The sequence below is a fragment of the Rosenbergiella australiborealis genome (assembly GCF_018494035.1).
Lineage (GTDB): Bacteria > Pseudomonadota > Gammaproteobacteria > Enterobacterales > Enterobacteriaceae > Rosenbergiella > Rosenbergiella australiborealis.
Genome location: NZ_JABBFO010000002.1, coordinates 1 through 115343, shown reverse-complemented (window position 1 = coordinate 115343; position 115343 = coordinate 1). Strand labels below are relative to the sequence as shown.

Sequence of the window (115343 nt, the reverse complement as noted above, 5' to 3'; positions counted from 1 at the left end):
GAATAAAGTCACGCCCTTGTAAGGTTATTGGTACTGATTTTTTTTCTTGGGAAAGAGAGAGCTCTACACTGGGAAGTAATGCCGTCAATGGGTAGGACGTTGGCTTGTCGTTAAGGGAAAAAAGTTGCTGTGCCGCAGGGTTTACCAGTTCAATACGTCCTTTGAGATCCGTACATAAAATCGGTTCAGCTAAAGTATTTACCAGTGCGTGTAAAGCACGCTGGGCCTGTTCTGAAGGCATATAGTTGACACGACGGACATCGCTCACTCCAGATGTTCGCCTAATCTCGGCCATTAGCCCACTGAAATCATCAAAATTGACTGAACTAAAACGCAGATAAACTGTATAGTTTTCACCAATCTCAATCCCATAGAGATCGATGTTACGTTTGACCAACAAGTCCAATAATTCGCGTACTAATCCTTGCCGATCTTGGCATTGTACTTCTAAGCGCATGACAACTCTCCCCCAGCTACCTAATCGTAATAGTATACGCTAGCTGGAAATAAAGCAGAATATTTCTGTCAGGAAAAGTTGACACTTTATAAAATAATGAGACTTTGTCCTATTAATAGAGTTATTTAGTACGAATTTTATTGGTTAAATCAGCAATGAGCCCACGCCGAAACTCGCCAATGGTAGGTGCCTCACCGTCGGACCAAGGGATAGGACGACACAAGGTCATAGTTTTGATACCTAATCGGGCGGTTAATAATCCGACTCCGACCCCTTGTGCCACTCGCGCAGACAGCCTTGCTGCGAGATCTTGAGATAGCCAGTCGATACTGCTTTCCTGTACCCATTCACTCGCGCCAGCAATCGCCATATTAATCAGCACTGAGCGCAGCAACCTTACCCGTCCCAAATAGCCTGGCTCCACTTGGTAAAGTTTAGCTATTTGATTAATCATCCGTAAACTTCGCCAGGCCACTAAAGCCATATCGACGACCGTATAAGGACTGGCGGCAACCATCAGGGCGGAGTGCGTTGCGGTATGGCGGATTAAGCGACGCGCTTGATTATCAAAAGTAGGCTGAATAAGTGTTGAATAGAGGATAACCACTTCCCTATCAGTCAGAGAAGGGTCCAATGCGGCATACCAGTTGATTACAGCCGGGTGTTCAGCAGAAAGCCCCGCATTTTTAATTAATGCTTCACAAAAAGCACGTCCTGTACGATGTTCATGGCTGGAGAGTAATGAGTGCGCCTGTTGATGAATATCCATCTGTTTTTTTAATCGGCGTAACCGTAAGCATTCTGAAAGTACCGCGCCAAGCGCGGCAGACACAATCATTACCCCGGAAAAGGCTAACCCCATCGAAAACCACTGGTGATCTTGCCACGCAGTGATCATCGTTTGCACTAATTGAGCCACCCCACTCACTAATAAGATAAGGATACCCAGTAATAAGAGGCGTCCCCACATGGGCAATCTAGGACGACAAAAACTACGTTCAAGCGTGATCGTTTGTTCGGTATCAAGTGACTCATCATCCTTTGACTCAGGAATAAAATTTTCCTCCGCCTGTTGTTCATCAAAATAATAGGCGGCTTTAACCTTATCGGGTTGATGCTCAGTGGGTGTGACACTAAAGTCAATGCGCGGCTTTATGTTATCGTCCTTCATGTTAATTTATCTCCCAGTAGAAATTCTAAAGCATTATCCATACGTAAATGAGGTAATGGTTTATCCGCCTCCATCGCCAATGGCGTAAAGTTTTCAAATTGAAAACCTTGCTGTTGCCAAAAAGACGCCGTAGGGAGCTGTGCGGGGACTTCTCCGGGATAAAGTAATACGGGTTGATAATCAGGTAACCGTCGACCTTGTAAAGCCGGAGTGATTTGCTGGTGGTGTTCAATCTTTCCTGGGCGAGTCGCTTGAATCGCACTCAAGGCTAGACATTCGATATTCACACCTTCAAAAGCAGCATGTTGCCATGCGGCCTGTGTTATTTGACGTAACAAAGCCACCATATTTGTATGCTGATCGCTGGTAACATGATCAGCCTTGGTGGCAGCGAATAGAAGTTTATCGATTACCGGTGAAAATAATCGTCTTAATAGCGAGCGCTGTCCATAATGAAAACTTTGCATCAACTGTGTTAAGGCTAGACGCATGTCGTTAAACGCATCAGGGCCACTATTAAGGGGTTGTAAACAGTCGACGAGAACGATTTGACGGTCAAACTTTACAAAATAGTCTTTATAAAATTTCTTTATGATATGTTGGCAGTAAAAGTCGTAGCGCTGTTTAAGTACGGAGTAGGTCGAGGTTTTCTCAAGACGTTGATCTTGTTGTGCTGGAATTTCTTCAAACGGCCAAGGAAAAAACTGTAATGCCGGTGCACCTGCCATTTCGCCTGGTAACACAAAGCGCCCCGGTTGAATGAAATGATAACCCTCTGCTTTGCATCGGTGTAAAAAATCGGTCCATCGCTGTGCCAACTCTGTCAATAATAACTCATTAGCCGTTCCGTTAGGATCGAGGTCAGCACAGGCTGATTGCCACGAAGCCGCCCACTCTGCTCGCCGCCCCACCAATAACCCGCGCATTTGCTCAGACCATTCAACATAGTCTTGCGCTAACATCGGCAGGTCGAGCAACCACTCACCCGGGTAGTCAATAATTTCAATATGTAACGATGAGGTCTGTTTAATATAGCGTAACAACGAATGCTGCGTGCGGTAACGGATAACCAGCTCTATTTTACTCACCCCTTGGGTCGGCGTTGGCCAATTTGCAGGATCACCATAGAGCTGAGCGATCCCACGATCATAAGTAAAACTGGGGGTGGCAAGGTCACGTTGCAAAATGCGTTTGACCCCTAATACGCGCCCTTCACGTACCGGCGTAAAGAGCGGGAGTCGTGCACCGTGATTAACCGAGAGTAATTGATTAACCAATGACGTAATAAACGCCGTTTTACCACTTCGGCTTAGCCCTGTTACCGCGAGGCAAAGATGCTGATCCGTACCGCGCTGTACCCAAGACATTACTTCATTTTGGATGTTTTTCATTTTGTACTTTTAGTAATTTTGCTGAAATCTTTTTCATCACTTTGCTAAGAAGAGGCTCCAGCACCATTCCTAAAAAGAGTTTAACCGGCTTTTTCGTAACCGATTTAACAGCCCATCCTGCAACACCTGCTGGCCCAAAAGTGACAGCATTGAGTAAAACGAATTTACCCACTGATTTTAACGCAGGTTTTACCTGTTTTTTTGCTGAGTTTTGCCAATTCTTATTCATTTTACCCTCACTTTTGTAACTCTGTGCGACACAATCCCTTCGTTACAACTTGCGAAAACGGCTGCGTACTGAAAAGGTTTCAGAGGTTACATATCCTTCCATTTTCTGTAAACGCTGCTCGCTCTCTTTCAAGGTCTGGTCGGCCTGTTGCAATATTTCATCAATAGAAAGTGTAGCCTGATCTTGTCGGCTGCTCTGAGGTTTTTTATCCAAAATAAATCCTAAGGCGATGTAGACCAAAATCGTGACGAAAAAGAAACCAAAGGTGGATAAAATCGCAACCAACCGTACCAAATTGGCGGGCACACCGGCATAGTCAGCAATACCGGCACAAACCCCTAAAATTTTCCCATTTTCGCTATTCCGATATAGCGGTTTTTCACTTATAAAAGGGAGGTTCATAATGATTGTCTCCACGCGGGGTTTTCGGCATCAAGAATCGCTTCTAAAGCAATAATGCGGTCCTTCATTCGATCAGCATCTTGTTTAAGTTGCTCAATCTGCGCGATCTCTTTGCCCGACAGTTTATGAGAGAGTTTTCCTTTATTACTGTAGTGTAGCCATAGCCAGAAAGGCGCAATAAACACCACAAATAATGTTAACGGGATAAATAATATTCCACTCATCAGTACTCCTTGTGCGATCTCATTGAGGAAAGGCGTTTATTCTGACTTAGCCACTTGCTGACGAATCTTAGCGAGCTGCTGGCTAATTTCGTCATCGGCACTTAGGGCTGAAAATTGCTGCTCAAGACTCGCTGCGCTGCCCTGTTTTAATACTTCAGCTTCAGCTTCCATTTGATCAATTCGACGCTCAAAAGATTCAAAACGCGCCAAGTTTTTTTCCACTTTACCACTGTCAACATGCTGACGGATTTGACGACTGGTGGATGCTGTTTGATAACGCAGCGTTAAGGCTTGTTGGCGTGCACGAGTTTCTGTTAGCTTAGTTTCAAGCTCCGCAGTTTCACTCTTCATCTTATGAATATTTTCATCGAGAATAGCCGCATCACCCTGTAATTTTTCTGCTAATTTCTGTAATTTTTGCTTTTCCAACAGTGCCGCACGAGCAAGGTCTTCTTTATCTTTACGTACCGCGAGTTCGGCTTTTTGCTGCCATTCCTCTGCTTGAGAGGTAGCTGACTCAATACGACGTTGCAGCATTTTTTTCTCTGCCAGTGCTTGGGCCGAATGCGTGCGAACTTCAACCAGTGTGTCTTCCATTTCTTGGATCATCAACCTCACCATTTTTTGCGGATCTTCCGCTTTTTCTAATAGCGTATTGATATTAGCGTTAATGATATCTGTAAAACGTGAAAAAATACCCATTGTCAAACTCCGAGTTGTTTTTGTAGAGAGGGTATTTGTATAGCAACTCGCGTGCCATTTTTTATCTCATTGATTATTAATCATTTTAAATAAAGCGGCACAATAAAGTTTTCTGTAGAATGGTCAAATACACTAACTTTTAGCGAAAAAAACCAACTATGCAACGTGATAATGTCCTGGGTGAGGCGGAAAATTTCCTAAATATGCTTGAGCATGTCTCTTCGTTAGCGCCCCTTAATAAACCCATTATTATTCAAGGCGAACGCGGCAGTGGAAAGGAGCTAGTGGCGCAACGCCTACACTATTTATCGGACCGTTGGCAGGAAAACTATGTGACCGTCAATTGTGCTGCACTCAATGAGAATCTTTTAGATTCAGAATTATTCGGCCATGAAACTGGGGCATTTACGGGGGCTCAAAAGCGTCACCTTGGGCGCTTTGAGCGAGCCAATCATGGCACACTTTTCTTGGACGAAATTGGCACTGCGCCCCTTGCCGTGCAAGAGAAATTGTTACGTGCGATTGAATATGGTGAGATAGAACGCGTGGGGGGAAATAGCACCCTTCATCTCGATGTAAGAGTTATCTGTGCGACCCATGAGGATCTCCCTACCCTTGTCCAAGCAGGAAAATTTCGGGCTGATTTATTAGATCGTCTTGCTTTTGATGTGGTCTATGTGCCGCCACTAAGAGAGCGTCAAGCCGACATATTGCCATTAGCAAGCCATTTTGCGATGCAGATGTGCCGGGAACTTAATCGTCCTTATTTTCCGGGTTTTAGTGCTATTGCCGAGCAGCAATTACTTAACGCACCGTGGCCGGGTAATATCCGAGAGTTGAAAAATGTCATCGAACGCTCCGTTTACCGCAGCACTGACCTTGAACACCCGTTAAAAACCGTAAGTTTAACGCCGTTCCACCATCACGTTTCGCAAATGATGCCTTCATCGTCCTCCAGCTTGCTGCCGCCCCTTCCTATGGACTTACGCACTTGGCAACATCAACAAGAAGCCGCTTTGCTAAAAGAAAGTTTAGAAAAATTTCCGCAACAAACACAAGCGGCTAAAGCACTTGGCTTGACCTATCACCAATTTCGAGCATTACTTAAAAAACACAACTTATAGATATTACAGATAAAAAAAGCCCGCGGTCAGCGGGCAACAAATACGAGAAGCAATGTGAGCAATGTCGTTTCTGATAACCTGTCATCACCAGAGTTTTTATAATAATCATTATCATTACTTTTTACAAATAATTCTCATTACTATTGCTGAATTGAATTATCCCTGCCCTTTGTCGCCCTATCATTGGTTTTACTCAGCGCTTAGGGTAAAATTACTTAATGGTTCATTAATTTAGCTCCCTATGACGAAAACTTTACGAGCTCTGCTTGTCAGTATTGGTGTGTTAAGCGCAACCTCAACACTGTGTGCCGCCTCTCTGACGCATAATAACGGTATCGTTTACTGTGTTAATGGTGAGATAAACACCTTCAACCCGCAGCTTGCAAGTGGCGGCGTGATTATCGATACGCTTTCCGCGCAGCTCTATGACCGTTTACTCGACGTCGATCCTTATACTTTCCGCCTCGTACCCGCTTTAGCCGAAAGTTGGGAAGTTAAAGATGACGGTGCCACCTTTATTTTCCATCTTCGCCCTCAGGTTGCTTTTCAACATACCCCTTGGTTTACCCCAACGCGTACCATGAATGCGGACGATGTAGTGTTTAGTTTTACGAGAATGTTTGATAAAACTAATGTGTGGCATCAGGTAAATGGCGGCCACTATCCTTATTTTGATAGTTTACAGTTTGCAGACAGTGTGCAATCGGTCACTAAGCTGGATAGTCGTACTGTTGAGTTCAAGCTAGTACATCCGGATGCCAGTTTTCTCTGGCACCTTGCAACCCATTATGCACCGATTTTATCTGCCGAATATGCTCAGCAACTGAGCCTTGACCATCATCAAGAGCGCCTAGATCGTCAACCGGTTGGAACGGGTCCTTATCAGCTGAGTGAATACCGTAGCGGCCAATTTATCCGCTTACAGCGTAACCCTTATTATTGGAAAGGCGTGCCACGCCTTCGACAAATTGTGATCGATTTAGGCGCAGGCGGCACAGGTAGATTGTCTAAATTATTGACCGGCGAATGTGACGTATTAGCCTATCCTGCGGCAAGCCAGTTAACGATATTACGCGATGATCCGCGTCTACGGATGATGCTTCGTCCTGGGATGAACATGGCATTTTTAGCGTTTAATACGCGTAAGCCTCCTCTGGATAATATTGATGTCCGTCGCGCGTTAGCCTTAGCCATCAATAACGAGCGGTTGATGGCTTCTATTTATTATGGCACCGCAGAAACGGCAGCTTCAGTCCTACCACGTGCATCTTGGGCGTATGATAATGAAGCAAAAGTTACTGAATATAATCCCGATAAAGCTGAGAAAATCCTCGAAAGTTTACACATCAATGATCTGCATTTGAAAATGTTGGTACCGGTTGCTTCTGAACCCTGGAATCCTAGCCCACTTAAAACGGCAGAACTTATCCAAGCTGACCTTGGTCGCATTGGTGTACATGTCGACATTCAACCTATTGAAGGCCGTTTTCAAGAAAATCAGCTGATGGCAATGAACAACGATTTGACGTTAGCGGGATGGAGTACCGACAGCAATGATCCCGATAGCTTCTTCCGCCCTCTGTTGAGCTGTGCAGCGATGAATTCGGGAACAAACTATGCGCATTGGTGTGATGAGCACTTTGATGACACCTTACATCTCGCATTACTCTCACAACAGTTATCTGGTCGAATTGATTATTATCGCCAAGCACAGCAAATTCTGGCAGATCAACTTCCGCTTCTCCCCTTAGCTTCACCGTTACGCTTACAAGCCTATCGATACGACATTAAAGGCCTAGTGTTCAGTCCTTTTGGCGACAGCTCTTTCGCCGGTGTTTATCGTGATGATGCCAATGAGGAAGCACCATGAGTCTCTATATTGCTCGACGTCTCTTTCTGCTCATCGCAACCCTGATTCTGCTTTCTTGGGTCAGCTTTAGTCTCTGCTACTATACCCCTCACGCCCCGTTAGAAGGCGCGACATTGAGCGATGCCTATCTGTTTTGGCTAAAAGGCATGCTGCATTTCGACTTTGGCATTTCGAGTATTAATGGTCAGCCCGTTAGTGAACAGCTATTAGAAGTTTTCCCCGCCACGCTTGAATTGTGCTTATTCGCCGGCATATTAGCGACTCTGGTAGGCTTACCATTAGGGATTATTGCGGCAATAAATCGCCACAAGTGGCAAGATAAAGTGATCAGTGGCTTCGCCTTAGTCGGGTTTTCCTTACCCGTTTTCTGGTTAGCACTGCTGCTTACGATGCTCTTCTCGTTAACGTTGGGCTGGCTTCCTGTCTCGGGCAGGATCGACTTACTCTATCCTGCCCCAGCAATAACCGGTTCAGCTCTGGTAGATGCGTGGTTATCGCATTCGCCGCACCGCCATGCAATGCTTATCAGTGTGCTACGTCACTTGGTATTGCCGGTGGTCACTTTATCGATAGTTCCGATGACTGAGCTCATTCGTCTTATGCGTGACAGCACTTTAGAAACCATTAATCAAAGTTATATTAAAGCAGCATTTATTCGTGGGCTTTCCCGGTTTACCGTGGTTCGTCGGCATGTGATCCACAACGCACTGCCGCCGATTGTTCCACAACTGGGGTTACAATTCTCTACGTTACTCACCCTGGCGATGATTACTGAAGCAGTTTTTAACTGGCCGGGAATAGGACGTTGGTTAATTATGGCAGTAAGACAAGCTGACTATAATGCGATCTCTGCGGGTGTGATGACATTGGGGAGTTTAGTCATATTAATTAATATGCTGGCTGATATTTTTGGTGCAATTATTGACCCTCTAAAACATAAGGAATGGTATGCCAATCGATAAGATTTATCAGGAGGAACAGCTTCCTGGCGCATTTCGTCGAGCGTGGCATTTTTTCTATCGCGATACGTCAGCAATGGTCGGCTTTTACGGTACCTGTGTCCTGCTGCTACTTTGTCTTGTAGGGCATTTCCTTGCACCTTACGGTATTGATCAACAGTTTATTAGCTACCAGTTATTACCACCGTCTTGGTCTCATTACGGTGATGTCTCTTTCTTCTTAGGAACCGATGATCTCGGCCGAGATTTACTGAGTCGATTACTGGCCGGTGCCATGCCAACCATCGGCAGTGCCTTGATAGCGACCCTTTTCTCAGCAATATGTGCTTTTTTGCTTGGCTCACTGGCGGGCATGACACGAGGACTGCGTTCAGCCACGATTAACCATTTTTTGGATATTGCCTTGGCATTACCCTCGCTTTTATTGGCCATTATTGTGATTGCTTTTCTTGGCCCAAGTCTATGGCATGCTATGTTAGCCGTATGGATTGCTTTGACACCAAGAATGGTTCGTACACTTTATTTAGCGATTCGCGAAGAGATGAATGAAGGTTATGTAGTGGCCGCAAGACTTGACGGTGTGAGCCCCATATCGTTATTGAAAGGGACGATTTTACCGAATATTTTACCGGTTTTAGTCAGCGACTTCACACGCTGTCTCTCTATTGCTATCTTTGATATCTCAGCATTGGGTTTCCTCGGGTTAGGGGCACGCTTACCTTCTCCTGAATGGGGAACGATCTTAGGGGATTCGTTGGAATTAGTGTATGTCGCTCCTTGGACGGTGATGCTTCCCGGTGCGGCAATTATGTGTACGATTTTATTAATTAATCTACTCGGTGAAGGTATTCGCCGCGCTATTGATGCGGGAGTGAAATAAATGCCACTGCTCGACATCCGTAATTTGACCATTGAATTTATTAATGACAATAAACCGATTAGAGCCGTCGATCGTGTCAATCTCCTACTTAATGAAGGAGAAATACTGGGGTTAGTCGGCGAATCCGGTTCGGGTAAAAGTCTAGTAGCCAAAGCTATCTGTGGCGTAACATCGGATAATTGGCGAATAACGGCCGATCGTATGCGATTCGGCGATATAGATCTTTTGCGTTTAACCCCGCGTGAACGTCGTAAAATCATTGGGCGTCATATCTCAATGATTTTTCAAGAACCACAGGCCTGTCTAGATCCTTCAGCCTCCATCGGGCGTCAACTAAAGCAAGCGATTCCTAGTGATACATTTAAGGGGCCTTGGTATCAGCGTTTATTACCTTGGCGTAAACATCGTGTGATCGATATTTTGCACCGTGTCGGGATTCGTGACCATCGCGATATCATGCGAAGTTATCCTTACGCATTGACGGAAGGCGAATGCCAAAAAGTCATGATCGCTATTGCACTGGCCAGTCAACCGCGTCTGTTAATTGCTGATGAACCCACTAATGCGATGGAATCCACCACACAGGATCAGATTTTCCGGTTACTTGGGCGTTTAAATCAAAATAATAACACGACTATCTTACTGATTAGTCACGATTTACGTACAGTCAGCCAATGGTCAAATCGTATTCAAGTCCTCTACTGCGGGCAAACGGTCGAGAGCGCATCGAGTAAAGAGCTGATTGCATCACCTCATCACCCTTATACACAAGCCTTAATGCGAGCAATGCCTGATTTTGGTCAGCCGCTACCTCATAAAAGTCGTTTAAATACACTTAATGGCTCCATACCATCATTAGAGCATCTCCCGTTAGGTTGTCGATTGGGGCCGCGCTGCCCTTATGGACAACGAGAATGTATTGTTCGCCCTCCTCTTATTGGCACAAAACATCATCAATATGCCTGCCACTTCCCACTGAATATCGAGAGTTAGACATGTTAGAGACTCTGTTAGAAGTCAGGAATCTCAGTAAAACCTATCGTTATAAGACAGGATTATTTCGTTCACAACCGATTGAAGCCGTGAAAAATGTGAGCTTCACGCTGAAAGAGCGCCAAACTTTAGCGATTATCGGGGAAAATGGTTCTGGGAAATCAACTTTAGCGAAGATGCTTGCGGGCATGGTCGAACCCAGTGCAGGTGAAATATTGATCAATAATCAACCCTTGGTTTACGGTGATTACCGCTTTCGTAGCCCGCTGATACGAATAATATTACAAGATCCGACTGCATCGCTAAATCCGCGGCAGCGTGTTAGCCAAATTCTCGATCTGCCGTTGCGACTCAACAGCCAGCTCACCGATGAACAACGCTATACACATATTATTACCACGCTGAAAAAAGTCGGGTTGCTCAAAGAACACGCCGGGCTTTATCCCCATATGCTCGCACCTGGACAGCGACAACGTCTCGCATTAGCGAGAGCACTGATTTTACAACCCAAAATCGTTATTGCCGATGAAGCCATGACCTCTTTAGATATGACGATGCGCTCTCAATTGGTTAATTTGATGTTGGAACTCCAAGAGCGTGACGGTTTATCCTACATCTATGTGACTCAACAAATTGGTATGATGAAACATGTTAGCGACGGGTTAATCGTCATGCGTGCAGGAGAAATTGTTGAACGGGGAGGAACCGCAGATGTCCTTGCCTGTCCACTGCATGACTTAACGCGGAAATTGATCAATAGTCACTTTGGTAGCGAACTGACCTCAGATGCATGGCGTAATGATTAGTTTTTAAGCGTTAGATGCGCTCGATTAGCATATGGCCGAAAAGTCGTGTTAGAATCGCGCCAACTTTATCGCAGAAACGTTATCTGCTAACAATAATGATATTAAAGGGATCAATATTATGGGTTTTCTTTCCGGTAAACGCATTCTTATTACTGGCGTAGCAAGTAAATTATCCATTGCTTGGGGTATCGCTCAAGCGATGCACAAACAAGGCGCTGAACTTGCTTTTACCTACCAAAATGACAAACTTAAAGGCCGCGTAGAAGAATTCGCGAAAGAAGTTGGTTCTGATATTGTTTTGCCATGTGATGTTGCAGAAGATGAGAGCATCAAAAGCCTATTTGCTGAATTAGCGAAAACCTGGCCAACATTTGATGGTTTCGTTCACTCTATCGGTTTTGCTCCTGCAGACCAACTTGATGGCGATTATGTTAATGCCGTTACCCGTGAAGGCTTTAAAATTGCCCACGACATTAGTGCATACAGCTTCGTTGCAATGGCTAAAGAATGCCGCGCGATGTTAAACCCTAATGCTGCACTGCTTACCCTTTCATATTTAGGCGCAGAACGTGCTATCCCTAACTACAACGTTATGGGCTTAGCTAAAGCATCGTTAGAAGCCAATGTCCGTTACATGGCAAACGCGATGGGCCCAGACAGCGTGCGTGTTAACGCCGTTTCTGCAGGTCCAATTCGTACGCTCGCGGCATCAGGAATCAAAGATTTCCGTAAAATGCTCGCACACTGCGAAGCCGTTACACCTATTCGTCGTACTGTAACGATCGAGGACGTGGGTAATTCAGCCGCTTTCTTATGCTCTGACTTGGCAGGTGGTATCACCGGTGAAGTTGTCCATGTTGATGGCGGTTTTAGCATTGCTGCGATGAATGAGTTAGAACTCAAATAAGTCTCTTAGGCAGGTATTGATAATACCTGCCTATTCCTCCCACCCTTCCACTCCCACTTGCTAATTGCGCGATTAATGTCTTGCCGCAGAGCTTCGATTCGCGTAAAACTGGTTGCCGCCAATTAGCCACTGATGACTAAAAATATGCTTCAAGATAATCCGCTGCTGGCGCAGCTTAAACAGACACTGCATGATCAGACCCCACGTGTTGAAGGTGTGGTCAAAGGAACCGATAAAGGGTTTGGCTTCCTCGAAGTCGAAGGTCAAAAAAGCTACTTTATTCCGCCGCCACAAATGAAGAAAGTAATGCATGGCGATAGAATCAGCGCGGTAATCCAAACGAACAAAGATAAAGAAAGTGCGGAACCAGAAAAATTAATTGAGCCTTTCTTGAGCCGATTTGTAGGCAGAATACAGAGAAAAGAGGATCGGTTATCGATTGTTCCTGACCATCCACTGCTCAAAGAAGCAATTCAGTGTCGTGCAGCGCGTGGCGTTGAGCACGATTTCGTTACCGGCGATTGGGCTGTGGCTGAGATGAAGCGCCATCCACTGAAAGGTGATCGTGGGTTTTACGCCGAACTTACCGAATTTATTACATTTGGTGAAGACCATCTCGCCCCGTGGTGGGTGACACTGTCACGTCATAATTTGGGGCGTAGCGCACCAGAAGCTGAATTGCCTGAGTTTCAAGCTGAAACACTCAACCGACGTGACCTGACAGAACTGGATTTTGTCACCATCGATAGTGCTTCAACCGAAGATATGGACGATGCTTTATTTACGCGTCAGGGCGATAACGGTCAACTCTGTCTGACTGTTGCGATTGCAGATCCCACCGCGTGGGTGATGCCTAACACCCCTCTCGATGATATTGCCGCAGAACGTGCCTTCACGAACTACTTACCCGGTTTTAATATTCCAATGTTACCGCGGGAGCTGTCCGATGATCTCTGCTCTCTACGCCCTAATGTTAAACGCCCTGTGCTGGCTTGCGACATCACCATTGATAGTGACGGTGCAGTCGTTGGCAAACCTGAATTCTACGCGGCATGGATCGAATCAAAAGCGAAGTTAGTCTACGACAATGTTTCTGACTGGCTTGAGAAAAATGGCGATTGGCAACCAGAAAGTGAAGCTATCGCACAGCAGATCACGTTATTGCACGCATTTTGTACTATTCGTCACCAATGGCGTAAAACGCATGCGCTCGTTTTCCGCGACCGTCCCGATTACCGTTTCGTTCTAGGTGATAAAGGTGAAGTCTTAGAGATAATTACTGAGCAGCGTAGAGTCGCAAACAAAATGGTTGAAGAAGCGATGATCACCGCAAATATCGTTGCGGGTGAAGCCCTTCGTGAACATCTCGGATTCGGCATTTATAATCTGCATAGTGGATTTGATGAGCAAAATGCAGAGCAAGCAAGTGCTATTTTAGCTAACCATGGCATTACGGTGGATGCAAAAGCCATCGCAACCCTAGAAGGGTTTAAAGTCTTACGCCGCCGTCTGGATGAAGAACCCACGCAGTACTTAGATAGCCGTATTCGTCGCTTCCAATCCTTTGCTGAAATTGGTACTGAAGCAGGCCCGCACTTTGGCTTGGGACTCGATGCCTATGCAACGTGGACATCACCTATCCGTAAGTATGGCGACATGGTTAACCATCGCCTACTCAAGTCAATTATCTTGCAACAGCAAGATAATAAGCCTGATGAAGCCCTTACGTTGAGAATGTCAGAACGTCGTCGTCAACACCGAATGGCAGAGCGTGACGTAGGTGACTGGTTATATGCGCGTTACTTAGCACCTTTCGCTGGCACAGAACAGAAGTTCAATGCTGAGATCATTGACATTAGTCGTGGTGGAATGCGTGTCAGGTTATTAGATAATGGCGCAGTTGCCTTTATTCCTGCCCCTTTCATTCACTCTGTGCGTGACGAATTGGTGTGTAGCCAAGAGTTAGGGACAGCAATGATCAAAGGTGAAGAACGTTATCGTGTTACCGATATTATTGAGGTGACTATCGCTGAGGTTAGAATGGAAACTCGCTCAGTGGTTGCTCGTCCTATCGCATAGTTTATTTAATAAAGCCCTTCCTCAATAAATGGAAGGGCTTTTATATCTTCCTATTGTTCCCTCTCTGTCCCCTCATCTACGTTCTCAATAGCAACTTGGCATCGTGATACTTTATGGTGAAATTTAAGAGTATTTACCTATATTTAAATTTCGATGCAAATTAAAGTGCATCACAGTAGACTTTACACGTTGTTTATATCGGTTGAACGTATTGCAGTGTTCGCCAAGGAGAATGTATGACATTAAATAATAAAAAAATCATTAATGCTGTTATCGCATTAACGCTGGTGACACTCTTAGCCGGATGTTCAAACTGGTCTAAAAGAAACCGAAATACAGCCATTGGCGCTGGCTTAGGGGCAATTGGCGGTTCAGTGCTAACACATGGCGATGGCTTAGGAACACTCGGTGGCGCGGCATTAGGCGGAGTAATTGGTAACCAATCGAGTCGTTAAAGATTAAAACCCCGTTTAATAATAACGGGGTTTTTTACCACAACGATATACTGTATTTTTTTGGGTAACGAAATCGACTTCTTTATATTTCGCGGCCTAAGCTATTAACCACCCGCTAATTTTACGGTAAAGCCTTTACCTTCAAGATACGTTTTTAAAAAATCACGCTTATCGCCTTGAATCTCAATAGTGGCATCAATAACAGTGCCACCACATCCACATTTCTTTTTTAATTCAGCGGCAAGTTTAGCTAATGCTTCATCATCCAAATCCAATCCAGTGATCAATGAGACGCCCTTCCCCTTACGACCACTAGTTTGACGATGAATCCGAACAATGCCATCGCCTTTTGCACGTACTGGTATGACTTTTTCAGGGATAATTCTGCCACCATCAGTTGAATAAACCAGTGTACTGCCAGTCTTCGTCATACCTGCTCCAATGAAGCGAGAATAGTTTTAAGGGATGCCTCAGGATCTGGCGATTGCGTAATAGGACGGCCAATTACCATATAGTCAACACCTGCGCTCACCGCTTGTGCTGGAGTCATTATACGGCGCTGATCGCCCTTATCACTCCCCTCAGGACGAATTCCCGGTGTCACCAGTAGGAAATCCTGACCGAAGTGCTGTTTAAATTGTACAGCTTCATGCGCTGAACACACGACACCTTCTACGCCACAGCTTTTAGCCAAACGAGCAAGTTTTGTCGCGTGTTCTGAAGGTGTATCGGTAATACCGAGTCCCGTTAAATCGGCTTGATCCATGCTCGTTAAGACAGTAACAGCAATAAGATGCGGTGCAGCACTACCAAATTTATCCAGTGCCTGTTGAGCCGCTTCCATCATTCGGGCACCCCCTCCTGCATGAACATTCACCATCCATACACCCAAATCAGCCGCTGCTGATACCGCTTTAGCAACCGTGTTAGGAATATCATGGAATTTTAAATCTAGGAAAAGTTCAAAATGACGGCGATGTAACGCATGAATGACCTCCGGCCCATAACGTGTGAACATCTCTTTACCGATTTTTAAACGACAACTTTGCGGATCAATTTGGTCTGCTAGGGCCAAAGCCGAATTGAGATTGTCGAAATCGAGGGCCACTATCACGGGTGAAGATACAGACATAATAATCCTTTCATATAGGGAAATAGCTTATGTCACCTATTCTACCTGTACAACCAAAACGGTGACAATGGTTAAGTGAGTCCAATTGAACCATCCAATAGTATGTTGTAACTAATGTGATGCTTTTTTTATTATGAGTCTATTCCACGCATAGGCTTAACGGTTGACCAGCTCTTGCAGGACGGGCAATGCCAGTAAATAGCATGTGCGGTGAATCCACACTTTTGGCAACGATAACGGGGTTTGAGTCGTAATTGCTCACCCACCATATCACGTAACACTGCGAGACTCTCTTTCGCTCGTCCATCTTCTGTTCCTTGAAGATAGTAATCGACCAATCGATAAAAACCCTTAAGTGTTGGCGCTGAATGTAACTGGGCTTCAAGAAAATGCTGTGCAGGAACGAGACCTTGTTGCGCTTCAATTTGCTCGGCTAAATAAAGCTCAGCCATGCTTCCCTGATGCTTAGCGACGCAATCCGTTAAAAACTGCTGCCACTGAGCGTTATCGGCTAATCGCTGATAAGCATCTTCGATTAAGGGTAAGACTTCACTGATCATTTCAGGATCTTGTTCAGGGACTTTTTGTAAAGCATGGATTGCTTTTTGTGGCTCAGCTTTAGCTGTCCACACTCGCCCAAACATAATCGAGACACGGGCACAGTTTTTATCTGCGGTTTCCGCTTTACGTAATAGCATTAAGGCTTTATCAAGATCATCGCTAGCCATGGCTTGTAGGGCTAATTCACAATAGAAATGCGCGATATTGGTACCTTGGGCCGACTTATCAACACGGGCTAATTTCTCAGCTGTATCAATTGACTGCTGCCAATCGCTGGTGAGTTGATAAATAGAAAGCAACTGTTTAAGGGAAGTTGCTTTAAAATCATTTTCATCAACAAGCTGTTTGAACATAGACTCTGCACGATCGTAAAGACCGGCCGCCATATAGTCTCGACCTAATTGTTGAATAGCGAGTAAACGCTGATCGTAGTCCAGCGAGGTACTCTCCATCAATGACTGGTGAATACGAATAGCCCTGTCCACTTCACCGCGGGAACGAAATAAATTACCGAGGGTAAGATGAGCCTCAATATCAGTGGAATCTTCTTTCAGCATATCAAGAAAGAGATCGACGGCTTTATCTTGTTGATTGGAGAGTAAAAAATTTACACCCGTAACATATTCGCGGGATAAACGGTTAGCCTCTTGCTGCTTACCTTGTTGCGCACTCCTTCGCCCCATGTACCAACCATAGGCCGCAGCAATGGGCAACAATAGAAACAACAATTCAAGCATGATGCGATCCTAAACGGTTTGACACAACGGGCGCACCTCAAGCATTACTTACTGAGCTGTTGTTCAAGTTTAATCACTTTATTTTTTGCATGAGCCAATGCAATACGGGCGCGTAACCAAAATAGACCACAAATTGCCCACCCCAATAAAAATCCAATCCCAAACAACGACGCCATCAGAGTAGAGAGTCTGAAGGTTCCTTGGGCAATCAAAAAATTAAATGTGACGAGCTGTTCATTTTTGGCTCCAAGCGTAAAGGAGACAATGAAAATAAACAAAACAACGATAAATATCAGTAAATATTTAAATTTCACTAGAAATCCTTTCAAACCGTTGGCACAGTTGACCAACTATTTAATCAAAAAATATTAAAAAAAATTTATCAATTACTGCTTATAGTATGGGGATCATTCCTTTTTTTACAATCAGCATGATAAAAAAAACGTCTTTATGTTCGATGACGAGAAAAAAGTGAATAAACGCACAGTACCAATACAGAGAATATCCACGCAATAAGAATAGAAGCAATTATATCTCTCGGCCAGTGCATACCGAGTAACATTCTACTCCACATCACCGCCCATGCCCACAGGGTGACAACAATTAATATCGGCCAATACCGTTTCACCGCCACTAAGCTGTAAAAGAGCAATAGCCAACTTGCAACGAAAAAGCTGTGTCCAGAAGGAAATGAAAAGCCTGTTTCGTGCTGCCAATGATTTCGTTGCCACTGGGGAATTGACGGCCAATAGCGACTAGAGTGACTGACGAGTTGTCGACGTTCATAGCCTGTATGTTGATAGAAGTTACTGGGGGCGGCGTGCATTTCGTTCATCAATGCCACAACATAGGGCCTCGGTTCTGCAAAAAAGGGTTTTAATAGGGTTTTAATCCCCTGCCCTCCACCAACAATAATCAAAACAAGTATGATGAATGAGGGTAAATGTTGTGGGAAACTCCCCCTACAGTAATAAAGCACAATGCCGAGAATAACAGATGTTAATATCCCCCAAGGCCGGCTAACCGTCTGGGTAATACAATAAAAAACATATGCTGAACTGTCGACTTGGTATGCTGACCAGTGCCAGCCTAAGAAAACGACGACCAATACCGGGACTAATAACCCCATCGCACCTAACGTTAATTTTGTGAACTGCTGCCTCATAGTCCCTCATTCAAATAGTATCTTGACGTGCTTTTTTTCTCGAACAACCTACGTACTTCTGCTGCGACTATGGCAGAATGTCTCCACGCATCAAGCATAACGAGTATAAATTAAAAACTGGGGTAAGTAATGCAGTTAACACGTGTAGCAGAAGCCAAACTCCCGACTCAGTGGGGGGAATTCTTAATGGTAGGCTTTGAAGAAATCTCAACGAAGAAAGATCATGTTGCGCTCGTTTTTGGGGACATCAGTGGCGATATGCCCGTACTTACCCGCGTCCATTCAGAGTGCCTAACAGGAGACGCACTTTTCAGTTTACGCTGCGACTGTGGCTTCCAATTAGAGTCAGCACTTGATGCGATTGCGAAAGAAGGACGGGGAATACTGCTGTATCATCGTCAAGAGGGACGAGGTATTGGCTTAATCAATAAAATTAAGGCTTATGCCTTACAAGACAAAGGTTATGATACCGTTGAAGCCAATGAAGCCTTAGGCTTTGCCCCAGATCAGCGTAATTTCACTTTTTGCGCGGATATGCTGACATTGCTCGGGGTCGATAAGATCCGTTTGCTGACCAATAATCCGAAAAAAGTCAGTGTGTTAAGTGAAGCGGGAATTAAAATAACAGAACGAGTTCCCCTGCAGGTAGGACGTAACCCTAAGAATAGCCACTACTTAGACACAAAAGCGGCAAAATTAGGGCATCTACTCAATCGTTCTTAACACATAAGCCTCTCATAACACTGATCGAAAAATTACGTCCCTACTTTTCGATCAGTCCCTTTAACTGAGACCGTCTTAGAGATTAGTAAACGCCTATCAGAGTCCAACACAGATAGCCGACTATTCCCCAGAAACTGACACAGAAGCCTAGACAGCATAGCCAAATTATCTTTACGGGAACATGATCACACCGATTCATTGCCGTTGTTCCATAACATTTTTCCCAACATATTCAATCCCCTAATAAAGCGCAGAGTATGACGGAAATTAAAGACATGCTTCTGATCACGATCAAAATCGCTTTGACTACCTACGAAAGAAATCATAAAACAGGGAAGAATCTATTTAAACGGTAATTTGATATCCCTAAACATCGCCTCGATATCGTCGTTAGAACGTAAAGCTATTGCGGTATCAACAACATCCCTGGTCAGATGAGAGGCAAATCTCTGGATAAAATCATACATATAGCTTCGTAAAAAGCTGCTACTGCGAAAACCAATTTTGGTTGTGCTATGAGTGAAAATATTTGATGCATCAATCCCTACTAAATCAGGGTCAGAAACCGGATCAACCGCCATACTCGCGATAACCCCAATCCCTAATCCAAGACGAACATAGGTTTTGATGACATCGGCATCCGTCGCAGTAAAGACAATTTTAGGTGTTAGCCCGGCATGGCTGAAAGCAGAATCAAGCTCCGAACGCCCCGTAAAACCAAATGTATAAGTCACTAATGGGTATTCCGCTAGCTCTTGAATACTCACTTGCTGTTTCTGTGCAAGAGGATGAGAGGGTGGAACAACAATTGAGCGATTCCAATGGTAACAAGGCAGCATAATCAAATCGTCATACAGATGTAGCGCTTCTGTCGCTATCGCAAAATCAGCATTGCCCTTAGAGACAGATTCTGCAATTTGCGTTGGGGATCCCTGGTGCATATGTAAAGAAACGCGAGGATATTTTTGCATAAATCCTTTAATCGTTTCGGGAAGTGCATAACGGGCTTGAGTATGAGTCGTTGCAACATATAGAGAGCCTTGATCAGGCCAAGTATGTTCACCTGCAACAGATTTAATCGCATCGACTTTTGAGAGGACTTCACGAGCAATACGAATAATTTCTTGGCCAGCTGGCGTGACTTGTGTGAGATGTTTTCCGCTACGAGAAAAAATTTGTATTCCGAGCTCATCTTCCAGCATCCTAACTTGCTTACTGATCCCAGGCTGGGAGGTATAAAGGCCTTCAGCCGTCGAGCTAACATTTAAGTTATGGTTAACAACTTCGACGATATAACGTAACTGCTGTAATTTCATTAATCTTCCTTAACACGCTACAACATAAAGGCTAGGCTGACCAGAGGGTAAGTCGGAGAATAGTAAGTTTGCTATAGCCATCATAACATTATCTTAAATCAGAAAGAATAATGGGTTATGACCCTTTTGAGAAGAGCTAGTAGAAAGGAAATACGTGCACCCTTTGCGGGTACACGTAATGAGTGATTATTTTTTAGCTTCTTGCCACTGTCCATCAATATAAAATAACGTCCAGTTAGTCGCCTTTCCTTCTTTTTCAGAGGAAATATATTGCTGCTTTGTTTTACGACTGAATCTGACCAAGGTCTTATTCCCTTGCGGATCCGCAGCAGGAGCCTCTGTCAGATAGATAAATTTTTCCGGCAGACGTTCTTTGAAGCGTTGAAGTTCCTCAACGAGCGGCGCTCGTGTTTCACGCGACTTTGGAAAGGTGTTGGCAGCGAGAAAAATACCCGATGCGCCATCACGCAAGACAAAATAGGCCTCTGACTTCTCACATGCTAGTTCCGGTAACGGAACTGGATCTTCCTTCGGTGGTGCAACTTCGCCATTACGCAAAATTTTGCGGGTGTTTTTACATTCCTCATTGGTACAAGCCATATACTTGCCAAATCGACCTAGCTTTAAATGCATCTCACTGCCGCACTTGTCGCACTCAACAATAGGGCCATCATAACCCTTAATGCGAAACTCACCCTCTTCCACTTCATAGCCATCACAAGAAGGATTATTCCCGCAAACATGAAGTTTACGTTTTTCATCAATCAAGTAGCTATCCATTGCCGTTCCACATTGGGTACAACGTCGACGGGCACGAAGGGCATTCGTTTCTGCATCATCCCCTTCTAGGATATTCAATACTTCACTTTCAGGGATCAGGTTGATAGTTTGTTTACAGCGCTCTTTCGGTGGCAGAGCGTAACCTGAGCACCCTAAGAAAACACCTGTTGTTGCGGTACGAATTCCCATTTCACGATCACACGTCGGACAATGAATGGATGTGATCACCATAGGATTCGGTTGCATTCCCCCTTCGGCGGGATCTTTTTCAGCTTGTGCCAGCTGCTCGGTGAAATCACCGAAAAAGTTATCGAGTACACCCTTCCATTCAGCTTGATTATTCGCAACTTGGTCTAGGTTATCTTCCATACGAGCGGTGAAGTCGTAATTCATCAGCTCTTGAAAATTCTCTTCCAGTCGGTCAGTAACAATCTCTCCCATTTTTTCTGCATAGAAACGACGGTTTTCAACCTGTACATAACCGCGATCTTGGATGGTAGAAATAATAGAAGCATAGGTAGAAGGACGACCGATACCGCGCTTTTCAAGCTCACGAACTAGCGAAGCCTCACTAAAACGTGCCGGGGGCTTTGTAAAAAGTTGACGCGGAAGAATTTCAGTCAGGCTAAGTGATTCACCGACGTTAACCATCGGTAGCGTCATGTCTTCATCATTCTTACGTAAGGCAGGCATCACTTTAGTCCAACCATCAAAACGTAATGTCCGGCCTTTCGCTTTAAGCACATACTCATCAGCTTTCACTGTTAAGGTCGTTGAGTCATAGCGTGCTGCGGTCATCTGACAGGCAACAAATTGACGCCAAATAAGTTGGTACAGTTTACGTGCATCCGCTTCCATATCTTTGAGCTGTTCAGCGTCGACGGATACATCGGAAGGACGAATGGCTTCGTGAGCTTCTTGAGAGTTTTCTTTATTTGAATAAAGCGTCGCCGACTCAGGGAGATAACGCTCACCAAACTCTGACAGGATATAGTCACGTGCCATCGTTAAAGCGTCTTGACTCAAATTGGTAGAGTCGGTACGCATATAGGTGATGTGCCCCCCTTCATAGAGGCGCTGTGCTAGCATCATCGTTTTTTTCACCCCATAGCCCAGGCGGGTACTTGCTGCTTGCTGCAAGGTTGACGTGATAAACGGTGCGCTCGCTTTACTACTTGTCGGTCTATCCTCACGATCAAGAACGTCAAAACGCGCATGCTCAAGGCGCTTAACCGCAGCGTCAGTCTCTTCTTTATGAGTGGGTCGAAATGCACTGTCATTTTTGTGCGTGACACGCATCGACAACTCATCCCCTTTCGGGGTATTTAGGGTAGTATCCACTTCCCAATATTCTTGCGGGACAAAGGCTTTGATTTCGCGTTCACGTTCCACCACCAAACGTACCGCAACAGACTGAACACGGCCTGCAGAAAGCCCTCGTGCGATTTTCTTCCAAAGTAAAGGAGAAACCATATATCCAACGACGCGATCCATAAAACGGCGCGCTTGCTGGGCATTCACGCGATCAATATTAAGCTGTCCCGGCTTATCAAAGGCCTGCTGGATTGCATTTTTTGTGATTTCATTGAACACAACACGGCTAAAACGCTGGTCGTCGCCACCAATAATTTCGCGCAGGTGCCACGCAATAGCTTCCCCTTCGCGATCCAAGTCCGTCGCAAGATAAATATGATCAGCGTCTTTCGCCAAGGCTTGTAATTCAGCAACGACTTTTTCTTTGCCCGGGAGGATTTGATAATTTGCTTTCCAACCATGCCAAGGATCCACGCCCATACGGTTGACTAACGCTTGTGTCGCGTCTTTTTTAACCGCTTTGGCTCCCTTTTCTTTGCTGGTAGTCCCACTCTTTTTTGTTGCCGAACCGCTGGTGGGCAAGTCACGAATGTGGCCGACACTGGATTTGACAACATAGCCACTGCCCAGATATTTATTAATCGTTTTGGCCTTTGCAGGTGACTCCACTATAACGAGTGCTTTACCCATAAATAATCTACCTAATAAAAACGTTCCACGAACGTGAAAAAACTTGATGGATAATATTCATTATCCCGCTAAATTCTGTTACAGAATATATGGTATAGCTTAATTCTGGCAGCCTAATGGGAAATAACCAACTGATTAAAATAATTTAATTGCAACCGTCATAATGACGCTGTGCCCCATAAACTGCATCACTAAATCGCCACACTCTACCTGATAAAATCAGTTTCGCAACTTTAATTCTAGCGACTTGCGGGATAATTAGAGAATAAAACCCTGTACCAGAATTTCCCGACAGCATAAAAAAAGCCCCTTCTAAAAGGAGCTTATAAACCGTACCGTTACTATTAAAGTAACGGTTTTTGCCCCCGTTGCCATAACCGAGTCATCGCGCTTTCCACCGCGCTGGCGCCACTTTGTGTAAAACGCTCCACCACTGTTTTACGACGAGTATAGCTAATACTCAGTAGGCGAAACTGTGGCATTTTTTCGATAATAAATGCGTCACTGGTTGCAATCTCATCGATCAATCCCTTCTCTAGGGCCTGTTTGCCGTACCAATGTTCACCCGTTGCAACACTTTCGATGTCTAGACTCGGACGCATTTCAGCAACGAATGACTTGAACAGTTGGTGAGTCTCATCAAGATCTTGGCGGAATTTTTCACGACCTTCTTCACTGTTTTCACCTAACAGCGTCAGTGTCCGCTTATACTGGCCAGCGGTATGCAGCTCAACGTCGATATCATTTTTCTTAAGCAAGCGATGAATATTAGGAATTTGAGCGACAACCCCAATCGACCCTATTATAGAGAAAGGCGCAGCGACAATATGATTTGCCACACATGCCATCATATATCCACCACTGGCAGCCACTTTATCTATCACTGCGGTCAATCGTAACCCTTGGTCACGGATGCGTTGGAGTTGCGATGCTGCAAGACCATAGCCGTGCACGACCCCGCCGGGGCTTTCTAATTTTAATAATACTTCATCACCCGTTTTGGCGACTGACAGAATAGCTGACACCTCTTTACGGAGTGTTTCAACTTCATGGGCATCCATACTGCCTTTAAAGCTCAGTAAAAAAAGTACGGGTTTAGTTATAGTCTGACCAGATTTTGCTTTTTCTTTTTCTTCCTTTATACGTGCTTTTTCAATTTGCTTTTGCGCTTTACGCCATTGCTTTTGTTCAGCGGGTAACACTAAGGCTTCTTGCAGGCGCTGTTGCAGTTGTTCATACTCTTGACCTGGTTCCCGGATCATCAACTCGCCAGGTGATTGTTTGGCTTTACTGCGTTGCATCACGATAAAAATAATTACAGCTAAAATAGCAACGACAAGGGTCACACTCTTAGCCAAAAATAAACCATACTCTGCTGTAAAACCCACGCTGTTCTCCTCTCGGGGTAAATGACGTTAATATTTAATTGTTTGAAATAATCTTTCTCATCGAGTCATCGCCTATGATTGTAACATAGCCGCCGTAACGGCATAACTGCTCATCACTTTTGGTTTAAGGAAACGCTATGCAATATCAAGCACCCATTGATTTATTAAAAAACCGTACAATTCTTGTTACCGGTGCAACAGATGGAATTGGTCGTGAGGCGGCATTTACTTACGCACGTCACGGTGCTCGCCTTATTCTCCTTGGCCGAAATCAACAAAAACTCGACCATTTGAGCGCTGAGATCCACCATAAATTTGGCCAATTTCCATCTATTTTTAAAATCGATTTCGCTCTCGCAAATGCCGATGATTATCAAGAACTAGCCAAACATATCGCGTTGGTTGCCCCGGCCATTGATGGTGTTCTCCACAATGCTGGGATGCTTGGTAAAATTTTACCCTTGATGGAGACTCCCCCAACGCTATGGCAACAAGTCATGAAGGTGAATCTTGAGGCCCCCTTTTTACTCACGCAAGCCATTATGCCGATATTATTGCGTGCTGAAAAAGCCTCGTTGATTTTCACTACTTCGAGTGTTGGACGCCAAGGCCGAGAAGGATGGGGCGCGTACGCGATGTCAAAATTTGCAACGGAAGGTATGGTACAAGTGTTAGCTGAAGAGTTAACAGACACGACGGTACGTGTTAACTGTATTAATCCTGGCGGCACTCGCACACAAATGCGTGCTAATGCTTATCCGAATGAGGACAGCCTGAAACTTAAAACCCCTGGCGAAATCATGCCGCTCTACCTCTGGTTAATGGGTGACGATAGCATCAACGCACAAGGTGAAAGTTTTGACGCGCAACCTGGACGCAAACCAGGCCCAGCGGCTTGATCACCCACGATTTCAAAGAGACTGACTGGAAAATTATACTCATCTTTGCCATGCTTAACTATCTCATATAAAGGCCGACAAAGGTGAGTACCATGACGATTAGTACACTGCGCCACTGCGAACAGAGTTTTACTTGGGGCCAAGGTGAAACGATTTTGGACGTTTTTTTAGAACCTACCTGCCCTTTCTCAGTATTAACGTTTAATAAACTTCCGGCTTTACTCAACCAAGCGGGTGAAGATCGATTGCAAATCAAGATTCGTTTGCAATCACAGCCCTGGCATCTTTTCTCGGGAATTATTGTTCGATATATCCTAGCAGCCTCAACACTGCCTGACGGACAACAAGCCGTAAAAAAAGTGATGCAAAGTGTGGCAGATCACCGTGAAGAGTTTGAGTTTATCGATCATTGTCGCGGCCCAAATATGCAGACTACGCCAGAACAACTGCTCGAGCGCTTAGTGAATTACAGTAAAATCGATGTCCGTGAAATTTTTAATCAGGCAGCGTTACAAAACTTGATTAAATGGCAAGCAAAATATGCACGTCAAAATGGCATCCATGTTTCGCCAACATTTATGATCAACGGCCTTATTCAGGCTGAAATGAGTAGCCAAGATACTATCGAACAGTGGCTGTCGAAATTAGGGCTCGATAATCCGTCTAATAAATAGACGGCCATTCGCTAATCGCTGCTTTCTTAGTCAATCAATCTTTATTTGTGAATTTGGTTTTGACATGAAGGTGAGCAGTGGATATTATTCGCCGCGTTAACACAATTCCTCTGTAGTTCAGTCGGTAGAACGGCGGACTGTTAATCCGTATGTCACTGGTTCGAGTCCAGTCAGAGGAGCCAAATTAAAGAAACCAGATGTCTACTGACGTCTGGTTTTTTGCTTTCTATCAATGGGTTAAACCTTCAAGCTTGTCTACTCACATCTATTAAAAACTACTCGAAGCGACACCTTTTTGCTGGTAAAAATATTGGTAATGGTAGTTCGATTGCGCTTTTACCAACAAACGGGAGATGCCGTTATGCCACTTACTGATACTAAAGTAAAAAACGCCAAGCCCCTCGATAAGGAATACAAGCTAACCGATGGCTTTGGTAGATAGCTAAAAATATCAAATAAAGTATATCGATCGATTTAATCAATTGATTATGGTGGTGGATGGCGGCTCGCCAATGTTAGTGTGCTTTGGCTGGATGATTGAAAGGATAAGGAATGAAGCAGCATCCAAGGTATTTTGTACTGCTTCAGAGATATTTGTAATGTATTAGACACTACCGCCTGAAATCTGTAGAGAGTTATCAGAGGAATAGAATTTTTTACATAGCAAGCTCTCTAATTTAATCGCTTGGTTTTCATTAATATTATAAACACCAATTCCTAATGAAAATTCCTTTTTATCCTCTTCGCTCCACCCCATAATTTCAGCTACATCTGACAGTTTATGCTCCGGGATTTCAATTTCAAGAAGCAAAGCCTCATCCACTTTACTATATACATCAATAGTATACGCTATCGTCATTTTTCCACCTTTCTTGTTGGGTCCGCGGGTTTTGTTTGCTCACCAGTAATATGATTAAATTCACCTAAATGATTTCTCCCTGAACGATCATAAACTTCTACCGTGCCATGTTGAGAATCCCACTCATAGATTTTTCCTTTTGAATCTTTCCAACGATTACGTAGTTTCCCACCTCCCTTAACAGGTGTTTTCGCTTGCGCTTTTTTGGCATCAGGATACGCAGGTAGTGGAGGATTTTCTTTCGGCGGAGTGTAGTATTTATGATCCGCGTCTATATAAATATAAATCGGAGGAATATCCGATATTGGCAGAACAAGAATGTAATCCGCAAAACTCTTTTCTTCCGGCGTAGTGCTGGTTGTGGCCTCAATACTGGTATTTTCCGGCAGCGGATCAACAGTAACAGGGTTAGGTATTCTTACCGGTTGCTGGTTGCCTGTATTTGAAGGAACATTGACAGATGAACTGTCCGGCGTCCAGAAAAGCTGGGCAGTTGCGGCATACCAATCCTGACCTCTTCATACTGCGCCCAGAACAGCAAATCCATTTAAGTCCAGTATGAACTTGAAGATGATGTGCCTATCGATGAAACCTCTAATGTTTTACTATCAACGTATATTCCTGATGAGTTAGTTATCTGGCTTTAAGCATTTAGATTTTTATCGATATAAAAAAGAAATCCTCAATAACAGAATGTCGTCTTCTGTACAATAAATGATGAAATATATCAGCACTCACTTTATTCAGCTCCGTCATAAAAATAAAAGGACCAAGCATCACAAAATAATTTGATATTTTTATCATCTGATGGGTATTCATATCCTTTAACATTCCCTTTGAAAAAATATATTTATGATGTTGTCAGTATCCCAACAAGTATCTTTAATAAATCTTCTGAAGGATGTTTATCAAACTCATCCCAATTAATACCTGTTTTTTCTTCAATGATCTCCTCAGCTTTAGTTATCTCACATAAAACATCATCTTTTTTATTTCTCATTGTTACCTCCTTTTTATATTTAATTCTATATAAAAAATAAATATCAAAAATATTTAAAGGAAATTTAAGAACAATCAACCCTGAATTTATTTGATATATTGTTCAATATAATAATCTCTGTATCAAACAGGGCTATATAAATTAAAAATTACAGATTAAAAAATCTTACCAGCTATCATTATTTCGCTTTTCAATAGCATTACGATAACGCTGTTGTTCCACAATATCCAGATTTGGATCAAATAACACACTTGATTCTTTCACAGCAATATCGGCATTAATCTCTGATTGGGGGGCATAGGCTTTATAACCATTAGCTATGAAGTGGCTATGGGGATAATCAATTGATAGAATTGAAGTATTTTTGCTGTTCGTCATATCGTTTAAATCGATCGATACAAAACAAATAATAGCTTAAACTATCAAAAATAAAATATTGATCGATTTTAACAATTAAAATACTGATCGATAAACATATTTTAATCGATAAAAACAATAAATATTAAGTTATCGATCTTTTTATCAATTGATTAGAGGTGATGGGAAAATACGGATTGCCACAGTAAACGTGTTTTGGCCGGATGTTCGAGGAATTAAGCAGAACATACGTTCACTGTGCTGCTTTTGTCCAAAGGAGTAAAGATTACCAACTAAGATCTGACATTCAGATATTTATTTAATCAATTGTGTGATTCATAAACATAGTTTCAATTTAAAGTTAATAATATGCTCTACCATAACTAATAGAGCAATAATTTGGTTAAATAGGTCGAAAAGCTAGCTGATAATCATATCGCTGCAAATTTAGTTGATGCCGAAAATATGGTTGTATATATGGCAACCATTCGACTACCACATCATATACACCATCATAGATTTGAGGCTCATCAGATAGACCAATCTTATCCAAAAAATAAACACTGTTATCTAAAACACCTGAGAATTCCTTTCCTTCCCCCTCAGATGTTTGTTTATTAAACCACTGCAATCGTATTTTATAAGACATATCGACCTCACAAATAACGTTTAATATTCCTACCTTTAACGGCAGGCTTCAATCTAGAGCCAGTTAAATGATCAAAGGCTCCAAGATGCTCTCCATCACTCACCCGGTATTCTTCCAATTCACCATGTTGCGAATCCCATTCATAAACCCGTCTTTTCTTCCTGTCCATCCAGCGCTCTCGTGTTCCTCCCCCACCTTGTTTAGGTGTTTGGCCTTTAACTTCAATAAGATCGGCAATACCCGTTATTTCTTCTGTTTCTGGAGCTAGGTGATACGAATGGCCTTTATCTGGCATTCCTTTTCGTTGACTTAAATAAATATAAATCGGTGGAATATCTGATATTGGCAGAATAAGAATATAATCCGCAAAACTCTTTTCTTCCGGCGCAGGGCTGGTTGTGGCCTCAATACTGGTATTTTCCGGCAGCGGATCAACAATTACAGGGTTAGGTATTCTTACCGGTTGCTGGTTGCCTGTATTTGAAGGAACATTGACAGATGAACTGTCCGGCGTCCAGATGAGGGGGACACGCGGATCCTCCTCTGTGGTGAATGTATACGCCTTCCGGCTGCTGTCCCACTCCATTTTGCGCACACGCACCATATCTTTACCCGGCGGTGTATGCCAACCATGCGGAACCGGATGACCTTTATCATCGTGTTCCCACGTATAGCGCACCCGGCTTGGTGCTTCACGCATTTGCCCCAGCCTCATGCGGTCTAAATAATCCTGTTCCCCCTCATTCAGCTTTCCGGGCATCATTCCCATCACGACTGCGGCGATAGGAGCACCGGGACCGCTGGCGGCTATTCTTCCAAGTCCTGTAGCCATCTCCCCCAGCTTTACCGCCCACGTTCCTGACATAATGGCACTTCCACCTACCAACCCAAGAACACTGGCACCTTCAACAGCCGTCTGGGCATTGGCAGCACTCGCCGCTGCGGCTGTTGCCCGCTGGTATTCGATTTCTTCATGATTACCATTCAGCCATTTATACAGGGCGCTTCGCTTTTTCGGCTTTGGAATATCTTCAGCAGGTTTCTTTTTCTTGGCGGTCTGAGCATGTTGGGAAGCATCAGTATCTGATGCCGGATCAGCAGGTGGAACGGCCTGATAAAATGCCATTGCCGCAAAATTGGTATGAGGCTCTTGCTCTTCCCCGGCATCATTACAACCTTCACCACGAAGGCAGGATTTTGCAAAGACACGATTGCGGTCACCCTCTTCAGCCCGTTGTTTAGTTCTTTCTTCTTCTGCGGCCTTACGTTCAGCAACCAGTGCTGCAAGGTCTGCAATAGAAGGATCCGGGCCTCTGCCAACCCATTGTCCTGCTGGCGCAATAATCCAGTTAGACCCGCAAGGGCAGCCACAGCGCACCACTGATCCGTCCACTGCCGCTATTTTGCCATTATTGGTATCACGGGGTTCACCGGAAACGATAACCCCTCCCTCACCACATTTAGGACAGGGTGTCGTTTTATCACCCACACGGACAACCCTGCGCCCATGTTCAGTATCATTGGACATGGAGGCAATACATTCAGCACCCGTGGTGGTTTTATCACCTTCCAGTGCTGTTCCTCTTCCATAGCAATCAGATCGATGTCCCATTACGCCACCTCTACAGATAACAGTAAATCCCCCGGTGTCTCTTCTCCTTTACGACCTACAATCATCGGGCCATCGCACAGAGTACTGATAATTTCATTTCCGTTATCCAGACGGCTGTTGACCAGCGCTACGCCACGACCATTTACTTCACTCATTCTGCCCGCACCTGTGATTATTTTCGCCGTTCTCCCATCAGGGTATAAAAAGCTGGTCAGTTGCAGCATACCAATCCTGACCTCTTCATACTGCGCCCAGAACAGCAAATCCATGATGGGAATGATGTTGTAATCGAGTATTCTCTTGAGGTTGCTGACCCCAAAGCGAAAATCTCTGGCTGGAGGCTAAGGAGCCTGTAGCTGCTGTTTCCACTCAGGAGCCATGACTTTCAGATGATTGATGATTTCTTCGGGTGATGTTTCTACCAGATTAATTTGAACCAGCATCAGCCCTTCGTTGTTTACCTCGGCTTCCTTCAGATAGTGCGAGCCTTCCCTATGAGGTAGGGGTTTTCAATCTCTTGAAAAAGTTGTTCTACTGTCAAATCCTTAAGCACACTGTAATTTTCAATGTTGAACCACTCATTAACAGCGCAGGCGATCTCCGCGTTGGTCATGAGGTATCTATCCTTCTGGCTTTACTTATCCCTTTGATATGTTATGAGTAAACATATCGGATTTGATGGCGGTAATCTATTGAATGGATCAGGGAAAAGCAGCGGAACAATCAGTCCAGACATGAAGATCGTCCAGTGAATTTCAGCAAAGCATTTTGTCATAACCCATTGAATATAATTGATATTTGTCGATACAAGATTAAAAATATTGGTAAATATGATGGTAAAAAAATCACACCATTATTTCAATGCCACTAACAACAGGAGATACAGATGAAGTTCGAGTCCAGTCAGAGGAGCCAAATTAAAGAAACCAGATGTCAACTGACGTCTGGTTTTTTGCTTTCTATCAATTGGTTATCCACTTCTCAAGTTCACCCTTGTTCACTAAAAACGACTCGAAGTCGCCCATGACCAAAAATCAGGCCATATAAATATGCTTCTGAAGTAACATCAATAATCCTTGTACCATTGCATTTTCTTCGTAGCCCTTGCAAACCTGATAATGAAGAGCTGATTGCTCCATTAACGTTATTCACGCCATCAATGAGTTGTTGGCAGCCTGAAAGAAAAATCAGCGATATCGCCAGCGATAAGTCGTTATGCCCTTTCATCTATTCCTTAAGGATTGAGTCAGATTTGTTCCCGCCGATCTGAGCATCCTCATCTTTAGCTCGGGATTTATCTTCTAATCAATCAGTAGAACTTAATTATTGTTGGTATTCGTCATATCATTTAAATCTATCAATACAAAACAAATGAGAGTAAAGCTATCAATAAATTATTATCAATTTATTAGATAAATTAAAATATCGTTCGATAACCAGATTTCAATCATCAAAAAATAACGATATTAAGTTATCGATCTTTTATATTAATTGATGAGTTGCGGAATTTCACACGGTCCGCTGACCCATTTATTGTTTTTTACACATTCTTGCAGCATTTATTTGACTTTTATCAATCAAACATTGATTTATATTTCACCTATAAAGGCAATTAGGAAGATAATTTCCCCGTTTATCGAGACAAAGGAGTTTGTCGAATGGCTGTCCCGGTTTATTTATGGCTCGAAGATGATGGTGGATCTCTAATAAGAGGTAATGTTGATGTGAGTGGCAGAGAAGGAAGCATCGAGGTAAGCGAACTGATGCACTCGGTAGAACAACCTACCGATCCCCTGACGGGAAAAGCTACAGCAAAACGCTTACATAGCTCATATGCATTTATGAAAACCGTCGATAGTTCATCTTCTTATCTATATAAAGCGCTCTCTTCTGGTCAAACCCTTAAAAAGGCCGTATTCAAATTCTACCGAATCAACGATTACGGACAAGAAGAGGAATATTTCAGAACTATACTGGAGAACGTGAAGGTAACAGAAATTGAGCCGTTTATGATGGACATAAAAAATCCTCAATGGGAAAGACACGACCACCTTGAATACGTAGATTTAGCTTATGAAAAAATCACATGGTATTACCTAGATGGTAATATTATTCACTCTGATTCATGGAAAGGACGGGTTGCATAATGGCGTGGAAATACGATGTAGCAACACATACCTTCACCCGTAATGGCGAAAAATACACAGCAGATTACGCAGGTGCCACAGATTATAAGAATGATAGCTCTAAGGAATGTGTAAGTGGTAAGGGTCCCCTCCCCAGAGGCACTTATACAATCGGAGCGCCTCATAACTCAGCCCATACGGGTAAATACACGCTTAACCTTATCCCTAATCTGAGTAGCGCTATGTGTGGACGTTCAGCTGTCCGTATTCATGGCGCAAGCAAAAAATATCCGCTGGATTCATCAGAAGGCTGCATTATCGCCCCTATCAATGTCAGAAAGAGTATTTGGGCTAGCGGTGACAGGGAGTTAAAGGTGGAATGAAATATCTTATTCTAGCTCTTTCCATAACATCTTCTGTTGCCATGGCAACGCAAATGGAAGGTTTTGGAGCCAACTACTACCACGACGATTTATCCCCCCCTAACTACGACACCAACAAAAGCTTAGTGCCGGATGTCATTGTCGGCGATAATGTCTATACGATGGAATTTAGCAGCCTTACAGACATAGCAAAAACTGCTGGCGGAAAGGTTAATCAAGGCAACCAAGCATCATGGCTGTGTCTTGCATCTAAAGGTGTCAATTACTGGTTTATCTCTGATAATGAGATGGGACAAGGAGATTTAACATCGATTACAATCAGCAAGGCAGAGCCGCAAAAAAACTGTTCTTTTTACAACGGTGATTTGAACGTTACGATTAAGGGTGTTCCTTTACTAAGCGCTTCATTAGAAAAAATCTCATCAATATTCCCGAAAAAATCAAGTGAAAACACAGTCCAGTATTGCACTAACACAAAAAGCTATGGTGACTTTATTCAGATGAACTGCCTCCAATATTTTTTTGAAAAAAATAACGTTAAGGGTGTCATTATTAATCAGATCACATCCAACTAAATATCAGATAGTTGTCCGAAGGATAGCCTCTTTCTTTATTAATTTGATTTCATAACATTAATGATTTTACTATCAACTTACCTATTTCTCTGAGCTAACGCTTATGTGCTGCCGCACGGTTTGGCCCTGATTCTAAACATATAGTTTTATCATGATAAGATCATTTTTAAATATTAATAGTGAAAAGCAAAAAATCTCGCCAGATCATTTAATGATAAAATGAAATTGGAAAACTATATTTCCAGAAGCAGCGCTTAGTGATTACTAAATACGATCGCTTTGCTGAATACGTATAAATTAAAAGGAATTTTTAATTATACATACCCTATACACTAATGGAGCGGTATGATGGCAGTAAGCAGTGCGTTAAATAGCGAGGAATAGAAAAGCAAAAACCTTGATCAACATTGGCTATTCTTCACTATAAACAACAATAATGCAGTAAAGAGATTACACGTTAAGCATAAAATAGGCCCTATTGGGCCTATTGATTACTTAGTAAGCTGACGCTTTGAACTTGGTCTTGGCTTTGACTTTACCGCAGCAGAAGATGAACTGCTCTTGGTGGCCGTCTCGCCGCGTGCACCTTGTCGGCGTGTTTGGCCTGAAATTTGATTATGGCGCTTCACTGCACGGCGAATCTGGTTCGCTTTAGTGCGACGGCGATCTTTCTCAACCGGGAGTTTTGACACGGTTTCTTCGCTCATTCCCACCAGCTCGCGCAGATAGTTAACGGCACTAAGATCCATCTCCGTATACCCGCCACGTGGTAATCCTTTTGGTAAGTGGATGTCGCCATAACGCACACGCATCAAGCGGCTAACCTGTACGCCTACCGCTTCCCACAAACGACGTACTTCACGATTTCGCCCTTCGGTTAGCGTCACATTATACCACTGGTTAATCCCTTCGCCCCCGCCAAACTTCAGCGTTTTAAATGCTGCAGGACCGTCTTCCAGTTGGACCCCAAGACTGAGTTGACGAATTTTATCGTCATCCACTTGGCCGAAAACACGGACCGCGTACTCACGTTCTACTTCACGACTAGGATGCATTAAGCGATTTGCAAGCTCACCATCGGTAGTGAATAACAGTAAACCACAAGTATTCACGTCAAGACGGCCAACCGCTATCCAGCGGGCACCGTGCAGTTTAGGGAGTCGATCAAAGACCGTAGGACGCCCCTCAGGATCATTGCGCGTACACAATTCACCCTCTGGTTTGTAATAGGCTAATACTCGACATACTTCACTTTCAGTTGCAATCACCGCAACCTGACGACCATCGATACGAATTTTTAATGCATTTGAGGGTTCAACCCTATCGCCAAGGGTCGCAATCTTCCCATCAACACTGACGCGCCCGGCGGCTATCATCGCTTCAATTTCACGACGTGACCCATGCCCAGCCCGTGCTAATACTTTTTGTAACTTCTCACTCATACACTGCCCCGCTGTCGCCTTCCCAGGCATCAGTTAATTAATTCATTTAAAATCAATAACTTAAGTTATTTTACACTGCCATTATACAGGATGGCTAATCGGATGTAACGCCTTTTATGAATTGACGATGAAGGGGCGCTTATCGATTAATAATCGAACAATGCCGCAAGGGCAGTGTCGAGGATGATGCCATCCCTTCTCTACGCAGAGTCGGCAGCATTGTCCCCTAAAAAAGAATACTGCGCGTGAAAGGATAGCAAGATATTTTTAGATAAGTCGGCCTGCGTTACTCAATACTCGATAATGTTCGCATAGAACACGACTTGGCCGATAAGAGCGGTAATAGTTGATCGAACATTGGCGTGAATAACCGTTAAACAAAGCCTTACCTTGTATCCGTCTTGACCAATCATCACACCAAGATAATGGGCAATAACTCTTGCCCATTATCCTATTCAAAAGGACGTATATCGCCTGCGCCTTGGCGCACGACAGTTGGCGTTCCCTCAGATAAATCAATCACCGTTGTGGGGTGCTGGCCGATAGTGCCACCATTTAAGATTAAGTCGACATGATGACCTAAGTTATCCTGGATTTCTTCTGGATCAGACTCTGCAAAATCATTGCCTGGGAGAATTAACGTCGTAGACATTAATGGCTCACCCAACGCATCCAATAAGGCTTGGGCAACTGGATGTGAGGTTACCCGTAGTCCTATGGTTTTGCGTTTTTCGTTCATTAAACGACGTGGCACTTCTTTGGTCGCTTTTAATAAAAAAGTGTAACTTCCGGGTGTGTTGTTTTTGAGAAGTCGAAACGCAATATTATCGACTTGTGCATAAGTTGATAATTCCGATAAATCACGACACATCAATGTAAAATGATGCCGTCCATCTAGCTGTCTCAAGCGGATAATACGCTCCATCGCAGCTTTATCTTCCAACTTACAACCGATGGCATAGCCAGAGTCGGTCGGAAAGACAATCACAGACCCTTTATTAATAAGATCCACCGCTTGTTTCACTAAGCGCGGCTGGGGATTTTCTGGATGAATATAAAATAATTGACTCATTGTTTTCTCCTACCCTCTCATCGGGGCAGCTAAAGCGGGGAATTTTTCCCACACGGGAATAACATCTTTCGGTAGCCATAATTTACGGCCTAACTCTATCCAAGCACAGGGCTGGTGAAAATCAGACCCTAATGACGCTGATAAAGCATAGTCTAGCGCATACTGAGCCAATTGTTGACGCTCATTCGGAGCCTGTTGACACTGTGCCACCTCCATTGCATCGCCACCAATCTCTGCAAAGTAAGCCAACAATCTTTTTAACCATTTCGTTGATAATTGATACCGCGCGGGATGAGCTACTACGGCGATACCGCCGGCTTGGTGAATCGCCTGTACCGCGGCAAGAATGCTACACCATTGGGCAGGTACATAACCTGTTTTGCCACGCGCAAGGTAGTTCTTAAAGACCTGCGCCATGGTTTCCGCTTTACCCAGTCGGATTAAATAACGTGCGAAATGTGCGCGGGTAATTTGCCCGTCTCCCGCTTCTTCTTTTGCACCGATTAATGCACCGTCAATGCCAGCTTTAGCCAGACGCTCAGCAATCATTTCTGCTCGCGCATCACGCCGTTGGACCTGTTCTTGCAATAATGTCACCATGGCCGGATGACGTGGGTCAAACCCCAAGCCAACAATGTGAATTTCATGATTTTCCCACAACGTAGAAATCTCAACGCCCGAAATCAATGTTAGGTCGAGATTATGTGCAGTAATTGCGGTCTGGGCCTCTTCAAGTGCAGCCGTGGTATCGTGATCGGTAATGGCTAATACCGTGACACCACGTGCACTGGCTCGCAATACTAGCTCCTGCGCGCTTAAGAGGCCATCTGAGGCTTGGGTATGAGTATGTAAATCATAAATATTCGCTCGTACAATTTCGGTCAAAATATATTCTCTCTGACGTGTTCAACATTCACCCCACTCATAAATCACTTTTAGTTCATTTTGAGTGTTGACAATTCCGCCATGAACTAGTTAACTAGTACACAAGATTTCTGATAGGACACAATCTCATGTTGGTTAATACTTTTAAGCATTTACAGTGGTGGCGCGTCACTCTCCCATAATCGGGCGACGTTGTCATGCATCCAGCTAAAATAACCGCTATGCAGATTTCTAAGCCCGCCCACTAGGCGGGTTTTTTATTGGAAGAATAATAGAGAATAAAAATGACACTCAGCAAACTGAAACTCATCACCGTTGAAACGCCTTATTCCGCCGATCCAACCGCCCTCTTCAACCAATTATGTGGTACGCGACCTGCTACACTGTTATTAGAATCTGCGGATGTTAGCAGTAAAGATGACTTACAAAGTTTGATGATCGTAGATAGCGCCCTGCGTATTAGTGCACTGGGCAATACCGTAACTGTTCAGGCAATGAGCGATAACGGTCAAAGCGTATTGCCTTTGCTATGCGAAAACCTTCCTCACGAAGCAGAAGTGAAAGCCTCAGCCAATCGCCTAGAAATCGTTTTCACCTCTCCCTCAGAAATGCAAGATGAGGACAGTCGATTAACCTCTTCGTCAGTATTTGATGTGCTACGCCTTATCCCCACACTCATTTCTGACAGCGACCAACAACGACACGCGCTTTTTTTAGGGGGGCTTTTTGCTTATGACTTAGTCGCTGGATTTGAATCGTTACCCCCACTCGAGCAAGATCAAGCGTGTCCCGACTACTGTTTTTATCTGGCTGAAACGCTGTTAGTGCTTGATCATCAAACACAACAAGCACGACTGCAAGCGAGCCTATTTACCGATAACAGCGAAGAATTTCAACGCTTACAAGCAAGACTGCATCAGTTACATCAACAGATGCTGATAACACCCAGCAAATTGTCGGTTTTAGCGGTTCCAGACATGCAATTAACCTGCACTCAGGATGATGAGACTTACTGCAATATTGTCAAAAAATTACAAGTTGCTATCCGCCAAGGTGAAATATTCCAAGTGGTTCCATCGCGTCGCTTTTCACTTCCTTGTCCATCACCGCTTGCCGCTTACGATGTATTGAAAAAAAGCAATCCAAGTCCTTATATGTTTTTTTTACAAGACCAAGATTTCAGCTTGTTTGGGGCATCCCCAGAAAGCTCACTAAAATATGACGCGCAGACCCGTCAAATCGAAATCTATCCGATTGCTGGTACGCGACCGCGCGGACGACATGCCGATGGATCATTGAATTTGGATTTAGATAGCCGTATTGAATTGGATATGCGTAGCGATGAAAAAGAGATGTCCGAACATCTTATGTTAGTCGACTTAGCACGTAATGATCTCGCTCGAATTTGCACGCCAGGCAGCCGCTATGTCGCAGACCTGACTAAAGTTGACCGTTACACCTTCGTCATGCACTTGGTTTCACGCGTTGTCGGGCGTTTACGTGACGATTTAGATGTTCTACATGCTTATCGCGCCTGTATGAATATGGGTACATTAAGCGGTGCGCCGAAAGTCCGTGCAATGCAGCTTATTGCAGAACATGAAAAAACTCGCCGTGGTAGCTACGGCGGTGCAGTGGGTTATTTTACCGGATCCGGTGACTTTGATACCTGTATCGTAATCCGCTCTGCTTATGTCGAAAAGGGTATTGCTACTGTACAAGCCGGCGCAGGGGTAGTGCTTGACTCTGACCCGCAATCTGAAGCCGATGAAAGCCGTAACAAAGCACGTGCTGTACTGAGAGCTATCGCCACTGCCCACCATTGCCAGGAGATCTTCTAATGGCTGATATTTTATTAGTTGATAATTTTGATTCATTTACCTACAACTTGGTCGATCAACTAAGAACATTTGGACATCGAGTCATTATTTTTAGAAATAATGTCCCCGTTGAACAGCTGGTTGCGACAGTCGATACCCTACAACAGCCGGTGATTCTGCTATCCCCTGGACCAGGTGCCCCAAGTGATGCCGGTTGTATGCCTGAGTTAATTCGTCAGTTACGCGGGAAGGTACCGATTATTGGGATTTGTTTAGGGCACCAAGCAATCGTGGAAAGTTATGGGGGGACGGTAGGTCAAGCTGGGGAAATTTTGCACGGTAAAGCCTCAGAGATTGTTCATGATCATCTCGGGATGTTCGAGCAATTACCTTGTCCGCTACCTGTTGCTCGCTACCACTCGCTAGTGGGAAGTAATATCCCCTCGACATTAACGGTAAATGCTACGTTCAATGACATGGTGATGGCGGTCAGACAGGATCACGACCGAGTTTGTGGATTTCAATTTCATCCCGAATCTATTCTCACCACGCATGGCGCGAAACTATTGGAACAAACGCTCGCTTGGGCGTTACAACCTTAAGGGATGACTATGAAAATGCTCCTTGAACGTCTATACCAAGGCAAACCGTTGAATCAGCAAGAAAGTGAACAACTTTTCTCAGCTGTCGTAAAAGGCGAAATTGATCCCGTAAGTTTAGCCGGTTTGCTAATTGCCATGAAAGTACGAGGTGAGTCACCGCAAGAAATTGCCGGCGCAGCAACGGCGTTTCTTAACCATGCCCTCCCTTTCCCACGCCCTGAAACCTTATTTGCCGATATCGTGGGTACCGGGGGAGATGGTTCTAATAGTATTAATATTTCTACTGCCAGTGCCTTTGTCGCAGCAGCTTGCGGCTATAAAGTGGCAAAACACGGTAACCGTAGTGTCTCAAGCAAATCAGGTTCCTCAGATCTTTTAGCCGCTTTTGGTATCAATTTAGATATGCCTGCGGTGGAGGCTCGTAAAGCACTGGATGATCTTAATGTCTGTTTTCTCTTCGCCCCGCACTATCACAGCGGTTTTCGCCATGCTATGCCGGTACGCAAGCAATTGGGGACTCGGACGCTATTCAATGTTTTAGGGCCACTGATCAACCCGGCGCGTCCACCGTTAGCCTTGATCGGCGTTTATAGTCCGGAATTGGTTCAACCTATAGCCGAAACACTGCGCGTCTTGGGCTATCAACGTGCCGCCGTCGTTCATGGCGGGGGGATGGATGAAATCGCAATCCATAGTCCGACTGAAGTGGCCGAGTTGAGAGATAACGAAATTACACGCTACCAGATTAGTCCAGAAGATTTCGGGCTGACCACTCATCCGGTGGACAGTCTTCGTGGGGGCTCTCCTGAAGAAAATCGTGACATTTTACAGCAATTACTTCAGGGTAAAGGTAAAGAGGCGCACGAGCATGCTATCGCGATTAATGTTGCCATGCTGATGAAACTGTTTGGACAAGAAAATTTACGTGATAATGCTGCCAAAGCGTTAGCAGTATTGCGTAGTGGTGCTGCCTATCAATGTGTTACAGCTTTAGCCGCAAGAGGATAATATGCAGGGTACCGTACTTCAAAAAATTGTTGATGATAAAAAAGTTTGGATTGACGCACGGAAAGCCACTCAACCATTAGCTTCGTTTCAAGCCGAGGTTGTCCCTAGTGATCGTTCATTCATCGCGGCACTGCGTCAGCACAACCCTGCTTTCATTTTAGAGTGTAAAAAAGCCTCACCCTCTAAAGGATTGATTCGCGATATTTTCGATCCACAGGCCATTGCGACCGTATATCGTGACTATGCTTCGGCGATTTCAGTCCTTACCGATGAGAAATATTTTCAAGGCGATTTTGCTTTTCTTCCCATCGTACGTCAGGCTGTCCATCAACCCGTGCTGTGTAAAGATTTTATTATTGACCCCTATCAAATTTGGTTAGCACGCTTTTATCAAGCGGATGCCATTCTGTTAATGCTCTCAGTGTTAGACGATGAGCAATATCGACAACTCGCTGACGTGGCTAACACGTTAAAAATGGGTATTTTGACGGAAGTGAGTAACCAAGAGGAGTTGGAGAGAGCTATTGCACTCAATGCGGAGGTTGTCGGTATCAATAACCGCGACTTACGAGACCTCTCCGTAGACACCTCTAAAACGCGTTTACTTGCCCCACAACTTCCTGCCACAACAGTTGTGATCAGTGAGTCAGGGATCCAGCATTACGCGCAAATTAAAGCGTTGAATCACTACGCACAAGGATTTCTTGTCGGCTCCTCATTGATGTCGGAAGATGACCTCCGTTTTGCCGTAAAACGCCTCTTATCGGGGGAAAATAAAGTCTGTGGACTAACGCGCGCGCAGGATGCACAAGCTGCTTACCAAGCGGGCGCACTCTACGGCGGCTTAATTTTTGTTGAAAGCTCACCTCGATATGTGACCGAACAACAAGCTAAGGCAATCATAGACAGTGCTCCCCTACGTTATGTTGGGGTTTTCCGCGATGTAGAAGTGGGCGATATTGCGATAAAAGTTGAAACCCTCGGTCTTTCAGCCGTTCAATTACACGGTAGCGAAGACCCATCTTATGTCCGCCGTTTACGCGACTTATTACCGGCTGATTGCCAAATCTGGAAAGCCTTTAAAATTGATGGGCATCTTCCCGATCGAGGGTGGATTGGCATAGACCGTTATATTTTTGATAATGGCCATGGTGGCAGTGGTCAATCTTTTGATTGGAAACTACTGGCTAACCAGTCGCTTGATAACGTTATTCTTGCAGGTGGAATCGGTGAAGAGAATATTATGCAAGCATTAACCCTCGGCTGTGCTGGCGTTGATCTTAATTCTGCTATCGAATCCTCACCTGGCGAAAAGGATAAACAAAAGCTGAATCAGGTCTTTTCCATCATCAACACCTACGCAACGCACGCTAGTCAACAATAATTGGATACTGACAATGACATTATTAAATCCTTATTTTGGTGAATTCGGTGGACAATATGTTCCACAAATATTAATGCCCGCATTAGCACAACTCGAAGAAGCTTTTGTCAGCGCACAGCGCGACCCGGCGTTTCAACAACAATTTACCCAGTTGCTCAAAGATTACGCGGGGCGTCCAACGGCCCTGACCCTTTGTCAGAATTTGACAAAAGGAACTAAAACACGTCTTTATCTAAAACGTGAAGACCTGTTGCATGGCGGTGCTCACAAAACCAATCAAGTATTAGGCCAAGCACTCCTCGCTAAACGTATGGGGAAAAATGAAATTATCGCCGAGACGGGTGCCGGACAACACGGTGTGGCATCTGCATTAGCCTGTGCATTGTTGGGGATGAAGTGTCGTATTTACATGGGTGCAAAAGACGTTGAGCGCCAGTCCCCTAACGTTTTTCGTATGCGGCTAATGGGGGCAGAAGTTATCCCGGTTCACAGTGGCTCTTCAACCTTAAAAGATGCATGTAATGAGGCTCTTCGTGACTGGTCAGGCAGCTATGAAACCGCGCACTATATGCTCGGTACGGCAGCAGGCCCTCACCCATTCCCGACCATCGTCCGAGAGTTTCAGCGAATGATTGGTGAAGAGACCCGCCAGCAAATCCTAGAGCAAGAGGGACGACTTCCGGATGCGATCATTGCTTGTGTGGGTGGCGGATCGAACGCGATTGGTATGTTTGCCGACTTTATTGACACCCCTGACGTTCAACTAATTGGTGTCGAGCCGGCCGGACACGGTATTGAAAGCGGCGAGCACGGTGCACCACTAAAACATGGCCGCACCGGGATCTATTTTGGTATGAAAGCACCGATGATGCAGACATTAGAAGGACAGATTGAAGAATCCTACTCCATTTCTGCAGGGCTCGATTTCCCTTCAGTCGGTCCCCAACATGCTTATTTAAATAGCATCGGTCGTGCGGATTACGTTTCAATTACAGATGATGAAGCCCTAGAAGCGTTCAAAGCACTTTGTAAAGCGGAGGGGATTATTCCAGCCTTAGAATCCTCGCACGCGCTCGCTCATGCAATAAAGCTCGCCCAATCAGACCCCGAAAAAGAGCAACTCTTAGTGGTTAATTTATCTGGGCGCGGTGATAAAGATATTTTTACTGTGTATGATATTTTACAACAGCGGGGAGAAATCTAATGGACCGTTATGCAACCCTCTTTTCCCGTCTGGCGGAACAACAACAGGGCGCGTTCGTCCCGTTTGTGACATTAGGCGATCCCACGCCTGAGCTCTCGTTACAGATTATCGATGCATTAGTCGAAGGTGGTGCAGATGCCCTTGAATTAGGGATTCCTTTTTCTGACCCCCTAGCAGATGGCCCAACTATCCAAGCTGCCACGCTACGTGCATTTGCAGGGGGTATCACCGCACAAAAATGTTTTGATATTCTGCGTCAAGTTCGTGAAAAATATCCGCAACTACCCATCGGTTTACTGATGTACGCTAATTTAGTCTTCAGTCAGGGGATTGATGAATTTTACCAACGCTGTGCACAAGCCGGTGTTGATTCAGTATTAATCGCCGATGTTCCCATTGAAGAGTCGCTCCCCTTCCGTCAGGCTGCTTCACGACATGGTATTGCCCCTATTTTTATCTGTCCACCTAACGCTGACGATGCGCTTATTGAAGCGATAGGCCAATGGGGAAAAGGTTATACCTATCTCCTTTCACGTGCAGGCGTGACAGGGGCAGAAAATCGGGCAACCACTTCGTTAGCCCATTTAGTTGATAAATTAACGCAATATGGCGCACCGCCAGCTATTCAAGGGTTTGGTATTTCTCAACCGGAACAAGTGAAGGCAGCGATAGACTCTGGCGCTGCAGGCGCCATCGCAGGCTCAGCCACTGTAAAAATCATTGAACAGCACTCGCAGGATCCACAACGCTTACTCGAAGCACTGCGTGATTTTGTTGCAGAACTTAAGCAGGCGACCAAGAAATAATCGATATCCTCGTTTCGGCGAGGATACTCAGTAGAATTATTGGTAGATTTTGTATTATTAGGCTAAATTTGAGCTGTTAAGACGATCACTATCTAATCTTGGGTTAACAGGGAGGCATCAAATGAAGTTTGCAAAATTAATCACAAGTGCTTTATTAGCCACGACTCTTGGCGTATCACTCGCGGGCTGTGCACCAACGCCGACTCACGAAGGGACAGGCGGTTACATCGATGACACCGTAGTGACCACCAAAGTTAAAGCAAAACTGCTCGGTGAGAAAGATTTAAATTCAACCGAAATTAATGTTGAAACCTTCAAAGGACGTGTACAACTCAGTGGCTTTGTGGGTTCTGCACTAATGGCTCAAAAAGCTATCAATGTCACACGTACGGTACCTGGAGTACGGTATGTCGTGAACGATATGCAAATCAAATGATAACAAAAGCCGTTAATACGTAATACCGAGCAGTGAAGATGCTAAAAGAGGCCGCAACGCACAACGTTGCGGCCTCTTTTTTTGCGGCTCTATCAGCGAGACAAATAGGCTCATAAAAAAACGAACAAAAAACGTTGAGAGTGACTGAGGCGTAACACGACGAACAATATCGAGGACTGGATTGAGAAGTATAAAAAAATCCGTAACCTTGAAGGATTACAGATTTTTGCAGAACGTCAGGGTCATGTAGCTGATCATTTTATCTTAACGGATCGGCCTTATATCAATAAGGCCTTTTCGTATTGATTAGAAACGATAACCGGCGCCCAAGAAGAATACAACAGGATTAACTTTTGTATCGATAGAGTGAGTATCACTTCCAGTATTAAAGCGGACTTTAGTCTTGATATCCATATACCAGACAGAAGCGTTTAACATCCAATTATCCGTCAACTGATAATCCATACCCGCTTGCGCCGCGTAGCCCCAAGAGTCTTTCACTCGTAGATTGGACAGTCCAGCTTCGCGACCGGTGTGAGTAAATTTATTATCGAAGAAGGTTGTATAATTAAGACCTGCCCCTACGTACGGTTGCAGCTTAGAACTATTGTCTAGGAAGTAGTACTGTGCCATTAGCGTAGGAGGCAACTGATGGACGGTTGCAATAGTTCCGGTTGAACGTAAGCCTACTTTATGACGAAAAGGTGTAGCAGCTAGCAACTCTACCCCGATATGGTCGGTTGCCATGTAGGTGAAGGTCAAGCCTAATTGGGTATTATTGCTAACATTAAACGAGCCTAGACCTAAGACATTATCAGAATTACCTGTTGGGCGTACTAAGGCTGCACCACCACGAATAAAAAAGTCACCCGCTTGATGCGCAGAGGCGACAGCAGGACAAATTAAGGCTAAAGATAGAACAATGTTGCGTAGTTTCATAAAAACTCCCGGAATTATAAAATAAACGTTACAAAACGTAATTGACTATAATTATTATGTATATTGTTGCTCGATTATCGATAGATTTCATGCGAATAATTCGACAATCAATGTATATAACACAATGAATTGATTAGGATCAATTTTAGAGTTGTTTTGTTTTTCACCTTGAAAGCATAGAAATTTTTTGTTACACAAGCATGTCAATTTTTGAGTCTAATAGAAAGTTCTGTAAGTCCTGTGCCAGTTATGGCATTAACCATGTATAATTGCCGAAAGTTTTTCCTATACATCAAGGAGTTTTCATGTCCCTCACGGCCAATCAACTTTACCGTGATGCAGCCAGTCAGTTTAAGCAGCATTTCAAACCGTTGATATTGATTTCACTGCTCTCTGCCTTTGTTACCGTTATCTTACTGAAGATATTCCTTCCATCGACTGATCCCTTAAGCGACTTTATACAAAATGGTGAAAGCGCAGAGTCACTCTTCACCTTATTGAAGGATATGAGCGACGATCAGCGTAATCTCTTGATGCATATCTCTGGCATAATGACCTTCTCGGCGTTAATTGGTAATACATTGTTAGTGGGAGGGGTACTCAAATATCTGGCTGCCAGTGCCCAAGGAAAATCACTCAGCGCCCTTCGAGCGATCGGTGCAAGCGCACCTGTTTGGCCACGATTATTAATCCAAACATTTCTTTTGACGTTGATTGTACAACTTGGTTTTTATGTGTTGATCGTCCCCGGCGTGATATTGATGATACTGTTTTCACTCTCGCCTGTATTACTTCTTGAGAACGATCGCGGTCTGATCAAAACCATGAAACAAAGTGTGCCTTTAGTCTGGAAGCATATGCGGCTTATCGCGCCCGCTGTCATTGCTTGGTTTGCAGTAAGAGTCGCATTAACCTTTATTTTCGGTGGTTTCGGATTAATGCCTGCGAGCACGATTCTTTTGATCAGTAATTTGTTGGCACATCTGTCCTCAGCACTTTTACTGATTTACCTTTATCGTGTGACCGCACAGATTCGTTAATGCACTTGCAGCCTAATTTTTAGGCTGCTTTAGGATATGATAATGAAACAATTGCTCGATTTTTTACCCTTAGTCGTTTTCTATATTTGCTATAAACTTTACGATATTTTCGTAGCTTCTGGCGCATTGATCGTCGCTTCAGCGCTTGCCGTCATCGCAACGTGGTTCATTTATCGTAAAATTGAGAAAATGACTTGGGTTACCTTTATTTTAGTCACCCTATTCGGCTCCCTGACCCTAATTTTTCATAATAACGAATTTATAAAGTGGAAAGTCACTGCCATCTATGGTTTCTTTGCTTTGGCGCTGCTGTATAGCCAGTTTTTTATGCAAAAACCCATTATTCAATCAATGTTAGGCAAAGATCTGCAATTGCCTGACGTACTCTGGCGTAAGCTCACTTATGCATGGGTGCTATTCTTTATTTTTTGTGGCTTACTCAATATTTATGTTGCTTTTTGGTTACCAGAATCGGTATGGGTCAATTTTAAAATGTTCGGGCTGACCATTTTGACTATTGTCTTTACGTTAGTGAATGGGCTATATATTTGGCGTCACACACCACAAACCGAAAAATAACCTCTCATTATAAAAAAATTAACATACTGGGGAGCACAGCGATGACCGACACAGCACGGAGCCCGCAGGGTGAAATGGTACTACGTACCTTAGCGATGCCTGCAGATACCAATGCTAATGGTGATATTTTCGGTGGATGGGTCATGTCGCAAATGGATATGGGCGGCGCAATTTTGGCAAAAGAGATTGCTGAAGGTCGCGTTGTTACTGTACGCGTCGATGGTATGACATTTTTAAAACCCGTTACCGTTGGCGATGTCGTTAGCTGTTATGCACGTTGCATCAAAACCGGCAACAGCTCAATTACCATCAATGTTGAGGTATGGATCAAAAAAGTTTCTTCTGAACCTATCGGCCAACGCTATTGCACAACCGAAGCCGTCTTCATATACGTGGCGGTCGATCAGCAAGGAAAGCCCCGCCCGCTGCCGGGTAATGCTCAAGCACACCCCCACTAATCAACTCATAGAGAGTATGGTGAATACACCATACTCTTTAGACTATTCAATCGCCGAGCTACCATCAATACGAAAAATAATCGTAAAGGTTTGTCCTTGTGCTGGATGTCCGGGCGCATAACGCCAACGTTTTAACGCTTGCTTGACTTCGCGATCAAACATCCCTCTTGGCTCAGCAGAAATAATTTCGATATTGTCTACCGAACCACTACCGTCCACATCGAACCTCACACGGACTTTCCCTTCAACATGTAATGCTAAAGCCCGTGCTGGATAAGCCGGATTAACCGTCGTTAAGCGCTGTGGTTTTCCATCAGAAATACTTTTTTGCTGATCGGTCGATTTTTGCGGGGCCGTTTGCGCCCGAGCTTGAGACTGCATATTTTGCTGATCAAACGGGTGACTCTCAGCCTGAGTCGATGCCTTTTCAACCGGTTTTTCGATCGGTTTATGGACCTCAGGTTTCGGTTTTTCCTGATGCACCGGCTTATGAACAACTTTTTTTACTGGCTTAGGTTTCGGCTTTTCAACCGGTATAGCAACCTGTTGTTGTAATGGCGGTTGCTCGACATGAGGGGTCGGAGTTTCGATGGGTGTGGAAACTGGCTCTGGTGCCACGGGGGTACTTTTAGATGCCAACTCCGGTTGAACTTCTGGCGCCACGAGCGATACATTAATCGCCTGCTGCACAGGAGGCAGTTGCAAGTGATTATTTATTGAGGCGTACAATAGTCCGGTGATGACCGCACCGTGTAAGGCAATAGAAACAATGGTCGCGATCGATCCGCGTTTTGGTAACTCTTCGGTTAGACTGCTCATAGTGTTCTTCGCTCAACAGATTACGCTTATTCTAAATGCAAATAGCAATCAGTTTCAATAGTGTTTTTATTACTCTTCGGAACTATTCACCTTAAGCGCTTTTATTTCATTGCACCGGACTTCATATTGCAGTAACTTTTATCCTTTACCCTTAGCCACAGAGGTATCCCTGTGCTTTACGTTATTTATGCAGAAGATAATAAAGATTCTCTTGAGAAACGCCTCACCGTGCGTGCCGCTCACCTTGCTCGCTTACAAATATTAAAAGATGAGGATCGCCTCGTTGTCGCTGGACCTATGCCGATTGCAGATAGCGAAGAAACGGGTCATGCTGGGTTTTCAGGTTCAGTCATTATTGCTGAGTTTGCCTCACTCGATGATGCGCAGATGTGGGCCAATGATGATCCCTATGTGGCTGCAGGCATTTACCAAACCGTCACGGTTCGTCCTTTCAAACGTGTGTTCTGAGCGGATTACGTCCGACTAACTCAAGCCTAAGCGGAGATAAATAAAATACTGCGTCTCCGCTCAGAAGCAAAACGACAACGAAAAATCTGTAGTTGACGATGACGGCGAGATTGAGCTTCTAGCCAACGTATTTGTTTTACCCTTTTTTGACGCTTCATTCGCCAACGCGCCACTTCATGTCGACTTCTTTTCATTTCAACACCCCTTTTCATTAATTCTCTAATTTAATGAATATCCAGAAGTAGTTTACATTCGTTGTACTCCACGTACACTATTCTCACCTTTCTCTGGGAGCTTAGTCACGTATATGACCTCTGCGACATTCTATGGCGTAATAAATGGTGTCATTCTTTTTAGCTATTGGCTTTTAATTGCAAGTGTGACGCTGAGAATTTTAATTAAACGCCGTACCGTCTCTTCATCTATGGTCTGGCTACTAATTATTTTTTTTCTCCCCTTAGTCGGTATTATTGCTTACATCGCTTTTGGCGAACTCTATCTTGGTCGGCGACGAGCAGAACGCGCCCGCAGTATGTGGCCCGCTACCGCTCAATGGCTTCAAGACTTAACAGCATATCAACATATCTTCACCAGCCATACCAGTGACGTAGCACGTAGCTTATTTCAACTGTGCGAAAATCGCCAAGGCATTCCAGGTGTCAAAGGTAATCAACTCCAACTACTAACCTGTTCACAAGATGTAATGACTGCTTTAGTCCGTGATATTCATCTTGCCCATCATACGATTGAAATGGTTTTCTATATTTGGCAGCCCGGTGGTAATAGCGATCTTGTCGCTAATGCACTTATTTCAGCGGCACGGCGGGGCGTAACCTGTCGGTTATTACTAGATTGTGCGGGCAGTCGACAATTTTTCAAAAGTGCTTGGCCTGAGCGAATGCGCCATGCAGGAATTGAAGTAGTACAGGCGCTACCCGTCAATATTTTCCGCTTTTTTTTACGCCGTTTAGACCTGCGTCAACACAGAAAAATTGTCCTGATTGATAACGCCATTGCTTATACCGGTAGTATGAATATGGTCGATCCACGCTTCTTTAAACAAGATGCAGGCGTTGGCCAGTGGGTCGATTTGATGGCTCGAATGGAGGGTCCTGTTGCAACCACATTAGGTATTGTCTATTCGTGTGATTGGGAAATTGAAACCGGCCAAAGGGTTCTTCCTCCTCTTCCTGAACGCGTCAGTATGCCCTTTGAACAAGCGTCGGGTCACACTATTCATGTCATCGCTTCAGGGCCTGGTTTTCCCGAAGATCTCATCCATCAAGCGCTATTAACTGCGATTTATGCTGCACGTAAGAGCTTGATCATGACGACCCCCTATTTCGTTCCAAGCGATGATCTTTTGCATGCCATTTGTACTGCTGCACTGCGTGGCGTTGAAGTCAGCTTAATCGTTCCCAAAAAGAATGACTCGATGCTAGTTGGCTGGGCAAGTCGCGCATTTTTTGCAGAATTACTTGAGGCAGGGGTCAATATTTATCTATTTGAAGATGACTTATTACATACAAAAAGTGTATTGATTGATGGCGAACTCAGTCTAGTGGGGACCGTCAATTTAGATATGCGAAGTTTGTGGTTAAATTTTGAAATTACCCTCGCGATTGATGATGCTGACTTCGGTAATGACTTAGATTGTGTACAGCGCGATTATATTGCCCGGTCAACCCTGATGACTCAAGAATCTTGGCTCCATCGCCCCTATTGGAAACGAATTATCGAACGATTGTTTTACTTCTTAAGTCCATTATTGTAAAACAGCGTTTTACTGTACTGAAAACTGAAAATAACTAGGTTACTTATGGATTTAAACAACCGCCTTACCGAAGATGAAACCCTCGAACAAGCCTATGATATTTTCTTGGAGCTAGCGCCTGATAATTTAGATCCGGCTGATACCATTCTGTTCAATCTACAGTTTGAATCTCGGGGTGGCGCTGAGCTTTATGACCCTTCTGCTGATTGGGAAGAACATGTCGATTTTGATTTAAACCCTGACTTCTTTGCAGAGGTGGTTATTGGCTTAGGTGAAGACGAAGATTCACCCATCACCGATGTTTTTGCCCGAATCTTACTTTGTAGAGAAAAAGACCATAAACTTTGCCATATCTTATGGCGAGAATAGGTCTTTATTAATTGTCTTTAACGCCCTAGCACAGTACTAGGGCGTTAACGTTTAGAGCGGATCGATTTTTAAACAAGACACCGCGTGACGAAAACTCCCTTCCAGTACCGGTCGTGTCTGAGCACATTCCGCGACAGCCTGCGGACAACGTGTACGGAATACACACCCTGTTGGCGGGTTAATCGGCGAAGGAAGGTCACCTTCAAGCAGTTGTATTTCCTTTACCCTCTCCTTGTCGGGATCAGGAATGGGTACTGCCGACATAAGTGCTTGAGTATAAGGATGTAAAGGTTGATGGTACACATGATCATACGTTCCTAATTCTACCGCATGACCTAAATACATCACCAAAACACGATCAGAAATATGCTTTACTACCGCTAAATCATGCGCGATAAAAATTAATGACAGCCCCATTTCACGCTGTAATTTTTGCAGTAAATTGACGACCTGTGCCTGAATTGATACATCCAATGCAGAGACAGGTTCATCACAAATCACTAATTTTGGTTCTAAGATTAGCGCGCGAGCTATCCCAATACGCTGGCACTGTCCACCGGAAAACTCATGAGGATAGCGGTTGATCAAGTTAGGAAGCAAACCGACCTTCATCATCATCGCGCGGACTTTCTCACTGATTTCCTGCTTCGTCATTTTGGGATAATAGGTTCTTAATGGTTCGGCAATAATATCACCCACCGTCATCCGAGGATTGAGTGAAGCAAGTGGATCCTGGAAAATCATCTGGATATCACTACGAGCTTCCCGCCAAGCCTTTTCATCCTGCCCTAGTAAGTCCCGCCCTAACCACGTGACACGGCCACTTTTCGCTTTTACCAATCCGATAATGGCACGAGCAAGGGTGGATTTACCACACCCAGACTCCCCAACAACACCTAGGGTCTCACCTTCATATAAACGTAAGCTGACACCATCAACCGCCTTAAGGCTTTTATTTGGCTGCCAGAACCACTGCTTACTCTCTTTAACATCGAAATGAACACGTAAATCAGTAAGTTCTAATAGAACTTTCCTGTCTTGTGGCGCGATATCGTTCATCGTGCAACCTCCAGAGGGTGATGACAAGCGCGTAAGCGTCCTGCTGCAAAGGCTTCAAGTCGCGGAGCATGTTGGCAGAGCTCTGTCGCAAAAGCGCAGCGCGGCTGGAAGGGACACCCCTTAGGCAGGCGCAATAAATTAGGTGGATTACCGGGAATGGTCAGTAAAGCATCATTATCACTATCAAGCCGCGGTACTGCGTTGAGTAAACCTTGTGTGTATGGGTGGACAGGCTGATAGAAAATATCGCGGGCGCTACCATATTCCATCGTCCGACCGGCATACATCACTAACACTTTATCGCAGATCCCGGCAACCACTCCGAGATCATGCGTAATCATGATGATTGAGGTATTAAAGTCATGCTTAAGCTCATTTAGTAGCGTCATGATTTGTGCTTGTACTGTCACATCCAACGCGGTAGTCGGTTCGTCGGCTATTAATAACTTTGGACGGCACAATAAGGCTATTGCAATCATTACGCGCTGACGCATACCGCCTGAAAATTCATGCGGGTACATCGCCATACGCTTTTGAGCCTCCGGCATTTTTACCGCATCAAGCATCTGTAAAGACTGATGGTAGGCGTCTTTTTTACTCAATCCTTTATGAAGACGTAATACTTCAATGAGTTGATCACCCACTTTCATATAAGGATTGAGTGAAGTCATTGGGTCTTGAAAGATCATTGCCACTTCTTCAGCCCGTAATTTATTTAATTGTGCCTCAGGGAGATTGAGAATTTCCTGCCCATTAAATCGTGCTGAGCCGCTGATGCGCCCATTTTTAGCCAATAACCCCATTAGCGCGAAGGCTGTTTGCGATTTTCCAGAACCTGACTCACCAACAATTCCCAATGTTTCACCGGGTTTGAGTGAAAAATTGAGATCATTGACGGCCGTCACATCACCATCATGTGTACTAAACGTGACACGTAAATCGTTAACATCAAGCAATAGTGGATGCTGAGTAGATGAAGTCATTATCGCTCCTAGCGGTCTTTAGGATCGAGCGCATCGCGTAAGCCATCGCCGATAAAGTTAAAACAAAATAAAGTCACCACCAAAAATCCCGCAGGAAAAAGGAGTAACCACGGAGAAACTTCCATGGAGTTTGCGCCATCACTCAATAACGCTCCCCAACTACTCAGCGGCTCTTGCGTTCCAAGACCAAGAAAGCTTAAGAAAGATTCAAACAAGATCATTGTGGGAACAAGCAATGAAGCATAAACAACGACAACACCGAGGACATTGGGGACAATGTGTCGTACTACAATTTTGATCGTAGAAACTCCGCCCACTTGAGCGGCTTCAATAAACTCTTTACGTTTGAGTCCAAGCGTTTGTCCACGCACGATCCGCGCCATGTCCAGCCATGACACCATCCCTATTGCGACGAATATTAATAAAATATTACGACCAAAAAAGGTAACCAGTAAAATGACGAAAAACATAAACGGAAAAGAGTTAAGAATTTCTAAAGTTCTCATCATTATCGCATCGACTTTACCACCTAAATAGCCTGCTAATGACCCATATAAAGTGCCGACGATTACCGCAATAATAGCCGAAGCCACCCCAACCATTAATGAAATTCTGCCACCTATCGCAACACGAACTAATAAATCACGTCCTGAAGAGTCCGTACCAAAAAAGTGTTTGGTAGCAAAATCAGGCGCGGCTGACATCATCGACCAGTCGGTATCATCATAAGCAAACGAAGATAATAACGGTGCAAAAATGACAAACACTACGATCAGTAATAGAACGACTAGACTCAACAATGCTGCACGATTATGAATAAAACGGCGACGAGCATCCTGCCATAGACTGCGCCCTTCTATTTCCAGCTGTTCGGTGAATGCTTCAACCGCCTGGCTATTTTTTTTACTTGCTAACATGCAAAACTCCGGCTTAATAGCGAATTTTAGGATCAATGACGGCATAAAGCACATCAACAATCGCATTGAACACAATCGTTAATACACCGACTAAAATAGTCAGGCTCATGACCAGCGAATAATCTCGGTTCAACGCACCATTAACAAATAGCTGCCCAATACCGGGTAATCCAAATATGGATTCAATGACCATTGACCCAGTAATAATTCCAACAAATGCAGGACCCATGTAGGAAATAACCGGTAATAATGCAGGACGTAATGCATGACGTAATACGATACGTGAGACAGGAAGTCCTTTGGCACGTGCCGTGCGAATATAATTAGAGTGCATGACCTCTATCATTGAACCGCGCATAATGCGTGCAATACTCGCAATATAAGTTAGCGAAAGCGCCAACATGGGGAGTAAAACGTATTGCCATTGGCCACCATTCCAGCCTCCCCCCGGTAGCCATTTTAATAAAATGGCAAATAACATGACCAGTAGAGGTGCAACCACAAAACTGGGAATAACGACTCCGGTCATAGCAATTCCCATTACGGTATAATCAATCCAACTGTTTTGTTTTAAGGCCGCAATAATTCCGGCAATAACCCCCACGACCAGCGCAAAAATAAAGGCAATAAGGCCAAGTTTTGCAGATACCGGGAATGCTTGGCCGACTAGGTAATTCACCGAAAAATCTTTATATTTAAACGATGGCCCAAAATCGCCATGCGCTAACTGCACCAGATAATCAAAATACTGCTGACCTATCGGTTCATTCAGATGATACTTCGCTTCGATATTGGCCATGATTTCTGGCGATAAGCTTCTCTCACTGGTAAAAGGGCTACCGGGTGCGAGACGCATCATGAAAAAGGAGATTGTGATCAGAATAAAAAGAGTCGGAATAGCTTCTAAGCATCGACGTAGAATAAATTTAAACATTGCTTCACCTATCAGGCAGTGTAAGAACGATTTATACCGACGCTTTCGCGCCGGCACCGCCTGTAAAATTAGTGCTTAATAATATAAAGATTTTTATCGTAAACGTTATCGAGAGGATCTTTACCGGTATAGCCACCCACGTAAGGTTTCACTAAACGGGTATTGGCATAATAGAAAACGGGAATATCCGCAGATTGTTGATCCAGTATTTGTTCTGCTTGACGATAATCAGCGCTCCGGCTGGCTTCATCATTGGCTTTAACACTGTCTGCTATCACCTTATCAAACTCAGCATTTTTAAAGAATGATGTGTTGTTTGAGCTATTGGATAACATCGCATCGAGGAAAGAGCTCGGTTCATTATAATCGGCACACCATCCAGCCCGTGCAATATCAAAACTCCCTTGATGGCGAGAATCGATATAGGTCTTCCACTCTTCATTAACAAGAGTCACATTCACACCAATATTCTTTTTCCAGATTGCGGCAGCAGCAATCGCCAATTTCTTATGCAAATCAGAGGTATTATAAAGCAATGAGAACTGTAAAGGATGATTAGGGCCATATCCCGCTTCTTGCAGAAGTTTTTTCGCCTCTTCATTGCGTTTCTCTTGGCTCCAAGTAAACCATTCTGGTTTGGCGATATCGACTCCATCTGTGGCTGGATTAGTGTAGCTGTAGGCCGGTTTTTGCCCTTGCGCCAATACCTTATCAACAATGAGATCACGATCTAAGCCTAATTTAAGTGCTGTTCTCACTCGCACATCATTGAAGGGGGCTTTTTGATTATTAATTTCGTAGTAATAGGTACAAAGATAAGGATCGACATGTAATTCTTTTGGATTATTTTTTTGTAATTTCTTAAATAATTCAATAGGTAAATTATTATACGTCATATCACTACCGTTATCAGAGAAGTATCGATTGACATCATTGACTTCTGACGAGATAGGTAAAAAGGTCACCTTATTGATAACGGTATGTGCGTTATCCCAATAATTCTTGTTACGTACCACTACAATACTTTCGTTAACAGTGTGACTGGCTAAGGTATAAGCGCCATTACCCACCCAATGTGTAGGAGATGTCCATTGGTCCCCATAAGCTTTAATCGCGGGTGCATAGACCGGGGACATAGCGGGATAAATGGTCAACTTATAAAAATAAGGAGTCGCATCAGAAAGAGTGACTTGCAGTGTTTGTGCATCAAGCGCCTTCACCCCAAGTTTATCCGTTGAGAGTTTACCGGCGATAATAGCGTCGATATTCTCAACATGACCATATTGTAAGAAGCTAGCGTAAGGAGAGGCTGTTTTAGGATCAGCTAAACGTTGCCAGCTATAAACAAAATCTTGTGCAGTGACGGGTTGACCGTTCGACCACTTCGCATCTTTGCGTAAATGAAATGTCCATATTTTATTGTCTTTCTGTTCCCAACTTTCTGCTACGCCCGGAACGATATGCCCCTCAGGATCAGAGATAGCCAAGCCTTCAAAAAGGTCATGACTGACATTACTTTCCGGTACCCCTTCAATTTTATGCGGATCTAAAGATTGGACTTCCCCGCCATTCCCTTTGACCAAGCTCTGATTATCAGCCAGCTGAACACCGGCTGGAACTTGGGCTGCCCCTGAAAATTCACTCACCGCTAGAGCGAGAAATACTGATGTGGCGATTACTTTTTTAGGAAAATTCATTTTATGACTCCACACGCTATTATTTATTGTTATAGGGTTGTCCCCGGTATTGATTCCTGTCTATCCTGCTTCCAATACATCATCATTACAAATAACTGACAAATTCTTACTCGATAAACAGCTAATTGTTTAGCCTATGTTGTACTCAATGTGACATATCTCACTGTTAAATAGCTCATCGTTCACCATTAACACTTTTTACATAAAAGCATCGACTAGACGATAGGATATTTACCCTATAAACATCTGTAAGCAATATATGTGCCAAAGATTTTTTCACTGAGAGTTATTAAATATGAATAGTCAGCTGATGAAAAGATATTTAAATAAGAATGAATGATTATGGGCAGAAAAGCATAACGAATATTAATAATTAAAATGGCAGGATTAGTAAAATGAATCAGTGAACCAAAGTGACGCCCTTATTTGGGGCATTGCACCAAATAAGGGCGTCACACCAATCAGACACTGCGACCGAATATCGCGTGTTGGCACCCTTGTTCAATGGCTTGCCAGTAATGCTTACGGCATACAGAGATATAGGTTTCATTGCCACCAATAACGACTTGCGCTCCGTCATGAAAAGGTTGCCCCTGCGCATCTAACCGCAACACCATATTGGCTTTTCGTCCGCAATGACAAACTGTTTTCAATTCCACCAGCTTATCCGCCCAAGCCAGTAGATAGGTACTTCCTTCAAATAACTCGCCGCGAAAATCGGTGCGTAAGCCATAGCAAAGCACGGGAATATCCAAATGATCCGTCACATAAGTCAGTTGTTTTACCTGTTCGCGTGTCAGAAATTGCGATTCGTCCAGTAAAATACAGTCTAAGGGCTGGGCGATATGGGCAATATCAATCTCATTGAGCAAGTCCGTATTTTTATTAAACAGCGCAGCACTACTCGATAACCCAATACGAGAAGCAACCCGGCCTTTCCCATAACGGTCATCAATCTCAGCAGTAAAAATCAACGTATGCATTCCTCTTTCCTGATAGTTGTAAGAGGACTGTAGTAAAGAGGTCGATTTACCTGCATTCATCGCCGAATAGTAAAAATAGAGCTGCGCCACTGGATATACTCATCAAAGAAGGAAATTCCGATGATACCATAGAGAATAGTGGGAGGTGTGAGAGAAATAGAAAGACAAATAAATGCGGTTTTTAGCCTGAATCCATTGCAAAAGATTAAGTTTAGATAATACTATAAAAATTACTAATTAAATTTCCAAATGAGAATTTTTTATGAGTAATCAACTACTCACTCTGACCAGCCTCCGTCATCTGCGTGCTGAAGCGCGCAATTTTTCAGTCGAAACCCTCAATGACATTTTAGATAAATTCACGGCAATTGTTGAAGAGCATCGTGAAGAATCAGTCAGTGAGGGGGCTCAGGCCGCGGAACATGCTAAAAAACTCGATAAAATTCGAGAAATGATGTTATCCGAAGGTGTGGATATTAGTGAACTAATGGCTGAGGGCCCTGAGGTAGATGCTAAAAAGAATCCACGCCGTAAGCGACCAGCAAAATACCAATATACTGATCAGTCAGGTCATATTCAGACATGGACCGGCCAAGGGCGTACGCCAGTGGTGATTCAGCGTGCTTTATCACAAGGAGATACGTTGGAGAGTTTTTTAATTACAGATTAAAAAAACCGCCAACAATGTGGCGGTCTCTAGATACTTATTTAACGTTATTCGCTAACCAAGCTTTGAAGTCTTCACCAAGTACAGGGTGACGAATGCCATATTCAACAAATGCCTGCATATAGCCAAGCTTGTTCCCGCAGTCATGACTCACACCTTTCAGATGATAGGCTTCAACAGTCTCTTTTTCCATCATCATCGCGATAGAATCAGTCAATTGAATCTCACCACCAGCACCAGCAGGAGTCTTAGCAAGTAATGGCCAAATGTCTGCAGAGAGGACATAACGTCCCACAACCGCAAGGTTAGACGGCGATTCAGATGCCTTAGGTTTCTCGACAACACCCACCATTGGTGCACTATCACCCGGTTGTAATGTCGCACCTTGGCAATCTACGACACCATAAGCCGTCACGTCTTCAACCGGTTCAACCATGATTTGGCTATGACCTGTTGCTTCAAAGCGAGATAACATTTCTGCTAAGTTATCTTTCTGCGGATTAGATTCGTACTCGTCAATAATAACGTCAGGGAGGATAACCGCAAAAGGCTCATCGCCTACCACTGGATGTGCACACATCACTGCGTGACCTAACCCTTTCGCTTCACCTTGACGAACTTGCATGATGGTCACGTGAGGCGGACAAATGCTCTGTACTTCGTCTAAAAGTTGACGCTTAACACGTTTCTCCAGCATCGCTTCCAGTTCAAAGCTGGTATCAAAGTGGTTTTCAATCGAATTTTTAGATGAATGAGTCACTAACACAATTTCATTAATGCCCGCTGCAATACACTCGTTAACCACATATTGAATCAGTGGCTTATCGACCAAAGGCAACATCTCTTTGGGGATAGCTTTGGTTGCAGGTAGCATCCGTGTCCCTAAACCGGCAACAGGAATTACAGCTTTTCTAATTTTAGAAACGTGAGCAGACATCAAAAAAACCTCATTAATTTGGCGTTTAGCCAAGATATCCTTTGAAGAAATCAGATACTAGCATAACTTATATTAAGAAATATCCAGAAAAATAAAAATACTTTAGCGAATCAACACTATTCCTTGGCACTAAACATTAATGAAATCGTAGCCATAGTTTTCTTGGCCCATTCCACACTTCACATTCACCGCTGTTTAACACCAAACGTTGTTCTTCGCTAATATCATGGTAATAACGTCCTAATGCATTATCTTTATTTATCAGAGTATGCTGTTGTCCATGATGAATAACGCATGATAATCCGTTGTTGACGATTAAAAGATGCTCACGAAGACGATTATAGTAACCAATAACTAGAGGGTACTCCGCTTGTAATCCAGATTTTTTTAGTAACTGTTGAATATCATGAAGAACTGAATTCAAGGCGGGGAGCTTATCAGGCTGTGCAGCAATCTGCTGCTTAAGTAAATCATTAAAAAATGCACGAAGTAGCAAGGCGGCGACGGCACCGTATTCTCCTACCCACTCCGCATCAAAAATATAAAACCCAAATTCATGCTCAGATAACTCTGCGATATCAATAATTAAACCATTATTCTCGCTGGTATTGAGTTGTCGATAACCAACGTGGCAACCAGCGACTTTCAAATGTGCTGGGGGTTGTAGATTTCTGAGTAGTGCGAATGACTCTTCGGGATAAGTCATAAGATGATTCCATTCTTCTTGTAACTTATCGCTTTCATCAACACTAGAAGTAAACATATCTGGATAAACCGCCTCAAGAATGAGCGCTTTTAATGCACTAACATCGGTGAGTGGTTTTAAGATGACATCATAAACGCCTGCCCTCATGACTGCAGCAATGAGATTCACATCGTGTGTATCGGTTAGCGCGATAATCGGCGTTTGGATCGTTAATTCGTGTAATTGCCTAATAAGGGGAACGGCTGGAATATCTAATAGGTTAAGACCGCATATGATCAGAGTGACCTCATGTTGATCAACGAGATCTAGACCCTCTTCCCCACTGTTTGTTTGAATAACCTTTGCACCAGCATAGCCTAAGAACTCTGCCAGTACAGCATCACAGAGAGGGTCATCGTCAATGATGACTACAACCTTATCAGCTAAAAAATTTTCCACGCTTATCTACCTGTACTTTCATTTATACTACAGACTCCCTTTATTCTTCGTCGTGAGAGGAATGAAGGCAGCTTTAAAAAAATTGTAACTAGTATAGCTGAACTTTCTTGGCGCGTTAGTCAATGATAGCGAAATAAGAATGATTACTATGCGCCAACGTACTTTTTGAGGAAATATTGTGCACTTAATGCCGTGTCCCTGTGGAAGCCTTGAGCCTTTTGAACAATGTTGCCACCCTTTTTTAAAAGGAGAGCGTCATGCTTCAACCGCCGAACAATTGATGCGCTCACGCTACACTGCCTATTCGCAGTCGAACGTTCGCTATATCGTGAATACTTGGCACTCAACAACTCGCCCTGAAAATCTCGCGGCATTGCTCGAGCAAGACAGTGATTCAACACAGTGGCTGGGATTATCAGTTAATAGCAGCCATCAAGGCAAAGGCGCAGATGAAGCCTATGTGACTTTTTTTGCCCGCTATATCACTGGGCAACAACGTGCTTGGATTTATGAAACCTCACGCTTTATCCGTGAAAATAATCACTGGTATTATATTGACGGGGTTCATAAAATACCGGGGCGTAATGATACTTGCCCTTGTGGCTCACAAAAAAAATTCAAAAAATGCTGTGCGAATTAACGTCGAGTTATAGCACTTGCACTACGATGCAACACAGGATCAGCCTTAATGTTAGCAAAAAACATCGAACGAAAAATACTGCGTACTATCTGTCCAGATGCGAAAGGACTGATCGCAAAGATCACGAATATTTGTTACAAGCATGAATTAAATATCGTTCAAAATAACGAATTTGTTGATCACCGCACTGGCCGCTTCTTTATGCGTACAGAACTGGAAGGGATCTTTAATGACGCTACCCTGTTAGCCGACCTTGATGGCGCATTACCCAGCGGATCATTGCGTGAACTTCATGCTGCTGGACGCCGCCGCATTGTGATTATGGTGACACGTGAAGCACATTGCCTCGGTGATCTGCTTATGAAAAGTGCTTTTGGAGGGCTAGACGTTGAGATTGCGGCCGTAATTGGTAATCACAATACATTACAGTCACTGGTTGAACGCTTTGATATTCCTTTTATTCATGTTAGCCATGACGGACTCACCCGCGAAGCCCACGATACACAAATGGCCGACTGTATTGATCAGTATCAGCCGGATTATGTGGTATTAGCCAAATATATGCGTGTCTTAACCCCTGGGTTTGTTAAGCGATTCCCTAATCAAATTATCAATATTCACCATTCATTCCTACCCGCCTTTATCGGTGCACGTCCTTATCATCAAGCCTATGAACGTGGCGTGAAACTGATCGGTGCAACGGCCCACTACGTAAATGATAATTTAGATGAAGGGCCCATCATCATGCAAGATGTGATAAACATCGATCATAGCTACAGTGCAGAAGAGATGATTCGCGCGGGGAGAGATGTGGAGAAAAACGTGTTAAGTCGCGCCGTAGACAAAGTCCTTGCTCAACGTGTGTTTGTGTATGGAAATCGTACAATTATACTTTAGTTTCCATACACTGATTATAATTAAAACACTATTCGCACAAAAACATAGCAAACGATTGAAAATAAATGATTATCGCTTTACTCATTAACTCAGTTTGCTATTATCCGGCCACACTTTAACAGGTGTGGCTTAATCGTTAGGTGGGGTTCCCGAGCGGCCAAAGGGAGCAGACTGTAAATCTGCCGTCACAGACTTCGAAGGTTCGAATCCTTCTCCCACCACCATCTCAATTGATTCTTCTCTCATCCATGACATTCCTCTCAGATATCGTTACCATAATGAAAACTGAATGAATTAGGATGTCGACGTGAAATTTGTCTCTTTCAATATTAATGGCCTTCGTGCCCGCCCCCACCAACTTGCTGCCTTGGTAGAAAAACATCAACCTGATGTGATTGGTTTACAAGAAACAAAAGTCCACGATGATATGTTTCCTAAAGCAGACGTTGAAGCGTTGGGATATCACGTCTTTTATCATGGTCAAAAAGGCCATTACGGTGTGGCATTGATGACAAAAGTGCTTCCGACGAAGGTGCAAAAAGGCTTTATCAACGATGATGAAGATGCCCAACGGCGCATTATTATGGCTGATATTCCAACACCTTCAGGTGAAACCATAACTGTCATTAATGGCTACTTTCCTCAAGGGGAGAGTCGTGATCATCCCACTAAATTTCCTGCAAAACAGAAATTCTATGCTGATCTGAATGAGCACCTTATGACACAGCTCACCCCTGAACAGGCTGTATTAGTGATGGGGGATGTGAATATCAGTGTCACGGATAATGATATTGGTATTGGTGAGGTCAATCGCAAACGATGGTTAAAAACAGGGAAATGCTCATTTTTACCAGAAGAGCGTGAATGGATGAAAACGTTAATGCAGTGGGGCCTTACCGATACTTGGCGCAGAATTAACCCCACCGTCAATGACCAATTTTCTTGGTTTGATTATCGCTCAAAGGGTTTTGAAGATAATCGCGGGCTGCGTATTGATTTGCTCCTTGCCAGTCAGTCACTCGATGCCCGTCTTACCGCCAGCGGTATTGATTACTCGCTACGTGGAATGGAAAAACCCTCTGACCATGCTCCAGTTTGGTCCGAGTTCGATCTTTAACCCTTTTTAGCAACCCGCTTTTTATAAGCGGGTTTTGGTGGCGATTGCTTCGCCAGTTCTCGTAGAATGCGGGTGGGCGGTGCTTGCCGCGCATCACCGATCAGCTGATGCAGCGTTTGCTCTAGAGGCTGCATAAAATCCTGATACCGGTATTGTTTTTCGCTAATACGCGTTAATCGTGATTCCCAATGTGCCGTCATATCTGGAGCAGCAGAAGGCTGCGGTAAAGCATGAATAAGCCCGCGGCCGACAATAGTTGAATGGATGTAACGGCCCTTCTTTTCTAAAAAGCCACGCTTGAAGAGCAATTCAATGATGCCAGCACGTGTCGCTTCAGTACCTAAACCATCCGTGTCACGTAATACTTTTTTAAGGGCTTTATCTTGCACAAATCGAGCGATGCCAGTCATCGCCGAGAGTAATGTCGCATCGGTAAAGTGACGAGGTGGTTGAGTCTTTTTCGCTAAGACTTCTCCCCCTTCGCACAAAAGCTGATCACCTTTCGCAACAACTGGCAGTACAGCCCCCTCATTTTCTTCATCACGTTCTTTGGCACCGAGTAAAGCTCGCCAACCTGCACCTGAGAGAAAGCGTGCTTTCGCCACAAATTTCCCGCCTGCGATATCCAGCTCAATCACACATTTACGGTATTGGGCATCTTCAGCAAATTGCATCAAATATTGCCGAGCAATCAAGCCATAGATATTACGTTCCTGCTCCGTTAACGTCACATTAGCGCGTTTAGCGGTAGGAATAATCGCATGGTGGGCATCGACCTTCTTATCATCCCAACAACGATTGCGTCGATTAACATCAAGTTCAGCGGGTAAAGATTGATACTCGGGTAAGTGAGTTTGCAGTGCATCGATAACAGCGTGTCGTCCTGCAAAATGCTCGCTCGGTAAGTAACGACTGTCAGACCGAGGATAGGTAATTAATTTGTGTGTTTCATAGAGCTTCTGACAAATATCAAGAACCTGCTGGGCACCTAGCATAAAACGGCGCGCCGCTTCAATCTGAAGGCTAGATAACGAAAATGGTAGAGGCGCACTTTCATTCTCTGTTTTATTCTGGTAATCAATAACGTGAGCCGGTTGTTGAGTAATACGCGCGACAACATGATCCGCAAGACGTTGATTGACTAACCTGCCCTCCTCGTCTTGCCACCCTTCACAGGCTTCACTGGGTACCCAGGTAGCCGTGAACCGTTGTGTATCAGCAAGAACAAAGGCTTTTACCTCGAAAAAATCCTTTGCGACAAAGTTTTCAATTTCTTCATCACGACGCACCACTAGTCCTAACACGGGCGTTTGCACTCGACCGACCGATAGGACCCCCTCAAAGCCAGCTTGCCGACCAAATAAAGTATAAGCACGTGTCATATTGATACCATACAACCAATCGGCACGCGCTCTGGCCAGTGCTGAGATACAGAGTGGCGCAAATTCACTGTTATTACGCAACTGAGCGATGGCACGTGTCACCGCTTGTGGATTCAAATCGTTGATCAGGCAACGCTGTACCTGCTGGCGCTTTTCGGTGGGTAGGTTTAAGTAGTCGATCACTTCATCGACTAGTAACTGTCCTTCGCGATCAGGGTCACCCGCATGAACCACAACAGTTGCCTCGGTTAACAATTTACCAATTGTAGCGAGTTGTTTTTTAACATCGCTACGTGGCGTTAGTTGCCATTTTTCTGGAATGATCGGTAAATCGGCCAGTGTCCATCGCGCATAGCGCGGATCATACTGATCGGGCTGCGCCTGTTCCAATAGATGCCCCACACACCACGTCACGATGTCTTGCTGACCACATTGTATAAAACCGTCTCCACGACGGTGCGGTTTGGGAAGAACATCGGCGATGGCACGGGCTAGACTGGGTTTTTCCGCAATAAACACTCGCATAAAAAAAAAGAATTCCTAAATTTCAGTAAATAAAGCGGAACAATCCATTAGGGATTTCCTAATATTCTTACCGAGGCAATAAAGTCAGCTTAAAAATAGCGGGTATAAGGCGCCAAATGGATGGGCTGTACCGGAGATACTGCAGTAAATTGTGGGGTACCAAGATAAAGAAAGCCGACAATTTTATCATCGGAACGACAATCGAAAGTCTTGCGTACCATTGGATGATCAGTCCACGCACCTGAACGCCAAATCCCATTAAATCCTTGCGCTTGGGCAGCCATTTGCATAGCCATTACGGCGCACCCTGCACTCACCACTTGTTCCCACTCTGGGACTTTATGGTTCACTTGGCAACGAGCGATCACAGTAATAATTAGTGGGGCGCGATACGGTGCTTTCGTTGCCTTTTCAATAGCTTTATCGTCCAGTTGATCCGCTATCGCAGCTTGGCGCAATACTTCACTGAAGCGGTCTAATCCTTCACCCGTTATTAACGAAAACGACCAGGGTTTCAATGCACCGTGATCGGGCGCACGTGCGCCAGCTTGAAGTATGTTCTCTAGCACGTCACCTTGCGGTGCTGGCTCGGTCAATCGAGACACTGAACGGCGCTGTAATAGTAACTCTAATGCGTCCATAATACTCCCCTCTAACGGTGGTGGTTTAGTGAAGTCTGACATAACAACAGGCTTTGTAACAGTATTTGATGATTAACTGCTGACTTTTCATCCTTGTCTATTTAGGATAGGCGACAAGTCTTTCTTTGGACCATCTAACTATTAGATTTTATTAAATAATGGAGAGTTTATGCGCACTGCGTGGCGAATAATAGTCAGAGTTATCAGTAGTCTCTGGCGTGTCATCAATTTTGTGAGAGAGTGTATTCTTAATCTTTTCTTACTTGTCATCATTTTAGTCGGTATTGCCGTATGGGGATTAGTCTCTCACGACACGACAACACCGCGCACATTGAATACGTCCCAAGCGTTAGTCCTTAATCTTGATGGCATTATTGTCGAACAGCCTTCTCAAGATAAGAAAATCAGCAAGTTGATTGGGCAAGAGTTTCTTGGTAGTAACAGTAAACTTCGTCAAGAAAATCCTCTTTTCGACTTAGTTAAAGCCATCCGCCAAGCTAAAGAAGATAAATCGATTACCGGCATCGTGTTAGATCTGCATAATTTTGCAGGTGGAGATCAACCTTCTCTCAATTATATTGGTCAAGCTCTGCAAGAATTTAAATCCTCTGGTAAACCCATCTACGCTTATGGGGATAATTATTCACAAGCACAATATTACCTTGCCAGTTATGCCGACCATCTTTACCTCTCGCCACTCGGCGCTGTAGACCTACACGGTATGGCAACCAATAATCTCTACTTTAAAACCTTATTAGATAATCTCAAAGTTTCATCGCATATTTTTCGAGTGGGTACGTATAAATCAGCAGTTGAACCATTCTTACGCGATGATATGTCGCCCGCTGCGCGCGATGCTGATACACGCTGGATTACCCAACTGTGGCAAGGCTATTTAACAACCGTTTCCGCTAACCGTAAAATTACCCCTCAACAGCTCTTCCCCGGTGCTGAGGCGATCATTGCGGCCTTACAAGCAAATGGGGGGAATAGCGCGCAATATGCAGTAGATGCTCATCTCGTTGATGGATTGAAAACGCACGCAGATGTTGAGCAACTGCTTACTGATAAATTCGGGTGGGACAACCAACAGAAATCCTTTAAGCAAATCAGTATTTATGATTATACCAGCCCCTCAAAAGCGTTAGATGATAAACCGAACATCGCAGTGATCGTCGCAAATGGTGCGATTATGGATGGACCGGCTAGTGATGGAAATGTTGGCGGGGAAACCACCGCACAACAAATTAGAGAAGCCCGTCTCGATCCAGAAATTAAAGCAATCATACTGCGTGTAAATAGCCCAGGAGGAAGTGTTACTGCCTCGGAACAGATTCGCGAAGAACTGATGGCCGTTAAAAAAGCAGGAAAACCTATAGTAGTGTCAATGGGTGGGCTTGCCGCCTCTGGCGGTTACTGGATCTCAACACCGGCTGACTTTATCATTGCGAGCCCTACGACGCTGACTGGCTCTATCGGTATTTTTGGCGTCATCAATACGGTTGAGAACACCTTAGGGACTATTGGCGTTCATACTGATGGGGTATCGACCTCTCCATTAGCCGATATATCAATGACTAAAGCACTCCCAGAATCCGTGACACAGATGATGCAACTAACGATCGACAACGGCTATCACAACTTTGTAAATCTGGTCGCACAATCTCGCCATATGACGCCAGAGCAAGTGAACGCAATTGCTCAAGGACATGTATGGACAGGTGAAGATGCGAAACAAAATGGCCTAGTCGATGCACTGGGTAATTTTGATGATGCCGTCAATAAGGCTCAATCCCTAGCCCATTTACAGAAAGCCTCTTTAAAATGGATACAAGAAGATCCAACGTGGGTCGATGCTTTACTTTCACAGATGCAAGTCAGCGCGGCCGCGCGTTTACCCGATCAAATTAAAGCATGGCTACCAGCCCCGTTAGCTGAAGTTATGACGAAAGTTCAGCAACAACCAGGTCTTTTGAATCAACAAACCGATCCGCAAAACCGTTATGCATGGTGCATTAATTGTGGGGTCATTAACTAACCTTCACAGCCCGATATTCGTCGGGCTGTATTTCTTTGCCTGAAGTTTCTATACTCCAGCACTCATTTTGATTTATTACCGCTATCTGGTGTTAGCTATGCAGAAAAAAAATATTTATGTCGCCTACACAGGCGGAACTATTGGTATGCAACGTTCCGCACACGGGTATATTCCTGTGTCTGGACACTTACAGCACCAACTAGAGCTGATGCCTGAGTTTCATCGTCATGAAATGCCTGCTTTTAAAATTCATGAATATACCCCACTGATGGACTCTTCTGATATGACACCAGAAGATTGGCAAGTGATCGCGAATGATATCCGCGATCACTACCATGAATATGATGGTTTTGTCATTTTGCATGGTACTGACACGATGGCTTTTACTGCCTCAGCACTCTCTTTCATGCTTGAGAACTTAGGTAAGCCGGTTATTGTGACAGGGTCACAAATTCCTTTAGCCGAACTGCGTTCAGACGGGCAGCAAAACTTACTCAATGCACTCTATGTCGCCGCAAATTTTCCGATTAACGAAGTAGGACTGTTCTTTAATAACACCTTATTTCGGGGCAATCGTACGACAAAAGCCCATGCTGATGGCTTTAATGCTTTCGCATCGCCCAATCTCTCGCCCTTACTCGAGGCGGGAATTCACATTAAAAAACTCAATACCCCGCCGGCGCCGGTTCAACAAGGTTCATTAATTGTTCATCCCATTACCCCTCAACCCATTGGGGTCGTCACTATCTATCCAGGGATCTCGCCTGATGTCGTCAGTAACTTTCTACGCCAACCGGTTAAAGCGCTAATTTTACGCTCTTATGGTGTGGGTAATGCCCCGCAGTCTCAGGCATTTATTAGTGTTCTAGCGCAAGCGCATGCACGGGGTATTGTCGTGGTGAATCTCACACAATGTATGTCAGGAAAAGTGAATATGGGCGGGTATGCTACAGGAAATGCCCTTGAACAAGCAGGGGTAGTCAGTGGTAGCGATTTGACCGTTGAAGCAGCGTTAACGAAATTACATTATTTGCTTTCGCAACCGTTACCTGTCGAGGAAATTCGGGAGCTAATGCAACGTAACCTACGTGGCGAATTAACCGAATAACGTTCATTAGGGTGCTTAGGGCACCCTATTCCCTTAATCGAGCTGAATTCGAGTCACATCGTCCTCAATACCAAACTCTTCTTTAAGTTGTCTTTTGCTTTTCATTACCATCTCACCGCCTTTCGCCACAGACATATGTTGCGGGTTATCATTATGACGGGCCTGCCACAGTAAAACGAGCTGGAGGGTATGTGCTTTTTGGCTGGGCGTTAAAGCAACACCATCCGGCCATTTTCCTGTTTCTGTCGCAAGGACTAAGCGTTGATAAACCTCTGGGGTCATTTCGGCTAGAATTCGATGAAGATCGTGGCTCATAGCAGCTTATCCTTTCGTTTGATGGCCTGCTGCATCAGTAAAGTTTAAAGATGCTGAGTTTACACAATAACGCTCACCGCTTGGCTGCGGTCCATCGGGAAAAACATGGCCAAGGTGCGCGTCACATTGCCCGCAGCGGATCTCAATACGGTGCATGTTGTGGCTGGTATCATCCAAATAGCGTATTGCTTCATCCGACACAGGTTGATAGAAACTCGGCCAGCCACAGCCTGAATCGTACTTGGTCTCGGAATAAAACAAGGGGGCGTGGCAAACAATACAATGATAGTAACCTTCTTGCTGGTTATGCAGTAAAGCCCCCGTAAAGGGCGGCTCTGTTCCCCGTTCTTGCGTCACGTAGCGCTGCATTTCATTAAGAGAAGACAAAGACGATGGATCATTGCTCATAATAGGTTCCACGAGAAGTGTCAGAGTCATCATTATAATAAATTCGCCAGAAATCGGTGTTTTTTTTAGAGCTCTTTCGCTCTGCATCTGTAAAAATATTCACTATGCAAAGAGATAAGAATTGATTTCCTACAGGAATTGACACGATTAAGCTTGACGTATGAGGCGGTTTTTGTAATTTTACTGCCAACCTTTTATTCACTATCAAATAGCTGGTGGAATATATGACTATCAAAGTAGGTATCAACGGTTTTGGCCGTATCGGTCGCATTGTGTTTCGTGCTGCTCAACAACGTTCAGACATCGAAATCGTCGCGATTAACGATCTGTTAGACGCAGAATATATGGCTTATATGCTGAAGTATGACTCTACTCACGGTCGTTTCGACGGTACAGTAGAAGTCAAAGACGGCGCACTCATTGTAAACGGCAAAAAAATCCGTGTTACCAGCGAAAAAGATCCAGCTAATCTGAAGTGGAATGAAGTCGGTGTTGACGTCGTGGCAGAAGCAACCGGTATCTTCTTGACTGACGAAACCGCGCGTAAACACATCGCTGCTGGTGCGAAAAAAGTCGTATTGACCGGCCCGTCTAAAGACGATACCCCAATGTTTGTTCGTGGTGCTAACTTCGACAAATACGAAGGACAAGACATCGTTTCTAACGCATCATGTACCACTAACTGCTTAGCGCCGTTAGCAAAAGTGATCAACGATAACTTCGGTATTGTTGAAGGTCTGATGACGACAGTCCACGCGACAACCGCAACCCAAAAAACTGTTGATGGTCCTTCTCACAAAGATTGGCGTGGTGGTCGTGGTGCAAGCCAAAACATCATCCCATCATCAACGGGTGCGGCTAAAGCCGTTGGTAAAGTGTTACCAGAACTGAATGGTAAATTAACCGGTATGGCGTTCCGTGTACCGACGCCTAACGTATCTGTCGTCGATTTAACCGTTCGTTTAGAGAAGAAAGCCTCTTACGCAGAAATTTGTAACACTATCAAAGCGGCTTCTGAAGGCGCAATGAAAGGTGTTTTAGGTTTTACTGAAGATGAAGTCGTTTCTACCGATTTCAATGGCGAAACCTTGACTTCAGTCTTTGATGCGAAAGCAGGTATCGCACTGAACGATAACTTTGTAAAACTGGTTTCATGGTATGACAATGAAACAGGTTACTCTCACAAAGTTCTTGATTTGATTGCACTGGTTGCATCTAAATAAATCAATTCCTATTGTGAGTAAGGGCGACTTCGGTCGCCCTTTTTTTTACTCTTTTTAAGGAGACACTTATGACGTCAGGGCTGTTTACACTACCCGTAGTAGAACAACTCTCTTCCTCTATATCGCTACGAATCCACGATGAATTACGGCTCCTGGTGATCACTCACCCTGAATTTCAAGCAGCTTTTTCGTTACAGGGGGGGCAGTTGATTGCATGGCAACCTCATGGTAAGGCGCCAATCATTTGGTTAAGTGACAAAACATCATTCGCACAAGGTAAAGCTATTCGCGGCGGTGTACCCATTTGCTGGCCTTGGTTTGGCCCAGCCGGTAAACCTTCACACGGTTTTGCTAGAACCGCAGAATGGACGCTTACACATACTGAAGAGTCTGCGCAGGAGGTAACCTTGTCAATGGTGCTTAAGCAATCGGCACAGACCTTAGCACTATGGCCTCACGATTTTACCCTTACTTTAACCGCTACCCTCTCGGCGCAAGCGTGTAAATTGACCTTAACGATTTTGGGTGATGTTGAGAGCACAGCCGCCCTACACAGCTATTTCCACGTGGCCGACAGTGAAAAAATTGCCGTCAGTGGGTTAGGGGAAACTTTTATTGATAAAGTTGAAAACAACCGTGTCAGTACGCAACAAGGCGTACAAACTTATCATAATGAAGTCGACAGAATTTTTACTCATCCTGACAGCGAGTCAGTCATTGACGACCCTCTATTAGGCCGAGCGATTCATTTGCATCATGCTGGAAATAGTGACGTTGTCACGTGGAACCCCGGTACCACGTTATCTCAATCAATGACTGATATGAGTGATGATGGATATAAGACGATGGTCTGTGTAGAAACGGCACGGATCCAACAGCCCTTTATCACGACGTCAACGTCACCGGCTACATTGAGTGTCACAATAACTCCGCATTATCGCTAATATCAGGCTCTCCCAATAAGCTTGGGAGAGCCTTAACTTAGAATTGGTAATTCACACCTGTCCAAATGGTGGTTTGCCCAGATTTATCAACCATCGGACTATGTTTGATTTCTTTATCAAAGTGGGTATAACGGGCACCAGCTTCAATAGACCAGTCACGCGTTAGCGCATAAGTGGCGCTAACATCAATATAAGGTGACCAGCTATCGTCAGCCTTGTAACGACTGATACTGGTACGACGCGACTCACTCCCTGATACACCATAATAATAATTCGTTTGATTCTTGCTTTGCCACGTCACCCCGGCACCCGGAAGAATAGCCAGCGCACCAAATTGTAACGGGTAACGATAGTTGGTGTCCCAAACTACGCCATTGCTTTCATTTAATACATCACCGGTTAATGCGGTCCTGAACAATCCCCAGTTTGCTTGATGGGTCCACTCGCCTCCCATCATCATTGTGAGATGACGCTTATCCAGCCCTTGCATTGCACTATTATGAGCGCGATGTGGACTGAAATACTGCCCCGTAGTGTTCGCAATGAGGGAAAATTGATCCATTTCGCCGTGGTAAAGGTAATAGCCTCCTTCTACCCCGTGGAAGAAGATATTCTCATCTTGGTAATTAATTAAGGGAACAGGGACAGTACGATCTTTTGTACTGTGATACGGTGACTGTGACCATAGCGTTGCGAGGCCAAGTGTCAGCGGTTGTGCAAAAAGGGGTTGCGAGGCGCAAAGACTGACACCGGCTAAAGAAGCGATTAATACAAATTGTTTTTTTAACATATAGACATCCTGAGACAACTGACTTCCATAAAGTTATGTGATGAACGATTATTTTAACTAATTATTCTAGTCCATTACTGCGAATAAAATGCGAATAACGATGATGACACTTTTTTTCTGCCATCATTGCTTCAATACCCTGTTAAATAGGGCTATTCTTATTCTTTAACAGTCTATAACTATCATAAACATGATACAGAATATGAAATACTCCCATTAATTTAGCTGCAATCAGGAATGAGTCAGTATGGATTCAATTACAATCAACAATTTGTTTATTATTGGCTCAATATTAGTCGCGGCCAGTATACTGCTTAGCTCATTTTCCTCGAAACTAGGCATTCCTATCTTAGTTATCTTTCTTGTGCTTGGTATGCTCGCAGGTGAGCAAGGACTAGGGGGCATTGTTTTTAATAATTATCCCGTTGCCTACTTGGTCTCGAATCTCGCTTTAGCTGTTATTTTGTTAGACGGTGGGATGCGTACCAGTGTCAGTTCAATCCGTATTGCGCTATGGCCTTCTCTATCCTTGGCCACGATAGGCGTACTGATTACCGCAGGCTTAACTGGATTAATCGCTGTAGTCCTGTTCCATCTCGACCTGATGCAGGGGTTTCTCATTGGCGCCATCATCGGTTCAACGGATGCGGCGGCAGTGTTCTCATTGATCGGCGGAAAAGGACTAAATCAACGTGTGAGTTCAACCTTAGAAATTGAGTCAGGCAGTAATGACCCCATGGCCGTTTTTTTAACAGTCACCTTGATTGAGATGATACAGCAGCACCAACACGCTATCGATATGGGATTTCTGGTGCACCTACTGCGCGAATTTGGGCTCGGTATCATTTTTGGGCTTTTAGGGGGCATCACTCTTCAGCAATTAATTAATCGTATTACTCTTCCTGCTGGACTCTACCCACTTCTTGCGGTGAGTGGTGGGATACTCGTCTTTGCCCTAACCGCATCGCTGGAGGGAAGTGGTATCCTCGCCGTGTATTTAACGGGCTGTTGGTTAGGCAACAATGGTATTCGTAACCGTACAGGCATCACACAGATTTTCGACGGGCTAGCATGGTTAAGCCAAATTGGGATGTTTATCGTTTTAGGATTACTTGTTGTTCCCAGTGACCTTTGGAAAATCGCCTTGCCCGCGCTGCTCCTAGCATTATGGTTAATTTTCATTGCACGCCCCATCTCGGTCTTTGCCGGCCTGCTTCCTTTTAAAAGTTACACCTTACGTGAACGATTTTTTATTAGTTGGGTAGGATTACGTGGCGCAGTACCCATTATTCTCGCGGTATTTCCTATGATGGCTGGTCTGGACAACGCCCCGCTCTACTTTAACATTGCTTTTTTTGTGGTGATGGTCTCGTTGATCTTACAAGGAAGTTCCCTTTCCTTCGCCGCAAAGTTTGCCAAAGTCATTGTACCCCGTACTGTTTTTCCTTTTCAGAGAAACAGTCTCGATATTCATCCTGATAGCCCTTGGGAGCAATATGTCTATCAATTAGGCGCTGAAAACTGGTGTATTAATGCACCATTAAGAGAGCTTAAAATGCCGGAGCATACACGTATTACTGCCTTATTTCGCGATAATGTCTTGATGCACCCTCGCGGTTCAACTCGTCTTCGTGAAAATGATATTCTCTGCGTTATCGGTCGAGAGCGTGATCTTAACGCATTAGGAAACATGTTTAGTCAAACACCGCCCGTCGATCTCGACCAACGCTTTTTTGGTGATTTCATTCTTGATGGTCAAGCCTCACTAGAACAAGTTGCCTCGGTCTACGGATTGACGTTAAATAGTCATGATATCGGTGCCATGAGTTTAGCTCAATTGTTAGTCGAAAAATTGGGGCGTAACCCTGTGGTTGGCGATGCACTGCGCTGGTCAGCAGTATTGTTGACCGTTGCGGAAAAAAATGACGATACGATTTCACGTGTCGGTTTACGTATTTTAGAAGAAGATGAGTAATGATATCCCCACGCTATTTTATTGCTTTACTATTAAGCCTAGTGCTGTTATCCCCGCTAGGCATTGACTTGTTCCTGCCCACCCTGCCACAAATCGCGAGTGGATTAAAAACCTCCGTCAGTCATATACAATTAACTATTCCGCTATTTTTACTGGTCATGGGAGTGGGGCAATTGATTTCAGGTCCCTTAGTGGACAATTACGGGCGAAAACCGATCGCTATACTGGGGTTGATCCTGTATTTAATTGGCTGTGCTGGGGCGGCTATGGCTACAAACTGGCCACTATTTTTGATAGCCCGAGTGATTCAAGGTATGGCGGTATGCTGTACTGCCGTGGTCGCCTTTAGCGGTGTCCGCGACCGTCTTGCTGGAGATGATGCCGCGCGAGCTTATAGCTTCCTTAATGGTTCACTAAATATTGTCCCGGCACTTGCACCGCTTTTAGGCGGAATGCTCGCCCAGTATTGGGGATGGCGTGCCCCTTTTGGCTTTCTCTTTCTCTACGCATTAGTATTGATGATCGTGGTTCACTATGGATTACCTGAGACCCGACCTCCCGGGACACTAAAAAGCGCCCTATTTCCGGCCCGTACCTATGGCCAAATCGTTAAAAAGCCCGCATTTCTCGCCTTTACTTTTTCGATCGCCGGCGCATTAGGCATGGTATTAACCTATGTCTCGCTCGCACCAATGGTTTTAATGGAACAAGCCCGGTTATCTCCCTTAAGCTTTTCCCTTATCTTTGGCGGAAATGGGTTATGGATTATGCTGATGAGCGCGGTAGCAAATCGCATGATCCCGCGATGTGGTCGGCCCTTCTGTCTGTTGATAGGCGCTTTATCCATGCTTATGGCTGGCATGGTGATTGTTATTGAGCCCTATTTACTCGCGCCATCGGTTCTCTCACATTGGTTAAGCTATATGTTACCTGTGGCACTCTCTGTAGCAGGGCTCGCCTTTATTATGGGGCCTGCCACCAGCTATGCATTAGCACCTTTCCAGAATAATGCGGGTGTTGCCTCAGCGCTACTTGGGTTTATCCAAATGTCAGGGGGAGCTGGTGGCAGCTTACTGGTGTTATTACTGCCTTTATCCCCCTATGCTGCTCTTGGACTCATGATGTTGATCAGTGGCTTATTGTCGACACTTGCTTGGTTAACCAGCTTAAAAATTAAAGGGACCTTAACATCCATTAATTCTCATTAGCCGTCACACTAAAGGGTACCCGTTGTGTTACCGCTGTCAGTAACTCGTACCCTAGCGTTCCTGCTACTGCACCAACAGTATCCACGGGGAGTTGTGCTCCCCATAATTCAACCGGAGTGCCAATTGTGGCCTCAGGACAATGCGTTAAATCAACCATCATCATATCCATAGAGATAGTTCCAACCGTATGGCAATGTTTACCGGCTACGATGACGGGGGTTCCCGATGGCGCATGCCGAGGATAACCGTCAGCATAGCCACAGGCAATGACACCAATACGTTGCGTTGTGGTGGTGCTATATCGATGGCCGTAGCCAATGCCCTCGCCAGGTGCGACTTCTTGTATCGCGATAATTTCGCTGCTCAGTGTCATGACTGGGCGTAAACCGAAGCCAGCAATATCTTCAGAGCGACCACTGGGGGAAGCTCCATATAAGATGATACCGGGTCGTATCCATTGATGATGAGTGCCAGGATGCCATAATGTCGCGGCAGAGTTGGCATAACAACGCGGAGCATTCAGCATCGACGTGGCCAAATCGAGACGACGTAGAGGTTCCCTCATCTGCATCTCCCCCTCATCGGCACTCGCAAAATGCGACATCAAAGTGACCTTTCCTACTGAAGGTAACGCAGACAGTTGTTGCCAAACAGTGGCGACATCATCAGGTGAAAAACCTAATCGATTCATTCCATTATTGATCTTCAAATAAACCGATATCGGTTTTTTCGCTGCGAAATTTGCTAAGGCTTCAACTTGCCAATAACTGTGAACCGCAACCGTTAATTGATAGGCTTCAATTAGGGAGAGGTCATAAGGCTTAAAAAATCCTTCCAACAACAATATTGGCTGCGTAATACCCGCTTCACGCAAGAAAATTGCCTCTTCATAATTAAGTAAAGCAAACCCATCAGTTGAAGATAACGCTGAAAAACAACGAGCTAGACCATGCCCATAAGCATTAGCCTTCACAACACTCCAGACATTGGCGCTAGGGGCTAACTGTTTCACTGTGTACAAATTATGGCGCAGGGCTGCGGTATTGACAGTTGCCTTTATCGGCCTAGACATCGTTGGGATACTCCTTGAATCAGCCTATTAATGACTGTGCATGTCGCTTTTGTGTTTCAAAACCAGGTAGATAACGATAAACCGATAAATCATCGGCGGCAATATCCGTCTTACGTCCAGAGATAATATCTGCAATTAGCCGTCCTGAACCACAGGCCATTGTCCACCCTAGCGTGCCATGACCGGTGTTAATAAAGAGGTTATTGATCGGGGTTTTCCCAACAATTGGCGTACCATCGGGAGTCATCGGTCGTAAGCCTGTCCAATAATTGACTTCTGCCAACGATACTGAATTAGGATAAAGGTCATTGACCACCATCTCCAATGTTTCTCGCCGAGCCATAGGAAGTTTGCTGTTAAAACCCACAATCTCAGCCATCCCCCCAACACGGATACGTTGGTCAAAACGAGTTACTGCGACCTTATAAGTTTCGTCGAGTACCGTAGAAACTGGCGCGCATGTTTCATCTATAATTGGGAGTGTGATGGAATACCCTTTGAGCGGATAAACAGGCACGTCGACGAGTCCTTTGAGTAATTGAGTCGACCAGCTACCGGCAGCAACTAAATAACTATCCGCATTAAGTAAGGCACCATTTGCCATTACTGAGACAATACGATTACCTTCAACATTAATCCGCTCAACATTCTGATGATAAAGGAAGGTAACACCCGCCTGTTCCGCCATATGCGCTAAATGTTGAGTGAACATTTTACAATCACCGGTTTCATCATTCGGCAATTGAAGTCCCCCCGTCAGTTTATCAAGGCTATAAATTAAACCCGGTTCAACAGAGGTAAGTTGCTCTTTCTCTAGTAAATTAAATGGTACGCCCGCGTCTTGCAGTACTTTAATATCTTTCGTAGCACTTTCAAACTGTTGGGCGGTGCGAAAAAGTTGTAGCGTGCCCCCTTGTCGCCCCTCGTAGGCAATATCGGTTTGCTGACGTAACGCGCGTAAACTGTCTCGGCTATATTCGGCGATTCTTACCATTCGCGCTTTATTCTGTTGATAATGATCCAGCGTACATTGCTGTAACATCGACCACATCCAAGATAATTGGAAACGCGAACCATCTGGGCGAATCGCAAGCGGTGCATGTTTCTGAAACATCCATTTTATCGCTTTAAGTGGGATACCCGGTGCTGCCCAAGGGGCCGCATAACCAGGGGAGATTTGTCCCGCATTACCGGCACTGGTCTGCATCGCTGTACCCGAACATTTTTCTAGCACAGTCACTTCATGACCCGCTGCCGCAAGATACCAAGCACTTGTCACCCCGACGACACCGCCACCCACAATGAGTACTCGCATAATCCCCCCTAGTAGTATTATTCTCTTTATCTTCTTGTAGACACAGATCAAATATCTAAAAGCTAATAGTAAATTTATAGCGAGTATTGGACGTTATTTTCAACTAAAAAAATAATAATAAAAATGTATAATCGAAAACATAGTTTTTTATTCTATTTTTATCGCAGAAAAATTTTATAAATTTGTTTTTTGGTTATTTTATATTCAAAACCAATCATTAAATAATGCAAATTACCAAAAATAACTATTAGGATTTATTGCTGGTTTAATTAAATTTAATAGCATTAACCACCAGAATTCTACGCTGGTATAGAGATGAGATCCCGCACTACCACAGCTAAGGGTCACGTGATGACTAAAACACGCCTCAACCTGCATTTATGCTCATCGTTTAGCACTGAGTTAGTCATCGGCCACTCGGTGAGATAGGATTCATGGCTGTTTTTTGCTACTATCCCTAATAATATTTCCCTCTTCACCTACAGGAACGTTATGCTACGGAAATTGAAACTGTTCTCTTTTCACCGAGGCGCTTGGTTGTTGCTTGCAGCTGGGGTACTGGTCTTAGAACTGACTGCATTGGGTTTTCAATATTATCTTGATCAAAAGCCGTGTGTGCTCTGTGTGTATCAACGGGCTGCGCTCGCAGGACTTTTATTGGCCGCCTTAGTCGGCGCAATCGCGCCCAAAACACCTTTACGCCTCGTTGCAATCATCGGCTGGTTAGTAGCCGCGGAAAAAACATTCACCCTTGCTTGGGAACAAACACAATTACAGCTCCACCCACCTCTGTTTGCCACCTGTGACTTTTTTCCAAGATTTCCGCAATGGTTACCGTTAAACCATTGGTTCCCTGCCATCTTTACGCCGACTGGCAATTGTATGGACAAAGGTTGGGAGTTGTTATCAATGACCATGGCACAATGGTTGGTGGGGATAAGTGCGGGATTATTTTTAATCGGACTGCTAGTACTCGTAGTGCAAATGCCTTGTCCGAGAAAGAACAAAGGCTGATTCACTCATACCACGCTAAATGAACAGTCCCTCATAGGCGATTCTCTGCGTTGAGGGGCTGTTCATGTATATAAGAGATTTATTATTCTATATTAGGAATAATGTGATCTTCCCAATTACGTACTTCGCTCTCTCTCACCGCAATATGCCTAACAGAAATACGTTGTGCATGCATCGCTTTTGCTGAACCCACTTTCAATGGGTGCCAAGCCGGTAAATCCTGACCTTCAGCCAGCAGTCGATAGCTACATGTCCTCGGGAGCCATGAGAAAGTAGGTAAGTTTTCCCGAGTCAGTTTGATACAGTCAGGTTCATAGGCAAAACGATTCTCGTAATGGCGACACTGACAGGTTTTTATATTGAGTAAATTGCAGGCGACATTGGTGAAATAGATTTCGTCAGTATCGGCATCTTGTAGTTTATTTAAACAACATTGACCACAGCCATCACAGACTGACTCCCATTCACTATCACTCATTTGCTCAAGACTTTTTGTTTGCCAAAAAGGAAGCATTGTCATAAATAAATCCAATAATTACTTGTTCATTTTACTGTTATCGTATTCAACGAAAAAATTATAGTGATATTACACTTACAGATGAATCTTAATTATCTTTTGCTTCCGTGGCTAAGTGCTGAGTAAGTAGGTTTTCAACCGGAGGGGGGATCTGTAGATAATACCCCTGCTCTTTAAGCTGCTGCTTAACCTTAGTAATATCTGCAGAAGCTAAGTGCGCCCTGCCTTCTAATGAGATAACCATCGCCAACTGCGGTTTTCCAAAGCCTTTCATTAACGCTTCCGGAACACAGCTAAAATCATCTTTTTTGCTGAGATACAGATAGGTCTGGTCACGTAATGGACTTCGATATATTGCACAAATCATAAAATTCTCCGAATAATGTAACTCGGTGGCTTGCCTGATGAATAGCGTAATTATAACATGCTTAGGGTTAACAAAATATTAGCGATATCGAGGACTTTACTCTTTCTTAAAGTCAGGTAAGGTGTATAAAAAATCACAGGACTGAATAATTATAGATGTCACAGACGCCCATTGAACTTAAAGGCAGCAACTTCACACTTTCTGTTGTCCACATTAATCATTCACAGCCTGATGTGGTGTTAAAAGCGATTCAGGAAAAAATAGCCCAAGCGCCTGCATTCCTAGCCAATGCCCCTGTGGTCGTTAACGTTTCATCGTTAAACAATGCTGTTGATTGGAAAAAGATGCATCATGCGGTTTCACAATCAGGGTTAAAAATCGTTGGGATCAGCGGATGTAAAGATGAACAGCTTAAAGCTCAAATCACCTCGTTGGGCATTCCTCTCTTAAATGAGGGAAAAACCTCTGCGCCCAAAGCGGCAGAGGTTCCCGCCCCCGTGCCTGAGGCCGCGACGCTTCAAGAAGAAGAAAAAATCTTTCGTACACGTATTATTGATACGCCTATTCGTTCTGGGCAGCAAATTTATGCCCGTAATGCCGATTTGATCGTCACCAGTAGTGTTAGTGCAGGTGCTGAACTGGTTGCGGATGGAAATATCCACATTTACGGCAATATGCGTGGACGTGCTCTGGCCGGGGCAAGTGGTGATCAACAAGCCCAGATTTTCTGTACTCATCTTGCTGCCGAATTAGTGTCGATTGCCGGTGAATATTGGATTATGGACCAAATTCCTAGTGAGTATTTTAGCAAAGCAGCGCGGTTAGCCTTACGTGAAGGCTCTCTGGCTATTGAATCATTAAATTAGACCCCTTTTCTTAAGTTAAGGAAATAAAGAAATATGGCACGCATAATTGTAGTTACATCGGGTAAAGGGGGCGTTGGTAAAACCACGTCAAGCGCAGCCATCGCAACGGGACTCGCCCGCAAAGGAAAAAAAACAGTCGTTATCGATTTTGATATTGGTCTGCGTAATCTCGATCTCATCATGGGTTGTGAGCGCCGTGTTGTGTATGACTTCGTCAACGTGATTCAGGGAGATGCAACCCTAAATCAAGCACTTATCAAAGATAAGCGCACTGAAACCTTATACATCCTCCCGGCTTCACAAACGCGTGATAAAGATGCCTTGAATTACGAAGGTGTAGAAAAAGTTCTGAATGAATTAAAGAAAATGAACTTTGATTTCATTGTTTGCGACTCCCCAGCAGGTATTGAAACGGGTGCGTTAATGGCCCTCTACTTCGCTGATGAAGCGATCATTACCACTAACCCGGAAGTTTCATCAGTCCGCGACTCAGACCGGATTTTGGGAATTATTGCGTCAAAATCCCGCCGTGCTGAAAAAGGGGAAACACCGGTTAAAGAACATCTTCTTCTCACTCGCTATAACGCAGGTCGTGTTAATCGTGGCGATATGTTAAGCATGGAAGATGTTTTAGAAATATTACATATTCCTTTAATTGGTGTTATTCCTGAAGATCAATCCGTATTACGGGCCTCTAACCAAGGTGAACCGGTGATCTTAGATGAAGCATCAGATGCAGGTCGTGCATACAGTGATACGGTTGAACGCTTGCTCGGCGAAGAACGTCCCTTCCGCTTTATCGAAGAAGAGAAGAAGGGTTTCCTAAAACGCCTATTTGGGGGATAGACTATGGCGCTGTTAGATTTCTTTTTATCCCGAAAAAAAAATACCGCGAATATCGCGAAAGAACGATTACAAATTATTGTTGCTGAACGTCGTCGTGGAGACAGTGAACCCCATTACCTTCCTCAACTAAAGCGCGATATTCTAGAAGTCATTTGTAAGTACGTTAAAATTGATCCTGATATGGTAACGGTTCAGCTCGATCAGAAAGGAGAAGACATTTCCATTCTTGAATTGAACGTGACGTTACCAGAAGCTGAAGCAGAAGAAGTGGCTAAGTAATCAATAAGGAAGAGCGGTAGTTATACCGCCCTTCTTGATTAATAGTTTGCTAAAATTTGATTGAGCTTGGGGCCCAGTAATTCGCCTCTCCAGCCATAAAGAAGCTCTGGCTGATTTTCACTGGGCTTCAATTGCCAATGCGCGCTAATCAATTGATTAATTTGACGCCGTGAAGCAAGTATCTCTTGGCTATAGCCACTGCTGACACTTACCTGTTTCACAGCTTCTTTTAGTTCAGCAAATAAAGAGCGATAATTCGGCAATTCAATCAAGTTTTTCAAGGGCTTCGGGAGCTGATCCTCAGGAATAGCTTGTCCCTCTTTCACAAGCGCAACTAATTTTTCACCGTGAAAACGAATTTCTGGCCCTGTGGCGCCTAATTCGCGCAATTCTGCCAATGAAGTCGGACAAAAGCGTGCTGTTTTCCAAAGCATTTCTTCTTTAACAACAAAATTGACCGCCATATTATGCTGGCGCGCGTACTCTAATCGCCACTCAGCCAAGCAGCGTAATACTGCTAATTGACGAGGTTTCAGCTGCCACGCTTGCGAAATTTCTTGGTATGCGAATGCAGGGTCTATCGTTTGCTGACGCCGACGAATTTGTAAACTGCATTCACTTTCTATAAACGCAAACTGTCCCTGTTCCAAGGCTTGTTGATGTAACTGTTTTGCTATAGGTAATAAATAGTGCACATCCGCAGCGGCATATTGGCACTGCTTCTCGGTCAGAGGGCGAGCTAACCAATCCGTACGAGACTCACTCTTATCAAGTTGAATACCCGTATATTCCGCCACCATAGCTGCAAATCCCCAAGAGGGTGGATGCCCTAAAAAAGCGGCCATAGTCTGTGTATCGACCATCGGCTGAGGTACAATCCCGAAACGATTGAGAAAAACCTCTAAATCCTCCCCTCCGGCATGAAGATACTTAATAATTTTTTTATTACTCAGCACGTCAATAAAGGGTTGCCAATCGGTAATTGGTAACGGGTCGATTAAACTTACTTGTTTGCCATCGTTCAGTTGAATCAAGCCAAGCAAAGGAAAATAGGTACGTGTCCGGACAAACTCTGTATCCAGAGCAATAGCGTCTACGTCCTGTACATCCTGACAACAATCGGCTAATTGCTGATCAGTATTAATAAAACGATAACTCAACATAGTCTCTCTCAATCTCAATGTACTACAGTTACCGCGTTGGTTCAGTCGTTGTCGCGGTAGTAAGTGTATGGCGTAAAATTTTACCTAAGGGGTTTTTAGGTAAACTATCACGAAATTCAATCAGTTTTGGGACTTTATAGCCCGTTAATTGTTCGCGGCAGTAAAGGATGATCTGCTCTGCCGTTACCCCCCTATCATTGCGAACCACAAAGATTTTTACGGCTTCACCACTTACCTCATCAGGTACGCCAATCGCCGCAGATTCATCGATAAGAGGATGAGCATTCAATACAGATTCTATTTCGCTGGGATAAACATTAAATCCAGAAACGAGAATAATATTTTTCTTCCGATCAACAAGTTTTACCACCCCTTGTTCGGTGATAAGCGCAATATCGCCGGTATGAAGCCACCCATTCGCATCCATCACAGCTGCCGTTTCACTAGGTTGCTGCCAATACCCTTTCATCACTTGTGGGCCACGCACGCAAAGCTCACCCGGCTGACCGAGAGGAACCGGTTCTGACTGTTCAGAAAGCAACATAATTTCTGTCGAGGCGATAGGTACACCGATCGTTCCGGTAAATGTGTTGGTAGAGAGTGCATTCACGGTTACCAATGGCGAACATTCTGTTAAACCATAACCTTCAATAATGCTAGAACCCGTTAATGTTTGCCACTTTTGTGCGATATCCGGTTGCATCGGCATTCCCCCCGCGACACTGATTTTTAATGATGAAAAGTCAAGCTGACGAAACATTGCATGATTAAAAAGCCGTGTATAAAGTGTGTTGACACCTGAGATCACCGTAAATTTATATTTCTTTAATGACTTCACCCAATTATCAATATCGATAGGATTGGTAATTAATAAATTACTCCCCCCCAACTCCACAAATAACAAACAGTTAATCATCAACGCAAAAATATGATAAAGCGGCAGTACACTTAGTATTCGTTCTTCACCCAAACTAAGCCTATCACCATACACCTTCTTGATCTGCTCTATATTTGCTAGCAAATTACCGTGCGTCAGCATTGCGCCTTTGGCAACCCCGGTAGTGCCTCCTGTATATTGGAGTAATGCAATATCATCAAGGGTAAGACTCGGTCGTTGATAGGGCAAAGACTTTCCCTTAGCAAGACAATGACGATACTGTTGATGGGGAAGTTGCCATCTAGGAACCTTCTTTTTGACATGATTCAGCGTAAAATTGATCAACGTCCGACGCAGTATCGGATGCTCATCCCCCAATTCCGTCACTATCACATGCTTTACGGGACTTTCTTCAATGACCGCCTCAAGGGTATGAGCAAAATTACTCATAATGACTACGGTATTCGCCCCACTATCATTAAGTTGATGACGAAGCTCACGAGCAGTATAAAGCGGATTAATATTGACAGCGATGGCCCCACAGCGAATAAGAGCAAAAAATACAATAGGATACTGTAAACAGTTGGGTAACATCACGCCCACACGCTGTCCAACTGCCACGCCAAGCGTATGCTGGAAGTATGCAGCGAGATCTCGACTCCGTTCATCAAGCTGACGATAGCTGAGTGATGCCCCTAAATTACTAAATGCTATATGGTTGGCATATCGGCCTACCGACTGTTCAAACATCGCTAATAACGACGAATAATGCTGAGTGATACGCTCCTGAGCAACAAGTTTTGAGAATAATTGCGAAGGTTGGCGTGTTAAGCCCTGATGTGTATCGGTCATAATACTTCCCTTGTTAAAATCGGTAGCCACACTTGAGCATTGTGTGACCTTCTCGATTGTCCATAAAAAAAACCGGTCGACGACGGCGGCGACCGGCTACTGCATTGACTTTTATTCGGATAAAAAGGTCTGCACTGGCATTGGTCCTGGCATCGAATATCCCCACCAAGGATCAATAAAACCGCGACGCCCATAGCGTGGGCCATAGCCTACCCAAGGATCAATGGGCATCGGCGGCGACATGACCTGCTGAGTCAGATGCCAACGCTGATATCCCGTTACATTGATCACCAGAAAAGAGTAACGTTGTTGGTCTATTTTCCCCGGCTCAACACGCTGTATAAACCCCAACACCGTCACATACTGATTGGTAAGTTCGGCCGGATCGACAAAACTTGGAATGTCAGCATATAAACGGCCTAACGATGAAGACCCTAAGATAGGGCGAGCATCTTCATCTAAGGGTTGAACCAATAACTCGACGCGGGTTAAATTATCGCGATTCGTCACATGGATAACCTTTCCACCGAAACGAGATTCCTGTCCAATGTATAATGCAGGGGCGCTCATAACCCGAACAAAATCTTGCTGCGGTACAGGGGAATTTCCTTGGATCGATTTCGGAATTGAGACACAGCCCGTCAAAAAAACTAACGGTAAAATACAAGCCATTACAGCACGGCGATAAAATTTCATAACGCACTCCCCTATCAGACTGTGACTGTAGACAAATTGATTAATGAAAAGTTTCCGGTGAATATCAGCGCCCGGGTAGCTTTTTCCAAGTCACTTCATTACGTAGATAGACAGGTTCGATTTCAGCCGGATTGGTCACGCTATTGGCTAACCAGAGGCGATATGCTAAGGGTAGCATATCCTCAGCATGGGGTAATAAACTGTCACTTGGCTGTAAGTGTAGCGTATGTCCCTGAAGTAACTGCGGGTAGGCTTGCCAGCCCGTGCCTGCAGTCAGCCATTTACCCGAGAGTCCAGCCATTTGCTCGATCGCCGCTTGCGGAGATAGCACCTGTTCAGTCTCTTTACCCTGCCAAACGCCTTTCGCGTCACGTTCGTAGACTGCCCAATAAACCTCGTCCATGCGTGCATCGATCGCCACCAGCACACGCTCGGCACGATGTAAACGCCAGGCGCCTTGCGCCAAGGTTTCAAGACTAGACACCCCAATTAATGGAATTTTTGCCCCATAGGCGAGACCTTGAGCAATCCCAATTCCAATTCTAACCCCCGTAAAACTGCCAGGGCCCAAACAGCAGACTAAAGCGTCAAGCTGCTGCAGCTTTAGCTTATGGGTCAACAATGATTGTTCAATCATTGGCAGAATACGTTGCGTATGTTCACGAGGTGTTAGGGCAAATTCAGCAGAGATTTTATTATTGTCTAATAATGCGACCGAACAGGCTTCAGTGGCAGTATCCAATGCCAAAAGCCGTGTCGTTAGAGAGTAATCAGTCATTAAATTGTTCTTCATTGTTGTCGAGCGCTTTTCTTGATGGCAAGTTTACACAGAGTTCAGTGAGAGTGAAAGTGGGCTCATTGTCGGTCAATGAAGTCAAGAACAACATCCAGATCACGAGTACGTGGGCAATTGGGAAGGCTTTTGATAAAAATTTCTCCATAAGCCCGAGTCACTAATCGACTGTCACAGATGATCACTACTCCCCTATCTTGTTCATCACGAATCAATCGCCCCACTCCCTGTTTCAAGGCAATTACCGCGTCCGGTAGTTGCACATGGTAAAAAGGATCATTGCCTTTAAGTTGTGCATCTTCCATCCGCGCTTTGAGTAATGGGTCTTCTGGGGAAGCGAAAGGGAGTTTATCAATAATGACCATTGATAACGCATCACCACGCACATCGACACCTTCCCAAAAGCTATTGGTCGCAATAAGCAGTGCATTCCCGGCTGAAAGAAATTGCGCTAATAATTGGCCTTTACTGGTTTCACCTTGTAGTAACACCGGCCGCTGCAACTGTTCACGAAATAAACCAGCTAGCTCACGCATCATCTGATAGGACGTGCACAGGAAAAAGCAACGGCCATCATTCGCTTCAATTAATGGGGTTAATCGAGAGACTAACTGCTCTGCATTCCTGGCTTGTCGGGTTTCCGCTAAATAACGCGGAACACAAAGTAACGTCTGTCGTGCGTAATCAAATGGGCTTTCTAGCATGAGTTGTTCTGCGTCCGAGACGCCTAATCGTTGAGCGAAATAGTCCATTTCACCCTTCACGGCGAGTGTCGCAGAAGTAAATATCCAGCTGGTTTTTCGCGCTTTCATGATTTCTTGAAAACGTTCAGCAACACTTAATGGTGTCAACGCGAGGGTAAAGTGATACCGACTGCATTCATACCAGTAGCTGTAGCCCGGTTCCTGAGTGTTATTTAACCGCTTTAAACGATTACGATACTGGCCTGCCCGATCAAAAGCCGCATCCAATAATGCACTTCGACCAAGATTGAGTTTAATCACGTCGTAACACAGTTCCAGTGCATCATCGAGTAAATAGTGCATACGTAATTGGCGTTGATCTGCCAGTAAAGTACGTAGATTCCCGCGAAACCCTGGCTCACCCAACATTAACCGAAAATCCTGCGTGGCTTGGGCTAATCTATCCGCCGCTTTTTGTAGCTGAGTGACATCACGAACTTCTGTTCGATAAGCAATAATGATATCTCTGGCTAAATCCTGTAACTGCCGACTGGTTAATTGTTGGCCAAAATATTGACTCGCAATATCGGGAAGTTGATGGGCTTCATCAAATACCATTATCTCAGCTTCGGGGATAAGCTCACCAAATCCCCCTTCTTTCACAACTAAATCGGCTAAGAAAAGGTGGTGATTAACGACAATGATATCCGCCTCGAGCGCACGTTTACGTGCTTTGACCACATAACAGTGCTCGTATTGTGGGCAATCACTCCCCAGACAATTATCATTTGTGCTGGTGACTAATGGCCATAAGGGACTATCCTCAGGTACCGCGGCACATTGGCTAGTATCGCCTTCCTCGGTCACGCTTGCCCAAGCGCGTACATTCACCAGTTCAGAAAGTTGTTGTACCGGAAGATCACCGCCAGCACTATTTTGGGCATCGAGGCGCTCCAGACATAAATAATTACTGCGGCCTTTTAAGATAGCCGTTTTACCGCAAAATTGCAGAGCATTGACGATTGTGGGTAAATCTCGGTGATATAACTGGTCTTGAAGTGCCCGAGAACCCGTTGAAATGATTGCTTTTTTCCCAGAACGAAGAGCAGGCACCAGATAAGCAAAGGTTTTACCTGTTCCCGTCCCTGCCTCAACTAATAGCGTTGATGCGGTTTTGACAGCTTGAGTGATAGCTTGCGCCATGATTTGTTGCGCCTGACGCGCGCGAAACCCCGGTATAGCATTAACCAGTGTTCCTTCTTGTGAAAAATCGTCGTTCAAACTTTCACCTTCACTGGATATCCCCCTTGAGGGGTGCGGATTAGTGATGACATTTTTTCTCGCTTATGTCAGTCTGAAGAAAAATATGGAGTAACAGATGACTATTCAACGCCTTGACCCTGAACACCGCATGTCCGAAGCCGTTATTTATAATCAAACGGTCTACTACACCAGTGTGCCTGAAAATCTTGAAGCGGATGCCTTTGCCCAGACAGAGAATGCCCTAGCCGTCATCGACCGCATACTGACGCGTGTCGGTAGTGATAAATCAAAAATTCTAGACGCCACAATTTTCATTACCGACCACGCTGATTTCGCCGCCATGAATCAAGCTTGGGACGCTTGGGTCTCCCCTGATAACGCCCCTGTACGTTGTACGGTTCTGGCTGGATTAATGGATCCACGTTATAAGGTCGAAATAAAAATTATTGCGGCTTTATAAAGGACGACTATTCATCGTCTTCATCAAAGCGGGCGAGCTGCGGCTCCCCTTGATAGGTTTCACGGATTTCCTGAGCAACTTGAGCGATTGCTTGGCCACTAGATAGTCCTTCAGACATCAATTGCTGGATACGCTCGACCGCCTGTTGCTGTTGCTGATGTGATAATGCGGGTAATCCGTTGAACATTAAGAACCTCTTGAGTAATGACGCTTATGTCACCTGAAAGTATTTCCCTATCTTATCATCAAGCTGCCATTGAAACATGGTTTTCACGCATTGCCCATTTACCTTGGGCAATGTTGCTCAGCTCCTCACAGGCATCACATCCAGATGCTCGTTACGATATCTTGACCGCTGATCCTTTATCTACCCTAGTCACCTATGGGCGCGAAACGTTTCTGCAAACCGGTGATCATATCACTTGTTCCAACGATGACCCTATGACGCTGATTGAACGCGCACTCAGCCTTTTACCGAGGGTGACGACTCCCTCATCGCCCTTCAGTGGCGGGGCGGTTGGCCTCTGGGGCTACGATCTGGGCCGTCGATTTGAAACATTACCTGAACAAGCCGTATCGGATCTCGATTGCCCAGATATGGCCGTAGGTATTTATGATTGGGCGCTGATTGCTGATCACCATCTCAAAACACTGACATTAATTAGCTTATCGGATGCAAATACGCGTCTTGACTGGTTGCACTCACAGAAACGACGTGAAACCGTTAATTTTTCTTTGACCTCAGCTTGGCAGAGTAACCTGGATGCGCAAGCGTATCGACAGAAGTTTGAACAGGTGCAAGCGTATATTCTCGCGGGGGACTGTTACCAGATTAACCTTGCGCAACGCTTTAAAGCGAGTTATCAAGGGTGTGAATGGCAGGCTTATCAGCAATTAAGTCAGTCAAATAGAGCCCCGTTCAGTGCCTTTCTACGGTTGCCTAACAGTACGATTTTAAGTTTCTCACCCGAACGTTTTATTAAAGTTGAAGAAAAGGTGATCGAAACTAAACCCATTAAAGGCACAGTACCGCGTGATCCTGATCCAAAGCGCGATCAACTACAACGCGAATGGTTAGCTAACTCGATTAAAAATCGTGCTGAAAATTTGATGATTGTTGATCTGTTACGTAACGATATTGGCAGAATCGCTTCACCGGGTTCAGTTAACGTTCCCGCGCTCTTTGCTATCGAAACCTTTCCTGCTGTCCATCACTTGGTCAGCACGGTCAGAGGTATCCTGCCAGATTCCGTTGCAGTTACTCAGTTATTGCGTGCCTGTTTTCCGGGTGGTTCCATTACGGGGGCACCTAAAATACGTGCAATGGAAATTATCGATGAACTTGAGCCTCATCGACGTAATGCGTGGTGTGGCAGTATTGGATTTATCAGTCGCTGCGGGAATATGGATACCAGTATTACAATACGAACGCTTATTGCGGAAAAACAGACCCTCTATTGCTCTGCTGGGGGAGGCATTGTTGCAGACAGTCAATGGGAAGAGGAGTATCAGGAAACTTTTCACAAAGTCAGTAAAATACTGCCCATTCTTTCCAAGCTAGGTCAGGCAGATGAATAGTCTATTAGCACAATTTATCACTCGTTATAGACTAAACGTGATGGAAAATCCTGACCACAATGCTTTACCGCACTCCGCAGCGGTGCTCTTGCTTATTATTCAGCATCCACAGACTCCGACCATGCTCTTCACCCAGCGAAGCTATCACTTGCGTCATCATGCTGGACAGGTCGCGTTTCCAGGAGGGAAGCGCGATCCTAGCAACGCATCACTGCTTAACACGGCTCTGCGCGAAACCTATGAAGAGATCGGTATTCCCGCCGATAAAATCACCCTGATTGGGCCACTTCCTACCATAAATAGCCGTGCTGGACAGAGAGTTAAGCCATTTATTGGCTACGTCGCGCCAAATATTACCCTCACGGCGAATACTGATGAAGTGGCTAAAATTTTCCAGCTCCCTCTTGCAATGCTATTAAAACCACATTCTTATGTAGCCCTTCCCATCACTCGGCACCACACAACGCAGATCTGTCATTTCTTGCGCCACTCCGAGCCGATGGTTTGGGGAATGACAGCCACTATTCTTTATAGACTGTCTCAACACGTCGCGATGTTTCCCGAATAAACCAGAACAGACCTAAAAGGCAGAACAAACAACGCTTAGGGATAAGGAGTTACACTTATTTATCTGCTGTGGTGATATAATCCTCGATAATTAACCCTCGCAGGAGGGAATAGAACGTTTGTCGACAAAAGGTAACATCACGTGATTAGTGTTTTTGATATGTTTAAAATTGGTATTGGCCCTTCTAGCTCGCATACAGTAGGTCCAATGAAAGCAGGAAAACGTTTTGTCGACACGCTAATTACCCAACAGAATTTAGCGCAGGTAACACGCGTGACCGTCGATATTTACGGCTCACTGTCATTGACAGGGCGTGGCCACCATACTGATACAGCTATCATTATGGGACTCGCCGGTGAATCTCCCGATACGGTGAATATTGATATGATTCCGATTTTTATCAATGACCTGCGTAGCCGCCAACGCTTGCTTCTTGCACTGGGCCAACACGAAATTGATTTTAGCGAACAAAACGATCTAATCTTTCACACCACCGCGCTCTCGTTGCACGAAAACGGCCTAACCTTCACTGCTTGGCATAACAATACACGGCTTTTTTCCGAAACCTTTTATTCCATTGGGGGAGGATTTATCGTTGAAGCGTCGCAATTCGGTCAGTCTGTACTGGATACAGTAAACGTTCCATACCCGTTTCATTCTGCTCTCGAAATGCTAGAAGCCTGCCATCAGACCGGACTCTCTTTGTCAGCGCTCGTACTCAAAAATGAATTAGCTGTGCATACTGAGTCTGAAATCAATGATTACTTTTCTGCAATATGGGCAGCAATGCAGGCATGTATCGACCGTGGATTAAATACTGAAGGGGTACTCCCCGGTCCGTTAAGAGTCCCACGAAGGGCTGCGCCACTGCGTCGTTTATTGGTGGCGAATCATCGTCATAATAATGATCCAATGAATGTTATCGATTGGGTTAATATGTTTGCCTTGGCTGTCAATGAAGAAAATGCGGCAGGAGGACGAGTAGTGACAGCACCGACCAATGGCGCCTGTGGTATCGTCCCCGCAGTACTTGCTTATTATGATCAATTTATTGAACCGGTGACGGCAGATATTGCACGTCGCTATTTCTTAGCTTCCGGCGCTATTGGTATTTTATATAAGATGAATGCTTCAATTTCCGGAGCTGAGGTCGGTTGTCAAGGCGAGGTTGGCGTTGCTTGTTCGATGGCGGCAGCCGGGCTTGCCGAATTGTTAGGCGCCAGTCCTGAGCAAGTCTGTGTTGCGGCAGAAATTGGTATGGAACATAACTTAGGGCTAACCTGTGATCCTGTTGCCGGCCAAGTGCAGGTGCCCTGCATTGAGCGCAATGCTATTGCGGCAGTAAAAGCGATTAATTCGGCCCGAATGGCACTCCGTCGTACTAGCGAAGCACGCGTCTCTCTCGACAAAGTTATCGAAACGATGTACGAAACCGGGAAAGATATGAATGCGAAATACCGAGAGACGTCACGAGGTGGGTTGGCCATCAAAGTACAGTGTGATTAGAAAAAGAGGCCGAAATTACGGCCTCTTTACTCTACGTCAAGTTAGGGGGATTCTTCGCTCATTATTGTATCTTGGTGCTGAGTCACTCTAACCAAATCGACACGATAATCGTTGACTTGTAATACCGTGAAATCGAGAGTACCAAGGCGGATCACATCACCTTCTACCGGGAGTTGTCCTGCTTGGGCAATTAATAAACCGGCTAGTGAGGCATGAGTATGAGTGTCATCGACCAGATCATACACATTGAGATGCTGCTCCAAAGCATGAAGATCCGTTCCGCCCTTCACTAACCAGCCATCACCTTCGGCGACAATATCAGGGGTTTCATCTTCATCAGGAAATTCACCCGCAATCGCTTCAAGCACATCTAAAGGCGTGACCAATCCTTGTACCACACCAAATTCATTAGTGATCATCACAATGCTGCCTTTAGCACGGCGCAGTACTGCTAATAAATTAATGGGATCAAGGGTATCGGGTACAATCATCGCAGGTGTGCGCGCTGCAAAGGCTGCCACATCTATTTGATGATCAAGAGCGACTAATAGCTCTTTAGCACGAACAACACCGATAATTTCATCTAACTCACCACGTGCAACGGGAAAAAGGCTGTGTGGCGTATCGAGTAACTGCACCCGAATATCATCAATAGAGGCTTCTGCATCAACCCAAGATATTTGATTCCGAGGCGTCATCAAGCTACGTATCGAACGTGAGGCAAGCGTGAGTACGCCATTAATCATAAAGCGCTCTTCATCTTTGAAGGTGCGAGATGCTTGGGTGTTTTCACCGCTCTCTTCGCCGGAAGCGGGTTGTGAGGCCATCCGATAACGGCTTCCCATAAGGCGTAAAATCGCATCGGCGGTACGTTCACGCATGGGACGTCGTGCTTCTGATTTCAGGAAATTACGACGTGCGACTTGATTGAAGAATTCAATAACAATTGAGAAACCAATCGCCGCATAAAGGTACCCTTTCGGAATATGAAATCCAAAGCCTTCAGCCACTAAACTCAGGCCAATCATTAAGAGAAAGCTTAAACAGAGTACGACTACAGTAGGATGAGCATTGACAAAACGCGTTAACGGCTTCGACGCAATTAACATTAAGATCATTGCGATGACGACTGCGGTCATCATGACCCAAAGATGGCTGACCATACCGACGGCTGTGACGACCGCATCCAGAGAAAAAACGGCGTCAAGGATAACAATTTGGACGACAACAGCCCAAAATCCCGCATAGCCTTTATTTGCCTGTTCTATCTCTACGGGGCTCTCTAACCGTTCGTGCAACTCCGTGGTAGCTTTAAATAACAAAAATATGCCACCCACCAGCATAATCAGGTCTCGGGCGGAAAAAGCAAATTGTGCAACATGGAATAGAGGTTTCGTCAACGTGACTAACCACGACATCACCGATAAGAGTACCAACCGCATTACGAGCGCTAAACTCAACCCAATAATTCTCGCTTTATCGCGTTGAGCAGGCGGTAATTTATCGGAGAGGATCGCAACAAAAACTAGGTTATCAATGCCTAATACGATCTCTAAAACAATTAGAGCCAGTAAACCGGCTAATATTGACGGGTCTAATAAGAACTCCATGAGTCGCTCCCCCCGCTGGTTTTCACCATAATGGTTTTAGGTTCTACATAAGGTAAAGGATAGATGCAGAGTAATAGCTGCGATGTGGGAAATAGAAAAAGACCTCGGTGACGATCCATAGTGTGGGGTTAACCCTATACTCCTAGTTGTAATAAGAAACTTTACTTTATCAGGTGCAATAAATTCGTCAAAATTTTTGCGTACCTTTACATTTTGATGCTGTAAACGGTTATCACAGTTTACGCCATACCCGTATTCTAAAATCAGTTTCGCAATAGAAACTATCGCTATTTTCCAGCGTTTGCCAAACGGTTTGGTTGGCTCGCCAAGCAAAGGGTGTCATCTGCAACAATTGTGTCGCACTGCTTGCTGAAAGAGTCAGTGGGTAGTGGAGCGTAGTGTCTAGTAAACATTCAAAATCATTAAGTGCTTCATCTTTCTCATCATGCAGTTGTACATCATCATAAATTAATGCTTTGAACTGACAAAGATGCCGTGCCGCCGGTGTCACCGTCAAAAGAATACCTCCAGAACATAAGGTTCTGGCTAATTCTTCCGCTTTACTTGGCGCGTAAATTCTTACGATGGCAGAGAGAGAACCGGATGCAAAAGGCAGTCTATATCCCGAAGCCACACTAAAATGGATATCTGGATAGCGTTTTGCTGCCGCTTTTACCGCATACTTGGCGACATCAACACCATACACTTGTCGCTGTTGGTGGACCAACGCTGAGGTGTAATACCCTTCCCCGCATCCTAAATCAACGATAGTCGATAACGAATCCGTAGGCAGGTATTGTTCAAGAAGTTGCGACACCTTATCACGAAGCGGCTGATAATGGCCTTCATCGAGAAATTGCCGGCGCGCTTGCAACATTTGAGGGCTGTCTCCGGGATCTTTTGAGCCTTTATGTTGCACTGGAAGTAGATTGACATATCCCTCTTTAGCACGGTCGAAACGGTGACGTTGATGACACTCATAACCTTGCCGATCAGCGATTAGGGGGGATTGGCATAATGGACAAATATACAAAGGAGGCTCCAAGCGAAAACTGAGCCGAGCAGTTTAGCGGTTTCGCCGCACAAACCAAAGAAAAATCCCCGCAAAAGCGGGGATTTATAATCTATTCGGTAAACCGAGAATTAGATAGCAGTAACGTTAACTGCTGCTGGACCTTTTTGTCCATCTTGAATTTCAAACTCAACATTTTGGCCTTCAGCCAGAGTTTTGAAACCGTTACCTTGGATAGCTGAGAAGTGTACGAATACATCTTTGCTACCGTCTGCAGGAGTGATGAAACCAAAACCTTTAGATTCGTTAAACCACTTAACCTGACCTTTAATCTTTGCCATTTTACCAATTCCTTTAAAATAAAAAGTTGCCCTGAGGCAGTTATTACAGAAAATCGAGAAATACTGGATGAAGTGTTTTTCTTAAATGGCAACAGACAAGGCTAAGATCAAAAAACCTTAACTGACTCGTAACCGGTAACCAAAAAACCATACAACAACGTGCTGTTCTCGTTTATCCTAGTAATTGTTATCACATATAAATTTATTAATGGCAAGGTCTTTTTACTGAATTTTTAATGATAAGCATTTTAAATATTAATCATTAATTTTGCACCCTTGCCAGTGCGAGTTAATGTGCTATTGATGCTCCACTCACTCTAAAAAAAGTGATTAGCGTTCAGCACGAAACATTAAATGAGAGGGCTCTTCTACCACCTGAACCGCCTCTTCTTGCTCTGCGACATCATTCTCAGGTTCACAACTGAGCTCAATTAATTGGTTCAGCATTTTTGTCTGTTTGCGTTGTTCTCGTAGTAATGCTTCCAATAAAGCAATTTGATCGTTCGCTCTGACGGCTTTTCGCATTGAGACAAACACAACAACACAAAAAAATACCACAGCAATCGCAAATAACGCAGGCAACATATAACTTCCACCGCCAGCAATCAATTCATTCATACTCTCGACCTAAGTACAGTTAATCTTATTAATGTCGCTCATTCTACTCTCTCTCCTCAGCTTGGTCATCAGGATTATCACCTGTGGTGCTTTCAGTGCACTCTTATCGATTTATCATCATGCGGGAGGCATTCTATTTCCACAATCCGAATCCCGCTCAGGAGACAGAAATGCTGTTTACACGCCTATTCATGCTTGTGCTCAGTTGTTGGGCAATCATGATGATTTCAGATTATGGAATACTGACCTATCGTGAAGCGAATAACATGGGGTTTAATTTGCGCTGTGAATATTTAACAGGAAGAGGACTTATTAATGCGGATTATTTATTCACGTCGGAAACAGCGCATAAACGCTGTCCCCTTTTTAAAAAAAACAATGATAGGCTGGAAATGTAGCCGTACAACGACGCGACTATTTAAGATACTGACCTTGGCGTAACGCATCGATACGTTTATCAAGCGGTGGATGCGACATAAATAAGTCACTTAAACTTTTTTGCTTTCCGTTGATACAAAACGCCATCATTGTGCCTGGTTCTTGCGGCTCATAACTGGTTTTCAAACGCTCGAGCGCTGCTATCATCTTCTCGCGTCCAACCAATTTTGCGGAACCTGCGTCGGCATGAAACTCACGATGGCGAGAAAACCACATAGTAATAATACTGGCTAATATACCGAATACTAACTCCAAGACCGTTGCCACCGCGAAGTAAACTAAAGGGTTGCCATTGCTCCCTTCTTCTTCACGATCTGAGCTTAAGAAGCCTGAAGCAACTTGTGCAATAATCCGAGAAATGAAGATAACAAAGGTATTAACTATCCCTTGAATTAAGGTCATAGTGACCATATCACCATTCGCAATATGACTAATTTCATGTGCGATAACGGCTTCCGCCTCATCCCGATTCATGTTTTGAAGCAGACCGGTAGACACAGCAACTAACGACGCATTTTTCCTTGCACCGGTTGCGAACGCATTGATATCCGGCGCATGATAAATGGCTACTTGGGGTGTGGTAATGCCGACTTGCTGAGATTGCTGAGTCACAATCTGCATCAACCATCTTTCCGTATCGTTACGGGGCTGTTGAATAACTTCTCCCCCCACGGAACGCAAGGCCATCCATTTAGACATAAGCAGCGAGACAAAAGAACCCCCGAAGCCGAACAAGCCTGCCATTATCATTAATCCTGGAATGCTGGCTGAACGGATACCGGTTAAACTTAGAATGATACCAAACACAGCCATTACGGCGAGGTTAGTACAGAGGAACAACACTATACGCATCATAGAAGTTTATATTTCCTTGAGAGCTGAACGCGAACTTATTTTCGCTCTATCCTAGGCTGTTGAGTAGAGTTTTCAAGAGAAAAACCGTGATATCCCACTGAAAAGACATAACTTTACATTTTGTCATACACTTCTCTCGGTTTGTCTGAGTTAACTGACACCCTAAAAAGAAAAGCGATAAAAAAAACCCGCCGAAGCGGGTTAGACTAAGAGTATCAACTATTTCTTGCTATTCAGTGGCGGTGGCGGATTTTTCGCCTCAGCCATCGCTAGATCATTCGCGATGGCGACGCTTTCATCTAAGTAAGGATCTGGCTCTTTATAATCCTTAGGTAGCGCATCCAAGGAAGCGATAGGTTTCTTCCCTTCGGCTTGAAAGCGTGCATTAATACGCTCTAATCGTAGTTGATCTTCTTCATTATTCTCTTTCTGACGTTCAGCAAGGTTCAACGAGACAATATCCATCTTATCTTTCATCGCATCAAATCGCTGAATATCTTTGATGATATATTGGAATTCACGATCTTTTGCAATACGCGCATCATGCTCTCGTCGTAACTCTGCAATATAAGGCTGTAAATCTGCGATTGGCGAGTATTTAGCAGGATTAATGCTATCCCACGGTAATGCATTATCTTCATACTTTTCGCCGGTCTTAATCGCTTCTACACCGGTTGGCATCAAGATATCAGGGGTGACCCCCTTACGTTGAGTACTTCCGCCATTGATACGATAGAATTTCTGAATCGTATACTGTACAGAGCCTAATGGTGGCCAATCAGGACGTAGCATCTGATCATAAATACGATTTAAAGAGCGGTATTGCTGAACAGTACCCTTACCGAAGGTGGGTTCACCGATAATGATTGCACGTCCATAATCTTGCATTGCCGCCGAGAAAATTTCAGATGCAGAGGCACTGAATCTATCGACCAATACCACCAGCGGTCCACCGTAGTAAACAACTCCATCATCATCACTATCTTGATGAATATTACCGGTATTATCTCGAACTTGTACCACCGGGCCTGATGGGATAAATAATCCAGATAATGAAACTGCTTCTGTTAAAGCACCGCCGCCATTAGTCCGTAAATCGATAACGATACTGTCAACGTGCTGCTTTTGAAGTTTCTGCAGTTGCACCTTAACGTCATCAGTTAATCCCACATAAAAGCCTGGAATATCGAGCACCCCAACTTTGTGGGTACCAACTTGATGTACTGAACCTTGTACCGCACGATCTTCTAAACGAATTCGTGCCCGAGTAAGCGTAATAATACGCGTTTTACTTCCCTTGGTCGCAGGTTGGATCTCTAAGCGAACTTTGCTTCCCTTAGGTCCCTTAATTTTCTCAACAATATCATCCAAACGCCAGCCGACAACATCTTCAATCGGCTCGCCTGCTTGGCCTACACCAATTATTTTGTCTCCGATACTCAACGCTTTACTTCGTGCGGCAGGACCACCAGCCACCATCGAGTTAATCATCGCATAATCATCATCCATCTGTAACACTGCGCCTATCCCTTCAAGGGATAAACTCATTTCGGTGTTAAATTGTTCGGTATTACGCGGTGATAAATAGTTTGTATGCGGATCAATTTCATGGGCGAAGGCATTCATCGCCGTTTGGAAAACATCTTCACTTGTCGTCTGTGATACCCGACGTAAAGCCGCGTTGTAACGACGCGTTAGCGTATCACGAATTTCTTGATCACTCTTGCCAGCAAGCTTAAGTGTCAGTTCATCATAGGTGACTTTAGCATCCCACAATTTATTCAGCTCATCCGTCGATGTTGGCCACGGAGCTTTGCTCCGGTCCAAATCGATCGTATCGTGTGAGGTGAAGTCCATCGGCCTATTCAACGCAGTCAATGCGTACTGAAGGCGCTCGAAACGTCGACGCTGGGATAAGTTAAACAGTTGGTAAAACGTATCGAGATTCCCAGATTCCAGTTCTTGCCCGACTTGCGTCTTCTTATTCGCAAATTGAGCAATATCGCTACTGAGTAAAATATTATGATTGTAATCAATCATATTAAGGTAACGATCAAAAATTTTACTCGAAAAATCAGCATCTAGCGTAATTTGCCGATAGTGCGACTGAGTAAAGCGTGCAGTGACACGCTGACTTACCGTGACTTGTTGAGGCTGCTCTTGTAGTTGAGGAATCTGATTTTCTTGTGTAATCAGATCCGCAGCAAAAGCCTGCCCCATAAACAAAGATGCGACAAGTAAACTTACTTTAAAACTGGTGTTCATGCCTGGGTCACTCTCCGTTTCAGAACTGCAAATGTTCTGGGCGTACAATCATTGCCAGTCCTGATGCTAGTTGTACTCGAACTCCCTCTTTGGAGATTTCAAGAACAGTAGCCTCGACGGCACTTAGACCTGCTTTAACGCGAATAGGTTGACCAACTTTGAGTACTGAAAGATCAGTAACGGGCTTACCTTCAACAGCACGCGGTTGACGCGAATCGCTCTTCGGTTTGCGAGGCTTTGACTCTGCGTTAGTGACACCTGGTGTCGCAGGTTTGCGAGGCGTTGGCTTGCGCGGACGGCGTTCAGTCTTGTTTGTCTCATCAGCTTTAGCTTCGCTACGTTGCTTAGCACGATGAGCGGCAACACGGGCTTTCGCCTCTTCAAGTTGTTGGCGAGCATGCTCAACATGTTGCTCTTCCAGCGTTCCACATGCGTTACCATCAAGATCGACACGGGTAGCGCCCGCTTTGATACCGTACAAATAACGCCAGCTAGAAGTATAGACACGCAGCGCTGAACGAAGTTGAGTTTTACTCAAGCTCATTTCAGCCGGAATACGTTCGACTAAATCCTGAAAAATGCCGATTTTTAACGGCTTTGCTTCACCTTCTGCAATAAAACAGCTTGGAAATTGCTGTGAAAGGTATGCAATGACTTCTTTACTACTACTCAACTTAGGTTGATTTTCCATGAAATTTCCTGATTACAACGGTTTTGCCGACCAACGCAGGCATGAACACGCGACATTATAATGACTACAGCGCTAATTGCTATGCCTCAGCGAAATTACCTTTTAATTGTTGTAAAAAAAGAGAAATCTCAGTGGCTGACAAAAGGGTCTCAAGCGTCCTCACAACGAGTTCTAAACCTACTTCGTCTTGCTCATCAAAATGAGAATAATTAGGGCTGTCAATGTCTAAAACACCAATAATCTGACCATTTAAACGTATGGGTAATACAATTTCGCTATTACTGGCAGAATCACAAGCAATATGCCCACTAAATTGGTGAACATCGGCAACGCGCTGCACAGTTCCCGTTGCGACTGCACTGCCGCATACCCCTTTACCCACCGGAATACGTACACATGCCACCTTACCTTGAAAAGGACCTAAAACTAAGGTTTCCTTTTCAGTCAGTAGATAAAACCCCACCCAATTCAGCCCAGACATTCGCTCAAACAGTAAAGCACTAAAATTAGCTAACACTGGTAGAAATGCAGTTTCGCCACTGTTTAATGCATTCAAATCTTGGGACAAATCTTGATAAAATTCTGACTTACTCATTTTCCAACCATAAAGTAAAATTGAAATATTCGCGAACAGCACCCCCAAACGACGAAAGAAATAGACATAGGAATACACTCAACTATGCTTATATTCTTACTCAGGGAACTTCTGATACATTACGCTTTCAACGACTATAGCAGACTCACTTAGTGAACAATGAAAATTTTATGCTTTGTAACGATAATTACCGATAGCCAACTATGAAAATTACCGCTATCAGAACGCCGGATACCTATACCGATCTTCATCGGTGTGCGGAGTGTGATCATATTTTTCACCGTCCTGTGCTCAAATCGGGTCAAACGGCTTATTGTCCGTGTTGTAGAGCGAAAATTGCCCGAGGGCAAGATTGGTCTTTTGCGAGGATCTGCTGTCTTGCCGCTTTAATGCTGTGTTTGATGCCAATGGCGTGGAGCCTCCCCCTCATTCAAATCCGTCTACTGGGGATGACCATTAGTGCCAGTCTCGTTGCGGGTATTATGCAGATGGTTCAGCAGGGGGATATTATTACCGCTGCAATGGTCAGTTTTTGCATCATCGCCACGCCTTTAGCATTTGCACTCAGCCTTCTCTATCTACTCGTCGGTCGACAACTGGGGATGAACCTACGCCCAGTTTTGCTGGCTATTGATAAGCTGAAAGAATGGATAATGTTTGATATTTATCTTATTGGTGTAAGCGTAGCAGCAATAAAAGTTAAAGACTATGCCGATATTTTTATCGGTTATGGAATGCTTGCTTTTGTCAGTCTGACGCTACTCTATATTCTTTTGGTTATCCATCTTGATGTCGGTCGGCTATGGGAAAAATTTTATCCTCAGCCTCGGCAAGCACTTCGTCCTGATGAAGTAAAATGCTGTATCCATTGCCATTACAGTGGGTCAAGTGACCATCAAGGCCGGTGCCCCCGTTGCCATATAAAAATGACACCGCGTCTCCCGCATAGCTTACAAAAGTCTTGGGCTGCACTCATCAGTGCTATTATCTTACTCTTTCCGGCAAACCTACTGCCTATCTCCATTATTTATCTCAATGGCGCTCGCCAAGATGATACGATTTTTTCAGGTATTGTCTCTCTAGCCAGTGGAAACATTCCGGTTGCTATGGTCGTTTTTACGGCAAGTATTCTTGTTCCGGTAAGTAAAGTTATTGTATTACTGGCTTTACTGATAAGTATTCACGCTCGCTGCGAGCAAGGGCTTAAAACACGAATCCGCCTATTAAGAGCCGTAAAATGGATTGGCCGCTGGTCTATGCTCGACCTTTTCGTTATTTCATTAATGATGTCATTGGTCGACCGTGACCAACTTCTTGCTTTTACTATGGGACCAGCTGCGGTTTATTTTGGTTCCGCTGTTTTTCTTACCATTCTATCCGTAGAATGGCTCGATAGCCGCTTACTCTGGGATGCTCATGCAACAGGAAACGCCGAATACACCGATTAGCGCCACGGTTAAAAACAAGCGCCGTCTCTCACCATTTTGGTTTCTTCCGCTCGTGGCCGTCCTGATAACAGGGTGGCTATTGTGGAAGAATTATCAAGAAAGTGGGACGACAATTACTATCGATTTCCACACGGCTGATGGGATTGTTCCTGGACGTACACCCATTCGCTATCAAGGCGTAGAAATCGGTACGGTGCAAGATATTGTCCTAACAGATAACTACCGAGTGATCAAAATTAAAGCGAGCATCAAAAGTAGTATGAAAGATGCTTTGCGTACCAATACAAAATTTTGGTTGGTGACGCCACAGGCTTCACTCGCTGGCGTATCGGGATTAGATGCTTTAGTTGGCGGTAACTACATTGGAATGATGCCGGGGGATGGGGAAAGTACATACAGTTTTACGGCCTCCGACAGTCAACCGAAAAATATAGTCAATAATGGCGGGCTAATTATTCAACTTCATGCCAATGATCTTGCCTCACTGAATACCGGCTCTCAGGTCTATTATGAAAAAGTCCCTGTGGGAAGAGTCTTTGATTACAGCTTTGCCCCTCAGGGTAAAGGGGTATTAATCGACGTATTAATTGAAAGACGCTATACACAGTTGGTCAAGAAAAACAGCCGGTTTTGGAATGTTTCAGGCTTACAAGCCAAACTCGGTGCCTCTGGACTGAACGTTGATCTCACCAGTGTTCCTGCGTTGATTAATGGCGCGATTGCCTTTGACTCCCCGGCAGATTCCCCAGCGGCTGAAAACCAAGATCGCTACGAGTTATACCCCAATCTAGCCGAAAGCCAACGCGGTGTGAATTTCACATTAAAGCTCCCTAGTGCCGATAACCTAAGCGCAGGTTCTACCGCCCTCATGTACCAAGGGTTACAAGTGGGTACTCTCACCCATATTACCCTAACGGACAAACAACATATTACTGGAGAATTAACCGTAGATCCGAGTGTAGTAGGATTAATGCGTACCGGAACACGCATTGAGATGCGCCAACCCAGTTTACAAAGCGGTAATCTTTCAGTAGGGGCGCTGATTACAGGCACTTACCTTCAATTAATACCGGGTGAAGGCGATGCGGCGACAGAATTTACGGTTTTACCCGCTAGTCAATCACTCCTTCAAGCTCCAAATAGTTTGGCTGTGGAACTCACTGCCCCGCAGAGTTACGGTATCGATGCCGGTCAACCGCTGATCCTCAATGGCGTTCCTATTGGTAATGTCGCTCAAAGAGCATTAACCGATCACGGTGTCACTTTTAAGGTGCTCGTTGCACCGCAATACCGTCATTTTATCCATGCAGATACGCAATTTATCGCTGATAGTCAAATTCGCATCCGTATGGGACTCGACGGTATAAAACTGATTGGGGCACCCCCGCAACAATGGATTCAAGGTGGAATTCGTCTCAATGCCGGAAGTCAAGGTAAGCCCAATGAACACTATCCACTGTATGCGGATGATGATGCCGCAAGGGATAGAACACAAGGGGATAAACCCTCAATTACCTTAAAACTGAAAGCCTCTGAATTACCGGATATCCAGGCTGGTAGCGTGGTGCTGTATCGCCGTTTCCAAGTTGGTGAAATCGTTGATATTACCCCCAATGCTAATCACTTTATTGTCTCCGTACATATCACACCAGAGTATCGAAAACTCATCAGTGATAATACCGTCTTTTGGGCTGAAGGTGGGGCACGAGTTCAATTAAATACTAGTGGAATTACGGTTCAAGCCACCCCTTTAAATCGTGCTCTGAAGGGGGCTATCAGTTTTGATAATCTTCCGGGTGTCACCAAACAACAAGGGAATTATCGAGAGTTATTTGCTAGCCGCAACGCCGCAAACGCAGTGGGGAGCCAAATTATTTTCCACACTTTTGATGGCAGTAAACTATCAGCCGGTATGCCTATTAAGTATCTGGGGATTAATATTGGTCAAGTTGAGAGCCTATCGCTGAGTGAGAATCTTCATCAAGTGGAGGCAAAAGCGGTTCTCTACCCGGAATACGACCAATATTTTGCGCGTAGTGGTAGCCAGTTCTCAGTGATCTCTCCCGAAATTTCCGCCACCGGAGTGAACCATTTAGAATCTTTACTACAGCCCTACGTGAACGTTGATCCAGGAACAGGAAGTTTACGCCGTAATTTTGAATTACAAGAAGATACGATTACTGACTCCCGCTATTTAGATGGTCTAAATATCTACGTCGATGCTCCCGATGCAGGGACACTAACGGTAGGTACGCCCGTACTATACCGTGGGGTTGAAGTCGGTACCGTCACCGGTACCTCACTGGGAGCATTAGCTGATCGTGTTGAGATTGCCATGCGTATCAGCACCCGCTACCAACACTTAGTCCGTAATAACTCTGTGTTCTGGTTAGCATCGGGTTACTCTCTCGATTTTGGGCTAACAGGTGGCGTAGTGAAAACCGGGACATTACAGCAATTTATTCGTGGTGGTATCCAATTTGCTACCCCACCTACTGTTCCGCTTGCTCCTGACGCCGAACCAAACAAGCACTTCTTGTTACGTAATGAAGCGCCTGACGGTTGGCAAAAATGGGGAACCGCAATTCCTCGCCAAGAGTAATTCTTAGCCACGGGCAGAATCTCTGCCCGTGTTCATGTTACACTGTATTTTTAACCCCGATGGATCCTATTGTGAGTGCTGAAGTTATCAATTTCCCTCCCCAATTTCTTGAGTTAATGCACCAAGCGCTTCCCGATGAAAACGATTTCGCAGATTTTATCGCAATCAGTCAACGCCCTTTGCGTCGCGCGATACGTGTCAATACCTTAAAAATAAGCGTTGAAAATTTTCTAGTCTTAACCGCTGAGCACCCTTGGGAATTAACACCGGTGCCTTGGTGTCAAGAAGGATTCTGGGTCGTTTTAAATGATGAGCAGATCCCTTTGGGCAGTTATGCTGAGCATCTTAGTGGTCTTTTTTATATTCAAGAACCCAGCTCAATGCTCCCCGTAACGGCGCTTTTTGCAGGAGAAGAACGCCCTCTCACTCTTATGGATATGGCTGCGGCACCAGGATCAAAAACCACGCAGATTGCCGCCAACATGGCGAATCATGGATTGATCATTGCTAATGAGTATGCCGCCAGTCGAGTGAAAGTGCTGCATGCCAATCTAAGCCGCTGTGGCGTCACAAATAGCGTATTAACGCACTTTGATGCACGTGTATTTGGGGCGGCACTCCCAGAGCAATTTGACGCTATTTTACTTGATGCGCCTTGCTCAGGCGAAGGGGTTATCCGCAAAGATCCACAGGCATTTTCCCAATGGAGTCTGGAAAGCACTCATGAAATTGCCCAAACTCAGCGAGAGCTATTATTCAGCGCCTTTCATGCGTTGAAACCCGGTGGGCGATTAATTTATTCCACCTGCACTCTAAACCAAATTGAAAACCAACAGGTAGTGGCTTCACTTTTAGCACAATTCCCTGATGCCGTTACCATAGAGTCGTTACATGACCTTTTCCCTGGCGCCGAGTCTGTCGTGACGGCAGAGGGCTTTTTGCATATATTTCCTCAACGCTTTGACAGTGAAGGTTTTTTTGTCGCGAGTTTACGTAAAACAGCCTCTGTCACACCATTACCGCTTCCAAGCTATAAAATAGGTAAGCTTCCTTTTCAGCCGGTATCACGATTAATAGCCCAACAAGTCACACAACTGGCCGAAAGCGTAGGTATTACTTGGGATGATAGGCTCAATCTCTGGCAACGAGATAACGAATTGTGGCTTTTTCCGAAATTAGTTGAACCATTAATGAATAAGGTTAAATTCTCTCGACTTGGTTTTCGATTAGCGGACATTCATAATAAAGGGTACCGTTGGCATCACGAAGCAATCATTGCGCTGGCCAAACCGACCCCATCAACCCTAGCTCTCAGTGCAGAAGAAGCCGCAGAGTGGTATAGAGGACGCGATATTTATCCAAATAGCCCATTACCGAAAGGCGAATGCTTACTCAGCTATCAGCAGCAAGTCCTTGGTCTGGCGAAAGTGGTGAACCAACGCATCAAAAATAGTCTTCCGAGAGAATTGGCGCGAAACGGTCCACTTTTCAAGTAAATCAGCAATACCGCCCCCTCTTCACCTGAGGGGGGAATTACAAATGTAAATAAAACTATAGTTATGTAAGTGCTATCCCAACTGATGGGGTTCCTTGTGATTCTTTACATTGCGATCCCCGGATCTCAGCCGATCTCTTGGTATAATTCTCGTGCACTTTGCCGTCCAAGACCTCTGTTAACGCTTTGCAAGGCGTCTTTATTTACCTTTTGGGAACAACAATGAAAACAATAGCCCGACCTCTACTTATTTTACTCCCTGTCATTATGATGACCGTCCCTGCATTGAGTGAAGCACGTTCTTTCTCATCAAAAGGTTTCGGCTCCTCGAAAATGTTTAAGCGGCAAACGCCGAATAAACCTGTCGCGGCAACAACTCCCCCTTCATCCACTCCACCAACGACAACACCGAATGCAACAACGTCACCCGGACAAAGAGGCATACCCGGTGCCGAGAACTATCGCCCACTGAGTCAACAGGCCCCCTCGCAACGCCTAAAAAATGCCATTAATACCCGTGCAGGAAGTGGTGGTGCACGGCTTACGCAACTTGCTCTGCTTTACTGGTTACTCAGTAGTAGCAACAGCCACGCGTCGGAATTGACGGACGCAGACCGGGCATGGGTACAAAAAGAGATTAAGGAAAAAGAGAAAAATGGGGAAAAGCTCGAAGAATCGGGACCATCAACCCCTGCGCCGGCGAAACCTTAATATTCAGGCAATGACACCGAATAGGAGTCGGTGTCATTACTATCCTCTTAACGCCATGATCCTTTTATCGGTTTTGCGTAGTAGGCTAAGATAGCGATTAAACAGACTTCAATACTGACCGACCAGTAGATATGACCTAGAATTTCACTCCATAATTCATAGCCATTAAGGTTCCATAACCACCCTGTTTTTCCTTCATCATAAACCGGGTTACGAAAGCCTAGCGCAGGGATGAGGAAACCGTGCATAGCGACCGTTATCACTATGCCATAGACTGCACCATAGCCTAAACGGATTTTCGGCCAATAATATGCGCCGGCGACATAAACAAAAGCAAATGCAAAGCTAAATAACCAATGGTAGAGAGTCACCGCCCCCAACACAGAATTACCTTGATAGATATAATCCAGTGAATGTTGATTGATGCCCGCCCAGCCTAACCACGCATCAATATGGGCCCCCGGTGGAGAAATTTCTCCCGCTACACGTGGCGGCATATTAACCTCTGAGCCCCATTTCACTAATGAGCTCATAAAGCCTGCTAACAGTGTTGCCCAAATGATAATTTTACAATTTATTTTAGATGGCATATGTTCCCCTTAGCCGTGAATGAGCGTAAAGATAAAGAAATAGAGTCTTAACTGACTTTGCGCTAATTTTACTGACTAAAGGAAAATCTAGTGAGGTATAACCTATAAATACTTGTTTCAGATCAAGAATATAATAAAGATAAATCTATTAACGACCAACATCCCTCAACAGTAAGTGCTGCGGTAAGTCTTTGCTGTTAAGGGAGTCGCTTATCTAAGCGTCACATAACGCTTGTGCGCGGGTAATTAATGGCGTGAGATCCATTTTTTGTCCCGGATGTTGCTTATCATCAGCTTGAATAACCGTAATAGATTGACCCTGGATTTGCTTGCTCTCTACGCGTCGTTGGGCAATCGCATTCAGGGGGTATTGCATCAAAGTACTATCATTAATCGCAAATAATCCGCCGTCTTTATCGCAGCTTAGCATGATCTCTTCACGGGTTAACGGCCACTGTTGCTTACCTATTTCACGCCGACTGACGGTAATCACTTCGGAAGCAAAGGATTGTCCACTGACGATGGCAAGTAATAACACAAAAAGCAGTTTTTTCATTGGAATAATGCCTTAAATTCGTAATAATAAATGCGCCATATGACTGATTGTAAAGTGTAGCAAATGCCGTAAATAGGTGGCAAAGAATAGCATTCACTTCAGGTGCTTTTCCGTCCAAAAGGAATCAACTATCATTATGACTTATAATCTCGCTGAACTCAGTTCAGAGGACAAAGACCGACTAAACACCGAATTAGCGGCAGCCGGTGTCGCGTTTAAAGAACGCTATAATATGCCTGTTGTCCCTGTCCATGTTGAAAATGAACAACCTGCTGCACTGCGCGCCCATTTTCAACAAAAACTCATGGATTACCGTCAACTTTCTGTGACGTTGTCACGATTACCCTACGAGCCAAAACTTAAGACTTAGGCCATTCTCCTGTCGCGAGGCCAATCAGAAAACTACATTCACGGGCGATATCAACATACGCTTGGTAACGTCCCGATTTACCACCATGCCCCGCATCCAGATCGGTATAGAGCAACAACTGATGAGCATCAGTTTTCATTTTTCTGAGTTTAGCCACCCATTTCGCAGGCTCCCAATACTGGACTTGTGAGTCATGCAGACCCGTAGTGACGAATAAATGTGGGTAGGCCTGCTCGCAGACATTGTCATAAGGGCTATAGGTCCGAATGACCTCGTAATCTTCTTTGATATTCGGATTTCCCCACTCTTCGTACTCTCCGGTGGTGAGAGGAATCGATTCGTCTAACATTGTACTCACCACATCGACAAACGGCACCTGAGCGAGGATACCGTGAAACAGAGTGGGGGCTAAATTACTGACTCCAGCAACCAATAACCCCCCTGCACTGCCTCCCATGGCATAACAACGTTTGCTATCTCCCATTCCCTGTTGCAGTAATTGTTGTGTCGCATCAATGAAGTCATTGAAGCTATTCATTTTGTATTGAAGGCGTCCGACATCATACCAAGCACGACCGAGCTCACCGCCACCGCGTACATGGACCATTGCGTAAATAAAACCTCTATCCAGCAGGCTTTGCCGGGTAAAACTAAAATCAGCCTCTAATACTGCCCCGTAAGCACCATATCCATAAACGAGTAGTGGATTTTTTCCCGGTTCAAGGCAATCACGACGCCAGACTAAAGAAACAGGGACTTTCACTCCATCACGCATGGTCAACCACCGCCAGTCACTTTGATAAGCATGTTCATCGTAAAGAGGAATTTGAACTTGCTTTAATCGCTGTAATTGATGAGTATTCAGATCCCACTCGTAAGTCGTTGTCGGTGTTGTCAGGCTGCTATAGCCGAAACGCAATCGGGTAGTATTCACTTCAGGATTATGACCAATCCACACCACGCCGTTCTCCGCCTGTTTTGGAAGCGTATAGCGCTGACCGTTATGCAACGAATATTGGCATAGTTGGATGATTCCTTGTTCACGTTCTTCAGTAACTAACCAATCGTTGAACAACTGAAAATCTTCGAGAATACGATCTTTTTTTGCCGGGATCACCTCATGCCAATTCTGTTCCGATGTATCATCTTGCGTGCAACGATAAAGACCAAAATTGATACCGTCACGGTTCGAGCGGATAAAATAGTGTTCTTCAAAATGGTCAATGCTGTATTCATGATTAGCACGGCGTTCCAAAACACAGCACGGGGGTAAATGGGGATTGTTGGCATCAATAGCCCACGCTTCGCTGACCGTAGAGCTATCCAATAAAATAAATAAGCGTTGTTCAGAGCTACTACTGGTCAGACTGACATAGAAGCTATCATCATGCTCTTCGTAAATAAGGGTATCTTGGGAAGGATCGTTACCCAATTGATGTCGCCAGACTTGCCAAGGTAATAAAGTTTGCGGATCTTGCTTAATATAAAATAGCGTCTGCCCGTCATTAGCCCAGACAATAGATGGGGAAAGTCCTTCAATAACAGTAGGTAACCATTTTTGCTCACGAAGATCCTTAATACGTAACGTATATTCACGTCGAGACAGATAATCTTCCGTTACGGCCATATAACGGTGATCCGCCGTAATCTCCAATGCCCCTAATTCATAATATTCGGCATCACGCGCTCGAATATTGCAATCCAGTAATGTTCGCCACTGTGCCTGACTGTTATCTTTACGCCATACCCACCGTGGATAGTCATCACCTTGTTGATAACGTTGCTGATACCAATAGCCGGCCTTTAAAAAAGGGACAGAATGATCATTACCCGGGATCCTTGCTGTCATTTCTGCATAAAGTGTCTCTTGCAGTGCAGATAATGGGGCAAGCTGTTGCTCACACCAACGGTTCTCTGCAATAAGATAGTCAATGACGTCTTGATCACTTCGCTCGTCATCTCGCAGCCATGCAAACTCATCATAGCGTTCCTCGCCGTGATTTTGATGGATATAAGGAATACGGCGAGCTTGAGGGCTATTAGTCATGGCGTAGATACCGAGGTAGAAAGTGATGAATGGACAGTATCGCATGTTTTCTTACGCTTTAACTACTCCCCCTTTTCAACACTTCACTCGTGCTAACGCAATCGTTTTCGTTTAGACTTATCACCGATTGACTCATTAAGACTAGGAAATACATTATGCTTACGTTCGGCACCGCATTACGCGCTAATGCAACAAAAGTGATGTTATTGGGCTGTGGTGAATTAGGGAAAGAAGTGGCAATAGAGTGCCAACGTCTTGGCGTGGAAGTGATCGGCGTGGACCGCTATGCCGATGCACCGGCTATGCATATCGCACATCGCTCCCACGTGATTGATATGCTTGATGGACAGGCACTTGAAGCCATCATTAACCAAGAACAACCCGATTTTATCGTGCCGGAAATAGAAGCCATTGCAACCGCTAAACTGGTACAACTCGAGGCTGAGGGGCTAAAGGTTGTCCCTTGCGCGCGCGCCACTCAAATTACCATGAATCGAGAAGGCATTCGCCAATTAGCGGCTGAGCAACTGGGACTACCAACATCTGCGTATCAGTTTGCTACGCAAAAGCAGGAATTTATTGAGGCCGTCAAAGATATTGGCTTGCCGTGTTTTATTAAACCTGTCATGAGCTCTTCAGGTAAGGGGCAAAGTCTCATCCGTCACCAAGACGAGTGCGAGGCTGCCTGGCAGTATGCACAACTTGGTGGCCGAGCTGGCGCAGGTCGTGTGATTATTGAAGGATTAGTCGACTTCGATTTTGAAATCACCCTTCTCACTATTAGCGCTGTAGATGGTATTCATTTTTGTGCCCCAATTGGTCATCGTCAAGAAGACGGTGATTACCGTGAGTCTTGGCAGCCTCAGCAAATGAGTGCATTAGCGCTTGAACGCGCACAAGACATCGCGCGTAAAGTGGTTACCGCCCTGTCCGGTTATGGATTATTCGGGGTTGAATTATTCGTACGAGGTGATGAGGTGATCTTCAGTGAAGTGTCGCCACGTCCACATGATACAGGTATGGTCACCCTGATTTCTCAAGACCTTTCTGAGTTCGCTTTACATGTTAGAGCTTTTCTTGGTTTACCTATTGGCCACATTCGCCAATATGGGCCAGCCGCTTCAGCGGTTATTTTACCGGAACTGGTCAGCGATACGATTCAATTCTCCGGACTTAGCGAGGCCTTAAAAGAAGGCCAACAACTCCGCCTTTTCGCTAAACCGCAAATTGCAGGTCGCAGACGTCTTGGCGTTGCTCTAGCACAGCACGACACGATTGAACAAGCTGTTGCTAGCGCACTGAAAAGTGCTGCCGCGGTTAAAGTGACAGACGGGAAATAATCGTTAACCGCCAGCATTCGCTGGCGGTCATTGATTTACTCAAGAGGTGTTTCAGACTCGTTCCACGAACGACCATCACGAGTAATCATCGCCACAGAGGCAACAGGTCCCCACGTTCCCGCTTGATATGGCTTCGCTGATTCGCCATCTTTTTCCCAAGCATCAATAATCGAGTCAACCCATGTCCATGCCGCTTCAACCTCATCCCGATGAACAAAGAGTGCTTGAATACCGCGCATTGACTCCAGTAACAACCGTTCATAGGCATCTGCCAGATGACTTTCGTTAAAGGTCTGCGAGAAACTCAGATCCAGTTTGGTAGTTTGCAGCTTGTGCTTATGATCCAGACCAGGGACTTTATTCAGAATTTCGATATCCACACCTTCGTCCGGCTGTAAACGAATCGTCAGCTTATTCTGAGGCAGTTGGGTATAAGACTCTTTAAACAAGTTCATTTCTGGGTTTTTGAAATAGACCACAACTTCGGAACACTTCGCGGGCAATCTTTTCCCAGTACGTAAGTAGAACGGTACCCCTGCCCAGCGCCAGTTATCGATATCTACGCGAATAGCGACAAAGGTTTCAGTTGAACTGGTTTTATTTGCCCCTTCTTCATCGAGGTAACCCGGTACTTTTTTACCTTGAACAAAGCCCGCTGTATATTGACCACGTACCGTTTTCTCACGGACGTTGGTGTGATCAATCTTGCGCAAAGAGCGTAGGACTTTAATTTTCTCATCGCGAATACTCGCTGCCGTCAAGTCAGAAGGCGGTGACATCGCAATCATCGTCAATACTTGTAACAAGTGGTTCTGAACCATGTCACGCATTTGACCTGCTTTATCAAAGTAACCCCAACGCCCTTCAATCCCGACTTCTTCTGCAACAGTAATTTGCACGTGATCGATCGTTTTATTATCCCAATTATTGACGAAAATAGAGTTCGCAAAGCGTAAGGCTAATAAATTCAGTACCGTCTCTTTCCCTAAATAGTGGTCAATTCGGAAAACTTGGCTTTCATCGAAAAACTCACCGACGCTATCATTAATTTCTTGGGATGTCTCAAGCGACGTACCGAGTGGCTTCTCCATCACAACACGGGCAGGTTTTGCATTGAGTTTAGCTTGACCTAACCCTTTACATATCGCACCAAAAGTACCTGGTGGCATAGCGAAATAGTTAACTGTGACTCGGTTTTTTTGGTCAAGCAACTTGGCTAACTTACTAAAATGTGCGGACTCATTGACATCCAAATTACAGAAATCCAAACGGGCGCTCAATTTCGCCCAAATTTCCGGATCGATGTCCTCTTTCATAAAGGTCTTTAGCGCTTTATCAACCTCTTGGGTATAAGCTGCTTTATCCCACTCAGCACGGCCTACACCGATAATTTTCGTTTGTTCATTGATTTGACCCGCTTTTTCCAACTGGTATAACGAAGGTAATAGCTTACGACGTGCCAAATCACCCTTGGCTCCGAAAATTACCAGGTCGCAAGCCTGAACTGTTTGCGTTGACGCCATTTTATTCTCCTCGTTCTGACCTCTGATAACGAATTATGTTAAGAAGTCCCTTAAATTCATATTATTACTCACTTTACGTTGATTTGCTTAGTGAGGTAAACCGTTTGCTTTGCTAAATCCTTGACGATTCTCGTCATGGCGTAGATGAGTTGTTAAGCGAGTACCCAAAGTTGTACCTTAAATTGATTGCCCCCATTTATCGTTTTCTGCGATATTGAGTGCAGTATCTGTTCTCAACGACTAAGCATTGTTCATTACTTATGATCTTACTGGAGTTGTCTATGTCAACACGCCTTAGAAGAACGAAAATTGTTGCCACTTTAGGTCCGGCAACGGATCGCGAAAATAATTTAGAACGAGTGATTGCTGCCGGAGCGAACGTCGTTCGACTGAATTTTTCCCACGGTAGTGCTGAAGACCACCTTACTCGAGCAAATAATGTCAGAGCGATTGCCAAAAAATTAGCACGCCATGTCGCGATTCTTGGTGATTTACAAGGCCCGAAAATCCGTATTTCAACATTCCGCGATGGGAAAATTTTTCTCAATGTGGGCGACACCTTTACCTTAAATGCTGCATTAGATAAGGGCGAAGGCACACACCAACAGGTTGGGATTGATTATAAAGCCCTACCACAAGATGTCGAACCCAACGACATTCTATTGCTTGATGATGGACGCGTTCAATTACGTGTCACCGCGGTTGAAGGTGATAGCATCTTAACCGAGGTGACTGTCGGTGGCCCGTTATCGAATAACAAGGGAATTAATAAACAAGGGGGTGGGCTCTCCGCACAGGCGCTTACCGAGAAAGATAAAGCCGATATCCTTACGGCTGCCAAAATAGGCGTTGATTACTTAGCCGTCTCTTTTCCGCGCTGTGGGGATGATTTACGTTATGCGCGTCAACTCGCGGAAGAAGCTGGCTGTAAAGCAAAAATCGTTGCCAAGGTAGAGCGTGCAGAGGCCGTTGCAACCCAAGAGGCGATGGATGATATTATCTTAGCCAGCGACGTTGTGATGGTCGCTAGGGGCGATTTAGGGGTAGAGATTGGTGATCCTGAGCTGGTCGGTATTCAGAAAAATTTAATCAGTCGCGCACGTCAACTCAATCGCGCCAGCATTACTGCCACGCAGATGATGGAATCGATGATCACTAATCCGATGCCGACTCGTGCAGAAGTCATGGATGTCGCGAATGCCGTGTTAGATGGTACCGATGCGGTAATGCTCTCTGCAGAAACTGCAGCAGGCCAGTACCCAGCAGAAACGGTCCAAGCTATGGCCAATGTGTGTATCGGTGCAGAAAAAATACCGAAAGTGAATGTTTCTCGCCATCGTTTAGACGTTCAGTTTGATAATATTGAAGAAGCGATTGCGATGTCGGCGATGTATGCGGCCAATCATCTTAAAGGCGTCACGGCGATTGTAACCATGACGGAGTCGGGACGTACCGCATTAATGACCTCGCGGATTACATCAGGTTTACCTATCTTCGCACTGTCACGACATGAAGATACATTAAACAGCACGGCGCTCTACCGTGGTGTTACACCTGTGGCAATCTCGGGTTATAGCGATGGTTTACTCGCTGTGCACGATGCCGTAAAACTCCTCAAAACCCGGGGCTACTTGCATCGCGGTGATTTAGTGATCGTCACTCAAGGGGATGTGATGGGCGCGACGGGAACAACAAATACCCAACGTGTTATCACTGTTCAGTAAAAAAATAGCCGCTTAGGCGGTAATGCCGATCAGTTAAGGATCAGTTGAACGATCCAGTGGCTGTGTAAAAATCCAGAAACGTTCTTCGTTTCTGGATTTTTTTATGCGCATTGCTCAGGCTCTTGAACTCGTTTCCTGCTACGACTCTACCCGTAACCCCCTGACTTCTCTCGGTGATGTTCTGGATCCCTAGCTCGTCTCCCGCTGTCTGGCCGAATCAGGTTCCGTCACCCTGCGTAAACGCCGTCTCCCGTTGGAAATGATGGTCTGGTGCATCATTGGCATGGCGCTCGAACGCGAAGAACCCCTCCACCAAATCGTGAACCGGCTGGATATTATGCTCCCCGGCAACCGGCCCTTCGTTGCACCCAGCGCGGTTATCCAGGCTCGTCAACGCCTGGGAAGTGATGCCGTTCGCCGCGTGTTTACCCAAACGGCGCAGCTGTGGCACAACTCCGTCACCCATCCACACTGGTGTGGTCTGACATTACTTGCGGTGGATGGTGTCGTCTGGCGCACCCAGGATACGCCAGAAAACGATACGGCCTTCCCGCGGCAGACCTATGCCGGG

Annotated in this window: 116 protein-coding genes, 2 tRNA genes, 5 pseudogenes and 1 other annotated feature (1 of these 124 running past the window's edge); of the genes and pseudogenes, 57 read left to right on the top strand and 66 right to left on the bottom strand. The window is 44.7% G+C overall.

Going from position 1 to position 115343, the window contains the following annotated elements; translation table 11 throughout:
- From tyrR to pspA, 7 genes are all read right to left on the bottom strand, one after another.
- A protein-coding gene (gene tyrR / locus HGT73_RS03150) for a transcriptional regulator TyrR (protein ID WP_214212216.1) crosses the window boundary here: on the bottom strand, positions 1 to 457 show its start. Its footprint begins 1094 nt before the window's first position; only the first 457 of its 1551 coding nucleotides appear in the window; it begins with the start codon at positions 455 to 457; its stop codon lies beyond the left edge, outside the window.
- A 121-nt stretch (positions 458 to 578) separates the two neighbouring features.
- Positions 579 to 1628, bottom strand: coding sequence for a YcjF family protein (locus HGT73_RS03145; protein ID WP_214212215.1), 1050 nt, complete (start codon positions 1626 to 1628; stop codon positions 579 to 581).
- Entirely contained in the window at positions 1625 to 3019 is a 1395-nt protein-coding gene (locus HGT73_RS03140) for a YcjX family GTP-binding protein (protein WP_214212214.1), read from the bottom strand. The genes HGT73_RS03145 and HGT73_RS03140 overlap by 4 nt, the downstream gene beginning before the upstream one ends.
- Positions 3000 to 3248 carry a phage shock protein PspD gene (gene pspD, locus HGT73_RS03135; protein ID WP_214212213.1) on the bottom strand — a complete coding sequence of 83 codons (249 nt, stop codon included), beginning with the start codon at positions 3246 to 3248 and terminating at the stop codon, positions 3000 to 3002. Before pspD ends, HGT73_RS03140 begins: the two co-directional genes overlap by 20 nt.
- Positions 3249 to 3290: 42 nt before the next feature.
- On the bottom strand, positions 3291 to 3650 hold the full coding sequence (gene pspC, locus HGT73_RS03130) for an envelope stress response membrane protein PspC (protein ID WP_214212212.1): 360 nt from the start codon (positions 3648 to 3650) through the stop codon (positions 3291 to 3293).
- Positions 3647 to 3874, bottom strand: coding sequence for an envelope stress response membrane protein PspB (pspB, locus tag HGT73_RS03125; RefSeq protein WP_214212211.1), 228 nt, complete (start codon positions 3872 to 3874; stop codon positions 3647 to 3649). The genes pspC and pspB overlap by 4 nt, the downstream gene beginning before the upstream one ends.
- Positions 3875 to 3910: 36 nt before the next feature.
- Positions 3911 to 4576, bottom strand: a complete 666-nt coding sequence (gene pspA / locus HGT73_RS03120; protein ID WP_214212210.1) for a phage shock protein PspA — start codon at positions 4574 to 4576, stop codon at positions 3911 to 3913.
- 158 nt (positions 4577 to 4734) lie between these two features.
- Between pspA and pspF the strand changes: the two genes are divergently transcribed.
- The 9 genes from pspF (at position 4735) to osmB (ending at position 14649) form a co-directional block, all read left to right on the top strand.
- A complete protein-coding gene (gene pspF, locus HGT73_RS03115) occupies positions 4735 to 5700 on the top strand; it encodes a phage shock protein operon transcriptional activator (RefSeq protein WP_214212209.1) in 966 nt (321 codons plus the stop codon).
- A gap of 241 nt (positions 5701 to 5941) precedes the next feature.
- Positions 5942 to 7570 (top strand): ABC transporter substrate-binding protein SapA, encoded by a 1629-nt coding sequence (gene sapA / locus HGT73_RS03110; RefSeq protein ID WP_214212208.1) that lies wholly within the window; start codon positions 5942 to 5944, stop codon positions 7568 to 7570.
- Positions 7567 to 8532: a putrescine export ABC transporter permease SapB gene (sapB, locus tag HGT73_RS03105; RefSeq protein WP_214212207.1), complete on the top strand. Its 966-nt coding sequence runs from the start codon at positions 7567 to 7569 to the stop codon at positions 8530 to 8532. The genes sapA and sapB overlap by 4 nt, the downstream gene beginning before the upstream one ends.
- Positions 8519 to 9409 carry a putrescine export ABC transporter permease SapC gene (gene sapC, locus HGT73_RS03100; protein WP_214212206.1) on the top strand — a complete coding sequence of 297 codons (891 nt, stop codon included), beginning with the start codon at positions 8519 to 8521 and terminating at the stop codon, positions 9407 to 9409. Before sapB ends, sapC begins: the two co-directional genes overlap by 14 nt.
- Positions 9410 to 10402 carry a putrescine export ABC transporter ATP-binding protein SapD gene (gene sapD / locus HGT73_RS03095; RefSeq protein WP_214212205.1) on the top strand — a complete coding sequence of 331 codons (993 nt, stop codon included), beginning with the start codon at positions 9410 to 9412 and terminating at the stop codon, positions 10400 to 10402.
- A 2-nt stretch (positions 10403 to 10404) separates the two neighbouring features.
- Positions 10405 to 11208 carry a putrescine export ABC transporter ATP-binding protein SapF gene (sapF, locus tag HGT73_RS03090; protein ID WP_214212204.1) on the top strand — a complete coding sequence of 268 codons (804 nt, stop codon included), beginning with the start codon at positions 10405 to 10407 and terminating at the stop codon, positions 11206 to 11208.
- A 118-nt stretch (positions 11209 to 11326) separates the two neighbouring features.
- Positions 11327 to 12115 carry an enoyl-ACP reductase FabI gene (gene fabI / locus HGT73_RS03085; protein WP_214212203.1) on the top strand — a complete coding sequence of 263 codons (789 nt, stop codon included), beginning with the start codon at positions 11327 to 11329 and terminating at the stop codon, positions 12113 to 12115.
- A gap of 144 nt (positions 12116 to 12259) precedes the next feature.
- Positions 12260 to 14194 carry an exoribonuclease II gene (locus HGT73_RS03080; protein ID WP_214212494.1) on the top strand — a complete coding sequence of 645 codons (1935 nt, stop codon included), beginning with the start codon at positions 12260 to 12262 and terminating at the stop codon, positions 14192 to 14194.
- Between the two features lie 236 nt (positions 14195 to 14430).
- Positions 14431 to 14649 carry an osmotically-inducible lipoprotein OsmB gene (osmB, locus tag HGT73_RS03075; RefSeq protein WP_214212202.1) on the top strand — a complete coding sequence of 73 codons (219 nt, stop codon included), beginning with the start codon at positions 14431 to 14433 and terminating at the stop codon, positions 14647 to 14649.
- Between the two features lie 104 nt (positions 14650 to 14753).
- Here the strand turns inward: osmB and yciH are convergent, their stop codons facing one another.
- The 5 genes from yciH to HGT73_RS03050 form a co-directional block, all read right to left on the bottom strand.
- Positions 14754 to 15080, bottom strand: a complete 327-nt coding sequence (gene yciH / locus HGT73_RS03070; RefSeq protein WP_214212201.1) for a stress response translation initiation inhibitor YciH — start codon at positions 15078 to 15080, stop codon at positions 14754 to 14756.
- Positions 15077 to 15781, bottom strand: coding sequence for an orotidine-5'-phosphate decarboxylase (gene pyrF, locus HGT73_RS03065; RefSeq protein WP_214212200.1), 705 nt, complete (start codon positions 15779 to 15781; stop codon positions 15077 to 15079). Before pyrF ends, yciH begins: the two co-directional genes overlap by 4 nt.
- Before the next feature lie 131 nt (positions 15782 to 15912).
- Positions 15913 to 17079: a lipopolysaccharide assembly protein LapB gene (gene lapB / locus HGT73_RS03060; RefSeq protein ID WP_214212199.1), complete on the bottom strand. Its 1167-nt coding sequence runs from the start codon at positions 17077 to 17079 to the stop codon at positions 15913 to 15915.
- A gap of 44 nt (positions 17080 to 17123) precedes the next feature.
- Positions 17124 to 17393 (bottom strand): LapA family protein, encoded by a 270-nt coding sequence (locus HGT73_RS03055; protein WP_214212198.1) that lies wholly within the window; start codon positions 17391 to 17393, stop codon positions 17124 to 17126.
- A gap of 134 nt (positions 17394 to 17527) precedes the next feature.
- The gene (locus HGT73_RS03050; RefSeq protein ID WP_214212197.1) at positions 17528 to 18244 is read right to left on the bottom strand and encodes a phosphatase PAP2 family protein; all 717 of its coding nucleotides are present in this window, start codon (positions 18242 to 18244) and stop codon (positions 17528 to 17530) included.
- Positions 18245 to 18373: 129 nt separating this feature from the next.
- Between HGT73_RS03050 and ribA the strand changes: the two genes are divergently transcribed.
- Positions 18374 to 18967, top strand: coding sequence for a GTP cyclohydrolase II (gene ribA, locus HGT73_RS03045; protein ID WP_214212196.1), 594 nt, complete (start codon positions 18374 to 18376; stop codon positions 18965 to 18967).
- Between the two features lie 341 nt (positions 18968 to 19308).
- On the opposite strand, the gene cysB is transcribed toward ribA, so the two are convergent.
- From cysB to sohB, 3 genes are all read right to left on the bottom strand, one after another.
- On the bottom strand, positions 19309 to 20283 hold the full coding sequence (gene cysB, locus HGT73_RS03040; protein ID WP_214212195.1) for an HTH-type transcriptional regulator CysB: 975 nt from the start codon (positions 20281 to 20283) through the stop codon (positions 19309 to 19311).
- Positions 20284 to 20469: 186 nt separating this feature from the next.
- The gene (topA, locus tag HGT73_RS03035; RefSeq protein WP_214212194.1) at positions 20470 to 23067 is read right to left on the bottom strand and encodes a type I DNA topoisomerase; all 2598 of its coding nucleotides are present in this window, start codon (positions 23065 to 23067) and stop codon (positions 20470 to 20472) included.
- Positions 23068 to 23411: 344 nt separating this feature from the next.
- Positions 23412 to 24455: a protease SohB gene (sohB, locus tag HGT73_RS03030; RefSeq protein ID WP_214212193.1), complete on the bottom strand. Its 1044-nt coding sequence runs from the start codon at positions 24453 to 24455 to the stop codon at positions 23412 to 23414.
- 137 nt (positions 24456 to 24592) lie between these two features.
- Here sohB and HGT73_RS03025 point away from each other — a divergent pair, with 137 nt between their 5' ends.
- The 4 genes and pseudogenes from HGT73_RS03025 to HGT73_RS03010 all read left to right on the top strand — a co-directional run.
- Positions 24593 to 25354, top strand: coding sequence for a YciK family oxidoreductase (locus tag HGT73_RS03025; protein ID WP_214212192.1), 762 nt, complete (start codon positions 24593 to 24595; stop codon positions 25352 to 25354).
- A 92-nt stretch (positions 25355 to 25446) separates the two neighbouring features.
- Positions 25447 to 26028 (top strand): DsbA family protein, encoded by a 582-nt coding sequence (locus tag HGT73_RS03020; RefSeq protein WP_214212191.1) that lies wholly within the window; start codon positions 25447 to 25449, stop codon positions 26026 to 26028.
- Positions 26029 to 26134: 106 nt separating this feature from the next.
- Positions 26135 to 26210: transfer RNA gene (locus tag HGT73_RS03015), tRNA-Asn, on the top strand.
- Between the two features lie 179 nt (positions 26211 to 26389).
- Positions 26390 to 26464 (top strand): annotated as a pseudogene (locus tag HGT73_RS03010) (tyrosine-type recombinase/integrase); the annotation flags it as partial.
- A 168-nt stretch (positions 26465 to 26632) separates the two neighbouring features.
- On the opposite strand, the gene HGT73_RS03005 reads toward HGT73_RS03010, so the two are convergent.
- The 10 genes and pseudogenes from HGT73_RS03005 to HGT73_RS02960 all read right to left on the bottom strand — a co-directional run bounded on the left by HGT73_RS03005 (position 26633) and on the right by HGT73_RS02960 (position 31732).
- Positions 26633 to 26887, bottom strand: a complete 255-nt coding sequence (locus HGT73_RS03005; protein ID WP_214212190.1) for a DUF7683 domain-containing protein — start codon at positions 26885 to 26887, stop codon at positions 26633 to 26635.
- Positions 26884 to 27183, bottom strand: coding sequence for a colicin E3/pyocin S6 family cytotoxin (locus HGT73_RS14765; protein WP_338111575.1), 300 nt, complete (start codon positions 27181 to 27183; stop codon positions 26884 to 26886). The genes HGT73_RS03005 and HGT73_RS14765 overlap by 4 nt, the downstream gene beginning before the upstream one ends.
- A 39-nt stretch (positions 27184 to 27222) precedes the next feature.
- A pseudogene (locus HGT73_RS14760) lies at positions 27223 to 27315 on the bottom strand (hypothetical protein); the annotation flags it as partial.
- 422 nt (positions 27316 to 27737) lie between these two features.
- Positions 27738 to 27887, bottom strand: coding sequence for a hypothetical protein (locus tag HGT73_RS14755; protein WP_244968432.1), 150 nt, complete (start codon positions 27885 to 27887; stop codon positions 27738 to 27740).
- Positions 27888 to 28052: 165 nt separating this feature from the next.
- Positions 28053 to 28265, bottom strand: a complete 213-nt coding sequence (locus HGT73_RS02990) for a hypothetical protein (protein WP_214212521.1) — start codon at positions 28263 to 28265, stop codon at positions 28053 to 28055.
- 382 nt (positions 28266 to 28647) lie between these two features.
- Positions 28648 to 28893 carry a colicin E3-like toxin immunity protein gene (locus HGT73_RS02985; protein ID WP_214212189.1) on the bottom strand — a complete coding sequence of 82 codons (246 nt, stop codon included), beginning with the start codon at positions 28891 to 28893 and terminating at the stop codon, positions 28648 to 28650.
- Positions 28894 to 28900: 7 nt separating this feature from the next.
- A complete protein-coding gene (locus HGT73_RS02975; RefSeq protein ID WP_244968431.1) occupies positions 28901 to 30505 on the bottom strand; it encodes an S-type pyocin domain-containing protein in 1605 nt (534 codons plus the stop codon).
- Positions 30505 to 30660, bottom strand: coding sequence for a hypothetical protein (locus HGT73_RS02970; protein WP_214212520.1), 156 nt, complete (start codon positions 30658 to 30660; stop codon positions 30505 to 30507). The genes HGT73_RS02975 and HGT73_RS02970 overlap by 1 nt, the downstream gene beginning before the upstream one ends.
- Positions 30661 to 30696: 36 nt before the next feature.
- Positions 30697 to 31118: pseudogene (locus HGT73_RS02965) on the bottom strand (DUF6387 family protein); the annotation flags it as partial.
- A 374-nt stretch (positions 31119 to 31492) separates the two neighbouring features.
- Positions 31493 to 31732 (bottom strand): hypothetical protein, encoded by a 240-nt coding sequence (locus HGT73_RS02960; RefSeq protein ID WP_214212519.1) that lies wholly within the window; start codon positions 31730 to 31732, stop codon positions 31493 to 31495.
- 431 nt (positions 31733 to 32163) lie between these two features.
- Between HGT73_RS02960 and tssD the strand changes: the two genes are divergently transcribed.
- Genes tssD through HGT73_RS02945 form a run of 3 tightly spaced genes read left to right on the top strand, consistent with a single transcriptional unit; the run spans position 32164 to position 33589 of the window.
- Positions 32164 to 32652 carry a type VI secretion system tube protein TssD gene (gene tssD, locus HGT73_RS02955; RefSeq protein WP_214212188.1) on the top strand — a complete coding sequence of 163 codons (489 nt, stop codon included), beginning with the start codon at positions 32164 to 32166 and terminating at the stop codon, positions 32650 to 32652.
- Positions 32652 to 33014 carry a tlde1 domain-containing protein gene (locus HGT73_RS02950; protein ID WP_214212187.1) on the top strand — a complete coding sequence of 121 codons (363 nt, stop codon included), beginning with the start codon at positions 32652 to 32654 and terminating at the stop codon, positions 33012 to 33014. Before tssD ends, HGT73_RS02950 begins: the two co-directional genes overlap by 1 nt.
- The gene (locus tag HGT73_RS02945) at positions 33011 to 33589 is read left to right on the top strand and encodes a hypothetical protein (RefSeq protein WP_214212186.1); all 579 of its coding nucleotides are present in this window, start codon (positions 33011 to 33013) and stop codon (positions 33587 to 33589) included. The genes HGT73_RS02950 and HGT73_RS02945 overlap by 4 nt, the downstream gene beginning before the upstream one ends.
- A 491-nt stretch (positions 33590 to 34080) precedes the next feature.
- On the opposite strand, the gene rluB is transcribed toward HGT73_RS02945, so the two are convergent.
- From rluB to rnm, 3 genes are all read right to left on the bottom strand, one after another.
- On the bottom strand, positions 34081 to 35031 hold the full coding sequence (gene rluB, locus HGT73_RS02940; protein ID WP_214212185.1) for a 23S rRNA pseudouridine(2605) synthase RluB: 951 nt from the start codon (positions 35029 to 35031) through the stop codon (positions 34081 to 34083).
- Positions 35032 to 35482: 451 nt separating this feature from the next.
- A complete protein-coding gene (locus HGT73_RS02935) occupies positions 35483 to 36103 on the bottom strand; it encodes an L-threonylcarbamoyladenylate synthase (protein WP_214212184.1) in 621 nt (206 codons plus the stop codon).
- A gap of 9 nt (positions 36104 to 36112) precedes the next feature.
- The gene (gene rnm / locus HGT73_RS02930) at positions 36113 to 36988 is read right to left on the bottom strand and encodes an RNase RNM (protein WP_214212183.1); all 876 of its coding nucleotides are present in this window, start codon (positions 36986 to 36988) and stop codon (positions 36113 to 36115) included.
- Between the two features lie 152 nt (positions 36989 to 37140).
- Positions 37141 to 37250, top strand: a sequence feature (Trp leader region).
- Positions 37251 to 37272: 22 nt separating this feature from the next.
- Here rnm and HGT73_RS02925 point away from each other — a divergent pair.
- The 6 genes and pseudogenes from HGT73_RS02925 (at position 37273) to HGT73_RS02895 (ending at position 44248) form a co-directional block, all read left to right on the top strand.
- On the top strand, positions 37273 to 38829 hold the full coding sequence (locus tag HGT73_RS02925) for an anthranilate synthase component 1 (RefSeq protein WP_214212182.1): 1557 nt from the start codon (positions 37273 to 37275) through the stop codon (positions 38827 to 38829).
- Positions 38829 to 40418: pseudogene (trpD, locus tag HGT73_RS14750) on the top strand (bifunctional anthranilate synthase glutamate amidotransferase component TrpG/anthranilate phosphoribosyltransferase TrpD). The gene HGT73_RS02925 and the pseudogene trpD overlap by 1 nt, the downstream one beginning before the upstream one ends.
- A 1-nt stretch (position 40419) precedes the next feature.
- Entirely contained in the window at positions 40420 to 41802 is a 1383-nt protein-coding gene (gene trpCF, locus HGT73_RS02910; protein WP_214212179.1) for a bifunctional indole-3-glycerol-phosphate synthase TrpC/phosphoribosylanthranilate isomerase TrpF, read from the top strand.
- A 13-nt stretch (positions 41803 to 41815) separates the two neighbouring features.
- Positions 41816 to 43006 (top strand): tryptophan synthase subunit beta, encoded by a 1191-nt coding sequence (gene trpB / locus HGT73_RS02905; RefSeq protein WP_214212178.1) that lies wholly within the window; start codon positions 41816 to 41818, stop codon positions 43004 to 43006.
- Positions 43006 to 43812: a tryptophan synthase subunit alpha gene (gene trpA / locus HGT73_RS02900; protein ID WP_214212177.1), complete on the top strand. Its 807-nt coding sequence runs from the start codon at positions 43006 to 43008 to the stop codon at positions 43810 to 43812. Before trpB ends, trpA begins: the two co-directional genes overlap by 1 nt.
- A gap of 121 nt (positions 43813 to 43933) precedes the next feature.
- Positions 43934 to 44248: a BON domain-containing protein gene (locus tag HGT73_RS02895; protein WP_214212176.1), complete on the top strand. Its 315-nt coding sequence runs from the start codon at positions 43934 to 43936 to the stop codon at positions 44246 to 44248.
- A gap of 306 nt (positions 44249 to 44554) precedes the next feature.
- Here the strand turns inward: HGT73_RS02895 and ompW are convergent, their stop codons facing one another.
- A complete protein-coding gene (gene ompW, locus HGT73_RS02890; RefSeq protein ID WP_214212175.1) occupies positions 44555 to 45187 on the bottom strand; it encodes an outer membrane protein OmpW in 633 nt (210 codons plus the stop codon).
- Positions 45188 to 45492: 305 nt separating this feature from the next.
- On the opposite strand from ompW, the gene HGT73_RS02885 reads away from it, so the two are divergent.
- Genes HGT73_RS02885 through yciA form a run of 3 tightly spaced genes read left to right on the top strand, consistent with a single transcriptional unit; the run spans position 45493 to position 47264 of the window.
- Positions 45493 to 46227, top strand: a complete 735-nt coding sequence (locus HGT73_RS02885; RefSeq protein WP_214212174.1) for a YciC family protein — start codon at positions 45493 to 45495, stop codon at positions 46225 to 46227.
- Between the two features lie 42 nt (positions 46228 to 46269).
- Positions 46270 to 46806 (top strand): septation protein A, encoded by a 537-nt coding sequence (locus tag HGT73_RS02880; protein ID WP_214212173.1) that lies wholly within the window; start codon positions 46270 to 46272, stop codon positions 46804 to 46806.
- A 41-nt stretch (positions 46807 to 46847) separates the two neighbouring features.
- The gene (gene yciA / locus HGT73_RS02875) at positions 46848 to 47264 is read left to right on the top strand and encodes an acyl-CoA thioester hydrolase YciA (protein WP_214212172.1); all 417 of its coding nucleotides are present in this window, start codon (positions 46848 to 46850) and stop codon (positions 47262 to 47264) included.
- Positions 47265 to 47306: 42 nt separating this feature from the next.
- Here yciA and HGT73_RS02870 read toward each other — a convergent pair whose 3' ends face one another.
- Positions 47307 to 48083 (bottom strand): energy transducer TonB, encoded by a 777-nt coding sequence (locus HGT73_RS02870; RefSeq protein ID WP_214212171.1) that lies wholly within the window; start codon positions 48081 to 48083, stop codon positions 47307 to 47309.
- A gap of 171 nt (positions 48084 to 48254) precedes the next feature.
- Between HGT73_RS02870 and HGT73_RS02865 the strand changes: the two genes are divergently transcribed.
- A complete protein-coding gene (locus HGT73_RS02865) occupies positions 48255 to 48551 on the top strand; it encodes a YciI family protein (protein WP_214212170.1) in 297 nt (98 codons plus the stop codon).
- A gap of 26 nt (positions 48552 to 48577) precedes the next feature.
- Here the strand turns inward: HGT73_RS02865 and HGT73_RS02860 are convergent, their stop codons facing one another.
- Positions 48578 to 48745 (bottom strand): YciY family protein, encoded by a 168-nt coding sequence (locus HGT73_RS02860; RefSeq protein ID WP_214212169.1) that lies wholly within the window; start codon positions 48743 to 48745, stop codon positions 48578 to 48580.
- 113 nt (positions 48746 to 48858) lie between these two features.
- Here HGT73_RS02860 and cls point away from each other — a divergent pair, with 113 nt between their 5' ends.
- Entirely contained in the window at positions 48859 to 50325 is a 1467-nt protein-coding gene (cls, locus tag HGT73_RS02855; RefSeq protein WP_214212168.1) for a cardiolipin synthase, read from the top strand.
- Positions 50326 to 50370: 45 nt separating this feature from the next.
- The gene (locus HGT73_RS02850) at positions 50371 to 50694 is read left to right on the top strand and encodes an HI1450 family dsDNA-mimic protein (protein WP_214212167.1); all 324 of its coding nucleotides are present in this window, start codon (positions 50371 to 50373) and stop codon (positions 50692 to 50694) included.
- 51 nt (positions 50695 to 50745) lie between these two features.
- Here the strand turns inward: HGT73_RS02850 and oppF are convergent, their stop codons facing one another.
- The 6 genes from oppF to HGT73_RS02820 all read right to left on the bottom strand — a co-directional run bounded on the left by oppF (position 50746) and on the right by HGT73_RS02820 (position 57357).
- Entirely contained in the window at positions 50746 to 51753 is a 1008-nt protein-coding gene (gene oppF / locus HGT73_RS02845; protein WP_214212166.1) for a murein tripeptide/oligopeptide ABC transporter ATP binding protein OppF, read from the bottom strand.
- On the bottom strand, positions 51750 to 52736 hold the full coding sequence (oppD, locus tag HGT73_RS02840; RefSeq protein WP_214212165.1) for an ABC transporter ATP-binding protein: 987 nt from the start codon (positions 52734 to 52736) through the stop codon (positions 51750 to 51752). The genes oppF and oppD overlap by 4 nt, the downstream gene beginning before the upstream one ends.
- A gap of 8 nt (positions 52737 to 52744) precedes the next feature.
- Positions 52745 to 53653 carry an oligopeptide ABC transporter permease OppC gene (gene oppC, locus HGT73_RS02835; protein ID WP_214212164.1) on the bottom strand — a complete coding sequence of 303 codons (909 nt, stop codon included), beginning with the start codon at positions 53651 to 53653 and terminating at the stop codon, positions 52745 to 52747.
- 13 nt (positions 53654 to 53666) lie between these two features.
- Positions 53667 to 54587, bottom strand: a complete 921-nt coding sequence (gene oppB / locus HGT73_RS02830; protein WP_214212163.1) for an oligopeptide ABC transporter permease OppB — start codon at positions 54585 to 54587, stop codon at positions 53667 to 53669.
- A 68-nt stretch (positions 54588 to 54655) separates the two neighbouring features.
- A complete protein-coding gene (oppA, locus tag HGT73_RS02825; protein ID WP_214212162.1) occupies positions 54656 to 56284 on the bottom strand; it encodes an oligopeptide ABC transporter substrate-binding protein OppA in 1629 nt (542 codons plus the stop codon).
- A gap of 461 nt (positions 56285 to 56745) precedes the next feature.
- On the bottom strand, positions 56746 to 57357 hold the full coding sequence (locus HGT73_RS02820) for a thymidine kinase (protein ID WP_214212161.1): 612 nt from the start codon (positions 57355 to 57357) through the stop codon (positions 56746 to 56748).
- A 172-nt stretch (positions 57358 to 57529) separates the two neighbouring features.
- Here HGT73_RS02820 and HGT73_RS02815 point away from each other — a divergent pair, with 172 nt between their 5' ends.
- Positions 57530 to 57937: an H-NS family histone-like protein gene (locus HGT73_RS02815; protein WP_214212160.1), complete on the top strand. Its 408-nt coding sequence runs from the start codon at positions 57530 to 57532 to the stop codon at positions 57935 to 57937.
- Positions 57938 to 57971: 34 nt separating this feature from the next.
- Here HGT73_RS02815 and galU read toward each other — a convergent pair whose 3' ends face one another.
- Together galU and HGT73_RS02805 are read right to left on the bottom strand one after the other, a co-directional pair.
- Complete coding sequence (gene galU / locus HGT73_RS02810) at positions 57972 to 58871, bottom strand: UTP--glucose-1-phosphate uridylyltransferase GalU (RefSeq protein ID WP_214212159.1); 900 nt, start codon at positions 58869 to 58871, stop codon at positions 57972 to 57974.
- Between the two features lie 136 nt (positions 58872 to 59007).
- Complete coding sequence (locus HGT73_RS02805) at positions 59008 to 60015, bottom strand: response regulator (protein ID WP_214212158.1); 1008 nt, start codon at positions 60013 to 60015, stop codon at positions 59008 to 59010.
- A 187-nt stretch (positions 60016 to 60202) separates the two neighbouring features.
- Between HGT73_RS02805 and HGT73_RS02800 the strand changes: the two genes are divergently transcribed.
- From HGT73_RS02800 to xthA, 4 genes are all read left to right on the top strand, one after another.
- Complete coding sequence (locus HGT73_RS02800; protein WP_214212157.1) at positions 60203 to 60655, top strand: YchJ family protein; 453 nt, start codon at positions 60203 to 60205, stop codon at positions 60653 to 60655.
- Positions 60656 to 60703: 48 nt separating this feature from the next.
- Entirely contained in the window at positions 60704 to 61552 is an 849-nt protein-coding gene (purU, locus tag HGT73_RS02795) for a formyltetrahydrofolate deformylase (RefSeq protein ID WP_214212156.1), read from the top strand.
- Between the two features lie 139 nt (positions 61553 to 61691).
- Positions 61692 to 61776, top strand: a tRNA-Tyr gene (locus HGT73_RS02790).
- Between the two features lie 83 nt (positions 61777 to 61859).
- On the top strand, positions 61860 to 62669 hold the full coding sequence (gene xthA, locus HGT73_RS02785; protein WP_214212155.1) for an exodeoxyribonuclease III: 810 nt from the start codon (positions 61860 to 61862) through the stop codon (positions 62667 to 62669).
- Here xthA and HGT73_RS02780 read toward each other — a convergent pair.
- Entirely contained in the window at positions 62666 to 64576 is a 1911-nt protein-coding gene (locus HGT73_RS02780; protein ID WP_214212154.1) for a DNA topoisomerase III, read from the bottom strand. The genes xthA and HGT73_RS02780 overlap by 4 nt on opposite strands.
- Positions 64577 to 64665: 89 nt before the next feature.
- Complete coding sequence (locus HGT73_RS02775) at positions 64666 to 65217, bottom strand: NAD(P)H nitroreductase (RefSeq protein ID WP_214212153.1); 552 nt, start codon at positions 65215 to 65217, stop codon at positions 64666 to 64668.
- Positions 65218 to 65386: 169 nt separating this feature from the next.
- On the opposite strand from HGT73_RS02775, the gene sppA reads away from it, so the two are divergent.
- Complete coding sequence (gene sppA / locus HGT73_RS02770; RefSeq protein WP_214212152.1) at positions 65387 to 67255, top strand: signal peptide peptidase SppA; 1869 nt, start codon at positions 65387 to 65389, stop codon at positions 67253 to 67255.
- Positions 67256 to 67352: 97 nt separating this feature from the next.
- Positions 67353 to 68363, top strand: coding sequence for an asparaginase (gene ansA / locus HGT73_RS02765; RefSeq protein WP_214212151.1), 1011 nt, complete (start codon positions 67353 to 67355; stop codon positions 68361 to 68363).
- Positions 68364 to 68396: 33 nt separating this feature from the next.
- On the opposite strand, the gene HGT73_RS02760 is transcribed toward ansA, so the two are convergent.
- The gene (locus tag HGT73_RS02760; protein WP_214212150.1) at positions 68397 to 68678 is read right to left on the bottom strand and encodes a YeaC family protein; all 282 of its coding nucleotides are present in this window, start codon (positions 68676 to 68678) and stop codon (positions 68397 to 68399) included.
- Between the two features lie 6 nt (positions 68679 to 68684).
- Positions 68685 to 69086: a peptide-methionine (R)-S-oxide reductase MsrB gene (gene msrB / locus HGT73_RS02755; RefSeq protein ID WP_214212149.1), complete on the bottom strand. Its 402-nt coding sequence runs from the start codon at positions 69084 to 69086 to the stop codon at positions 68685 to 68687.
- Between the two features lie 224 nt (positions 69087 to 69310).
- Between msrB and gapA the strand changes: the two genes are divergently transcribed.
- Together gapA and HGT73_RS02745 are read left to right on the top strand one after the other, a co-directional pair.
- Entirely contained in the window at positions 69311 to 70309 is a 999-nt protein-coding gene (gene gapA, locus HGT73_RS02750) for a glyceraldehyde-3-phosphate dehydrogenase (protein ID WP_214212148.1), read from the top strand.
- A 68-nt stretch (positions 70310 to 70377) separates the two neighbouring features.
- Positions 70378 to 71253: a D-hexose-6-phosphate mutarotase gene (locus HGT73_RS02745; protein ID WP_214212147.1), complete on the top strand. Its 876-nt coding sequence runs from the start codon at positions 70378 to 70380 to the stop codon at positions 71251 to 71253.
- Positions 71254 to 71290: 37 nt separating this feature from the next.
- On the opposite strand, the gene HGT73_RS02740 is transcribed toward HGT73_RS02745, so the two are convergent.
- Entirely contained in the window at positions 71291 to 72043 is a 753-nt protein-coding gene (locus HGT73_RS02740; protein WP_214212146.1) for a MipA/OmpV family protein, read from the bottom strand.
- A 247-nt stretch (positions 72044 to 72290) separates the two neighbouring features.
- Between HGT73_RS02740 and HGT73_RS02735 the strand changes: the two genes are divergently transcribed.
- Complete coding sequence (locus tag HGT73_RS02735) at positions 72291 to 74018, top strand: potassium/proton antiporter (RefSeq protein WP_214212145.1); 1728 nt, start codon at positions 72291 to 72293, stop codon at positions 74016 to 74018.
- On the top strand, positions 74018 to 75226 hold the full coding sequence (locus HGT73_RS02730; protein ID WP_214212144.1) for a multidrug effflux MFS transporter: 1209 nt from the start codon (positions 74018 to 74020) through the stop codon (positions 75224 to 75226). The genes HGT73_RS02735 and HGT73_RS02730 overlap by 1 nt, the downstream gene beginning before the upstream one ends.
- On the opposite strand, the gene alr is transcribed toward HGT73_RS02730, so the two are convergent.
- Positions 75213 to 76298 carry an alanine racemase gene (alr, locus tag HGT73_RS02725; protein WP_214212143.1) on the bottom strand — a complete coding sequence of 362 codons (1086 nt, stop codon included), beginning with the start codon at positions 76296 to 76298 and terminating at the stop codon, positions 75213 to 75215. The genes HGT73_RS02730 and alr overlap by 14 nt on opposite strands.
- Before the next feature lie 19 nt (positions 76299 to 76317).
- Positions 76318 to 77613 carry a D-amino acid dehydrogenase gene (locus HGT73_RS02720; RefSeq protein WP_214212142.1) on the bottom strand — a complete coding sequence of 432 codons (1296 nt, stop codon included), beginning with the start codon at positions 77611 to 77613 and terminating at the stop codon, positions 76318 to 76320.
- A gap of 492 nt (positions 77614 to 78105) precedes the next feature.
- Between HGT73_RS02720 and dsbB the strand changes: the two genes are divergently transcribed.
- The gene (dsbB, locus tag HGT73_RS02715; protein ID WP_214212141.1) at positions 78106 to 78627 is read left to right on the top strand and encodes a disulfide bond formation protein DsbB; all 522 of its coding nucleotides are present in this window, start codon (positions 78106 to 78108) and stop codon (positions 78625 to 78627) included.
- An 82-nt stretch (positions 78628 to 78709) separates the two neighbouring features.
- Here the strand turns inward: dsbB and HGT73_RS02710 are convergent, their stop codons facing one another.
- Positions 78710 to 79147 (bottom strand): YcgN family cysteine cluster protein, encoded by a 438-nt coding sequence (locus HGT73_RS02710; RefSeq protein WP_214212140.1) that lies wholly within the window; start codon positions 79145 to 79147, stop codon positions 78710 to 78712.
- Positions 79148 to 79232: 85 nt separating this feature from the next.
- Positions 79233 to 79511: a YcgL domain-containing protein gene (locus HGT73_RS02705; protein WP_214212139.1), complete on the bottom strand. Its 279-nt coding sequence runs from the start codon at positions 79509 to 79511 to the stop codon at positions 79233 to 79235.
- A gap of 155 nt (positions 79512 to 79666) precedes the next feature.
- Between HGT73_RS02705 and minC the strand changes: the two genes are divergently transcribed.
- Genes minC through minE form a run of 3 tightly spaced genes read left to right on the top strand, consistent with a single transcriptional unit; the run spans position 79667 to position 81502 of the window.
- The gene (gene minC / locus HGT73_RS02700) at positions 79667 to 80377 is read left to right on the top strand and encodes a septum site-determining protein MinC (protein ID WP_214212138.1); all 711 of its coding nucleotides are present in this window, start codon (positions 79667 to 79669) and stop codon (positions 80375 to 80377) included.
- A gap of 33 nt (positions 80378 to 80410) precedes the next feature.
- Positions 80411 to 81223 carry a septum site-determining protein MinD gene (gene minD / locus HGT73_RS02695; protein WP_214212137.1) on the top strand — a complete coding sequence of 271 codons (813 nt, stop codon included), beginning with the start codon at positions 80411 to 80413 and terminating at the stop codon, positions 81221 to 81223.
- A gap of 3 nt (positions 81224 to 81226) precedes the next feature.
- Positions 81227 to 81502, top strand: a complete 276-nt coding sequence (gene minE, locus HGT73_RS02690; protein WP_214212136.1) for a cell division topological specificity factor MinE — start codon at positions 81227 to 81229, stop codon at positions 81500 to 81502.
- A gap of 38 nt (positions 81503 to 81540) precedes the next feature.
- Here the strand turns inward: minE and rnd are convergent, their stop codons facing one another.
- From rnd to HGT73_RS02665, 5 genes are all read right to left on the bottom strand, one after another.
- Positions 81541 to 82662, bottom strand: a complete 1122-nt coding sequence (gene rnd, locus HGT73_RS02685; protein ID WP_241607667.1) for a ribonuclease D — start codon at positions 82660 to 82662, stop codon at positions 81541 to 81543.
- A 31-nt stretch (positions 82663 to 82693) separates the two neighbouring features.
- Positions 82694 to 84394 carry an AMP-binding protein gene (locus HGT73_RS02680; RefSeq protein ID WP_214212134.1) on the bottom strand — a complete coding sequence of 567 codons (1701 nt, stop codon included), beginning with the start codon at positions 84392 to 84394 and terminating at the stop codon, positions 82694 to 82696.
- A gap of 111 nt (positions 84395 to 84505) precedes the next feature.
- Positions 84506 to 85090: a Slp family lipoprotein gene (locus HGT73_RS02675; protein ID WP_214212133.1), complete on the bottom strand. Its 585-nt coding sequence runs from the start codon at positions 85088 to 85090 to the stop codon at positions 84506 to 84508.
- 64 nt (positions 85091 to 85154) lie between these two features.
- Complete coding sequence (gene tsaB, locus HGT73_RS02670; protein ID WP_214212132.1) at positions 85155 to 85868, bottom strand: tRNA (adenosine(37)-N6)-threonylcarbamoyltransferase complex dimerization subunit type 1 TsaB; 714 nt, start codon at positions 85866 to 85868, stop codon at positions 85155 to 85157.
- A 77-nt stretch (positions 85869 to 85945) separates the two neighbouring features.
- Positions 85946 to 87847: an ATP-dependent DNA helicase gene (locus HGT73_RS02665; RefSeq protein WP_214212131.1), complete on the bottom strand. Its 1902-nt coding sequence runs from the start codon at positions 87845 to 87847 to the stop codon at positions 85946 to 85948.
- Between the two features lie 97 nt (positions 87848 to 87944).
- Between HGT73_RS02665 and HGT73_RS02660 the strand changes: the two genes are divergently transcribed.
- Positions 87945 to 88289, top strand: a complete 345-nt coding sequence (locus tag HGT73_RS02660; RefSeq protein WP_214212130.1) for a RidA family protein — start codon at positions 87945 to 87947, stop codon at positions 88287 to 88289.
- 7 nt (positions 88290 to 88296) lie between these two features.
- Here the strand turns inward: HGT73_RS02660 and HGT73_RS02655 are convergent, their stop codons facing one another.
- The gene (locus HGT73_RS02655; RefSeq protein ID WP_214212129.1) at positions 88297 to 88476 is read right to left on the bottom strand and encodes a YoaH family protein; all 180 of its coding nucleotides are present in this window, start codon (positions 88474 to 88476) and stop codon (positions 88297 to 88299) included.
- Between the two features lie 26 nt (positions 88477 to 88502).
- Here HGT73_RS02655 and pabB point away from each other — a divergent pair, with 26 nt between their 5' ends.
- The 3 genes from pabB (at position 88503) to HGT73_RS02640 (ending at position 91941) form a co-directional block, all read left to right on the top strand.
- Positions 88503 to 89867, top strand: a complete 1365-nt coding sequence (gene pabB / locus HGT73_RS02650) for an aminodeoxychorismate synthase component 1 (RefSeq protein ID WP_214212128.1) — start codon at positions 88503 to 88505, stop codon at positions 89865 to 89867.
- Entirely contained in the window at positions 89860 to 90435 is a 576-nt protein-coding gene (locus HGT73_RS02645) for a CoA pyrophosphatase (protein ID WP_214212127.1), read from the top strand. The genes pabB and HGT73_RS02645 overlap by 8 nt, the downstream gene beginning before the upstream one ends.
- A gap of 141 nt (positions 90436 to 90576) precedes the next feature.
- A complete protein-coding gene (locus tag HGT73_RS02640; RefSeq protein ID WP_214212126.1) occupies positions 90577 to 91941 on the top strand; it encodes an L-serine ammonia-lyase in 1365 nt (454 codons plus the stop codon).
- Positions 91942 to 91982: 41 nt separating this feature from the next.
- Here the strand turns inward: HGT73_RS02640 and HGT73_RS02635 are convergent, their stop codons facing one another.
- From HGT73_RS02635 to HGT73_RS02620, 4 genes are all read right to left on the bottom strand, one after another.
- On the bottom strand, positions 91983 to 93551 hold the full coding sequence (locus tag HGT73_RS02635; protein ID WP_214212125.1) for a TerC family protein: 1569 nt from the start codon (positions 93549 to 93551) through the stop codon (positions 91983 to 91985).
- A gap of 232 nt (positions 93552 to 93783) precedes the next feature.
- The gene (rlmA, locus tag HGT73_RS02630; protein ID WP_214212124.1) at positions 93784 to 94584 is read right to left on the bottom strand and encodes a 23S rRNA (guanine(745)-N(1))-methyltransferase; all 801 of its coding nucleotides are present in this window, start codon (positions 94582 to 94584) and stop codon (positions 93784 to 93786) included.
- Positions 94585 to 94694: 110 nt separating this feature from the next.
- The gene (gene cspE / locus HGT73_RS02625) at positions 94695 to 94904 is read right to left on the bottom strand and encodes a transcription antiterminator/RNA stability regulator CspE (RefSeq protein WP_001062678.1); all 210 of its coding nucleotides are present in this window, start codon (positions 94902 to 94904) and stop codon (positions 94695 to 94697) included.
- 330 nt (positions 94905 to 95234) lie between these two features.
- Complete coding sequence (locus tag HGT73_RS02620) at positions 95235 to 95522, bottom strand: YebO family protein (RefSeq protein ID WP_214212123.1); 288 nt, start codon at positions 95520 to 95522, stop codon at positions 95235 to 95237.
- 170 nt (positions 95523 to 95692) lie between these two features.
- Between HGT73_RS02620 and HGT73_RS02615 the strand changes: the two genes are divergently transcribed.
- Positions 95693 to 95920 (top strand): YobH family protein, encoded by a 228-nt coding sequence (locus HGT73_RS02615; protein WP_214212122.1) that lies wholly within the window; start codon positions 95693 to 95695, stop codon positions 95918 to 95920.
- Between the two features lie 16 nt (positions 95921 to 95936).
- Here the strand turns inward: HGT73_RS02615 and htpX are convergent, their stop codons facing one another.
- The 4 genes from htpX to HGT73_RS02595 all read right to left on the bottom strand — a co-directional run bounded on the left by htpX (position 95937) and on the right by HGT73_RS02595 (position 100366).
- Complete coding sequence (gene htpX / locus HGT73_RS02610) at positions 95937 to 96815, bottom strand: protease HtpX (protein ID WP_214212121.1); 879 nt, start codon at positions 96813 to 96815, stop codon at positions 95937 to 95939.
- 219 nt (positions 96816 to 97034) lie between these two features.
- Complete coding sequence (gene prc / locus HGT73_RS02605) at positions 97035 to 99080, bottom strand: carboxy terminal-processing peptidase (RefSeq protein WP_214212120.1); 2046 nt, start codon at positions 99078 to 99080, stop codon at positions 97035 to 97037.
- 19 nt (positions 99081 to 99099) lie between these two features.
- On the bottom strand, positions 99100 to 99771 hold the full coding sequence (gene proQ / locus HGT73_RS02600) for an RNA chaperone ProQ (RefSeq protein WP_214212119.1): 672 nt from the start codon (positions 99769 to 99771) through the stop codon (positions 99100 to 99102).
- A 79-nt stretch (positions 99772 to 99850) separates the two neighbouring features.
- On the bottom strand, positions 99851 to 100366 hold the full coding sequence (locus tag HGT73_RS02595) for a GAF domain-containing protein (protein WP_214212118.1): 516 nt from the start codon (positions 100364 to 100366) through the stop codon (positions 99851 to 99853).
- 203 nt (positions 100367 to 100569) lie between these two features.
- Between HGT73_RS02595 and yebS the strand changes: the two genes are divergently transcribed.
- The 4 genes from yebS (at position 100570) to HGT73_RS02575 (ending at position 106622) form a co-directional block, all read left to right on the top strand.
- Positions 100570 to 101814, top strand: coding sequence for a membrane integrity lipid transport subunit YebS (yebS, locus tag HGT73_RS02590; RefSeq protein ID WP_214212117.1), 1245 nt, complete (start codon positions 100570 to 100572; stop codon positions 101812 to 101814).
- A complete protein-coding gene (locus HGT73_RS02585) occupies positions 101783 to 104416 on the top strand; it encodes a PqiB family protein (protein WP_214212116.1) in 2634 nt (877 codons plus the stop codon). Before yebS ends, HGT73_RS02585 begins: the two co-directional genes overlap by 32 nt.
- A gap of 59 nt (positions 104417 to 104475) precedes the next feature.
- Positions 104476 to 105912, top strand: coding sequence for a 16S rRNA (cytosine(1407)-C(5))-methyltransferase RsmF (rsmF, locus tag HGT73_RS02580; protein ID WP_214212115.1), 1437 nt, complete (start codon positions 104476 to 104478; stop codon positions 105910 to 105912).
- 221 nt (positions 105913 to 106133) lie between these two features.
- On the top strand, positions 106134 to 106622 hold the full coding sequence (locus HGT73_RS02575; protein ID WP_214212114.1) for a hypothetical protein: 489 nt from the start codon (positions 106134 to 106136) through the stop codon (positions 106620 to 106622).
- Between the two features lie 47 nt (positions 106623 to 106669).
- Here HGT73_RS02575 and HGT73_RS02570 read toward each other — a convergent pair whose 3' ends face one another.
- Complete coding sequence (locus tag HGT73_RS02570; RefSeq protein WP_214212113.1) at positions 106670 to 107212, bottom strand: YagU family protein; 543 nt, start codon at positions 107210 to 107212, stop codon at positions 106670 to 106672.
- A gap of 214 nt (positions 107213 to 107426) precedes the next feature.
- Positions 107427 to 107768 carry a YebY family protein gene (locus HGT73_RS02565; protein ID WP_214212112.1) on the bottom strand — a complete coding sequence of 114 codons (342 nt, stop codon included), beginning with the start codon at positions 107766 to 107768 and terminating at the stop codon, positions 107427 to 107429.
- Positions 107769 to 107904: 136 nt separating this feature from the next.
- On the opposite strand from HGT73_RS02565, the gene HGT73_RS02560 reads away from it, so the two are divergent.
- A complete protein-coding gene (locus tag HGT73_RS02560; RefSeq protein ID WP_214212111.1) occupies positions 107905 to 108138 on the top strand; it encodes a DNA polymerase III subunit theta in 234 nt (77 codons plus the stop codon).
- Here HGT73_RS02560 and HGT73_RS02555 read toward each other — a convergent pair.
- Positions 108128 to 110185 carry a S9 family peptidase gene (locus tag HGT73_RS02555; RefSeq protein WP_214212110.1) on the bottom strand — a complete coding sequence of 686 codons (2058 nt, stop codon included), beginning with the start codon at positions 110183 to 110185 and terminating at the stop codon, positions 108128 to 108130. The genes HGT73_RS02560 and HGT73_RS02555 overlap by 11 nt on opposite strands.
- Before the next feature lie 155 nt (positions 110186 to 110340).
- Here HGT73_RS02555 and purT point away from each other — a divergent pair, with 155 nt between their 5' ends.
- Positions 110341 to 111525: a formate-dependent phosphoribosylglycinamide formyltransferase gene (gene purT / locus HGT73_RS02550; RefSeq protein WP_214212109.1), complete on the top strand. Its 1185-nt coding sequence runs from the start codon at positions 110341 to 110343 to the stop codon at positions 111523 to 111525.
- 35 nt (positions 111526 to 111560) lie between these two features.
- Here purT and zwf read toward each other — a convergent pair whose 3' ends face one another.
- Complete coding sequence (zwf, locus tag HGT73_RS02545; protein ID WP_214212108.1) at positions 111561 to 113048, bottom strand: glucose-6-phosphate dehydrogenase; 1488 nt, start codon at positions 113046 to 113048, stop codon at positions 111561 to 111563.
- Between the two features lie 281 nt (positions 113049 to 113329).
- Here zwf and pyk point away from each other — a divergent pair, with 281 nt between their 5' ends.
- Both pyk and HGT73_RS02535 read left to right on the top strand, forming a co-directional pair.
- A complete protein-coding gene (gene pyk / locus HGT73_RS02540) occupies positions 113330 to 114772 on the top strand; it encodes a pyruvate kinase (RefSeq protein ID WP_214212107.1) in 1443 nt (480 codons plus the stop codon).
- A 103-nt stretch (positions 114773 to 114875) separates the two neighbouring features.
- Positions 114876 to 115343: pseudogene (locus HGT73_RS02535) on the top strand (transposase domain-containing protein); the annotation flags it as partial.

What these genes read in the sequence shown, in the direction of transcription:
- HGT73_RS03145 (WP_214212215.1), bottom strand. Translation starts at nt 1,628, where the DNA reads ATGAAGGACGATAACATAAAGCCGCGCATTGACTTTAGTGTCACACCC.
- HGT73_RS03140 (WP_214212214.1), bottom strand. Translation starts at nt 3,019, where the DNA reads ATGAAAAACATCCAAAATGAAGTAATGTCTTGGGTACAGCGCGGTACG.
- pspD (WP_214212213.1), bottom strand. Translation starts at nt 3,248, where the DNA reads ATGAATAAGAATTGGCAAAACTCAGCAAAAAAACAGGTAAAACCTGCG.
- pspC (WP_214212212.1), bottom strand. Translation starts at nt 3,650, where the DNA reads ATGAACCTCCCTTTTATAAGTGAAAAACCGCTATATCGGAATAGCGAA.
- pspB (WP_214212211.1), bottom strand. Translation starts at nt 3,874, where the DNA reads ATGAGTGGAATATTATTTATCCCGTTAACATTATTTGTGGTGTTTATT.
- pspA (WP_214212210.1), bottom strand. Translation starts at nt 4,576, where the DNA reads ATGGGTATTTTTTCACGTTTTACAGATATCATTAACGCTAATATCAAT.
- pspF (WP_214212209.1), top strand. Translation starts at nt 4,735, where the DNA reads ATGCAACGTGATAATGTCCTGGGTGAGGCGGAAAATTTCCTAAATATG.
- sapA (WP_214212208.1), top strand. Translation starts at nt 5,942, where the DNA reads ATGACGAAAACTTTACGAGCTCTGCTTGTCAGTATTGGTGTGTTAAGC.
- sapB (WP_214212207.1), top strand. Translation starts at nt 7,567, where the DNA reads ATGAGTCTCTATATTGCTCGACGTCTCTTTCTGCTCATCGCAACCCTG.
- sapC (WP_214212206.1), top strand. Translation starts at nt 8,519, where the DNA reads ATGCCAATCGATAAGATTTATCAGGAGGAACAGCTTCCTGGCGCATTT.
- sapD (WP_214212205.1), top strand. Translation starts at nt 9,410, where the DNA reads ATGCCACTGCTCGACATCCGTAATTTGACCATTGAATTTATTAATGAC.
- sapF (WP_214212204.1), top strand. Translation starts at nt 10,405, where the DNA reads ATGTTAGAGACTCTGTTAGAAGTCAGGAATCTCAGTAAAACCTATCGT.
- fabI (WP_214212203.1), top strand. Translation starts at nt 11,327, where the DNA reads ATGGGTTTTCTTTCCGGTAAACGCATTCTTATTACTGGCGTAGCAAGT.
- HGT73_RS03080 (WP_214212494.1), top strand. Translation starts at nt 12,260, where the DNA reads ATGCTTCAAGATAATCCGCTGCTGGCGCAGCTTAAACAGACACTGCAT.
- osmB (WP_214212202.1), top strand. Translation starts at nt 14,431, where the DNA reads ATGACATTAAATAATAAAAAAATCATTAATGCTGTTATCGCATTAACG.
- yciH (WP_214212201.1), bottom strand. Translation starts at nt 15,080, where the DNA reads ATGACGAAGACTGGCAGTACACTGGTTTATTCAACTGATGGTGGCAGA.
- pyrF (WP_214212200.1), bottom strand. Translation starts at nt 15,781, where the DNA reads ATGTCTGTATCTTCACCCGTGATAGTGGCCCTCGATTTCGACAATCTC.
- lapB (WP_214212199.1), bottom strand. Translation starts at nt 17,079, where the DNA reads ATGCTTGAATTGTTGTTTCTATTGTTGCCCATTGCTGCGGCCTATGGT.
- HGT73_RS03050 (WP_214212197.1), bottom strand. Translation starts at nt 18,244, where the DNA reads ATGAGGCAGCAGTTCACAAAATTAACGTTAGGTGCGATGGGGTTATTA.
- ribA (WP_214212196.1), top strand. Translation starts at nt 18,374, where the DNA reads ATGCAGTTAACACGTGTAGCAGAAGCCAAACTCCCGACTCAGTGGGGG.
- cysB (WP_214212195.1), bottom strand. Translation starts at nt 20,283, where the DNA reads ATGAAATTACAGCAGTTACGTTATATCGTCGAAGTTGTTAACCATAAC.
- topA (WP_214212194.1), bottom strand. Translation starts at nt 23,067, where the DNA reads ATGGGTAAAGCACTCGTTATAGTGGAGTCACCTGCAAAGGCCAAAACG.
- HGT73_RS03025 (WP_214212192.1), top strand. Translation starts at nt 24,593, where the DNA reads ATGCAATATCAAGCACCCATTGATTTATTAAAAAACCGTACAATTCTT.
- HGT73_RS03020 (WP_214212191.1), top strand. Translation starts at nt 25,447, where the DNA reads ATGACGATTAGTACACTGCGCCACTGCGAACAGAGTTTTACTTGGGGC.
- HGT73_RS03005 (WP_214212190.1), bottom strand. Translation starts at nt 26,887, where the DNA reads ATGACGATAGCGTATACTATTGATGTATATAGTAAAGTGGATGAGGCT.
- HGT73_RS14755 (WP_244968432.1), bottom strand. Translation starts at nt 27,887, where the DNA reads ATGAGAAATAAAAAAGATGATGTTTTATGTGAGATAACTAAAGCTGAG.
- HGT73_RS02990 (WP_214212521.1), bottom strand. Translation starts at nt 28,265, where the DNA reads ATGACGAACAGCAAAAATACTTCAATTCTATCAATTGATTATCCCCAT.
- HGT73_RS02985 (WP_214212189.1), bottom strand. Translation starts at nt 28,893, where the DNA reads ATGTCTTATAAAATACGATTGCAGTGGTTTAATAAACAAACATCTGAG.
- HGT73_RS02975 (WP_244968431.1), bottom strand. Translation starts at nt 30,505, where the DNA reads ATGGGACATCGATCTGATTGCTATGGAAGAGGAACAGCACTGGAAGGT.
- HGT73_RS02970 (WP_214212520.1), bottom strand. Translation starts at nt 30,660, where the DNA reads ATGAGTGAAGTAAATGGTCGTGGCGTAGCGCTGGTCAACAGCCGTCTG.
- HGT73_RS02960 (WP_214212519.1), bottom strand. Translation starts at nt 31,732, where the DNA reads ATGAAAGGGCATAACGACTTATCGCTGGCGATATCGCTGATTTTTCTT.
- tssD (WP_214212188.1), top strand. Translation starts at nt 32,164, where the DNA reads ATGGCTGTCCCGGTTTATTTATGGCTCGAAGATGATGGTGGATCTCTA.
- HGT73_RS02950 (WP_214212187.1), top strand. Translation starts at nt 32,652, where the DNA reads ATGGCGTGGAAATACGATGTAGCAACACATACCTTCACCCGTAATGGC.
- HGT73_RS02945 (WP_214212186.1), top strand. Translation starts at nt 33,011, where the DNA reads ATGAAATATCTTATTCTAGCTCTTTCCATAACATCTTCTGTTGCCATG.
- rluB (WP_214212185.1), bottom strand. Translation starts at nt 35,031, where the DNA reads ATGAGTGAGAAGTTACAAAAAGTATTAGCACGGGCTGGGCATGGGTCA.
- HGT73_RS02935 (WP_214212184.1), bottom strand. Translation starts at nt 36,103, where the DNA reads ATGAGTCAATTATTTTATATTCATCCAGAAAATCCCCAGCCGCGCTTA.
- HGT73_RS02925 (WP_214212182.1), top strand. Translation starts at nt 37,273, where the DNA reads ATGACACTCAGCAAACTGAAACTCATCACCGTTGAAACGCCTTATTCC.
- trpCF (WP_214212179.1), top strand. Translation starts at nt 40,420, where the DNA reads ATGCAGGGTACCGTACTTCAAAAAATTGTTGATGATAAAAAAGTTTGG.
- trpB (WP_214212178.1), top strand. Translation starts at nt 41,816, where the DNA reads ATGACATTATTAAATCCTTATTTTGGTGAATTCGGTGGACAATATGTT.
- trpA (WP_214212177.1), top strand. Translation starts at nt 43,006, where the DNA reads ATGGACCGTTATGCAACCCTCTTTTCCCGTCTGGCGGAACAACAACAG.
- HGT73_RS02895 (WP_214212176.1), top strand. Translation starts at nt 43,934, where the DNA reads ATGAAGTTTGCAAAATTAATCACAAGTGCTTTATTAGCCACGACTCTT.
- ompW (WP_214212175.1), bottom strand. Translation starts at nt 45,187, where the DNA reads ATGAAACTACGCAACATTGTTCTATCTTTAGCCTTAATTTGTCCTGCT.
- HGT73_RS02885 (WP_214212174.1), top strand. Translation starts at nt 45,493, where the DNA reads ATGTCCCTCACGGCCAATCAACTTTACCGTGATGCAGCCAGTCAGTTT.
- HGT73_RS02880 (WP_214212173.1), top strand. Translation starts at nt 46,270, where the DNA reads ATGAAACAATTGCTCGATTTTTTACCCTTAGTCGTTTTCTATATTTGC.
- yciA (WP_214212172.1), top strand. Translation starts at nt 46,848, where the DNA reads ATGACCGACACAGCACGGAGCCCGCAGGGTGAAATGGTACTACGTACC.
- HGT73_RS02870 (WP_214212171.1), bottom strand. Translation starts at nt 48,083, where the DNA reads ATGAGCAGTCTAACCGAAGAGTTACCAAAACGCGGATCGATCGCGACC.
- HGT73_RS02860 (WP_214212169.1), bottom strand. Translation starts at nt 48,745, where the DNA reads ATGAAAAGAAGTCGACATGAAGTGGCGCGTTGGCGAATGAAGCGTCAA.
- cls (WP_214212168.1), top strand. Translation starts at nt 48,859, where the DNA reads ATGACCTCTGCGACATTCTATGGCGTAATAAATGGTGTCATTCTTTTT.
- HGT73_RS02850 (WP_214212167.1), top strand. Translation starts at nt 50,371, where the DNA reads ATGGATTTAAACAACCGCCTTACCGAAGATGAAACCCTCGAACAAGCC.
- oppF (WP_214212166.1), bottom strand. Translation starts at nt 51,753, where the DNA reads ATGAACGATATCGCGCCACAAGACAGGAAAGTTCTATTAGAACTTACT.
- oppD (WP_214212165.1), bottom strand. Translation starts at nt 52,736, where the DNA reads ATGACTTCATCTACTCAGCATCCACTATTGCTTGATGTTAACGATTTA.
- oppC (WP_214212164.1), bottom strand. Translation starts at nt 53,653, where the DNA reads ATGTTAGCAAGTAAAAAAAATAGCCAGGCGGTTGAAGCATTCACCGAA.
- oppB (WP_214212163.1), bottom strand. Translation starts at nt 54,587, where the DNA reads ATGTTTAAATTTATTCTACGTCGATGCTTAGAAGCTATTCCGACTCTT.
- oppA (WP_214212162.1), bottom strand. Translation starts at nt 56,284, where the DNA reads ATGAATTTTCCTAAAAAAGTAATCGCCACATCAGTATTTCTCGCTCTA.
- HGT73_RS02815 (WP_214212160.1), top strand. Translation starts at nt 57,530, where the DNA reads ATGAGTAATCAACTACTCACTCTGACCAGCCTCCGTCATCTGCGTGCT.
- galU (WP_214212159.1), bottom strand. Translation starts at nt 58,871, where the DNA reads ATGTCTGCTCACGTTTCTAAAATTAGAAAAGCTGTAATTCCTGTTGCC.
- HGT73_RS02800 (WP_214212157.1), top strand. Translation starts at nt 60,203, where the DNA reads ATGCCGTGTCCCTGTGGAAGCCTTGAGCCTTTTGAACAATGTTGCCAC.
- purU (WP_214212156.1), top strand. Translation starts at nt 60,704, where the DNA reads ATGTTAGCAAAAAACATCGAACGAAAAATACTGCGTACTATCTGTCCA.
- HGT73_RS02780 (WP_214212154.1), bottom strand. Translation starts at nt 64,576, where the DNA reads ATGCGAGTGTTTATTGCGGAAAAACCCAGTCTAGCCCGTGCCATCGCC.
- HGT73_RS02775 (WP_214212153.1), bottom strand. Translation starts at nt 65,217, where the DNA reads ATGGACGCATTAGAGTTACTATTACAGCGCCGTTCAGTGTCTCGATTG.
- sppA (WP_214212152.1), top strand. Translation starts at nt 65,387, where the DNA reads ATGCGCACTGCGTGGCGAATAATAGTCAGAGTTATCAGTAGTCTCTGG.
- ansA (WP_214212151.1), top strand. Translation starts at nt 67,353, where the DNA reads ATGCAGAAAAAAAATATTTATGTCGCCTACACAGGCGGAACTATTGGT.
- HGT73_RS02760 (WP_214212150.1), bottom strand. Translation starts at nt 68,678, where the DNA reads ATGAGCCACGATCTTCATCGAATTCTAGCCGAAATGACCCCAGAGGTT.
- msrB (WP_214212149.1), bottom strand. Translation starts at nt 69,086, where the DNA reads ATGAGCAATGATCCATCGTCTTTGTCTTCTCTTAATGAAATGCAGCGC.
- gapA (WP_214212148.1), top strand. Translation starts at nt 69,311, where the DNA reads ATGACTATCAAAGTAGGTATCAACGGTTTTGGCCGTATCGGTCGCATT.
- HGT73_RS02745 (WP_214212147.1), top strand. Translation starts at nt 70,378, where the DNA reads ATGACGTCAGGGCTGTTTACACTACCCGTAGTAGAACAACTCTCTTCC.
- HGT73_RS02740 (WP_214212146.1), bottom strand. Translation starts at nt 72,043, where the DNA reads ATGTTAAAAAAACAATTTGTATTAATCGCTTCTTTAGCCGGTGTCAGT.
- HGT73_RS02735 (WP_214212145.1), top strand. Translation starts at nt 72,291, where the DNA reads ATGGATTCAATTACAATCAACAATTTGTTTATTATTGGCTCAATATTA.
- HGT73_RS02730 (WP_214212144.1), top strand. Translation starts at nt 74,018, where the DNA reads ATGATATCCCCACGCTATTTTATTGCTTTACTATTAAGCCTAGTGCTG.
- alr (WP_214212143.1), bottom strand. Translation starts at nt 76,298, where the DNA reads ATGTCTAGGCCGATAAAGGCAACTGTCAATACCGCAGCCCTGCGCCAT.
- HGT73_RS02720 (WP_214212142.1), bottom strand. Translation starts at nt 77,613, where the DNA reads ATGCGAGTACTCATTGTGGGTGGCGGTGTCGTCGGGGTGACAAGTGCT.
- dsbB (WP_214212141.1), top strand. Translation starts at nt 78,106, where the DNA reads ATGCTACGGAAATTGAAACTGTTCTCTTTTCACCGAGGCGCTTGGTTG.
- HGT73_RS02710 (WP_214212140.1), bottom strand. Translation starts at nt 79,147, where the DNA reads ATGACAATGCTTCCTTTTTGGCAAACAAAAAGTCTTGAGCAAATGAGT.
- HGT73_RS02705 (WP_214212139.1), bottom strand. Translation starts at nt 79,511, where the DNA reads ATGATTTGTGCAATATATCGAAGTCCATTACGTGACCAGACCTATCTG.
- minC (WP_214212138.1), top strand. Translation starts at nt 79,667, where the DNA reads ATGTCACAGACGCCCATTGAACTTAAAGGCAGCAACTTCACACTTTCT.
- minD (WP_214212137.1), top strand. Translation starts at nt 80,411, where the DNA reads ATGGCACGCATAATTGTAGTTACATCGGGTAAAGGGGGCGTTGGTAAA.
- minE (WP_214212136.1), top strand. Translation starts at nt 81,227, where the DNA reads ATGGCGCTGTTAGATTTCTTTTTATCCCGAAAAAAAAATACCGCGAAT.
- HGT73_RS02680 (WP_214212134.1), bottom strand. Translation starts at nt 84,394, where the DNA reads ATGACCGATACACATCAGGGCTTAACACGCCAACCTTCGCAATTATTC.
- HGT73_RS02675 (WP_214212133.1), bottom strand. Translation starts at nt 85,090, where the DNA reads ATGAAATTTTATCGCCGTGCTGTAATGGCTTGTATTTTACCGTTAGTT.
- tsaB (WP_214212132.1), bottom strand. Translation starts at nt 85,868, where the DNA reads ATGACTGATTACTCTCTAACGACACGGCTTTTGGCATTGGATACTGCC.
- HGT73_RS02660 (WP_214212130.1), top strand. Translation starts at nt 87,945, where the DNA reads ATGACTATTCAACGCCTTGACCCTGAACACCGCATGTCCGAAGCCGTT.
- HGT73_RS02655 (WP_214212129.1), bottom strand. Translation starts at nt 88,476, where the DNA reads ATGTTCAACGGATTACCCGCATTATCACATCAGCAACAGCAACAGGCG.
- pabB (WP_214212128.1), top strand. Translation starts at nt 88,503, where the DNA reads ATGTCACCTGAAAGTATTTCCCTATCTTATCATCAAGCTGCCATTGAA.
- HGT73_RS02645 (WP_214212127.1), top strand. Translation starts at nt 89,860, where the DNA reads ATGAATAGTCTATTAGCACAATTTATCACTCGTTATAGACTAAACGTG.
- HGT73_RS02635 (WP_214212125.1), bottom strand. Translation starts at nt 93,551, where the DNA reads ATGGAGTTCTTATTAGACCCGTCAATATTAGCCGGTTTACTGGCTCTA.
- cspE (WP_001062678.1), bottom strand. Translation starts at nt 94,904, where the DNA reads ATGGCAAAGATTAAAGGTCAGGTTAAGTGGTTTAACGAATCTAAAGGT.
- HGT73_RS02620 (WP_214212123.1), bottom strand. Translation starts at nt 95,522, where the DNA reads ATGAATGAATTGATTGCTGGCGGTGGAAGTTATATGTTGCCTGCGTTA.
- HGT73_RS02615 (WP_214212122.1), top strand. Translation starts at nt 95,693, where the DNA reads ATGCTGTTTACACGCCTATTCATGCTTGTGCTCAGTTGTTGGGCAATC.
- htpX (WP_214212121.1), bottom strand. Translation starts at nt 96,815, where the DNA reads ATGATGCGTATAGTGTTGTTCCTCTGTACTAACCTCGCCGTAATGGCT.
- prc (WP_214212120.1), bottom strand. Translation starts at nt 99,080, where the DNA reads ATGAACACCAGTTTTAAAGTAAGTTTACTTGTCGCATCTTTGTTTATG.
- proQ (WP_214212119.1), bottom strand. Translation starts at nt 99,771, where the DNA reads ATGGAAAATCAACCTAAGTTGAGTAGTAGTAAAGAAGTCATTGCATAC.
- HGT73_RS02595 (WP_214212118.1), bottom strand. Translation starts at nt 100,366, where the DNA reads ATGAGTAAGTCAGAATTTTATCAAGATTTGTCCCAAGATTTGAATGCA.
- yebS (WP_214212117.1), top strand. Translation starts at nt 100,570, where the DNA reads ATGAAAATTACCGCTATCAGAACGCCGGATACCTATACCGATCTTCAT.
- HGT73_RS02585 (WP_214212116.1), top strand. Translation starts at nt 101,783, where the DNA reads ATGCAACAGGAAACGCCGAATACACCGATTAGCGCCACGGTTAAAAAC.
- rsmF (WP_214212115.1), top strand. Translation starts at nt 104,476, where the DNA reads ATGGATCCTATTGTGAGTGCTGAAGTTATCAATTTCCCTCCCCAATTT.
- HGT73_RS02575 (WP_214212114.1), top strand. Translation starts at nt 106,134, where the DNA reads ATGAAAACAATAGCCCGACCTCTACTTATTTTACTCCCTGTCATTATG.
- HGT73_RS02570 (WP_214212113.1), bottom strand. Translation starts at nt 107,212, where the DNA reads ATGCCATCTAAAATAAATTGTAAAATTATCATTTGGGCAACACTGTTA.
- HGT73_RS02565 (WP_214212112.1), bottom strand. Translation starts at nt 107,768, where the DNA reads ATGAAAAAACTGCTTTTTGTGTTATTACTTGCCATCGTCAGTGGACAA.
- HGT73_RS02560 (WP_214212111.1), top strand. Translation starts at nt 107,905, where the DNA reads ATGACTTATAATCTCGCTGAACTCAGTTCAGAGGACAAAGACCGACTA.
- HGT73_RS02555 (WP_214212110.1), bottom strand. Translation starts at nt 110,185, where the DNA reads ATGACTAATAGCCCTCAAGCTCGCCGTATTCCTTATATCCATCAAAAT.
- purT (WP_214212109.1), top strand. Translation starts at nt 110,341, where the DNA reads ATGCTTACGTTCGGCACCGCATTACGCGCTAATGCAACAAAAGTGATG.
- zwf (WP_214212108.1), bottom strand. Translation starts at nt 113,048, where the DNA reads ATGGCGTCAACGCAAACAGTTCAGGCTTGCGACCTGGTAATTTTCGGA.
- pyk (WP_214212107.1), top strand. Translation starts at nt 113,330, where the DNA reads ATGTCAACACGCCTTAGAAGAACGAAAATTGTTGCCACTTTAGGTCCG.